Raw genomic sequence first — 111005 nt, forward strand, 5'->3', positions numbered from 1 at the left:
CTTTTCGGCCCCGGTCCAGAACCGCCCGTCCGCACCCTGTGGCGCAGGGCCAACCGGCGCGGCGGCATCGCGCCCCAGCACTGCGGCCAGCGCGCGTTCGTATCCCGGCGCGGCGCGGCTGCCAGAGATGGCGCTCCTGCCACGCCCCTTGGCGGCGGCGGCCTTTTCTCGCGCCGCCTTGTCGCGCGCCAGCGCCTCGGCCTCGCGCTCGATCCCGGCAAGGTCCGCGCGGGCGGCGGCGAGTGCATTGGCGGCGGCATCGCGCGCGGTGACCAGCTCCTCGCGCTGCGTGTTCAGCGCCGTTCGGCGCGCCTGCGCTTCGGCCAGTTCGGCGGCGGCGGCATCCCGCCTTGCGCCGGCCTCGACAATCTGCAGGGCCGGGTCGGGCTCGCGCGCCAGCGCCTCGGCCTGCCCGGCCAATCGCGCCGCATCGCTCTCCACGCGCACCAGCCGAGCCCTGGCCGCGCTCACCGCCGCTTCGGCCACGCGCCATTCGGCGTCGATCCCGGCCTGGTCCGCCACCTTCTGCGCCAGCGCCAGTTCGGCCACGCGGCCGGCCCGCTCGGCATCCTCCAGCGCAGCCGCAGCCTGCGGGCGCCGCGCTTCGTCGCCGGCAAGCGCGGCTTCGGCGGTGGCGGCGTCGGCCTCAAGCCGGGCGAGCGCAGTCGCGGCGTCTGCGGTCAGGCGGTCGGCCTGCGTGCGGTCATCCTCGATGCGGCGCAACTGGCGGTCGATGTCGGCCAGCCGCTGTTCCGCCGCTTCCAGTTGCGCTGTCAGCGCGGCCATGCGCTGGCCATGCGCGCCGGAATCCTGCCGCCGGTCGAACAGGTCCTCGCGCGCCAGCGCCAGCGCCGCGCCTGCCAGGTGCTGCGCGCCCTGCGCCTTTTGCGCCGCGCCCTGCGCCGCCAGCACCGCCGCCTCGGCTGCAGCGGCCTCCTTGCGCGCGGCATCGGCAGCGGCGGCGGCATCGCGCCAGCGTGCAAAGACCAGCCGCGCCTCGGCCACGCGGATCTTCTCGCTCACCGCCTTGTATCGCTCGGCGGCGCGGGCCTGCCGCCGCAGCGTGGCGATCTGGCTTTCCAGCCCCGCCATCATGTCTTCCAGCCGGGCAAGGTTGGCTTCGGTGGCGCGCAGCTTCTGTTCGGCGTCGCGCCGCCGCACGTGCAGGCCCGCGATGCCCGCCGCTTCTTCCAGCATCATGCGCCGTTCGGCGGGCTTGGCCGCGATCACGGCCGCGATGCGGCCCTGGCTCACCAGTGCGGGGCTGTGCGCGCCAGTGGCGGCATCGGCAAAGACCAGCGCCACGTCCTTGGCGCGCACGTCCTTGCCATTCACGCGATAGGCGCTGCCTGCACCGCGTTCGATCCGGCGGACGACTTCAAGCTCGCCACCGTGCGGCCCGCCGGGGTCGGTCTCGGCGGTCAGCATCACTTCGGCAAAATCGCGCGCGGGGCGGTTGGCCGTGCCGGCAAAGATCACGTCTTCCATGCCGCCGCCGCGCATGGACTTGGGGCTGCTTTCGCCCATCACCCACCGGATCGCCTCCAGCAGGTTTGATTTGCCGCAGCCATTGGGGCCAACCACGCCGGTCAGGCCGGGTTCGATGCGCAGTTCGGCAGGCTCGACAAAGCTCTTGAAGCCCGCAAGCTTCAGGCGCTTGAACTGCATCGGCGCCGGCCCCCCCACAGGCCGTTCCTACGCTGCAAGCATCAACGCGCGCCCGCGTTCTGCAGGATCGGCTCCAGCCCTTCCCAAGAAGCGACGTTGTCGATCTTGGTGCCGTTCATGATGAAGGTCGGCGTGCCTTCGATGTTGTACTGGTCCACGCTCTTCTGCACCTGGTCGGCCAGTTGCTGCGCGGTGCCGGTGTTGGCCAGGCACTGCGCTGCCTTGTCCTTGGCGATGCCGCGCGCGGCGAAGAAGTCGATCAGCCCGCCACGTTCGCCCAGCACCGGAAACAGCTTGTCCGCCGGGACCGATGCCATCGCCGGGTCCTGCGCCAGCGGCTGCAGCTTGTCGAACAGCTCCTTCTGGTTGGCGAATACCTGCTCGGTCAGCGCGAAGAAGCTTTCCGGCTCGCCACAATGGGTCAGCATGACCAGCGCGGTGTCGAACTTGTCACGCACGAAGTTGCGGAATTCGATCGAGACGCGGCCCGATGCGACATATTCGTCGCGCAGCTTGGGAAAGCCCTTTTCGCTGAACTCGGCGCAGTGCGGGCAGGTAAGCGAGCCATATTCGATCAGCTTGATCGGCGCATCGGGGTTGCCCATGCGGTATCCGCCTTCGGGCGTCGTGCTGATCACGTCGGCCCATTCCTTGCCGGCGGGCGGGGCCACCTTGGCCAGCGCCGTGGCGGTGGTCTGCGTGGCCAATGGGTCGCCGTCCTTCTTGTCGCAGGCGGCAAGGCCCAGCGACAGCGCGGCGATCGAAACGGTGAACAGCGTATTGCGGACAAGCGTCATGGGATTCGGGCTTTCCGTTGGTTGTGGCAATTGGCTAGCCGATCCTGCGCCCGGATTGAAGCGCATGAAGCGGCACTTATCCTCAGCGCAGGCGCGCTTCCACCTGCGGCTTCAGCGCGTCCCAGTCATATGTTCCCGCCAGCGGCACGCCGTTCAGCACGAACGAAGGCGTGCCCTGCACGTTGTCGTTCTCCACCGCGTCCTGCGTCTGCTTGGCCAGCTGGTCGCCCAGTGCGCGGTTGGACAGGCAGCGGTCCACTTCGGCGCGGCCATATCCGCGCTTTTCCATGATGTCGTACAGCTTCAGGTCGCTCGCCACCGCGCGCATCCGGGCGCCGAAGTCCGGGTTGTTCCAGCGCGCCTTCTGCGCCTCGGTCAGGCTCTGCACCGGCGCCATCCACTGCTGCTGAGAAGACAGGAACGCCGCGTGGTTGCCATAGAACTTCGTCGGCGGCCCGCATTCGGCCAGCAGCGAGACGGTGACGTCGAGCATGTTGCGTAGGAAGGGGCGCACTTCCAGCGATCCCTTGCCCGGCCCGATCATGCCGATACGCAGCTGTGCGTCGCTTTCCTGTTCGAAGTGCGCGCAGTGCGGGCAGGTATAGCTGATATAGGCGACCAGCTTCACCGGCGCATCGGGATTGCCGAGCAGGTAGCCGCCCTTGGGCGTCTTCGTCACCGTGGCGTTCCAGTTCCTCGCCGCTGGCGCCAGCGTCGCCTTGGGCTTGGTCGCGGCTGAAAGCATGCCGACCCCCGCCAGCGCCGCCATCAGCAGTGCGATCGTCTTGAAAAGCTTGGTCATGTTCTGCCCTGTTTGCTCTCGCTTGCTTCCCCCAGGCTGCGCGCCAGCGATTCCAGCACCGCGCGCAGTTCCGGATCGCCGATGTCGCGCAGGGAATCGCCCAGCTCCATCGGAATGGGTTTGAGCGAAGGCGGCGCGGCGGTCCGGGCGTCTTCCTTGGGTTTCGGCGCCTGAACCGCGCCTTGACGCATCTTCACCCGCGCCACCGCGCGATATCCGAAAAAGCGGTTCACCCGCTCGATGATCTCGGGGATCACGTGCTGGATGATCGGGGCGTGCGCCGGGCTCACCACCAGCTGAAGGATGCCCTCGCTTTTCTCGCCGGGGGCAAAGCGGATCGATTCGGGGGCGCAGTGCCGCGCATGCGCCGCGCCCACGATCTCGGGCCAGCGCGTCACCACGCTCGATTGCACGAAGCCGAAGCGGCGGAACGCGGTGCGGCCGATCGCGGGCATCAGGTCGGCAATCTGCCGCGCCTCGCCCCCGCGCTGCCGCTCAAAGGGTTTTGCGCCCTTCTCGCCTGCGCGGTTGCCTGCCGGCCTGTCCTTGCGGTCGCGTTCCATATCGCGTACGCCCATGCCATAGCGGCGCGATGCAGGCCAGCACCCAAGCGCACCCGTCCCCGATCCTTGATGCGCCAGAAGTGGTCGCACCGCTCCTGCTCGGCTGGTACGACGCCCATGCCCGCCGCCTGCCGTGGCGCGCGTTGCCGGGCGATCCCGCGCCCGATCCCTATCGCGTGTGGCTGTCCGAAGTGATGCTGCAGCAGACCACCGTCGCTGCCGTCACCGCCTATTATGCAAAGTTCCTGTCGCTCTGGCCGCGGGTTGAAGACCTGGCCGCTGCGCCCGATGCCGATGTCATGGCGGCGTGGGCGGGGCTCGGCTACTATGCCCGCGCGCGCAACCTGCTGGCCTGCGCGCGTGAAGTCGCGCGGCGGGGCGCCTTTCCCGATACGGAAGAGGGCCTGCGCGCGCTGCCCGGCCTGGGCGCCTATACCGCCGCCGCCGTGGCCGCCATCGCATTCGGCCGCCGCGCCGTGGTGGTTGACGCGAATGTAGAGCGCGTCGTCGCCAGGCTCTTCGCCATCGAAACGCCGCTGCCCGCCGCGCGCCCGGCCATCCGCAGGGCGACCGATGCGATCACGCCCGCGGCCCGCGCGGGCGATTTTGCGCAAGCCATGATGGACCTCGGCGCCACCGTCTGCACCGTGCGTGCCCCGCGTTGCCAGCTCTGCCCGCTGCGCTCCGCCTGCCGCGCGCAGGCGCAGGGCGAGCCCGAGCGCCTGCCCGCCAAGGCGCCGAAAAAGGCCAAGCCGGTGCGCAGGGGCCGCGCCTTCTGGATCGAGCGCGATGGCGCGGTCCTGCTCGTCACCCGCGCGGGCAAGGGCATGCTTGGCGGCATGCGCGCGCTGCCCGACGATGGCTGGTCTGCCCGTGCCGATGGCCATGCCACGCCGCCGCTCGCCGGGGAATGGCGCTCCGGCGGCGTGGTCCGCCACGGCTTCACCCATTTCGATCTCGAACTGCAATTGATGCTTTGCGATTCGCCCGATCCGGCTACTCTGCCCGCCGGGGAATGGTGGCCGGTCGATGCGATCGAGCAGGCCGGCCTTCCCACCGTCTTCGCCAAGGCCGCGCGCCTTGGCGTGGCGGGCAAGCAAGAACGGGACCGGGAGAGATGATCGAAACCGCCCTTACACGCCGCGCCTTGCTGCGCACGTCGGCCCTGCTTGGCGCAGGCGCGCTTCTGCCCGGCGCCTCGCGCGCCGGTCCGCAATGGGCCAATGTGAAGCGCCTGGTCACCGGCTATGTCGATGGGGGCAAGCTGCCTGGCATGGTCGCCATTCTGGGGCAGGGGCAGGCCGCGCCCCATGTGATCGCCCGCGGCACCACCGAGCGCGGCGCGTCACCCCCTGTCACCGCAGACAGCCTGTTCCGCATCTATTCGATGACCAAGCCGATCACGGGCATGGCCGCGATGATCCTGGCGGATGAAGGCAAGCTCGGCCTCGATCAGCCGCTTGGCGATATCCTGCCGCGCTTTGCCCGGATGCAGGTGCTGGACAATCCCGATGCCCCGCTCGATCAGGTTCGCCCCGTGCGCAACCCCATCACCATCCGCCACCTCCTCACCCACACCGCCGGCCTTGGCTACACCATCGTGCAGAAGGGCCCGATCAAGCAGGCCTATGAAGACGCCGGGCTGGTCCCCGCGCGTGTCAGCCGGGTGCCCATGCCTGATCTCGATACGCTGCATCCCGCGCCCAGCCTTGCCGCCTTCGCCGATCGCTTGGCCAAGCTGCCGCTTGTCTATGAACCGGGAGAGCGCTGGTCCTATTCGGTTTCGCTTGATCTGCTTGGCCGGGTGATAGAGGTGGTGTCGGGCCTTCCGCTCGATGCGTTCATGGCGGAACGGATCTTTGGTCCCTGCGGCATGCAAAGCACCGCATTCCAGGTTCCACGGCGCGATGCGGCGCGGCTCACCACCAATTATGGCTACTTCGATGGCATGCCGGTGCCGCTGGATCCAGCGCGCGCGTCGATCTATTTCGATCCTCCCGCCTTCCCCTTCGGCGGGGCCGGGCTGGTCAGCTCGCCACGCGATTATGACCGCTTCCTCGCCATGCTGCTGGGCGGCGGGCGCCTGGGCCGCACGCGGGTGATGAGCGATGCGGCGGTGCGGCTGGGCATGGCCAACCTGCTGCCGCCTGCCGCCATCGCCCCGCAGATCAACGGCCGCGTGGTCGGCTTCGGCGCGGGCGGCATGGTCGGGCTGGGTGAAGATGCCGGCACGTTCGGCTGGTCGGGCGCGGCGGGTACCGTGGGCTTCATCAATGCGCCCCGGTCGGTGCGCGCCGGCCTCTTCGTGCAGTTCATGCCGTTCAATGCCTTTGCCGTGCAGTCAGAATTTCCTGCGGCCGTGAAGGCCGATATCCTTGCGTGAAAGCCTCCCGATGACCGCATCCACCATCGCCTTTTCCGGTTCCGCGCTCGATCGCGCCGATCACATCCGAGCCAATTCGGAAAAGCTGGCCGAACTCACCAACTGGCGCGCCCGCCTGCTCAAGCTTGATGGACTGGCTCCGGTCATCGCGCCCGAAGGCGGGCTGGAATGGGGCACCCTGGCCGATGCCGATCCCGCCGCCGAACTCGTCTTCCTCGGCCTTTCTGCCGAAGGTCGCGCCTGCTTCGCCGCCGTCTCGCCCGCATTGATCGGCAGCGTCGCCCCGCCCAGCCCGGCGTTGTGGCAGGTGATGTCGCTGCTCGCGCCCGATGAACTCGCCACTTATGGCGGGGCCAAGGCGCTGGTCGATTGGCACGCCCGCCACCGCTTCTGCGCCCGCTGCGGCAGCGCCACCGTGCTGGCCAAGGGCGGGTGGCAGCGCAACTGCACCAACGGCGCGTGCAAGGGCGAACATTTCCCCCGCGTCGATCCGGTCACGATCATGACCGTGGAATGCGATGGAACGCTCCTGCTCGGCCGCCAGCCCCGCTTCCCGCCCAGGCGCTTCTCCGCGCTCGCCGGGTTTGTCGAGCCGGGCGAAACGATCGAGGAAGCCGTCGCGCGCGAAGTGCACGAAGAAGCGGGCGTGCGCGTCCGCGATGTCACCTATGTCTGCAGCCAGCCCTGGCCGTTCCCGTCCTCGCTGATGATCGCCTGCCACGCCCATGCCGACGATCCCGCGCTCACCATCGACGAAACCGAGCTCGACGACGCGCGTTGGTTCTCGCGCGCGGAAGTGGCCCACGCGATGAGCGGGGCCGAAGACGGCGCCTTCATCGCCCCGCCGCCCTTTGCGGTGGCGCATCACCTGCTCAAATGGTGGCTGGAACAATGAACGCCCATTCCCAACTCGAACCCGCCTCCGTCACCATAGACATCTGGTCCGACGTGATGTGCCCGTGGTGCGTGATCGGCACGCGCCAGCTGGAAACCGCGCTCGATGCGCTGGAGGGGGAGATAGAGGCCACCGTCCGCTTCCACCCCTTCGAGCTGAACCCTGACATGCCGCCCGAAGGCGAGGAGCAGGCCGCCCACATCCAGCGCAAGTACGGCCGCAGCGCGGCGGAGTCCGCAGGTGTGCGTGACCGGCTGAAACAGGCGGCCGAAAGCGCCGGCTATTCCTTCGACTATACCGGCCCCGGCGAAGCCCCGCCCGCCATGATGTGGAACACCCGCGCCGCGCACCGCCTGCTGGTTTGGGCGCTGCGCGACCTCGGCCCCCAGGCGCAGGTCAGCCTCAAGCACGCCCTGTTCGACGCCCACTTCCGCCTGCGCCGCAACCTGTCGGACCCTGATGTGCTGGCCGACATCGCCGAGGAAACCGGGCTTGACCGCACCGCCGCCGAAGCCGCCATCACCGATCCCCAGATCGACGCCATCGTCGAAGCCGGCGAACGCCAGGCCTGGGACTGGAACATCACCGGCGTCCCCGCCATGGTCATCAACGGCAAGTTCCTGATCCCCGGCGCCCAGGACCCGGCGACCTATGCGGGAGCCCTGCGCAAGGTGGTGGAGCGGGAAAGGGCTGCGGCTGAGGCGGCCGAGGACTAAGGCAAACCTCCCGTCCCTCCCCATTTTTGCGCAGCAACAAATGGGGAGGTGTCAGCGCGAAGCGCTGACGGAGGGGTGTTGCTTGCGGAGTTAGTTAAACTGTCCCCCGAATTCCCTAATTCCCTGAAATGTTCGGAAAAATCCGCTTTTTCGCCATTTCCTCAGCAATGCAACCTCCGGGATGCAAACCCAGAACCGACAATGGAATCAGCCCGAGTGCCAGTAATATCAGCAATGCCACCAACATCGTAAGGATTCCAGGCGGGCTAATTTTCATTGTTTTGAATTTCGGGAAAACCATCACTGCAAGGCTGTGATGCCAAGCTTATTCATCCAAAATAAATTTAGCACATTGCTATCATTTTCATAATGAATTCTTTTATATTTTTGAAAATTGTATTCATATCTTGTAATTGAATATTCTTGATTAATTGATAGATTTAAAATTTTATTTTTTGACTGAAATTCTTTAGCAATAATGAGCGGCATTTTTTGATAAAATTTCACCGATAGCTCGGTCGGGCCCTCCCACCTTATAAGTGGTCCCGCGTCGTTTGCCCCTATCCCTCCGACAGGAATCCAAGTCAGATCTTGCAAATCATATTCTCTATTTGAATGTTTCCTTATGAAAATGAATTCATCACTTTCTATTGAGCCCGTATCGCAGTTCAATAAGAAAGCCGCAGCATCATATCGAAAATCTGGCGACGTCGCATGGTCACCTACTGCATAGCGACAACTCGGCCTTGATTGCATGCAGCTGCAGAGTAAGATTAGACCAAGGAGTTTTGGAAGGAGTTTCGGAGACAGTTTACTTAATTGCCTCATCAAGTCGCACCCCCACTCACCGCAGCAGTTCGCTCACCAGCGAGGGCCTTTGCGCGATCATCGCCAGCAGCACTTGCGCCGGGCCCCTGGGGCGGCGTCGGCCCTGTTCCCAGTTAAGCAACGTACCCTTGGCCACGCCGATGCTGCGCGCGAAGGCGCTTTGCGAAAGGCCGGTGCTGGCGCGGATCGCCGCGACATCGACCTTGGGCACATCCACCGTGTGAACCACCGCGCCAATCTCGCGGCCTTCGGCGAAGGCCAGCGCCTCGCTCAGTCCCTGCTTGATGCTGTCATAGGCGCTCATGGACCGCCACTATAGCAAGCAAAGAGCAGCTTGCCGAGGGCAACCACCGCCGTGTCTTGCCATCGCTCCGCCACTGGCGAGTGTGCCCTCAGTTCAAACCAACCCCAGCCGCGCCAACTCCCCCGCAATCTCCGGCGGCAGGATGTCCGCGCTTTCGCCTTCGCCCAGGTCGGGCGGGCAATCGGCGTGTTCCAGGTAGCGCCAGCCCTGGTGGGCGCGGCGGGGTTTGGGGTGGACGTCGATCAGGTGGGTCCTGATCACGATCTCGGTGCGACCGTCGGGCGCTTCCTCGAAGCCGATGATCTCGCTGCGCGCCACCAGTTGGTGCTTGAGGATCCAGTAGACCGAGCCGCCGATCATCTCCGCGGCGCGTTTGGGGCGGTTGCGCGTGGTCAGCTTCGCCACCTCGCCACGGGTGCGGAACCAGCCGTGGACTTCGGCCAGCGACTGCGCGCCATAGGCGACCTTGGTCATGCTCAGCGGCATCGCGGTGCGCCCTTCAACCCGTCAGGCCGGTCAGCACGGCAAGGCCGAGGAACGAGAAGAAGCCCATCACGTCGGTCGCCATCGTCACGAACACCGCCGAGGACACGGCGGGGTCCACGCGCAGCCGGTCGAGCGTGACCGGCACCATGATCCCGGCGAGCCCGGCGACGAGGTTGTTGATCACCATCGCCGCGCCGATCACCGCGCCAAGGTGCGGGTTGGCGAACATCAGGCCGGTGCCCAGCCCGATCAGCGCACCGAGCGACAGGCCGTTGGCCTGCGCGATGCGGAATTCGCGCAGGATCATGCGGATGGTGTTGGAACTGGTCAGCTGGTTGGTGGCGATGGCGCGCACCACCACGGCCAGCGTCTGCGTGCCGGCGTTGCCGCCCATGCCCGAAACGATCGGCATCAGCACGGCCAACAGCGCGAAGCGGGCGATCGCGCCCTGGAACAGCCCCACCACCGATGATGCGATGATCGCGGTGCCCAGGTTCACCACCAGCCAGGCCAGGCGGGTGCGCACGGTCAGCGCGATCGGCTCGTTGATGTCGCCATCGCCCGCGCCCGACAGGCGCAGCACGTCCTCGCTCGCCTCTTCCTGGATGATGTGGACCACGTCGTCCACGGTGATCTGGCCCACCAGGCGGCCGCTCTCGTCCACCACCGCGGCAGAGATCAGCGCGTACTTCTGGAAGCGCAGCGCCACCTCTTCCTGGTCCATCGCCACGGGAATCAGCGTCTGGTCGCGCTTCATCACGTCGGACAGGGCCACGTGGCGCGGGGTGCGCAGGATCCAGCTGAGCACGCAGGTCCCCACGGGGCGGTGCTTGGGATCGACGATGAACACTTCCCAGAACTCGGTGGCGAGGTCCTCGTCCTCGCGCAGGTAGTCGATCAGGTCGCCCACCGTCAGGTGTTCGGGCACCGCGATGAAGTCGCGGCTCATCAGGCGGCCGGCGGACTCCTCGGGAAAGGACAGCGCGCTCTCGATCGCGGCGCGGTCTTCCGGCTCCATCTCGGCAAGGACGGCCTGCTGGTCCTCCTCGTCGAGATCCTCGATCATGGCGACGGCGTCGTCCGTCTCCATCTGCTCGGCAAGGTCGGCCACCTCGTCGGGATCGAGATCCTCGACCAGCTCCTCGCGGACCCAGTCGTTCATCTCGGCCAGCACGTCGGAGCCGAGCAGGTCGTTGATCGCGCGGGCGAGATCGGCGCGGTGCTCCTGCCCGATCAGCTCGAACAGGTCGGCCACGTCGGCGGGGTGCAGCGGTTCGACGAGGTTGTAGACCGCGTCCTGGTCACCCGCTTCCAGCGATTCGGTCACCCTGCGGATGAACGAGGGGCGCAGGGTGTTGTCCTCGTCGTCGAGGCTTTCGGAATTGCGCGCAGGCTCTGCCACCGGCGGCAGCGCGTCATCCACGATGCCGTCGGCGCGGATGTCCTCGAACCGGTCGTCCTCGCGCTCCATGGGCGCGGGATAGGCGAGCGACCGCCAAAAGCAACCGCCAAGGCGCGCGCCTGTCGACTTTGTTGGGGAACGGCCCTAATGGGCGGTCAAACAGCAAGGAATCTGGACAATGGCTGACGAAAAACTGGTCCTCTCGCTCGACAGCGGCGACGTGGTAATCAAGCTGCGCCCCGATCTGGCCCCCGGCCATGTGGAGCGGATCAAGGAGCTGGCGGGCGAAGGCTTCTATGACGGCGTGAAGTTCCACCGCGTGATCCCCGGCTTCATGGCGCAGGGCGGCTGCCCCGATGGCACCGGCATGGGCGGTTCCAGCAAGCCTGACCTGAAGGCCGAATTCAACGATGCGCCGCACGTGCGCGGCGTGTGCTCGATGGCGCGCACCAGCTATCCGCATTCGGCCAACAGCCAGTTCTTCATCTGCTTCGACGATGCCCGCTTCCTTGACAAGCAGTACACCGTGTGGGGCGAAGTGGAGAGCGGGATGGAGCACATCGACGCGCTGCCCAAGGGCGAGCCGCCAGCCAGCCCGGGCGTGATCCGCAAGGCCAGCGTCGTCTCTGCCTGAGACACAACGCACTGATACGAATACTTAAAGGGGCTGCTTCGGCGGCCCCTTTTTGCTTTAGGACATAGCTGTTGTCCGCAGGCCCATGCAGGTTGGCAGAAGCCGGGGCCGCGGGGGCAGCATGACCGAAACGACGACGATGCAGTACTGGCCGCCGCAGGCCGACCTTGCGGGGCTGGTCACGGGATACCATCACTACCGCGTGTCGCCGCCGCCGGGACAGGTGCACCGCGATGCCTTCCAGCCGGCATGGTTCAACCTGCGCATCCTGTTGACGCCCGAGACGGTGTGGCGGGTGCGGATCGGCGCTGCGCCATCGGTGCCCGTTCCGGCAGAGGCGCTGTTCGGGCCGGGCAGCAAGCTGACGTGGTCGGCCAGCGATGCCGGTGCGGTGGTGGGCGTGGGCCTGACCCCGCTGGCGTGGCTGCGCCTGAACGCCGGTGCCGCCGCCGACCTTGCCGACCGTGTCCTGCCGGCGGGCGATGTCCTGTCGGGGGTGGCGGAGCTGGCGGCCACCCTGCGCGACGCCGGGCCGGATGAGACGCCCGCGCTGTTCGGCCACTGGCTGTCCGGGCGGCTGGCGGCGCCGCAGCGGGGCGAGGAGCGGGCGGGACGGATCATGCGCGCCCTGCTTGACCCGGCAGTGCGCACCGTGTCCGCGCTGGCTGCCGAAGCCGGGGTGACGCCGCGCACGCTGGAGCGGCTGTGCCTTGTCGCCTTCGGCTTTCCGCCCAAGCTGCTGCTGCGCCGGGCGCGCTTCCTGCGGTCGATGCACGCCCTGTTAGACCGGGGCAGCGCAGGCGTGGCGATCGATCCCAGCTACAGCGACTATTCCCACTTCGTGCGCGAGGCACACGAGTTCCTGGGCATGACGCCCACCCGGTTCCAGCGCATGGCACCCCCCATGCTGCGCCGCTCGCTGGAAGAGCGCGCCCGCCAGCTGGGCGCCCCGGCGCAGGCACTCGCCAAGCCGTGATGCCGGTTGCGAGGTTGACACGGTTGACACTGTCCAATGGGGTAAACCGAAAATCCCGCCGCTGGTGCCTGAACGGGTGCCGGCGATGCCCCCAAGAAGCCTGTGAATGACGGAAAACCGAGCGATTCGCCGTTCAAGCAAGGCAATGGTCGCAAAAACGCGCCGTGTAGGAAAGTTGTTTTTAGATAACAGGCGCGTCTGTTATTAATCTTTTCCCGCACGCCCCCGAATGCGATTGGATTGGGCCTGCGGCGGGCAAGCTGATAGGGTGCCATCATGATCCTTTCGCCCATGACAGACCGGCCCGCCACGGCTTGCCTTGGAATGGTGGCCGCCGCGCTGCTGGCCTGCGCCGCCACCCCCGCCCGTGCCGAGTGGATGAGCGCGGGGCAGCTGGCGGACCTGTGTGCGTCCACCGTGCCCACCGATCGCGGCCTCTGCCTGTCCTATGTGATGGGCGTGCTCGATGGGGGGCGCTGGCGCGATCCGGCACTGAAGACGCCGGATGACCAGACGGGCGGGCAGGTGCGTGATGTGGTGGTGCGCCATCTGGTGGCCCATCCCGAAGGCCGCGACCAGCCCGCGCGGCTGGCGGTGCAGGCGGCAGTGGCCGAGGCCTGGCCCGCGCTTCAGGCCAGGCCCGCGGCAAAAGCGCCCGCAAAGCCGAAGAAGCCGGTGCGCAAGCGGCGTACGCGCGGATAGACCGCACCGGCGCGTTTCCAACCGTTTACCACGCAAGCGCCTGCAACACCGGCACAAGGCCCGCTGAACGGCTGCGAACCGGCGCCATCGCCTGCGCAACCGCGCGGACCGTGGCTTAGCGCGCTGTTCAACGCCGCCTGCCATGGCGGGCTGGGGGCACGGGCGCCAGACGGCCGTGTCCTCACCACGCAGGGGCCTTTGGCAGGCAGTCGGGAGCGGGCAGTTGGCGGTCTATTCGGGATTCTCTCCAGTGGCGCGATATGCGCTGAGCGGGAACAAGTTCATCGATTCGCTGCTGCCGGCACAGGCCTGGTTCCGCGTGGCGTGGTCTGCCTCGGATGCCGGCACCACGCAGGTGACCTACAGCTTCCCCTGGGCCGATGGCGTGGCGAGCCCGTTCGTGCCCGGATACGGCAAGGGCGAAAACGTGGCGGCGGTGACCGGCGCGGTGAATGCGGGCCAGGCGGCGCAGATCGCCGCAGCCTTTGCCCAATGGTCTGCCGTGGCGAACGTGGCGTTCACGCAAGTGGCGGAAACGGCAGGCGGCACCGTGGGCGATATCCGCGTGGCGTTCTCCTCGGCCGTTCCTTCCGGTTACTGGGGCTATGCACTGGGCGTGTCCGACGGGATGAACAACGCCCACGGCGACATCTGGATCGACGACAGCATGATCGGCCAGTCGTTTGCGCCGGGCACCTACAACTTCATGGCGATGATGCACGAGATCGGCCACGCGGTGGGGCTGAAGCATCCGTTCGAGGCACCGAAGATTCCGGCAGGCTTCGACAACCGCCGCTATACGATCATGTCCTACACCGATCCGGCCAATGCATCGTGGATCAACCCGGCCACGGGCAAGTGGGAATACCTGATCAAGTCACCCATGGTCTATGACATCCTGGCGATCCAGAAGATCTATGGCGCCAACATGGCGTGGCACACCGGGAACGACGTCTATTCCTTTGCGCCCGGCGCGCCTTCGTTCGAGGCGATCTGGGACGCCGGCGGCAATGACACGATCAGCGTGGCCGATTTTACCAAGGGCTGCACGATCGACCTGCGCGCCGGGGCCTACAGCTCGCTCACCTATGACGCGCTGACGCTGACCAGCAACATCGGCATCGCCTTCAACTGCGTGATCGAGAACGCCACCGGCGGGTCTGGCGGGGATACACTGCTGGGCAGCGATTTTGCCAATACGCTGGCGGGCGGGGCTGGGGATGACACGCTGCGCGGCAATGGCGGGGACGATGCGCTGCAGGGCGGCGCGGGCGCGGACACGCTGGATGGCGGCGCGGGCAACGATGCGCTGGACGGCGGCGACGGCGTGGACACCGCCAGCTATGCCGCGAGCACCGCGGGCGTGAAGGTGAGCCTGGCGATCAGCGGATACCAGGCGACCGGCGCAGGCAACGACAGCCTGACGGGAATCGAGAACCTGACGGGCGGGGCGGGGGCCGACCTTCTGGTGGGCGATGGTTGCGACAACCGGCTGGATGGCGGGGCGGGCGCGGACAAGCTGCTGGGCGATGCCGGGGCCGATGTGCTGGTGGGCGGCGGCGGGCGTGATGTGCTGCTCGGCGGGGCAGGGGGCGACACGTTCCTGTTCGCCACGATCAAGGACTTCAGCGGATCGGCGGTGGGATCGGCCGACCAGATCCTTGATTTCAGCCAGGCCGATGGCGACCGCATCGACCTTTCCGCCGTGGACGCGGTGAAGGCGACGGCGCTGGTGAACGACGCGTTCACGTGGATCGGCTCCGCCGCTTTCGGCAAGCACGCGGGCGAATTGCGCTATGTGGTTTCGGGCGGGATCGGGCTGGTGACCGGCGATGTGGACGGCAATGGCAGCGCGGACTTCGCCATCCGCATTGATGGCGGGCCGGCGCTGACGGCGGTCGATTTCCTGCTTTGACCCCCCAAGGCAGTGGTTGAAGGGGGACGATGCTGCATCAGGCCGGCAATCAGGTTCGTCTTACGCCACCTGCTTTGCGGTGTCGATTTCTCCAACACCGGTGAGCGTGAACGCACCGGTTCCGGGCAGTTCCACGCGCAGTTCCAGTGTGCCACCTGCCGCTTCGACAAAACGGCGCAGGGTCGAGAGGTAAAGGTCGGCCTGGCGTTCCATCTTGACCACCGCAGGCTGCTTGATGCCGAGGCTTTGGGCGATCTGTTCCTGACTGCGCTGGGCTAGCTTGCGCAGCGCCTTGAGTCCTTCGACCTCGGCCTGAAGCTGCGCCGTGCGTTCCGCAATCCGGGCCTGTGCATCGGCGGGCATCGCCGTAACGACTTCATCAAGCGTGCGGCCCAGAACGCTGGGCTTTTCCGACTGTGCCATCGTTCCTATCCTTTCAACGTATCAAGATGTTCGGCGAAGCGTGCATCGGCTTTGGCGATCAATCCCTTGTAGAACCGCCTTTGCGCGACGCCCGCCTTGTCTCCCGCCACGAGGAGAATGGCTTTGCGTTCGGGATCGAAGGCAAAGGCAACGCGCCATACGCCGTCGTCCGCACTGAACCGCAGTTCCTTCATGTTCGTATGGGCCGAACCTGCAAGGGTATCGGCATGGGGGCGCCCGAGAAGCGGCCCCTGCAACTGCAGCAATCCTGCGCTGGCGGCCAAAGCTTCCTGCACATCCTGAGGAAGCAGGAGGAACTCGGCTTCGAACGCCCGATGAAAGACGACAGTCCAAGACATTGATGAAATATAACCCTACGGTTATTATTTGTCCAGTGCTCGCGCCTTAAACCTCCGGCCGCAGCAGCAGGCGCGTCTCAGTCACCTCGATAACCGGCACTTCCCACGGGTGCGCCTGCACCAGGGCGAGGTAGGCGGCTTCGACCATCGCGTCGGTGGCGGTGTCGCGGATCCAGGTGGTGAGGGTGACGGTGGCGGAATGCTGGATTTCGCCTGCCTTGCCCAGGGTTGGCTTCGCGGCGAAAGTGGGGGCGAAGGTTTCCCAGCCCAGCATGATCTCGGCTACGCCATTATAGACGCGGAAATCGCCGAGCGCGGGTTCATCACGGATGATCTGCAGCATCGCCGCCAGCACCGGATCGCGGTCCATCGCGGTGCGGTCTCCGCCCAGCAGCGCGGCGAGCGTGGCTTCACTGACCGGCACGTGGACGGTGAGGCGGCGGGCGCGGCGGCTGGTGACGCGGGCGAGGGGGGCGGGCATGGCTTGGTCCTTGGTGTTCCGTTTCACCGGTGGCAGGGAACCCCCACCCCCGGCCCCTCCCCACCGGGGAGGGGGGGGAAGTGGCGCAATACGAACGGAAATCGGGGGGTGAAGTAAAGCCCCTCTTACAGGTTGGCCTTGATCATCCAGTCATGGAACAGGCGCACCGGGCGGCTTTGCAGGGCGCGCGGGCGGCAGACGAACCAGTAGGAATAGGGGCTGTCGACATTGATGTCATAGACCCGGGCAAGGCGCGGATCGTGGCTGCGCACGAAGTGATCATCGTGCATGATGGCGATGCCGAGGCCCTGCGCCGCGGCTTCAAGGATCAACTGGCCGGAATCGAAGTGATCGATGGCGGCGGGCTCCAGCGCTTCGAGATGGAGCGTGCGCTTCCATGCCTCGAAGCTGGCCGGAAGATCATTGTGGACGAGGAACGTCTGCTTGTTGAGCTTGGCAAGATCGGGCCGATCGCCCAGCTCGGCGGCCATGGCCTTGCTGGCGATGGCATAGACGCGGTTGTGATCGAGCCGCACCGAATGCAGCGTGGTGTCAGGCCCTTCGGACAGGATGATGGCGGCGTCGATGGTATCGCCCAGCCGGGTATCGGCCTGGTGCGAGCTGTCGATATCGATGTGCAGCTGCGGGTGCAGCTTGCGCAGTTCGCCCAGCCGCGGGAACAGGCGCTGGCTGCCGAACAGCGGCAGCACGCCGAGGCGCAGGCGCATGACCTTGCCGGTATCGACCAGCCGGTCGATGCGGTCGGTCATCTCGTCCATCAGCGGGGCGACGGCGTCGTAAAGCCCCTGGCCTTCCTCGGTCAGCTTCAGCGCCTGGTGCTTGCGTTCGAACAGCGGCTTGCCGACGAATTCCTCAAGCGCGCCAAGGCGGCGGGAGAGAGCCGAGGGGCTGAGCGCGAGTTCGGCCGCCGCCGTCTTGGCAGACCCTGCGCGGACGACGCGGATGAAGGCTTCCAGCGAGCGCAGCGGGGGCAGGCGGCGGATCATCGGTCAGTCTAGCTCTTCGTCTTGCGCGGGGCGCGGGGCATGGAGGCGCAGGCGGGTGAGGCGGCGTTCGTCGCCCCCCGTCACTTCCACCCGCCAACCGCTTTCGTGTTCAAGCACGCGGCCCACGGGCGGCACCTCGCCCGCCAGCACCACGGCGAGGCCACCCAGCGTATCCACGTCCTCTTCCACAATGGCAAGGCGCGGGTCCACCTTTTCCGCCACTTCGTCCAGCTCGACGCGCGCATCGGCATCCCAGGTATCGGGATCGAGCCGGCACAGCAGCTCCTGCGGCGCATCGTCGTGCTCGTCCTCGATCTCGCCGACGATCTCCTCGACCAGGTCCTCGATGGTGATGATCCCATCGGTGCCCGAATATTCGTCGATCACGATGGCGAGGTGGGTGCGGCTGGCGCGCATGTCGGCCAGCACGTCGATCGCGCTGCGCGCCTGGGGCACGAACAGGGGCTGGCGCATCAATGGCAGCCAGTCCTTCGGCCCCGGCCTGCCCGCAAGCGCCATGGCGGAAAGGTGCGGGAACACGTCCTTGATGTGGACCATGCCGATCACCTCGTCGAGCGTATCGCGATAGACGGGCAGGCGCGAATGGCCGTGCTCGGCAAAGGCGGCGACGACCTGCTCGAAGGTGGAATCGGCGGAAATGGCCACGATCTCGCCACGCGGAATGGCGACGTCGTCGGCGTCGTGCTCGCTGAAATGGAGCAGGTTCTTGAGCATCTGGCGTTCGAGCGGGACAAGGTCGCCGTCCGCGCCTTCGTCATGGCCCGGCTCGCCTTCGTGCTCCTCGATCGCTTCCTCGATCTGCGCGCGCAGCGACTGGTCGTGGTCACCCCCCCGGAAAAAGTTCTTCAGCACGCGCCACAGCGCGCCGCTACTGTCTCCTTCGCCCGAACGGCTTTCACCGCCGGACCCGTTGCCTTCGGCCACTGGCCATCACTCCCGTGTGCTACGATGGGTCCGCATATGGGTCGGCAAGGCCCATCAGTGCAAGCGCCTTCCGCTCCAGCGCCTCCATTTCCTCGGCATCGGAGTCAGATGTCTCGTGGTCATAGCCCGCCAGGTGGAGCAGGCCGTGGACGACGAGGTGGCTGGCGTGCGCCTCGGTGGCGATGCCCTTGTCCGCCGCCTCGCGCATGCAGACGCCGTGGGCGAGGATCAGGTCGCCCAGCATGCCCGGCGCATCGGGGTTGGCGGCGGCGGCCAGCACTTCCTCGCGGCTGAGCATGGGGAAGGACAGCACGTTGGTGGGCTTGTCCTTGGCGCGCCACTGCTTGTTGAGCGCGTGGACCTCGTCATCGTCGGCCATGACGAGGCTGACCAGCAGGTGATCGTGCGCCAGTTCGGGCGCGACCTGCGCCGCCGCCTCTGCCGCGCGGCTGGCCAGCGCCTCCCAATCGGTGGAGGAGGGCCAGACGGCGTCGATATCGAGTTCGAGAGTCGGGGCGGTCACGCCTCCTTGCCCTCGTATGCCTCGACGATCCGCCCCACGATCGGGTGGCGCACCACGTCGGCGGTGTTGAAGCGGACGGTGCCGATGCCTTCCACGCCTTCAAGCCGCCCCACCGCATCGGCCAGGCCGCTGGCGGCGGTGCCGCCCGGCAGGTCGACCTGCTTAGGATCGCCGCAGATCACCATGCGGCTGTTCTGGCCGAAGCGGGTGAGGAACATCTTCATCTGCGCCGGCGTGGTGTTCTGCGCCTCGTCGAGGATCACGAAGGCATCGGCCAGCGTGCGGCCGCGCATGAAGGCGATGGGCGCGATCTCGATCTCGCCGCTGGCGATGCGCCGCTCCACCTGTTCGGGCGGCATGCAGTCATACAGCGCGTCGTAGAGCGGGCGCAGGTAGGGATCGACCTTTTCCTTCATGTCACCCGGCAGGAAGCCCAGCCGCTCGCCCGCTTCCACCGCCGGACGTGACAGGATCAGGCGCTGCACGCTGCCGTTGATCAGCTGCGCCACCGCCTGCGCCACGGCGAGGTAGGTCTTGCCTGTGCCTGCCGGGCCGAGCGCGAAGATCACATCTTCCTTCACCAGCGCGCGCATGTATTCGATCTGCGTGGCGCTGCGCGGGACGATGGTTTTCTTGCGGGTGCGGATCATGATCGGCGGCGTGCCCTGCGGCGCGCCGGTGATGATGCCTTCAAGCGTGGGTTCGTTGGACATGGCGATCAGCGAATCCAGCGTTCCGGCGTCGATCTCGTGCCCCTGCTGCAGCCGCTGCAGCATGCCTTTCAGCACATCGCGCGCGCGGGCCACCGAATCCTCAGGCCCTTCGATCAGCACGCGGTTACCGCGTGCCGAGATATAGACACCCATGCGGTTTTCGATCTGGACCAGGTTCTGGTCGAACTGGCCGAACAGCGCACCCAGCATGGTCTGTTCCTCGAACTCGACCTCCACCCGTGCACGGCGCGGGGCCTGCCCGCTGCGATGGTCCCCGGCGTGGGCGATGCCATAGTGGCTGCCGCCATCGTGGGCCGTTTCGCGATGCGCCTCGTGAGCGCGGGGGAACTTGCGGGCCATGCGTCTCCTTAGTCTCTGCCGCCTGAGATTATGCCTGATGGCCGCGCGCGCAAGGTGCGGCGGCGCAAAAAGCGGGGCGGAACGAGGATTTGCACAGCCATGTTGCATCCGTGCTGCGACCATTTGTCACAAGCCGGCGACAAAGCTGATCGGTTTCTGCACGCGGGATACCAAAACGGTTCAGCGACGTTGCGCAAGAAGGGGACCGAGGCCGAACCCCGATGCACCACCAGGGCGGCCCCGAAGGAGAAGAAACGATGCGTAAGTTCCTACTTGCCGCGATTGCCGCCACCCTCTTCGCCCCGGCCATGGCCAATGCCGCGCCGCTTGCCCACGATCGTGCCCAGGTTCGCCACGAACGCGCCGAAGTGCGCCACGACCGCATGGAAATCCGCCACGACCGCCGCACCGGCAACTACGCCGAAGCCCGCCGCGACCGGATGGAACTGCGCCACGACCGCCGCGAACTGCGCGATGCGCGCCACCACTATCGCCATCACGCCCGGCAGCATGCCAAGCACCACCGCCATTGGGTGCGCCACCACGGCTGAGCGGCGAAGCTGGTGAAGGAAAAAGGGGGCGCTTCCAGCCTAGAAGCGCCCCCTTTCCATGCGCGGTTGGTCCGATCAGAGATCCAGCGTGCCGTAGAGCCACCCCGCCACATCGCCAATCTGCGCATCGAGCGAGGACTGTTCGATCAACTGGATATCGGATGCGGAGATCGATGTGCCCGGGGTGAAGGTTGCGACGAGCACCTTTGCCCCGGCACCATTGCCGTCGATATCAGCCCAGAGCTGGCCGCTTCCCTTGTCGTAAATGGCGATGTCATTTCCATCCCTGGCCGAAGTGCCCTGGACAAAGCCCGCCGGCAGAAGTTGGCCGGAAAGAAACGGGTTCAGCACCACGATGCGATCGGTGCCGGAAACGAAGTCGGTAATCTGGGTCGGCGTGGATACAGACCCGTCAGTAATGACGATAAAGGTGTCGGCCCCGGTGCCGCCGGTCAGCCGGTCGTACTGTCCGCCACCAACGAGCACGTCCGCCCCCGCACCACCGAGCAGCGTATCCTGTCCGCCGCCGCCAAAGATCACATCGTCGCCATCGCCGCCATCCAGTGTGTCGTTGCCCGAATTTCCACCCAGCGCATTGGCCTCGGCATTGCCCTTGATCGAAGCGGCAAAGCCGTTGCGCACCACGCCCCCTTCGATGCCTGCGCCGAGGGTGATGCTGGTGGTTGTGGCGACCAGATCGAGACCGTCGCCAGTTGCTTCGCTCACTGTGTCGCCAGTGTTGTCGACGTAGTAGCCATCGTCGCCAAGGCCACCATCCATGCTGTCTGCGCCGATGCCGCCGTCGAGTACGTCGTTCCCTGCGCCACCGATGAGGGTGTCGGCACCCCCGTTGCCATCAAGCCTGTCCGCCCCGCCCGCGCCGTTGAGCAGGTTGGCGGCATCATTCCCGATGATGTGGTTACCCAGTTCATTCCCGGTGCCACTGAGCGCGTTTAGGCCGGTCAGTTCCAATGTCTCGATCTCCTGCCCCGCCCCAAGAGCATAGCTTGCCATGGCAATAACCGTGTCGCGACCAGCGCCGATTGTTTCCAAGACCTGATCGCCGGCGGTATCGACGTAGTAGGTGTCGTCGCCGTTCATCCCCTGCATGAGGTCTGCACCGCCGCGGCCGTCCAGAATGTTGTTGCCGCCTCCGCCTACGATTGTGTTGGCGAGCTCGTTTCCCGTGCCATGGTAGCTGCCGCTGACGGTCAGGTTCTCGACCCATTCGGCAAGCACGTAATCAACATCGGCGAAAACCTGATCGATGCCGCCGCCATTGCTTTCGACCACCGCATCGCCGGTGCTTTCGACGTAGTAGGTGTCGTCGCCCAAGCCGCCATTCATCTGGTCGGCGCCTGCGCCGCCATCGAGGATGTCGTTGCCGTTGCCGCCGTACAGGCTGTCGCGATCGGCGCCGCCAAACAGGGTATCGGCCCCATCGTTGCCTGTCAGCCGGTCCTTGCCCGCTAAACCGTAAAGCGTGTTGTTGCCGGAATTGCCCACAATGATGTTGGCAAGCTCGTTGCCGCCGCCGCTGAAATCCCCTGTTCCGGTCAGGGTGAGGCGTTCAACGTTCGCGGTCAGTCCATAGGACCCGCCGACCACGACCAGGTCGTTCCCTTCGCCGGCGTTCTCCTTCACGACGACGTCTGTCGACTTGAGTTGGAAGGTGTCGTTGCCAAGCCCGCCCTGGAGCACGTCTCCCCGGTCACCATACAGAATGTTGTTCAGTTCGTTGCCGACGATCGTGTTCGCCAGGCTGTTGCCCCATCCGCGCCGGGCGGTGCCGGTAAGGACCAACCCTTCGACATTGGCGATCTTCGCCAGCGAATAGTCCAGGCTGGCGTAGATCGTGTCGAAGCCGGTCGTTAAGCGTTCGTCCACTTTGTCCGCCAGCGTGTCGACATAGTATCTGTCGTCGCCGTTGCCGCCGGCAAGCGTGTCGTCACCCGCGCCACCATCCAGCGTTTCGTTGCCGTTGGTGCCGGTGATGACGTTGTTCAGCGCGTTGCCTGTGCCGGTCAGACCGTCATACAGCGTGAGGTTCTCGAGGTTGTCGCCAAGCGTGTAGTTGTCGATCTTGGTGCTTATCGTGTCCGTTCCGCCACTGGCTTTCTCGATCACGACATCGCCGATGTCGTCGACCAGGTAGGTGTCGTTGCCAGCGCCACCTTCCATCACGTCATTGCCGGCTCCGCCGTATAGCCTGTCATCCCCGCCGCCTCCGCGCAGCGTGTCATTTCCATCGCCACCAAAAAGACCATCGGCAAGGTCGCCGCCCGTCATCAGGTTGTTCAGGGCGTTTCCTTGTGCTGCGGTCGCCGCCTGCCCGGCTTGGGTTGCAAAGTTCTCGATGAATTCCGCCAATGTGCCGCTGCCATAACTGACAATCGTATCGATCCCGCTGTCGGCGGTCTCATCGGTGAGTATATGGCCGCCGAATGCCCAGCGATTGATCACGTAGGTGTCGTTGCCTTCGCCCCCGTAAAGCCAGTCGGAATACCCTCTTGAAATCAGCGTGTCGTTGCCGCCGCCGCCCGCGAGAATGTCGTTGTTGCTGCCATCTCCGCCGCCATCGATAACGTTGTCGGCGCCATTGCCGACGATGGTGTTGGCCTTCCAGTTCCCGGTGCCATTGATGGCTGCATCGCCAGTCAGGGTGAGCTTCTCGATCGAGCCACCGAGGGTGTAGGAAATGCTGGCGAATACCGTATCCCAGTCACCGTAACCTGGGCTTTCGGGGCCGGTCGGCCCGGCATCGATGACCACGTCACCGATATTGTCGACGATGAAGTGGTCGTTGCCCAAGCCGCCATACATCACGTCGGCGCCGAGCCCGCCGTCGATGATATTGTCCGCCTCGTTGCCCACGATCACGTTGTCGAGCGCGTTGCCGGTAGCGCTTGCCTGGGCCGTCCCGAACAGGACGAGGTCTTCCAGATTGGCGCCCAGTGTCCACGAAACCGAACTGCGTACGGTGTCATGCCCGCCGTTGGCACTCGCCTCATCCACGATGTCATCGGAATTTTGGACGACATAGGTATCATCGCCTGCCCCACCGGCCAGATGGTTGATGCCGGCGTTGCCGGTCAATACGTTGGCGCGGTCATTGCCGGTCGCATCGAGGTTCGCCGTGCCGAGCAAAGTCGCGTTCTCGATCTCCCCCGACACGGTCAGGCTGAAGGCCGCGGCAACCGTGTCGCTGCCGCCGTCGGCCAGTTCGACAATCGTGTCCGCCAGGCTGTCGATCACGTAGGTGTCGTCGCCCTTGCCACCGGTCATCGTGTCGGCGCCGAGGCCGCCGTCGAACCAGTTGGCTTCCGCATTTCCCTTCAGCGTGTCGTTTCCGACACTGCCGATCACCCCTTCGATGCCGGTCAGCGTGTCGCTGCCATCTCCCCCGGTGGCCGTGCCGGTTGCCAGATCGACGGTCACGGCTGTCCTGGCATGCTCGTAGGTGGCGATGTCGAAGCCCTTGCCGCCGTCGATCTGGTCGTTGCCGGTGCCGCCTTCCAGCACGTCTTTGTCGATGGCGTTGTTGTCGTAAGTTTGAACGACTCCGCCTTCCCATGTGTCGATTGGGGAAACGGGCCCTTCGCCCCCGAACAGCCTGTCGTTGCCCGCTCCGCCGATCAGGATATCATCCCCGAGATGGCCAGTCAGGACATTGTCGGCGGAATCGCCGACCAGCCGGTCATTTCTGATGGAACCGAGCAGGTTCTCGATACCGCTGAGAGTCAGGGTGGCGAGGCGGCCGGTGTAATCCTTGGCAACCTTCTGCGCGATGCCGACTCTCGCCAGGGAAACGGAGTAGCCCGTGAAATTGTTGGGATCGGGGTCACCCATCCAGAACAGGGCCAACGTATCCCTGCCCGTGCCGCCGTCGATGGTTGCCGTACCGCTGGTTACGCTGATCACATCGTCGCCGGCGCCGGCGGTGATCGAAAAGCCCGCGGCGAGCACCGCCATCGTGTCGTTTCCGGAGGACCCGTTGACGGTCACGGTGCCGGCGTAGTCATGGAAGGCGACAAGTTCGATGCCCGAGACGGTGCCCAGCACGGTGGCCGAGCCGTCGTAGAACCGGCCCGCAGCCAGATCTATGTTGCGGATCGCTCCGGGAGAATCATAGCGGATGTAGAAGGTGTCGAACCCGGCGCCGCCGTCGTATATCTCGCCGACCGCATCGCCGTCGCCCATGCTGCGCAGAATGTCGTTTCCGTCTCCGCCAAAGAGCCGGTCGCGTCCGGGGCCGCCATCGAGCAGATCGTCGCCCAGCCCGCCGTAAAGGAAATCGTTGCCCCCGAGGCCAAGCAACTGATCGGAATAATCGGTACCGTTGAGCGTTTCGCCCGCGTTGGTGCCCAGAATGTTGTTGTAGTAGATCATCGCAAGGTCCCCATGTGCGCTTGGCAACTTGGCACACGGGGTTGCAATTGCGCGACTTTTATTGGGCCATATTGGCCCGGATCAGGACAGGGGCCGGCCCGCGATCGAATTCGGTCCCGCTTCCAGCAGGTCGACTTCCACCAGATCGCCGATCCGGACGTCGGCGATGAAGTGGACGGATTGCAGCCAGGGGCTCTTGCCCAGCCATTGGCCGGGGTGCTTGCCGCGGCGTTCGACCAGGACGGGGCAGCGTTTGCCTTCGCTGGCCTTGTTGAAGGCCAGCTGGTCGCGGTTCAGCGCGGCCTGCAGGCGTTGCAGGCGCTCGTCCATCACGGTGGCCGGCACGTGGCCGTCCATGGTGGCGGCGGGGGTGCCGGGGCGGGCGGAATACTTGAAGCTGAACGCCTGGGCATAGCCGACCGCATCGACCAGGCGCAGCGTGTCCTCGAATTCGGCGTCGGTCTCGCCGGGGAAGCCGACGATGAAATCGCCCGAGAGCGCGATGTCGGGCCGCGCGGCGCGCACGCGGTCGAGCAGCTTGAGGTAGCTTTCGGCCGTATGGCTGCGGTTCATCGCGCGCAGCACGCGGTCGTTGCCCGATTGCACCGGCAGGTGGAGGAACGGCATCAGCTTGGCGTTCGTGCCGTGCGCCTCGATCAGCGCATCGTCCATGTCCGCCGGGTGGCTGGTGGTGTAGCGGATGCGGGCGAGATCGGGGATGCGGGCCAGTTCCTCGGCCAGCCCGGCGAGGCCGATGGCGCGGCCCCTGGCATCCTCGCTGGCCCAGGCGTTCACGTTCTGGCCCAGCAGGGTGATCTCGCGCGCGCCGCCTTCGACCAGCAGCTTCGCCTCTTCCACCAGATCGGCAAAGGGCCGGCTGATCTCTGCGCCGCGGGTATAGGGCACCACGCAATAGGTGCAGAACTTGTCGCAGCCTTCCTGCACGGTCAGGAACGCGCTGGGGCCGGAGCGGCGGCGGCGGGGCAGGGCGGCGAACTTGGCCTCGGCCGGCATGTCGGTTTCGGTGGCGCGGCGGCCCTGCGCGGCTTCGGCCACCATGTCGGGCAGGCGGTGGTACGATTGCGGCCCGACCACGACCTTCACCGAAGGGGCACGGGCCATGATCTCCTCGCCCTCGGCCTGCGCCACGCAGCCGGCGACGGCGATCAGCGGGGTGGTGCCATCATCGCGCCGCAGCCGGCCGATGTCGGAATAGACCTTTTCGGTCGCCTTTTCACGGATGTGGCAGGTGTTCAGCACCACCAGGTCCGCGTCAGCCCCCTCCTCTGCCGCAGCCATGCCCTGCGCCTGCAACAGCTCGCCCATGCGCTCGCCGTCATAGACGTTCATCTGGCAGCCGAAGCTCTTGACGCGAAAGGTCCTGGGGGATGTGGTGGCCGACATAAGCGGCGGCCCATACGCGATTTATCGCGGGGGGTGAAGGGCGGGCTTGATATGTACGGATTATTGTACATATTAGCCACAGGAGACAGCCCATGGACGTTCTGACCTATACCGACACGCGCGCGCATCTGAAGGAAGTGATGGACCGCGTGGTCACCGACCGCGCCCCGGTGGTGATTTCGCGGCAGAAGGGAGAGGCAGTCGTCATGGTCTCGCTCGCTGACTGGAACGCCATCGAAGAGACCATGCACCTGCTGTCGAGCGAGGCGAATGCGGCGCGGCTGCGCGGGGCGATCGGACAGCTCGATGCCGGCAAGGGCGGGGCGCGCGAACTGATCGAACCGTGAGGCTGGTTTTCGCTGACGCCGCCTGGGAGGACTATCTCCACTGGCAGGCCAACGCGCCCAATATCTTGCAGCGCGTGAACGATCTGATCAAGGAATGCCGCCGTACGCCCTTCAAAGGCACAGGCAAGCCTGAGCCATTGAAAGGCGCTCTGAAAGGCTGGTGGTCGCGCCGGATCACGCTGGAGGACAGGCTGGTTTATCGCGTGACGGGCAGCGGATCAGACCAGCAGCTGGAAATTGCGCAATGCCGGTATCATTATTGATCTTGCGCGTACGGCTATACGTCGAAGTCGACAATGCTGCCAAATTCAAACGGAACCTCATGAATCCGCGCTGGCGAAGTTAGGCCGCCGCAAACGTAACCTTGCCGTTCACGTTTAAGAGTTGGTCCTTGCTGCCAGAATCCCACTGAAATGAGGTCGTCACCACATGCTCTGTTAGGGCCGTATTGAACTTCGACCAGCATTTCCGAAGGTCCTGTGCGTCCAACGTGCTTCTTGCAACCGTCAGGCGGCGAGAATTGGACGCAGCCAATGCGACAAGTAATCCCGCTGCGACAAGTATCGCCAGCAGCAACCTGCGGGAACGCACTTACCCCGCCGCCCGATCATGCGCTGCCTGCTCCTGTGCGGTGGCAGGCCCGGTTTCCGGCTCCTTCGGCGCGCTGAACCCCACCTGTGGCACGCTGTGGGCGAAGGGGCGTACCGGGTGGCCGAGCGCGGACTCCAATGCGGGGAGGATGCGGGCGCGCGCCTCTGCGGCGATGGCCTTGCGCCCGGTGTGGTCGCGCGGGTCGAAGGGTTCGAGGAAGTGGACATTGAGGCGGAACGAGCCCTTGCGCGCCAGCACCCGCAGCGCGTTGTCCACGCCGGATTCGGTGCCGATCCAGCCGATCCATTCGCCCACCGGCCCGTAATCGAGCACCACCGGCTGCACCAGCACGCCCGGTGGCGGTGGTTCCAGCACGCGCAGCATCGATGTCTTGAACGGCAGCAGCGACTTGTTGTCGGTAGTGGTGCCTTCGGGGAAGACGGTGATGGACCAGTTGTCGGCCAGTGCTTCCTTCAGCCGGTTGATCTGGTCGGCCACGCCCATGCGGTCTTCGCGGCTGACGAAGACTGTGCGGTTCAGGCGGGAAAGCCAGCCGACCACGGGCGCGCGGTCAAGCTCCGCCTTGGCGACGAACGCCGTGCCGCTGGCCCCGGCGAGCGCCAGGATATCCACCCATGAAACGTGGTTGGCGATGAAGAACACGTCACGCCGCAGATGCGTGCCATGCACGCGAACGCGCGCGCCGCACAGGCGGGCGGCAATCCACAGGAACAGGCGGGGGATGGGCGAGCCGTAATGCACGGTGCGCCAGATGTAATGCAGCGGAACGCAGATGATCAGCGCCAGCACCAGGCCCAGCAGGCGCCAGGCGATGCGGCAGTACCCCAGTCCGGAGATCGGTTCCCCTCTCTGCGGACCTGGAACCGGCGCCATCCGCGCCGGATCAGTTGTCGCGGTCAAGCTTGACCCCGTAGAGCTCCATGCGGTGGTCGACGAGGCGATAGCCGAGCTTTTCGGCAATCTGGCGTTGCAGCACTTCCAGTTCGGGATCGACGAATTCGATGACCTTGCCGGTCTCAACGTCGATCAGGTGATCGTGATGCGCTTCGGGCGTCGCTTCATAGCGGGCGCGCCCGTCGCCAAAGTCGTGCCGGTCGAGAATGCCGGCTTCCTCGAACAGGCGCACGGTGCGGTAGACGGTGGCGATGGAAATGCGCGGATCGCGCTCTGCCGCGCGCTCGTGCAGCTTTTCCACGTCGGGGTGGTCGTTGCTTTCCGACAGGACGCGGGCGATCACCCGGCGCTGTTCGGTGATGCGCAGGCCGCGTTCGGCGCAGAGAGCCTCGATATCGATGGGTTGGTGCACGTTGGACCTGCGAGACGGAATGGGACCGGCGAAACGGAATTGGCCCGCCGATCATAGAGCGGCGGGCCAATTCTTCAACCGTTGCGACCCCGAGAGGGCCGGTTGTTTTATTCTGTCAGGCAGCAGTCTTGCCACGGCCGCGCTTGGGCGCGGGCTTGCGGCCGAGGCCGATCTTCTTGGCCAGTTCGCGGCGCTTTTCGGCATAGGCCGGGGCAACCATCGGGTAATCGGCGGGCAGGTTCCAGCGCGCGCGATACTGTTCCGGCGTCATGTTGTAGCGCGTGGCAAGATGGCGCTTGAGCATCTTCAGCTTCTTGCCGTCTTCCAGGCAGACGATGTGATCGTTCTTCACCGAAGAACGGACCGAAACGGCCGGTTCGGGAGCCGGTTCAGCCACGGCTTCGGGCTGGTTCAGGCCGGCGAGCGCCGAATACACATTGGTGATCAGCGTGGCCAAATCGCCAACCGCAACGCTGTTGTTGCTGACATGCGCGGCAACGATATCGGACGTGAGCGTGATAAGGGTTTCACGCATATCGTTTTCGATTTCACTCATCTCTATCGACCCTCGTTCTATGGTGAATTATCCGCGACCCCGGTGGTTCTGAAAATTTGTGGGATTACGGGCGGGGTTATACAAGATAAATTCTGCAACACAACCATAGTGGCACCCGCTATTGGGCGAAATGACCGAAAATTCATGAAGTGCTGAAAAGCCGCACTTAATCAATCCAGTCGCAGTTCCTGGCTGATCGCGTCGAGCCGCTTTCCCGAAGGAGTGCGGTAGTAGAGCGGCCGAATTCCCGTGGGTACGAAGCCATGCGCGGCGTATAGGTGCCCGGCCGGATTTTCCGCCCGCATTTCCAGGAATATACGATTGATCCCCCGGCCTTTCGCCTGATCAATGAAGCAGGAAAGAAGTGCATGCCCAAGTCCGCGGCGGCGCCAGGCCGGGCTTATGGCGAAGAGAAGAAGTTCTTCTTCATCAAGCACGCTGCGCGACAGGAAAAAGCCGGCAGTCTCTTCGTGCGCTTCGGGGGCCATGCTGCCGCCTGGTGCAACAAGTCCGTAGCGGGTTCCCGATAGCAGCAGCAGGTCGGATACCTGGCGTCGGTTCCAGGCCTCGCCGTATTCGGGCGGGAACGCCTGCACCATGACATCCATGATCCGGTCGATATCGTCGTGCGGTGCGATCATCGAACGTCTTGCCCGTCAGGCCACGGGAACGGAGGGGAGCCGCGCATCGGGTGCGCGGCCATAGGCGGGCACGGGATCGGGCGCGATCGCACCGTCGCGAAGCAGGGCGAACGTCCGGGCATCGGGCCAGAGGGGCACGGCGACAGCGCCGGTGCGGGCTGCAGCCAGCGCATCGGCCTGGCTTCCGGCGATCACCGGGGCCGTCGATGCCGCCATCGCCGCATCGGGGGGGAGCGAGGCGAGGGGGGCAAGCGGAGCCCCTGTCGCGTCGAACGGCTGCAGGAACCATTCGCCATGCCCGCCGGTCATCACCACGTCCACCGGCTGGCCGGGGTGCTGTTCCAGAGCCATGGCGGCGACCAGCGCGAGGCTGGAGAAGCCGGAGACCGGCACGCCCCACGCCAGCGACAGCGCGCGCGCCGCGGCAAGGCCGACGCGTATGCCGGTGAAGCTGCCGGGGCCGCTATCGACCACGATGCGATCGGCGCGGCCCTTGTCTGGCAGCGCCTCGATCATCGGCACCAGCCGTTCGGCATGGCCGCGGCCGAGCATCAGGCATTCGCCGGCAAGCAGTGCACCATCTTCGAACAGGGCGACCGAGCAGGCCTCGGTGGCGCTGTCGATCACCAGGGTGCGCCCAGAAACCGGCAACACGCCGCTCCGGCTCAGGCCGCGCGGACTTCGCTGACTTCGGGCACGTAGTGCTTCAGCAGCGATTCGATCCCGTTCTTCAGCGTTGCGGTGGAAGACGGGCAACCGGAACAGGCGCCCTGCATGCGCAGATAGACCACGCCTTCGCGGAACCCGCGATAGATGATGTCGCCGCCGTCGTTGGCCACCGCCGGGCGCACGCGCGTTTCGATCAGTTCCTTGATCTGCGCCACGACATCGGCATCGGCCGGATCATCGCCCAGATCGGCATCATCGTCAGCCGGGACAGCAAAGTCGGCCGAGCCTTGCGCAAACAGCGGTGCCTGGCTGACGAAATGATCGAGCAGCACCGCAAGCACCTGTGGCTTGGCATCGGACCATTGCGCACCCGGCGCGATGGTAACGGACACGAAATCGCGGCCGAACAGCACCCCGGTGACATCGCCCAGATCGAACAGCGCCTGCGCCAGCGGCGAGGCTTCCGCCTCTTCATGGCTGGTGAATTCGCGCGTGCCGCTGGCCATCACCTGCTCGCCCGGAAGGAACTTCAGCGTGGCGGGGTTCGGGGTGGTTTCGGTTTCTATGAACATGCTTCCGCATGTAGGCCCGGCAGGGCCATGGTCAAGGGGCGGCGCGCAAGGAAAATGGCGGATTTGTTGCAGGTTTCCGCTCTGGCGGAGCGCAAGGCGGGCGACTATGCGCAAGGCATGACCCAAACCTTGCGAATCGCCGCCGCGCTGGCCACCGCGCTCGTCTCAAATTCCGCCCTGGCGCAGGCCCCGGCCCCGGCTCCGGCTCCGGCCGCCGGCGCGGTGATCGCGCTGCCGCTGCAGCCGATGGTGGGCGCGGACAAGCGCACCTGCAACGCCCAGACCGCATCGGGCCTCGGCTACACCGTGCTGAAGGACGCCACCGGCCCCAAGGCGGCCAAGGGCGATTTCGTGCTGGTGAACTACATCGGCTACCTTGCCGCCAACGGCCAGGTGTTCGACCAGAACATGACCACGCCGTTCCAGTCGGATTCGGTGATCCCCGGCTTTTCCGAAGGGCTGGGCATGATGCCGCGCGGATCGATCTACCGGCTCTGCATCCCCGCCGCACTCGGCTATGGCGCGAAGGGGGCGGGTGACGGCATCCCCGCGAACGCCGATCTGGTCTTCCAGGTCGAACTGCTTGATTCCAAGACCGAGGCGGAAGTGGCGGCCATGCGCTCGCAGGCGCAGCAGGGCGGCGCGCCGCAACAGTAACGGCGCGCGCCGGAATTGCGGAAGTGAAGGGCCTATTCACTGGTCCTTCATTTCATGCCCTTCTATAGGGTGATCATGCGATCCCCCAATCGGCCCGTGCGGCGTTTCGGACTTGTCCTTTCCATCCTGCTGGCGGGGACCATTCCGCTGCAACAGGCTGCCGTCGCGGCCCCGCCCGCCAAGGCTGCGGCAGGCGGCACGCCCTGGCTCTATGTCGGGTCAGACGTGCCGCGCGATCCCGCTTGGGTGTTCGGCACCCTGCCCAACGGCGTGCGCTATGCCGTGCGCCACAACGGCGTGCCGCCTGAACAGGTCTCCATCCGCGTGCTGGTCGATGCCGGCTCGATGTACGAGACCGACGCCCAGCGCGGCTATGCCCACCTGATCGAGCACCTCTCGTTCCGCGACAGCAAGTACCTGAAATCCGGTGAGGCGATCCCCACCTGGCAGCGCCTGGGCGCCACTTTCGGCAGCGACACCAATGCCGAGACGAGCGCGACGCAGACCGTCTACAAGCTCGACCTGCCGGACGCCACCGCGCCCAAGCTCGACGAGACGTTCAAGCTGCTCTCCGGCATGATCACCGCCCCCATCTTCACGCCGCAGGGGGTGAAGACCGAGGTGCCGATCGTGCTCGCCGAAATGCGCGAACGCATCGGCCCGCGCGCCCGCGTCATGGACGAGACTCGCTCGCTGTTCTTCGCCGGGCAGCCGCTCGCCAGCCGTTCGCCGATCGGCACGGTCGATACGCTCAACGCCGCCACATCGGAAAGCGTCAAGGCTTTCCATGACAAGTGGTATCGCCCCGACAATACCGTGATCGTGGTGGCGGGCGATGCCGACCCGCAGGTACTGATCGGCAAGATCCGCCAGTGGTTCGGCGACTGGAAGGTCGCAGGCAAGAAGCCGGCGCAGCCCGATTTCGGCGCGCCCGTCGCCCCGCCGGGCACCGACCCCAGGAACCCGGTGGGCGAGGCCAAAGTGCTGGTGGAGCCCGACCTGCCGCGCGTGGTCAACTACGCCATCCTGCGCCCGTGGAAGAAGGTGAACGACACCATCGCCTATAACCAGGGGCTGATGATCGACCGGCTGGGGCTGGCGCTGATCAACCGCCGTCTGGAAACCCGCGCGCGCGGCAACGCCAGCTTCCTCGCCGCCTCGGTGGAGCAGCAGCGCATCAGCCGCAGCGCCGACGCCACGCTGGTGACGATCACCCCGCTGGCCGACGACTGGCGCAGCGCGGTGAAGGACGTGCGCGCGGTTATCGCCGATGCGCTCGCCACCCCGCCCAGCGAGGAGGAAATCGCGCGCGAGGTTGCCGAGTTCGACGTGGCGTTCAAGGTTCCGGTGGAAACGCAGGAAACGCTGGCCGGATCGAAGGTGGCCGACGACCTGACCGACGCCGTGGACATCCGCGAGACGGTGGCCAATCCCGATACGGTCTATGGCATCTTCAGGAAATCGATCCCGCTGTTCACCCCGCAGGCGGTGTTCCAGCACACGCAGGCCCTGTTCAAGGGCACGGTGATCCGCCCGGTCCTGATCACGCCCAAGGCGGGCGATGGCACTGAGGAGGACTTGCGCGCCGCGCTGACCGCGCCGGTGGATGCCGCATCGGGCAGCCGCGTGGCGGCCAACACGCTGAAGTTCGCGGATCTGCCCCCGGTGGGCCAGCCGGGCACGCTCAAGACCGCCGAGGCCGCCGGCCTGCTCGGCATCGAACGTATCGAACTGTCGAACGGCGTGAAGGCGCTGCTGTGGGCCAACAATGCCGAACCGGGCCGGATCATCGTGCGCGTGCGCTTTGGCGGTGGTTATGCGGTGATCGATCCCAGGGATGCGGTCTATGGCCCGCTGGCGGAAACCGCGCTGATGGACGCCGGCATCGGCAGCCTTTCGCGCGACGATCTCGATCGGCTGGCCACGGGCCGCAAGCTGAGCCTCGATTTCGACATCGACGATACCGTGTTCCGCATGGCCGCCGATACGCGCCCGGCGGACCTTGAAGACCAGCTCTATCTCTTCGCCGCCAAGCTGGCGCAGCCGCGCTGGGACGCCAACCCCGTGCTGCGCGCCCGCGCAGCGGCGCAGCTCGGCTATGAAAGCAGCAACACCAGCCCGATGTCGGTGCTGCAGCGTGACCTGCCGTGGCTGCTGAAAGACGGCGATCCGCGCTATGCCACGCCCAACCCGGCCGAACTGCAGAAGGCCACGCCCGAAGGCTTCCGTCGGGTGTGGGAACCGCTGCTGCGCCAGGGCCCGGTGGAAGTGGACCTGTTCGGCGATTTCGATCGCGAAAAGGCCATCGCCGCGCTGGAAAAGACCTTTGGCGCGTTGCCGGCGCGCGATGCCCTGCCGGAAACCGGCTTTGCCCCGCACATCCCGGCGCACAATGCCGAGCCGCTGGTGCTGACCCACCATGGCGACGCCACCACGGCGGCGGCGCTGGTCGCCTGGCCCACCGGCGGCGGGCGAAAAGGCCCGGCGCTGCGCGAATCGCGCCAGCTGGACCTGCTCGCCCAGATCTTCAACATCCGCCTGTTTGACGAGATGCGCGAGAAGATCGGCGCGAGCTATGCCCCGCAGGTCGGCTCCACCTGGCCGCTCGACCTGCCGAGTGGCGGCTATATCGCCGCCACCGTGCAGCTGCGCCCGCAGGACCTGCCCGCCTTCTTCGCCGCGGCAGACAAGATCGCGGCAGACCTTGCCGCCAACCCGCCCACGGCCGACGAGATCGCGCGCGTGACCGAGCCGATGAAGCAGCTGATCACCCGCGCCAGCACGGGCAACGGCTTCTACATGTACCAGCTGGAAGGCGGGGCGCAGGAGCCGGGCAAGTTCCAGGAGATCCGCTCGATCCTGTCGGATTCATCCACCACCACGCCCGAAGCGATGCAGGCCCTGGCCCAGCGATACCTGCGCGCCGACCGCAACTGGAAGGTGGAGGTTGTGCCGCAGCCCAAGTGAGCGTTCGATTACTCGGGCAAGTGCCAGTCAGTCACGAGGTCATAGAACGATTTGTCGCTTTTCACCGAGAGGTGGAAATGGTGGTCGTGCGGACTCGGGCCATTATAGGATCGCCACTCCCAAGGCGACACTGAGGAACTAACGATTTGGCGGTTCCATATGATGTATTTGATGCGGGAATCGCGACTTTCAACTAGCATTTTAGTAATGGCCTGAGCGTCGCATCCATGAATAGGGTCATGCGTGATATCGATTGCTGTAACCACGCCAATTGCACCGTCTTTAACCCAAGGGTTGTGATCCGAACTCCGCGACGCATGGGCCGCATCGCCAATCGTCCCGTCGCTTTCCCTCAAACGGGCTGGATATCGCGCATTGATCTGTTCGCGGAGGTGAGCGAGGCTCCGTGCTACTCGCCAAGACATTACTATTCTCCCACGTCGTAGCAGGCGTTTGAGCTTACCTGTTCGTTGCCAATTGCAAGATTGCCGTAAACGCCTTCAGTCTCATTTGCAGGCGAGGCCGCATTCTGAGCCCGGACACCGGCTACTTCTTCCTTCTTGAGATTCTTGGCCTGTAGCACCCAACTGAGGATTGCATTCCAGAAGCCCGATCCTCCGCTAGCCAAAAGACCGAGCGCTATGATTGCCAATGGTGTTGACCCTACAGGCGCAAGTAGATCGTCGAATGCGGAGCTAGTCAGAAATGCGGTGAGCACACCCGCCAAAATCGAAAGGACATGAAGTGAGGCTCTTCGCTTCGCTTCAGCTGACGCATCTGATAATTCGGTCCTGAGAAAGGGAATAAACCCCTTGATGACTTCGACTAATCTTTCGGACGCGATACTCAGCGTCAAGACAGTCGTGAGGAAAGGCTGCAAGTTGTTTAGAAGCACTGCCCCCTGACCAGGATCAGTCATTGTTCCCCCCATAGCTGAGCACATCATATAGTTACGTAACGATCTCGGTGAGGCAAGAAGAGAGAATTCTAAAATTTCAGTGTATTGCTAATTCGGTTCAATTTTCTCAGCGTGCCGACAGATGGAGGCTGCGGTGAAGAAGCGGTCCGACCGTTGAATCGCGATCGATCACACTGATCGCAAGGCTTCCTTTGCTTTTCGGCGTGCGCGGGCGTATGGGCGCGCGTTCTTGAAAGGATGAGGAACAGTGGCACAGAACTGGAATGCGCAGAGCTGGCGCGGGCATGAAGGGCGGCACCTGCCGGTCTACCCCGACGCGGAGAAGCTGAACGAGGTCGAGCAGACCCTGACGAGCTTTCCGCCGCTGGTCTTTGCGGGCGAAGCGCGCGCGCTCAAGGCTGACCTCGCGCAGGTCGCCGCGGGCAAGGGTTTCCTGCTGCAGGGCGGAGACTGTGCCGAATCGTTTGCCGAGTTCCATCCGAACAACATCCGCGACACCTTCCGCGTGCTGCTGCAGATGGCGGTGGTGCTCACCTTCGCCAGCAAGCAGCCGGTGGTGAAGGTCGGCCGCATGGCCGGCCAGTTCGCCAAGCCGCGTTCCTCGCCGGTGGAAAAGATCGGCGATGTCGAACTGCCCAGCTACCTGGGCGACAACATCAACGGCATCGATTTCACCGCGGAATCGCGCATCCCCGATCCGGTGCGGATGCTGCGCGCCTATAGCCAGGCGGCGGCCACGCTGAACCTGCTGCGCGCCTTCTCCACCGGCGGCTATGCCAACCTGCGCCAGGTCCACCAATGGACGCTGGACCACATCGGCAAGAGCCCGTGGGCGGCCAAGTTCGGCGAGATGGCCGACAAGATCGGCGAAGCGCTGGACTTCATGGAAGCCTGCGGCGTTGATCCGCAGACGGTGCCGCAGCTGAAGGGCACCAGCTTCTACACCAGCCACGAAGCGCTGCTGCTGCCCTATGAAGAGGCGATGACGCGGCAGGATTCGCTGACCGGCGAATGGTATGACACCAGCGCCCACATGCTGTGGATCGGCGATCGCACCCGCTTCGAAGGCTCTGCCCATGTCGAATACCTGCGCGGGGTGAACAACCCCATCGGCATGAAGTGCGGACCCAGCCTGACGCCGGATGCGCTGCTTAAGCTGCTCGATACGCTGAACCCCGCGCGCGAAGCCGGGCGGATCACGCTGATCAGCCGCTTCGGGCATGACAAGGTGGAGGCGGGCCTCGCCCCGCTGGTGCGCGCGGTGAAGAAGGAAGGCCATCCCGTGGTCTGGTCCTGCGATCCGATGCACGGCAACGTGATCAAGGCGGACAACGGCTACAAGACCCGCCCGTTCGACCGGATCATGGCCGAGGCGAAGGGCTTCTTCGCGGTCCATCGGGCCGAAGGCACGCACGCGGGCGGCATCCATATCGAGATGACCGGGCGCGACGTGACCGAATGCACCGGCGGCGCCGTGGCGATCACGCAGGAAGGCCTCGCCGACCGCTACCACACCCACTGCGACCCGCGCCTCAACGCGGCGCAGTCGATCGAGCTGGCCTTCCAGCTCGCCGAACTGCTCAACCTCGAACGCGCGGAGCGCAAGGCGGAAGCGGCCTGATCCGCCAGCGACGAAGTAAAACGCGCGGCGCTCGAGACCTCGTCTCGGGCGCCGCCTTCGTTTCACGCCAAGGTTCAGCGCCTGACCCAATCACGCAATAATCCTCAGCCATCCATTTCGGCACAATTTCTCCGCTCATCTGGCATTGATTTTGCGGGGGGGGGGATTTTAATGCTGCCGGGCACGCGGAGGGGATGCGCATGGTTACGAAGACGGGGACAAGCGGCAACGACAGGCTGATCGGTGGGGTCGGGCCGGACGATCTGCAAGGATTGGCCGGTGACGATATTCTGGACGGCCGTGCCGGCCCCGATTCCATGTCGGGCGGATCGGGGAACGACATCTACTATGTCGATGACATCGGCGATCTGGTTATCGAAAGGGCGGATGAGGGGATCGACACAATCCGATCAACCATCAACTTTACCTGTTCGGCGAACGTCGAGAAGCTCTACCTGATCGGTCCGAACGCGCTGGAAGGGTACGGCAACGCACTGGCCAATACGATCTTCGGCAACCAGTATGCCAATGTCATCGATGGTGGCGCCGGCGCGGACATCATGAAGGGCGGCTCTGGCAACGATACGTATTACGTCGACAACGCCAAGGACCGCGCGGTTGAACTGGCCGGGGAAGGAACTGACAGGGTCATCGCGTCCGTCAGCTTCATCTTGGGCACAAACGTCGAAAACCTGGAATTGGCGGCCGGCCTTGCCATCAATGGGACCGGAAACGACCTGAACAACATCCTGACCGGCAATGGCATGGACAACGTTCTCGATGGCAAGGGCGGCTCTGACACGCTGGTCGGTGGGCTCGGAAACGATACATACATCGTCGACCAAGCCGGTGATCTTGTGACAGAGCTTTTGGGCGAAGGCACGGACACGATCCGCGCCAGCTGTTCCTTCACGCTGGCTGCGAACACCGAGAACCTTTATCTCTTGGGATCGTCGGCTCTCGCAGGCACAGGAAACGAGCTGGCCAACAAGATTTTCGGCAACGAGTATGCCAATGTCATCGATGGCCGTGGCGGTGCGGACATGATGAAGGGAGGGGCGGGCGACGATACCTATTACGTCGACAACGCCAATGACCGTGCAGTGGAGTTGGCCGCTGGGGGAACGGACAAAGTCATTGCGTCGGTCAGCTTCAGCCTGGGCGCCAACATTGAGAATCTCGAACTGGCGGGCACCGCCGCGATTAGCGCTACCGGCAACGATCTCGGCAATGCATTGACCGGCAACAGCGCTGCCAACTTTTTGGATGGCAAGGCCGGGGCCGACACCATGGCGGGCTTGGGCGGAAACGACACCTATGTTGTCGACAATGTCGGCGATGTGGTGGTCGAGGGCGCCTTCGGTGGGTACGATCTGGTGAAGTCGTCTGTCACCTATACTTTGGGTGCGAATGTCGAGGGCCTGACGCTGACCGGAACCGCCGCGATCGACGGCACGGGCAACGCACTGAGCAATGATCTGGTCGGCAACAGCGCAGCCAACACGTTGAGCGGCGGTGACGGCAACGATTACATCAATGGCGGTGCTGGCGCGGATACGATGATCGGCGGCGCCGGGTCCGATCACTACATTGTCGATAACGTCAACGATGTGATCGTGGAAACCGGCTCCGACGCGGAAAGCGTCAAGGCAACCGTAAGCTACACGCTGCCTGCAAGGGTCGAGGCCCTGTTCGCGGCTGATTTCCTTTCCACGAATGCCATCGACCTCACCGGGAACACTGGCGATAACTACCTTGTTGGCAGCCAGGGCGCCAATGTCATTGCTGGCGGCAGTGGCAATGACTGGCTGCTCGGCTACGGTGGAGCGGATACGCTTAAGGGTGATGCGGGCGATGACTGGCTCATCGGCGGCGGCACCGGCGATGTGATGACCGGGGGCACAGGGCAAGACAAGTTCGTCTTCGCATCCCAAGCCGAATTGGGCGTGCCCGTCAGCCAATCGGTGACCGATTTCGTTTCGGGCACGGACAAGATCGTGCTGGTGAGCGATGCGCTATTCGGGTTCTGGATGTTCGGCGCGCCTTCGCCCGAGATGTTTTACGAGGGCACGGCGGCGCACGATGCGGATGACCGCTTCATCTACGACAAGGCCACCGGCAATCTCTATTTCGATCCCGATGGGTCCGGCAAGCTGGCCAAGCAGTTGCTCGGTTCACTCGGCGCGGGCACCACGTTCGTTGCGACCGATATCGAATTGACCACGTCCAACGATATGGCGATGCGTCTCGCGCCGCTGGATCAGACCTACCATTTCTAAAGGCATGCGGCTTTAGGCGACAGGCGCAGTTCAGATCGGTGGAGGCCATATCTTCACCGGCTGGGACGAGTGTGCGATGCCAGCCTTGACCACACCCGCAGGGCTGGGGCACCAGCAGGCATGACCGATGCAACCCTGAACCGTCGTGCCCTGCTCGCGGGCCTCGCCAGCCTGCCGCTGGCGGGCGTGGCGGCCCGCGCCGCGCCCGCACCGGCGGGCATGAAGGTGAAGCCTGACCGGGACCTGAAGGTGCAGGTGCCCGGCGGCAGGATCTATGTGCGGATCAATGGCGATCTCAAGGGGCCGCGCCTGCCATTGCTTTATATCCACGGCGGGCCCGGCGGCAATCACACCAGCCTGCTGCCGTTGACGGCCATGGCCGACGAGCGCGCGGTGATCCTTTACGACCAGCTCGACAGCGGGCGCTCCGATGCGCCGCACGATCCTGCCAACTGGCGGGTGGAGCGCTTCGTCCAGGAGATCGAGGCGATCCGCAAGGCGCTGGACATTCCGCGCTGGCATGTTGGCGGGGGCAGCTGGGGCGGCACGCTGGCCATCGAATATGGCGCGCAGCGTCCGCCTGCACTGGCCAGCCTGATCGTGCAGTCGCCACTGGTGTCCACGCGCAGCTGGATTGCCGACGCCAGCCGCCTGCGCGGACAGATGCCGGCGCAGTGGCAGGGCACGATGCTGGCCTGCGAAGGCGATACCCCGCCCGATGCGCAGCAATGCGCGGCGGCGGACACCGCCTTCCTCAAGCGCTTTGTGGTGCGCACCGATCCCGATCCGCGCGTTGCCGCCTATCGCAAGAACGCGCCGCGCGATGCCGGGCCGGAGCTGTACGAGCGGATGTGGGGCCCTACCGAATTCCGCGCCTATGGCCTGCTCAAGGACTATGACGGAGAGGCCTTGCTGACGAAGCTGGATGGGCGCCGCACCCTGTTCACCGCCGGTGAATTCGACGAGGCGCGCCCCGCCACCGTGGCTGCCTTCGCCAAGCGCGCGCACGCCCAGTTTCGCGAGATCAAGGGCGCGGCGCATGCGGTGCTCACCGATCAGCCCGACGCAACGATCGCCCTGCTACGCCAGTGGTGCGCCCGCTTCGATCGGGCCTAGGGCCAGGACGGCAACCTCCGGATCGTCGCGCCAGCGCAGCCCTTCGATGGGATGCGTCGCGTCCCAGTGCCGGGCAAAGCCGCGCCGCGCCAGCAGGCCACCAAACCCGCTGGCGCGCAGGCTCTTGCGGCCAATGGCCTGCAACCGTTCGGTCCGCACCCCGGTGATCGTGAACCGTGCCCGGCTGGCCCATTGCGGCATGTGCAGGGCGGCCACCCATTGCTCTTCGGCATCGCGCGGCGGCTGGCCCTGCCAGCGCGTGCCATCGGGCATGCGGCGTTCGCCATCGGGAAAGCACAGGAACTGCGCCGTCGCCAGCGCCGTGGTCACTTCGCCCGCTGCTCCTTGCCGGCCGGGTATGCAGGCCTCACGCATCCCGATCCGCGCGCCGGGTGCCAGCCGGGCGAGGGGCGATGCCGGCGGCACGCGCAGTTCGGCCAGCCGCCCGCGCAGCGCGGCGGCGGCGATCAGCGGCTCTGCGGTGAACCATCCCTCCATCGCGGGGTATCATTGCGCATGGCGTGGCTTGACCGCAAGGGCGGGCTTGGGGCACCAGCGGGCATGGCCGATCCAACCACCGACACGCTTCACCGCCGCGGGCTGATGTTCATCCTTTCCTCGCCTTCGGGTGCAGGCAAGACCACGATCGCGCGCAAGCTGCTGGCCGAAGATGCGGAGATCGCCATGTCGATCTCGGTCACCACACGTCCGATGCGGCCGGGCGAGGTGGAAGGGAAGGATTACTTCTTCGTCGACCAGCCGACCTTCGACCGGATGGTGGAGGAGAACGCGTTCTACGAATGGGCGCATGTCTTCGGCAATTGCTATGGCACGCCCAAGGCGCATATCCGCGAACGGTTGAAGCAGGGCAGCGATGTGCTGTTCGACATCGACTGGCAGGGCACGCAGCAGCTGCACCAGAAGGCGCAGGCCGATGTGGTGCGCGTGTTCATCCTGCCCCCATCGGTCGAGGAACTGGGCCGCCGCCTGGCCGGCCGCGGGACGGACAGCGCCGAGGTGATCGCCGCGCGCATGGCGCGGGCGCAGGCGGAGATAAGCCACTGGGACGGATACGACTACGTGGTGATCAACGACGAGGTGGAAAGCTGCTTTGCCAAGGTGAAGCAGATCCTGGCGGCAGAGCGCATGCGCCGCACCCGCCAGACCGGCCTGATCGATTTCGTGCGTAATCTGACGCGGGGTTGAAACCGACTGAGACGGGGCTGAGATCGACTGAGAGCGGTTGAGACGCCGTTTCAGTGCCCTGAGGGATCGACGACCTCTTCGGGAATCCATCCGTTGACGATGCCCCCGTCGATCGGCAGCGGGGTGCCCACCACATAATCGCCCGCCCGGCTGGCAAGGAAGATTGCCCCACCCGCCATGTCCTCGGCAGTGCCGATGCGGCGGGAGGGAATGCCGCGCGCGGATTCCTCCGGACGCTTGGCCGCCGCCTTGTTCATCTCGGATGGGAAGGCGCCGGGGCAGATGCAGCTGACGACGATGTTGTCCCTGATCAGCCGGGCTGCCATGCGGCGCGTCAGCTGGATCACGGCAGCCTTCGACGCCTGGTAGCTGTAGGTTTCCCACGGATTGGGGCGCAGGCCGTCGACCGAGGCGATGTTGATCACCTTGGCAGGCTGGTTGTTGCTTGCCGCGGCCATCAACAGGCCGTGCAGCTTTTGCGTCAGGAAGAACGGAGTCTTGACGTTCAGGTTCATCACCTTGTCCCAGCCGGCTTCCGGAAACGCGTCGAACTCCGCGCCCCAGGCCACGCCGGCGTTGTTGACCAGGATGTCGATCTGCGATTCCCGCTGGGCAAGGTCGGCGGCCAGCGCCTCGCACCCGGCGACGGTGGAGATGTCGCCTGGCAGCGCGATGCAGCGCTCGCCCAGCCGCGCGGCGGTTTCTTCGACCACCGCAGCCTTGCGCGCGGTGATGTAAACCCGCGCGCAACCGGCGGCGATGAATCCTTCGGCGATCATCGCGCCAATCCCGCGCGATCCGCCGGTGACCACCGCGACGCGGCCTTCGAGGCTGAACAGCTTGCTGAAATCCATGGGGTATTCCTTGTTATCGCGATGGCAGCGGAGCGTCCTTCGACAGGCTCAGGACGAGCGGGCCTGGTTCAAAGACCGCTCATGCCGAGCTTGTCGAAGCATCGTCCACGCACTCGGCTCAATAGCCCGAAAGCTGGGCCACGCGCTCGGTGTGGTAGGCGGCGTCGCCCATGAATTCGGCCAGGGCGCGGTCGCGCTTCATGTAGAGGCCGATGTCGTATTCGTCGGTCATGCCCACGCCACCGTGCATCTGCACGCCTTCACGCACGGCAAGGTTGCAGGCGCGCCCGGCCTTGGCCTTGGCCACCGAGACCATCAGCTCGGCCCGCTCCGATCCACCGTCGAGCAGTTGCTGTGCCTTGATCGTCGCAGCCTCGGCGATTTCCAGTTCGGAATAGAGATGCGCGGCGCGGTGCTGCAGCGCCTGGAATTCGCCGATCAGGCGCCCGAACTGCTTGCGCGTCTTGAGGTAGGCGGTGGTGATGTCGAACGCGCCCTGGCCCACGCCGGTCAGTTCCGCCGCCGCGCCGATGCGGCCGGCAGCCAGCATGCGGCCCAACACCGCGCGCCCGCCATCCACTTCGCCGATCACGCAATCCCCCGCCAGTTCCACGCCGTCGAAGGTCACGTGGCTGGCCATCGAACTATCAACCAGCCGCACGGCGTTGTGACCCAGCCCGGCGCTGTCCCTGGGCACGGCGAAGAGCGTCACGCCATCGGCGTCGCCTTCCGCCCCCGACGTGCGCGCCGCCACGATCAGCGCATCGGCGGAAGCGCCGTGGACCACGAAGTCCTTGCGCCCTTTGAGGCGGAAGCCGTTGCCGGATTTCTCGGCAGCCAGCGCAATGCGCTCTGGCCGGTGCTTCGGCCCTTCGTCCACCGCCACGGCCAGCACCGTTTCACCCGCGATCACGCCGGGCAGCAAGCGCCCGCGCAGGTCGTCCGACGCGGCGGCGAGCGCGGTGACGCCCATCACGGAGGTGGCGAGGAAGGGCGAGGGGGTGAGGTTGCGGCCGATCTCGCGCAGCACGATCCCCGCTTCGACATGGCCCATGCCCATGCCGCCATCGGCTTCGCCCGCGAGGATGCCTGTCAGGCCCAGTTCGGCGAACTGCTTCCACAGGGCATGGCCGAAGCCATCCTGGCAGTTCATGTCACGGAAGTGGCGCAGCTGCTTCTTGATCCCGCCCTCATCGGCCATGAAGCCGGTGACGGTTTCGGCCAGCATGGCCTGGTCTTCGCTATGGTACAGCGGCATGGTTCAGGCTCCCGGCAGGTCGAGGATGCGCTTGGCGACGACGTTGAGCATCACTTCGCTGGTGCCGCCCTCGATCGAATTGGCCTTGGTCCGCAGCCAGCTGCGCGATGGCTTGCCGCCGCCGGTCTCATTGCTTTCCCATTCCAGCGCGGTGCTGCCACCGGCGGACATCAGCAGTTCGTGCCGCCGCTTGTTCAGCTCTGTGCCGGCGTACTTCATCATGTTGGGCTGGGCCGGGTGCGCGCGGCCGACCTTCGCCTCGTCGAGGAACTTTTCACCCATCGCGGCATAGGCGAGCGCATCCACATCGAACATCGCCAGTTCGGCGCGCAGGATGGGATCGTGCAGGGCCCCGTTGCGCGCGCAGACCGCGCCGATCGCGTTCAGGCGATCACCGCCGCCCGCGCCAGAGATCATCTCGCGCTCATGCCCCAGCAGGTACTTGGCCACGTCCCAGCCGCGGTTCAGCTCGCCCACGATCTGGCTCTTGGGCACGACGACGTTGTCGAAGAACGTCTCGCAGAACGGCGAGGCGCCGCTGATCAGCTTGATCGGCCGGGTGGTGACGCCAGGCGTGGCCATGTCGAACAGCAGGAAGCTGATGCCCTGGTACTTGTTGGCCTTGTCAGTGCGCACAAGGCAGAAGATCCAGTCAGCCTTGTCGGCATAGCTGGTCCAGATCTTCTGGCCGTTGACCACCCAGTGATCGCCCCTGTCTTCGCCAAAGGTCTGCAAGGACACGAGGTCCGAGCCCGAGCCCGGTTCCGAATAGCCCTGGCACCAGCGGATTTCGCCGCGGGCGATCTGGTTCAGGTAATGCACCTTCTGTTCTTCGGTGCCGAACTTCAGCAGCGCGGGGCCGAGCATCCAGATGCCGAAGCTGGACAGCGGGGGGCGGGCACCGATCCGGGCCATTTCCTCGCGCCACACCTTGGCCTCGGCGGGAGACATCCCCGCGCCGCCATAGGCCTTGGGCCAATCAGGCACGGTATAGCCCCTGGCCACGCAGGCATCGAGCCAGGCCTTCTGCGCTTCATTCTTCGGTTTGAAGTTGCGCCCGCCCCAGCACACGTCGTCCTCGTCGGAAACGGGCTCGCGCATTTCGGCAGGGCAGTTGGCTTCAAGCCACGCACGGATTTCCGTGCGGAAGGCGTCAAGGTCTGACATCGATGTGGCTCCTCTCTTAACCGGGAGGTTAAGGCGAGTCGGGGCGCAGTGGCAAGCCCGGATTTCCGTGGCTTGGCGGGGCCTTGGATGCCGTAGCGTCAAGCGTGGAAATCGTGGCGCGAAGGCTTTCCGGCTTGATCTGGGGCAAGGCTTGGCGCACCCTTTAAGCGCTAGATTAAAGAACGACAGGTGGCGCATCGGGCGCCCGGCAGGAGGATGCATGGATTTCGACCTCACCGAACGGCAGGCCCATTGGCGCGACCGCGTTCGCACGTTCATCGAAAACAACCTTTGCCCGCGTATCGACGAGATCAAGGCGGAAGAGGCCAGCGGCGATCGCTGGAAGGTGCTGCAGACGATCGAGCAGGAAAAGGCGAGAGCCAAGGCTGCCGGCATCTGGAACCTGTTCATGCCGCCGCGCAACGCCGGGCACCACCATGTGGACGACAGCTTCGAATTCGAAGGGCCGGGCCTTTCCAACCTGGAATACGCGCTCTGCGCCGAAGAGATGGGCCGGGTTGCCTGGGCGAGCGAGGTGTTCAACTGCTCTGCGCCCGATACCGGCAACATGGAAGTGCTGCACCGCTATGGCACCCGGGCGCAGAAGGAGGAATGGCTGCGCCCGCTGATGAATGGCGAGATCCGTTCCGCCTTCCTGATGACCGAGCCGCAGGTCGCCTCGTCCGATGCGACGAACGTGGAAACCTCGATCCGCCGCGATGGCGATCACTATGTGATCAACGGGCGCAAGTGGTGGTCTTCAGGCATGGGCGATCCGCGCGCCAAGATCATGATCGTCATGGGCAAGACCGATTTCGAGGCGAAGAAGCACCAGCAGCAGTCGATGGTGCTGGTGCCTGCGGATGCGCCCGGGGTGGAGATCGTGCGCCACCTGCCGGTGTTCGGCTATGACGATGCACCCCATGGCCACATGGAAATGCGCCTGACCGACGTGCGCGTGCCGGTGGAGAACATCCTGCTGGGCGAAGGCCGCGGGTTCGAGATCGCGCAGGGGCGGCTGGGGCCGGGGCGCATCCACCATTGCATGCGCACCATCGGCGTGGCGGAAGAGGCGCTGGCCAAGATGGCCCGGCGGCTGCAGTCGCGCGTGGCCTTCGGCAAGAAGATCTCGGACCATTCGGTGTGGGAAGAACGCCTTGCCCGCGCCCGGATCGACATCGAGATGACGCGGCTGCTTTGCCTGAAGGCTGCGGACATGATGGACAAGGTGGGCAACAAGGCCGCTGCCGCGGAAATCGCGATGATCAAGGTGCAGGCCCCCAACATGGCGCTGAAGATCATCGACGACGCCATCCAGGCCCATGGCGGGGGCGGCGTGTCGGAAGACTTCGGCCTTGCCAAGGCCTATGCCCACCAGCGCACGCTGCGCCTGGCGGACGGGCCGGACGAGGTCCACGCCCGTGCCATCGCCCGGATCGAGCTGGCGCGGCACAGTGGCGCCGTGGCGGACGCCGGGTTCAGCTCGGGCGACCTGGGCGTCGCGCGCTGAGACGATAAAGGGAGAGCATTTCGTGAAGGCAGCAATCCTGGAGCAACCCGGCCAGCCAATGATCATCGATCGGCTGGCAGTGTCGAACCCCGGACCGCACGAGGTGCTGATCCGCACCGCCGCCTGCGGGCTGTGCCATTCGGACCTGCACTTCATCGACGGCAGCTATCCCCATCCGCTGCCCTGCGTGCCGGGGCACGAGGCGGCGGGCATCGTTGAGGCCGTGGGCAGCGAAGTGCGCACGGTGAAGGTGGGCGATGCGGTGGTCAGCTGCCTTTCCGCCTTCTGCGGCCATTGCGAATTCTGCGTCACCGGGCGCCTGGCGCTGTGCCTGGGGGCAGATACGCGCCGCGGCCCCGGCGCTCCGCCGCGCCTGACGCGAAAGAGCGATGGCAGCACGGTGAACCAGATGCTGAACCTTTCAGCTTTTGCCGAAATGATGCTGATCCACGAACACGCCTGCACCCGCATCGACCCGGAGATGCCGCTGGACCGCGCGGCGGTGATCGGTTGCGCGGTGACGACCGGGGCCGGGGCAGTGTTCAACGCCGCCAAGCTGACGCCGGGCGAAACGGTGGCCGTGGTCGGCTGCGGCGGGGTGGGCCTTGCCACAATCAACGCCGCGCGGATTGCCGGGGCCGGGCGGATCATCGCCGCCGATCCCCTGCCCGAAAAGCGCGAGCTGGCGATGAAGCTGGGCGCGACCGACGTGATCGACGCCAGCGCGCCCGATGCGGCCAGGCAGATCGTGGAACTGACCAAGGGCGGCGTGGATCACGCGATCGAGGCGGTGGGACGGCCTGCTTCGGGCGATCTTGCCGTGGCGGCGCTGCGCCGGGGCGGCACCGCCACCATCCTGGGCATGATGCCGCTGAACCACAAGGTCGGCCTTTCGGCCATGGACCTGCTGTCGGACAAGAAGGTGCAGGGCGCGCTGATGGGCCGCAACCGCTTTCCGGTGGAGATTCCGCGCCTTGTCGATTTCTACATGCGCGGCCTGCTCGATCTCGACACGATCATTGCCGAGCGCATCCCGCTGGAAAGGATCAACGAAGGGTTCGACAGGATGAAGCAGGGCCATTCCGCCCGCTCGGTGATCGTGTTCGACCAATGACGCAGATCGATGCGCAGGCAGCCTTTACCGGTACGGTGGAGCCCGACGCGGCCGACCGGCTGGACGAGGCGCGGCTGACCGCGTGGATGGCGGCCAACGTGGCAGGCTTTGCGGGGCCGATCCGGGTGACGAAGTTCAGGGGTGGGCAATCGAATCCGACCTACCGGATCGACGCCGCATCTGGCGCGTACGTCTTGCGGCGCAAACCGTTCGGCCCGCTGCTGCCCTCGGCCCACGCGGTGGACCGGGAATACCGCGTGCAGGCCGGCCTTTTTGGCGCGGGCTTTCCGGTGGCGCGCCAGTTCGGCCTGTGCACCGACGATGCCGTGATCGGATCGTGGTTCTATGTGATGGACTGCGTTTCCGGGCGCACCATCTGGGACGGGGCAATGCCGGGGGCAAGCCCGCAGGAGCGCCGCGCCACCTATTTCGCCATGGTCGATACGCTGGCCGCGCTGCATGCGGTGGACGTGGAGGCGGCCGGACTTGGCGATTATGGCAAGCCGGGCAACTACTTCGGCCGGCAGGTGGACCGCTGGACCAGGCAGTACCGCCTGTCGGAGACCGAGCGGCTCGAGCCGATGGAGCGGCTGATCGCGTGGCTGCCCGCCACCTTGCCGGAACAGACCCGCACCAGCGTGGTCCATGGCGATTACCGCATCGACAACCTGATCTTCGCGGCTGGCGGGCCGGAAGTGCTGGCCGTGCTGGACTGGGAGCTTTCGACGCTGGGCGATCCGCTGGCGGACTTCACCTATTTCTGCATGGCCTGGGCGCAGGACAATGATGGCCGTTCGGGGGTGCAGAATCTTGATCGGCAGGCGCTCGGCATTCCCGAGCTGAGCGAAGTGGTGGAGCGATACTGCGCCGCCACCGGGCGTGACGGGGTGCCGGGGCTCGACTGGTACATGGCCTACAATTTCTTCCGGCTGGCAGCCATCGTCCAGGGCATCAAGAAGCGCGTGATCGATGGCACCGCGTCATCGGCACATGCCAGGGCGACGTCGGAACGGGTGCTGCCGCTGGCGGAAATGGCGTGGGTGTTTGCAGAGCGGGCGGGGGCCTGACCTTCAAGTCCTTCCGCAAGGGGGAGTGAAGAGAACCCCTACTTCACCACCTCGCCGCCCTTCATCACGTGGGCCACGTTCTCCAGCACGGTGATGTCGGCCAGCGGGTCGCCGGTCACGGCGATCATGTCGGCAAAGTGGCCGGGGGACAGGGAGCCGACGTTCGCCTTCATGCCCAGCAGCTCGGCAGAGACGGTGGTGGCGGACTGGATCGCCTGCATCGGCGTCATCCCGTATCGCACCATGTATTTGAATTGCCGCGCGTTCAGCCCATGGGGATAGACGCCGGCATCGGTGCCGTAGGACAGCTTCACCCCCGCCTTCACCGCCTTGCGGAAACCTCCGCGCTGCAGTGCCGTCGTCTCGGTGTTCTTGCGCAGGTAATCGGGGGGCCAGCCTTCCTTGCGACCGACCTCGTCAATCCAGTCGCCGTTGAAGATGTCCATGTCCAGCCACGCGCCCCTGGCCTTGGCGAGGGCAATGCCTTCGTCGTCGATCAGGCTGGCGTGCTCGATAGATCGCACCCCGGCACGCAGGGCTGACTTGATCCCGCCCGCGCCGTGGGCATGGGCCGTTACCCACGATCCGCGCTGCTGCGCCACTTCCACCGCGGCGCGCATCTCGTCCTCGGTCAGTTCCTGCTGCCCCACTTCGGTGCCCAGCGCCAGCACCGCGCCGGTGGCGATCAGCTTGATCGAATCCGCGCCGTGCTGGAACAGATAGTTGACCTTCTGCCGGACATCTGCGGGGCCGGAGGCGACGCCGGCGCGCATGTCGTCGGGGATGCGCACCTCGGGCGAGAAGCCGGTCACTTCGCCGCCGCCGCCCGGAGTGGTGACATAGGCGCCCACCGCCCGCATGCGCGGGCCGGGCACGTCGCCCCGGTCGATGGCGTTGCGCAGCTCCACATCGGCAAAGGCGCGGAACGAGCCGACATCGTGCACCGTGGTGAACCCGGCCATCAGCGTCTGCCGCGCGTGCCTGGCGCCCAGGAGCACGATCTCCATCGGCGAATGCAGCAGGGGTTCGGCCGGATTGTTGGATTGCTCGGTGTCGGCCAGGTGGACGTGGCAATCGATCAGGCCGGGCAGCACGGTATAGGCTGACCAGTCAACCACCTTGGCGCCCTGCTGCGTGCCGTCGTCGGCCGCGATCGCGGTGACACGCCCGTCGGTTACGGTCATCAGCCGCGCAGGCTGCACCGTGCCCGTTTCAGGATCGACCAGCCGCCCGGCGCGGACATAGAGCGTCTCGGCGGACGCCGTGGTGCTGCAGGCAGTAAGGGCGAGGGCAAGCAGGACGGGGGCTGGCAGGACGGGGGCTGGCAGGGCGAGGGCGGGGAGCAGGCGGCGCGTTTTCATGCCGCCACTGTGCCGCAATCGCGGCCCGGGTGCTACTCGGCCTTTTTGGCGGCCTTGCGGATCTCGGCATGGCCTTTGGCCGCAGCGGCCTTGCCCTTGTGCCGATCATACAGCGTCTTGGCCAGCAGCCCGCCGCCGACCACGATCGCCCCCGGCACCGATCGCGTGGCCACGCGGGCAAGCGCGGTGCGGACCAGCGACTTGCCGATGCCGCGGCTTTTCACCACCTTGCCTGCGGTCTTGGTGCCCACCTTCGCGCCGAGCAGGCCGGTTTCGACCCCGCGCTTCAGGATCGCACCGCCCGCGCGCATGGCGATGTCGGCCAGCAGCAGGTTGGTCATGGGATTGGGGCTGGGCGAAGCCCTGTCGGCAACTGTGTCGAGGGTGTCGGCTGCCGCTTCGGTCGCCTTCTTCTTCCGTCGCAGCAATCCCATGTCGGTGCCCTCGTCAGTTACTTCCGCTTGCCGAAGTCCACCGTCACCACGTTGGACCCGTCGTCGGCGCGCTCAACGGCAGGCTTGCCTTCGGGTTCCCCGCCTTCGGGCGAATCGTTCTGCGCGGGATCGTGCGCTTCGCTGCCGAGGTCACCCGAAGCCTGGAACTGCAGGCCGAAATCCACCGCCGGATCAACGAAGGCGGTGATCGCGCTGAACGGCACCACCAGCGTGGACGGGATCTGGTTGAAGCTGAGCCCCACGGAAAAGCCCGCTTCGGTCACCTTCAGGTCCCAGAACTTGTTCTGCAGCACGATGGTCATCTCGTCCGGGAAGCGCTGCTTCAGCCGGTCGGGAATCGCCACGCCGGGCGCGTTGGTCTTGAACGTGATGTAGAAATGGTGGTTGCCCGGCAGCATGCCGCCACCGGCCTCCACCTGCCCCAACACGCGGCCAACAACGGCGCGCAGCGCCTCCTGCACGATTTCGTCATAGGGGATCAGGCTGTCGGGGGCATCGCTCATGGCGTTGATCGTTGGCCTTGCCGCGCCCTCAGGTCAAGAGGGCGGCGGGGCGCGTGCATTGATTCTGGCCCGCTTTGGCCTATAGGGCACGGCCATGCGCACCGGCACCATCACCCGCAAGACTGCCGAGACCGACATCGCCGTGTCGGTCAACCTCGACGGCACCGGCACCTACAGCGTCGATACCGGCATCGGCTTCCTCGATCACATGATCGAACAGTTCAGCCGCCATTCGCTGATCGACGTGGAATGCCGGGTGAAGGGCGATCTGCACGTGGACCAGCACCACACCACCGAAGACAGCGCCATCGCGCTGGGCCAGGCGATTTCGCAGGCGCTGGGCGACAAGAAGGGCATCACCCGCTACGGCACCGCATACAGCCCGATGGACGAAGCGCTGGCCCGCGTCGCGCTCGATATCTCGGGCCGCCCGGTGCTGGTGTGGAAGGCCGGCTTCACCCAGCCGCGCCTGGGCGAGATGGATACCGAGCTGTTCGAGCACTGGTTCCAGTCGATCAGCCAGGCCGCCGGCATCACCCTGCACATCGAATGCCTCTATGGCTCGAACAACCATCACATCATCGAAGGCATCTACAAGGGCTTTGCCCGCGCCATGCGCGATGCCGTGAGCATCGATCCGCGCAAGGCCGATGCCGTGCCTTCCACCAAGGGCATCCTTGGTGGCTGAGGTCCTCGCCCTGGTCGATTACGGCGCGGGCAACCTGCGCTCGGTCGCCAATGCGCTGAAGGCCGCGGGTGCGGAAGGCGTCACCGTTACCGCCGATCCCGACGTGGTGCGCGCGGCGGACCGCATCGTCCTGCCCGGCGTTGGCGCGTTCAAGGCCTGTGCCGAGGCGCTGCGCGGGGTGCACGGGCTGGTCGAGGCGATGGAAGAGCGCGTGCTGGTGGGGGCTGCGCCGTTCCTGGGCATTTGCGTGGGCATGCAGCTGCTGGCCGACCGGGGCATCGAATTCGGCGTGACGCAGGGTCTTGGCTGGATCGGCGGCGAAGTGCGCCCGATCGAGCGCACTGATCCCGCGATCAAGGTGCCGCACATGGGCTGGAACGATGTCGAGCCCGGCCGCCATGCCAGCCTGATCGAACCGGGCGAGGCCTATTTCCTGCATTCCTACCATTTCGTGACCGAAGAGGGCGGTTCGGTTGCGGCGATGACCGATCACGGCGGCGGGCTGGTGGCGGCGGTGGCGCGCGACAATATCCTTGGCGTGCAGTTCCACCCGGAAAAGAGCCAGGACTACGGTCTTGCGCTGCTGGCGCGGTTCCTCGGCTGGAAGCCCTGATCCGTCGCACCGGCGGGAACGTATCACCGGATCAGTCCTTCCTCGCCATGTGAAGGAGGGTCTTGCCGTTGTTACCATTCCCCTATGACCAGCTGGTCATCACCCCGCATGTGATCGACCTTACCCGTTCCCCGCTGGCCGGGCATTTCGATGCCGAAACCTATGTGCTCGGCGCGTTCAATCCCGGCATGACGGTGCTGCCCAACGGCAACATCCTGCTGATGGTCCGCGTGGCCGAGGCGCTACGCCATCCGGTGCGCGACGGCCGCGTCCACGCCATCCGCTGGGACGAAGGGCGCTATGTCCTCGACGCCTGGCCCCTTGAACTGGCCGACACCGCCGATCCGCGCAAGTTCCTGCTGCACGGCGGCGGGTGGAAGGTCATGGCGCTCACCTCGCTGTCATGGCTGTTGCCGGTGGAGATGACGCCGGACGGGCTGGAGATGGTGGCGGCGCACTATGACAAGGCCATTGCGCCGCAGGGTTCCTATCAGTGCTATGGCATAGAGGATGCGCGCATTTCCCGCGTGGGCGGCCGCTATTGGATGACCACCTGCTCGGTCAGCCCGGAGCGCCATTCCACCACGCTCTACACGTCAGACAACGCGCTGGACTGGGATTTCCAGGGCATCGTGCTCGATCACCAGAACAAGGACATGCTGCTGTTCGAAGGGCTGATCGACGGCGCGTTCTGGGCGCAGACGCGGCCGCTGGGCGATCTCTATTTCGCCTATCCTCCGGGCAGCGAATGGCGCCCCGGCCCTTCGATCAACCTCGCCACCTCGCCAGACGGGCTGCACTGGAAACCGCATATCGCCCCGCACATCCGCCCCCACGCCGGCACCGTGGCCACCGCGCGCATGGGCGGCGGCGCCCCGCCGATCCTCACCGAAGTGGATGGCCGGCGCGGCTGGCTCAGCCTGTGGCACGGGGTGGAGCCCAAGGAGATCGTGGGCATCTACCGCACCTATTGGACCCTGCTCGACGAAGCCGATCCGACCAGGGCGCTGGCCACCTGCCACACGCCCTTGCTGGAACCGGACGCGGAACTGACCCGCCCGCTGGAAGACCTGCTCTATTTGCGTGACGTGGTCTTCACCACCGGCGTGATCGACGCGGGCGACCGCCTGATCGTGGCTTCCGGCGAGGCTGACTTGGCGTGCCGCATCACCCACGTGCCGAAGGATGCGCTGCGGGCGTCGTGAGTTTGTTTCGCGCAAAGACGCGAAGACGCAAAGGGGTTCGCCTTGCGCCGCAGGCTCTCTTATGACCGCGAAGAGGTCTACAGAGCGGCTTCGCCGCAAGGGCAAGGCTCTTTGCGTCTCTGCGTCCTCTGCGCTCTCTGCGCGAACCAATTTCCCTTCCACCTTCCCGCAGCGCAAAACCGGTGCTAGGCGCGCGGCCATGATCGTATTTCCCGCCATCGACCTCAAGGGCGGCCAGGTCGTCCGCCTTGCCGAAGGAGACATGGATCGCGCCACCGTCTATGGTGACGATCCCGCGCACCAGGCCGCGCTGTTCGCGCAGGCAGGCAGCCAGTTCCTCCACGTGGTGGACCTTGACGGTTCCTTTGCCGGCCGCGCCGAGAACCGCGAGGCGGTGGAGGGCATCCTCAAGAGCTTCACCGGCCATGTGCAATTGGGCGGCGGCATCCGCACGCGCGAGGCGGTGGAGGGCTGGTTTGACCTCGGCGTCAGCCGCGTGGTGATGGGCACCGCCGCGCTGAAGGACCCGCAGTTCGTCAAGGACATGGCCAAGGAGTTTCCCGGCGGGATCGTCGTGGCGGTGGACGCGCGTGACGGCATGGTCGCCACCGAAGGCTGGGCCGATGTGTCCGACGTCGCCGTGGTCGATCTGGCCCGCCGCTTCGAGGACGCGGGCGTCGCCAGCCTGCTCTTCACCGACATCGGCCGCGACGGCCTGCTGAAAGGCGTGAACATCGACGCTACCGTCGACCTCGCCCGCCGCGTGGACATTCCGGTGATCGCCAGCGGCGGCGTTAAAGGCATCGACGACATCCGCATGTTGAAGATCCACGAGGCCGACGGCATCGAAGGCGTGATCACCGGGCGGGCGCTGTTCGAAGGCAAGCTGGACCTCGCCGCCGCGATCGCGATGGCCGAGGCGGCGTGAGGCGAATGGCGCGCATGGTCCTTCGACAAGCTCAGGACGAACGGGCCTTGAACAGGATACAGGTTCCGCTCTTGCTGAGCCTGTCGAAGCACGCTGGCACTGTGGGAGCCGCCTGAATCATGACCGTCCGCGTCCGCGTAATTCCCTGCCTCGATGTGCGCGATGGGCGCGTGGTGAAGGGCGTGAACTTCGTCGACCTGCGCGATGCGGGCGATCCGGTGGAGCAGGCGCGCGCCTATGACGCCGCCGGGGCGGACGAGCTGTGCTTTCTCGATATCTCCGCCAGCCATGAAGGGCGCGGCACGCTGCTCGATGTCGTGGCGCGCACCGCCGAGGTCTGCTTCATGCCGCTCACCGTCGGCGGCGGGGTGCGCAGCGCCGAGGATGCGCGCGCGCTGCTGCTGGCGGGTGCGGACAAGGTGGCGGTCAATTCCGCCGCCGTCGCCCGGCCCGAACTGGTGCGCGACATCGCCGAACGCTTCGGCGCGCAATGCGTGGTCGGCTCGGTCGATGCGCGCCGCGTCGCTCCGGGGAAGTGGGAAATCTTCACCCACGGCGGGCGCAAGCCCACCGGCATCGATGCGCATGCCCACGCCGTCCGCCTCGCCGAACTCGGCGCGGGCGAACTGCTCGTCACCTCGATGGATGGAGACGGCACGCAGGCGGGCTATGATCTCGATCTCACCCGCGCCATTGCCGATGCGGTGCCGGTGCCGGTGATCGCCAGCGGCGGCGTCGGCAATCTCGATCACCTGGTCGAAGGCGTGACCAAGGGGCATGCCAGCGCCGTGCTGGCCGCCTCGATCTTCCACTTCGGCACGCATTCCATCGCCGATGCCCACGCCGCCCTGCGCGCCGCAGGGCTGCCCGCCCGCGCCTGACAGGCAACAAGCCGTTCTCCTTCAGGGGAGGGGGCGGGGTGGGGGCTTTCAAAATCCACGCAACGCCAAGACGCCGCGCCTGTCGGATTTTCTTACAAGCTGCCTTTTGGCCGGATAACCGTTAACCAATTGAACGGGCAGAAGTGCTGGATTTCCAAGGGTGTGGCACAAGTCTTGCTTAACTATATGCACGCAGAACCACATAGGTCATTTCGTGCAGCGCACCCTTCTCCCTTCAATCCTGATCCTCGCCGCCGCGCCCACCGCTGCGTTTGCGCAGGCGATCGGAACGCAAGTGGATGAACCTGCCAACCTTGCGCTCTTCGGCCTCGGCATCGTCGGACTGCTGGTCGGTCGCCACGCGGCCAAGCGCAAGGACTGAGCGCGCGGGCGTGTTCCCTCCTTCTCCGCTCCCCACCGGGGCGGGGCTGCCGAACTCCACCTTGACCCGCGCGCCACGGGGCGGCATGCCGCGCGCCATGGACGACGCCCAGATCCTCGCCCGCCTTGAAGCCGTGATTGCGGAACGCCGCGCCGGTGATCCCTCCGCCAGCTATGTTGCCAAGCTGAACGCCAGGGGCATCGGCAAGATCGCGCAGAAGGTGGGGGAAGAGGCCACCGAAGTGGTGATCGCCGCGCTTTCGGGAGACAAGGCGGAGCTGGTCGGCGAAGCGGCCGACCTGGTGTTCCACCTGCTCGTGCTGCTCTCGGCCAAGGGCGTGGCGCTGGCCGATGTGACGGCGGAACTGCAGCGGCGCGAAGGCGTGTCCGGAATTGCCGAAAAGGCCAGCAGGAGTTCGTGACCATGGCAGTCGACGCCACCCAGCCCTATGACGACCAGAACGTGTTCGCGAAGATCCTGCGCGGCGAAATTCCCTGTCGCAAGGTGCACGAGGACGAATGGAGCCTCGCCTTTCATGACATCAATCCGCAGGCGCCGACGCACATCCTCGTGATCCCCAAGGGTGCCTATGTCTGCTGGGACGATTTCTCGGCCAAGGCCAGCGAGGCGGAGATCGCCGGATTCGTCCGCGCCGTGGGGCAGGTTGCGCGCGAGGCCGGGCTGGTCGCGCCGGGCTATCGCCTGCTCGCCAATGCGGGAACGGACAGCCACCAGGAAGTACCGCACCTGCACGTTCACCTTTTCGCGGGGCGGCCACTGGGCCCGATGCTCGCCCGCTGAGGCGAAAAAGTTAACAAAAAATGGCCCAGCGCCTTGCCCTGCGACTCGGGGCAAGGCTAGGTATGGGCCCTCATGTTCGCGATCGATCCTCCTTCGGGCCGCATCCAGGCCGCGCGGCACCTTTACCCGGTGCGCGCCTATTTCGAGGACACCGATCTTTCGGGCGTGGTCTATCACGCCAATTACCTGCGCTGGTTCGAACGCGCCCGGTCAGACCTGCTGCGCCTGCTCGGCATAGACCAGCGCGCCGCCAACGAGGCGGGCGAGGGCGCCTATGCCGTGGTCGACATGGGGCTGCGCTACCTCAAGCCCGCGCGGCTGGACGATGCCGTGGCCATAGTGACCAGCGTTGACGAGATCACCCCCGCCACCTGCCGCCTGTTCCAGCAGGCGTGGCGGGGGGAAGACCTGCTTTGCGAGGCGCGGGTCCGCGTGGCCTTCGTTTCGCCCAATGGCCGGCCGCGACGCCAGCCGCCCGCCTGGGTGGCCGCGTTCCGCGCGCTGGCGGACCAGACCACCGAACCGGAAGGCCAAGTACCCGCATGATGATCCAGATGCTTGCCGAAGGCGCCGCCGCCGCGCCCACCCGGCTCAACCCGGTCGCACTGTTCCTCCATGCCGATATCGTGGTGCAGACCGTGATGGGCGGCCTCGTGCTCGCCTCGGTCTGGGTGTGGACGATCATCGTCGGCTTCTCGCTGCGCATCGCCGGGGTCACCCGCTCGTGCAACCGCTATGAGGAAGGCTTCTGGGAAGCGCGCGATGTCGATGCGTATCAGAAGGAAAACGGGCGCAAGGACATTCCCTCTGCCCGCGTGGTCAATGCCGCGCTGGCCGAATGGCGCCGCTCCACCGCGGGCAAGACCATCGACCGCGAAGGCACGCGCCAGCGCCTCACCATCGCCATGGAAAACGCGGTGACGGCGGAAAGCGATGCCCTGGCCAACCGGCTGAACTTCCTTGCCACGGTTGGCTCTGTGGCGCCGTTCGTCGGGCTGTTCGGCACGGTTTGGGGGATCATGGACAGCTTCTTCAACATCGGCGCGCAGGCCAATTCCTCGCTCGCCGTGGTTGCGCCCGGCATTTCCGAGGCGCTGTTCGCCACCGCCATCGGCCTGTTTGCGGCAATCCCTGCGGTCATCGGCTACAACCGCTTCTCGCACCGCGTGAACCGCTTCGAATCCCGCCTGTTCCGCTTTGCCGACCGCTTTCACGCGACGCTGAGCCGCGAGCTGGAGGCCTGACGCGGTGGCGATGAACCTGTCCACGGGCGGTGGCAGCCGTCGCGGGCGGCGCGGGCGTGGGCGCGGCGGCCCGATGTCGGAGATCAACGTCACCCCGCTGGTGGACGTGATGCTGGTGCTGCTGATCATCTTCATGGTCACCGCGCCGATGCTTACCGCCGGCGTTCCGATAGACCTGCCCGATTCCCGCGCCGAGGCGCTGAAGGAGGAGCCGCGCGAGATCACCGTGAGCATGGACGGCGAAGGCCGCCTGTTCCTTGATGACCAGGAGCTTGCCCCCGGTGAACTGGGCGAACGGCTGGCCAATGTGGACAAGGGGGCGAACGCCCAACTGGTGGTGCTGCGCGCCGACCGTACGCTGGATTACGGCCGGGTGGTGGCGGTGATGGGTGAACTGAACGCCGCCGGCTTCAAGTCGATCTCGCTGGTCACCAACGGTTCAGCCCCGGCGCAATAGCTCGATGGCGATGCGCGATCCCACCAAACCCGGCCTCACGCGCGAAGAGGGCTTGGCCCTTGGCGTGGCGGTGGCGGCGCATCTTGCGCTGATCGCCGCGCTCACGCTTTCGCCGCCGGGCAAGGACATCAAGCCGCCGCCGCAGCGCATGACGGTGACCTTCGCGGACGAAGTGGCCGACAAATCGATGTCGCCCGAGCCGAACGCGCAGAGCGCGCCCGACGTAGCGCCCGAACTCGGCGAACCGCAGCCGCAGCCCGAAGTGGTGCCGCAGCCACAACCGCTGCCCGAACCGCCCAGGCCGCAGCCTGCGCCTCAGCCCAAGCCGCAACCCGCGCCCCCGCCGCCCAAGCCCGCGCCCCGCCCGGTCCCGCAGCCAAAGCCCCAGCCCAGGCCGCAGCCCGCGCCTCCCAAGCCTGCGCCGCCGAAGCCCGCCCCGCCAAAGCCCGTGGCAAAACCCGCCCCGGCCAAGCCCGCCGCCGCGCGCCCGGCGGATGACCGCCCGCGTCGCCGCCCAGACGCGCCTGCCGGCGGCAGCCGGATCGGCGACGATTTCCTGAAGGGCATCCCCGGCAGCACCAGTCCCGGCACGTCGCGCAACCCGCCGGCCGAGGCGGTGGGGCCGGTCCCGGTCGCCTCGCTGGTCTCGGCCATCTCGCGCGAGATCAAGCCGAACTGGACCGCGCCGCAGGGGGTGGACAGCGACAAGCTGGTCACCGTGCTGGCGTGGGACATGAACCCCGATGGCTCGCTCGTCGGCCGCCCGCGCGTGGTGTCGCAGAGCGGCATCACCGATGCCAACCGCGCGCAGGCGCAGCGCCATGCCGAACTGGCGATCCGCGCGGTGCAACTGGCTGCCCCGTTCAATCTCCCGGCGCAATATTACAATGCGTGGAAACGCATCAAAGAATTCCGCTTTGACAGGAAGTTGTCGCAATGATGATCCGAAAGCTCGTGCTTCTTCTGGGTGTCGCCCTGCTTCCTTCCGCCGCGTTGGCGCAGATGCAGGCCCTGCCCGCCTCGAAAACCCCGCAGGCCGTCCCCACGGCGCAGGCCGATGAGGGCGGTCTCACCGGCTCGGTCACCGATGAAAGCGAATGGCAGGATCTTGGCATCGCCATCCCCGCTTTTCCCACGGACCAGCCGGTTCCCACCGCAGCCGAAGGCGGCAATACCGAGGCGCTGGGCCGCAATGTTGCCCGCGTGGTCTACAACGACCTGAAGAACAACGGCCTGTTCAAGCCGGTCGGCCCCGATGCGCTGCCGGGTATCGCCTATGCCGAAGTCGTCGCCCCCGCGTTTCAGGGCTGGCGCGCGCGCTCGGCGGAAATGCTGGTGCAGGGCTTCGTGAAGGGCGCGCCCGATGGCCGCCTCACCGTGGGCTGCTATCTTTACGACGTGCAGCTCGGCAGCGAGCTTGTCCGCCAGGGCTATGTGGTGAAGCCCGAGGAATGGCGCCGCGCCGCGCACAAATGCGCCGACATGGTCTATTCCCGCCTTTCGGGCGAAAGCCCGTTCTTTGACAGCAAGATCGCCTATATCGCCGAAACCGGCCCCAAGGACCACCGGCGCAAGCAGCTGGCGATCATGGATTCGGATGGCGCCAACCACCGCTTCATCACCAATGGCCAGGCCACCGCGCTCACCCCGCGCTATTCGCCCGATTACAGCAAGATCGTCTACCTCAGCTATCTCGATGGCCGCCCGCGGATCTATGTCTACGATATCGGCACCGGGCGGCAGAACCTGGTGACCGAGGGCAAGGGCCCCACCTTTGCCCCGCGCTGGTCGCCCGATGGCCGCTACATCCTTTATTCCATGGCCATTGCCGGGAATACCGACATCTATCGCGTGCCCGCCACAGGTGGCGAATCGATGCGTCTGACCAACACCCCGGGGATCAACGTCGGCGGCTCCTATTCGCCCGATGGCAGCAAGATCGTGTTTGAAAGCGATCGTTCGGGCAGCCAGCAGGTCTATGTGATGAACGCCGATGGATCGAACCAGAAGCGCATCAGCTTCTTCGGCGGACGCGCCGCCACGCCCGAATGGAGCCCGCGCGGAGACCAGATCGCCTTCACCCACCTGGGCGGCAACTTCCGCATCGCGGTGATGGACCCATCGGGCGGGAACATGCGTTTCCTGACAGACAGTTGGCAGGATGAAGCGCCCACCTGGTCACCCAATGGCCGCATCGTGCAGTTCTTCCGTACCGAACGGAACAGCGGCAAGACCGGCATCTGGCAGGTGGACCTGACCGGGCGCAACGAACGCAAGCTGAACACACCGGTTGACGGGTCTGACCCCGCATGGGGCCCCGTCCTGCCGTAGCTTTCAAGGGCGGACGATTCCGTTTGCCAATTCATCTTGTGCAATGCACAATTCGTCGCACCTGCTTAAGGAGACTCTCGTATGCCGCGCCATGTCCTGACAGCGACCGTACTCGTTTCCGCGCTTGCCCTGTCCGCCTGCGCTTCGAAGCCCAAGGAGCTGCCGCCGCAGCCCACCGCCACCACCACGACCACCACCGCGCCCACCGGCCCGCAGATGACCGGCCCGGCTCCGGGCAGCCAGGCCGATTTCCTCGCTTCGGTTTTGTCCGACACGGTCCACTTCGATACCGATCGCTACAACATCGATACCGAGGACCAGGGCGTGCTGAAGAGCCAGGCGCAGTGGCTCGCCCGCTATCCCGGCAAGATGGTCACCATCGAAGGCCACTGCGACGAACGCGGCACCCGTGATTACAACATCGCGCTGGGCGAACGCCGCGCCAATGCGGCGAAGAACTACCTCGTCAGCCTCGGCATCGACGCCGCGCGCATCACCACCGTCAGCTATGGCAAGGAACGCCCGATCGCGCTGGGTTCCGACGAAGCCAGCTATGCCAAGAACCGCCGCGCGGTGACCATCACGGTCCAGTAATCGCGCCCGCACGCCGGCGTCGAACCAACAAAGGGGCCGGGCGCATACGCGCTTCGGCCCCTTTTGCTTGACCTTTGCGGTGCGCTTTGTCTTTGACGAAGGCATGGCACGGCAAGGTCGATCCACCGATTGGGGCTTTCCCCGCTGGCGCGGCTATGGCGCCGGGCGCGAAGCCGCGCCCGTGCGGCTGTGCGACCGCGCCGGGTGCGATGAACGCGGCGATTGCCCCGCGCCCAAATCCCCCAACAGCCCCGATCGCTGGTATTTCTGCGAACGCCACGCCGCCGAATACAACGCCGGGTGGAACTACTTCGAAGGGCTGGACAAGGAAGAGGCCGAACGCCGCGAACAGGCAGAACGCGGCGAAGCCTCGGGCTTCCGCCAGTCGTCCTGGGCAGAATGGGGCGGATCGGGCGATGGCACCCGCAGCCGTGACGAACTGCGCGCCCTTGAAGCCTTGGGCCTCGATCCGGATGCGGATTACGAAGCGGTGAAGAAGGCCTGGCGCACCAAGGCCAAGCTGGTCCACCCCGATGTCCGCCCCGGAGACGAGGAAGCCGCCAAGGAATTCCGCAAGCTGCAAGTCTCCTACGAAGTCCTCCGCGCCGCGGAGGAGCGGCGCGAATGGCGCGGGTGATATAGCTCTCTACCCTTCAGGGGGGAGCGGGGACTTCGCACCCCTACCGCGGATGCAGCCGGTTCAGTGCAATCCCCGCCAGGTTCTGCGCCCGCCGCACATGCCTTACCGGTGGCACGTGCTCGCCCGCCAGCGCGCGGAACGCCGCCAGATGATGCGCCACCTCGGCTGCGGGCCGCGCCAGTCCGCTCGCCACCCGCACCACTGCCAGCGCATCGCCGATCAGTACGAAGTCGGCCAGCCCTTCCGCCTGCGCCCACCGCAGCGCCTCGATCAGCGCCAGCCATTCGGCATCCTGATGCGTGCCCCTGCCATGGTCGCGGCGGATATGCGCCTGCCCGCGCAGCATCACCGCCGTCTCGATCGGGCCGGGGTTGGGACGGCAGCCGCCGTCGAAGAACACTTTGGTGCGCGCGCGGTTTGCCATTAGGGCGGATGCATGGCCCGCCTGATCCTGTTCAACAAGCCTTATGGCGTCCTCAGCCAGTTCACCGATACGGCTGGCGCAGAAGCGCGGGCCACGCTGTCGGATCATATCGCCATCCCCGGCGTCTATCCCGCCGGGCGGCTGGATCGCGACAGCGAAGGCCTGCTCCTGCTTACCGATGATGGCCGCCTGCAGGCGCGCATCGCCGATCCGCGCTTCAAGCTGGCGAAGACGTATTGCGTGCAGGTTGAAGGCGAGCCCGACGAAGCCGCACTCGCCGCGCTGCGCGAGGGCGTGCGCCTGAACGACGGGATGACCCTGCCGGCCGATGCGCGCCGCATTGCCGAACCCGCCGGGCTGTGGCCGCGCGATCCGCCGGTGCGCTTTCGCAAGACCGTGCCCGATTGCTGGATCGAACTCGCCATCCGCGAAGGCCGCAATCGCCAGGTCCGCCGCATGACTGCCGCCGTCGGCCACCCCACCCTGCGCCTCGTCCGCTGGCGCATCGGTGACTGGACGCTGGACGGCCTTGCGCCGGGCGAATGGCGCGAACTGAGGGTCTAGGCCGTCAACTGGGCAAGCGCCTGATCCAGCAGCGCGGGAATCGCCGCATCGTCGAAACCGGCCGCGATCCAGCCATCTTCCACCCTGCGCAGCGTGCGCGCCACGTCAGGCCCGGCGGAAACGCCGCGCGCCACCACGTCGCCGCCTTTCAGCGGAAAGCGCGGCGGTTCCCATCCCTGCAGCGCCGCCGTGGCCCGATTGGTCAGCAGCAGGCGGTCCAGCGCCTCCTCGCGCCCGATGCGATAGACCATGGCGCGCGGGTCGGTGCTGGCATCTGCGCTGCGCCCCGCCGCGCTCGCCATGCGCTTGCGCTGCGCGGTGGACAGGCGCAGCCGGGCCGCCACCTGCTCTGCCGTCGCAGGGTCAGCCGGCAGGATCGCCGCCATGCGCCGCACCGCATCGCCCGCCACGCCCTCGCGCACCTCGGCCGCCACCAGCGCCGCCAGGGGCGCAGGGTCCGCTTCTGGCAACACCTGCGCCAGAACGCCCAGTTCGGCCATCCGCGCAATTGTCGGCGCGGGGTCGGGCAGGCCCAGCAGGTTCAGCAGTTCGCCCGCGATCCGCTCGCGCGAAAGGCCTTTCAGCCCCGCCGCCAGCGCGGATACCGCCGCCTCGGCTTCGGCATCCGCCGGGATCGATCCGAACCGCGCCTGGAACCGGAAATAGCGCAGGATGCGCAGGTAATCCTCGCGGATGCGCTGTTCGGCATCGCCGATGAAGCGCACGCGCCGCGCCTTCAGATCGTCCAGCCCGCCGAACCAGTCATGCACCTGCAGCGTGCGCGGATCGGCATAGAGCGCGTTTATGGTGAAGTCGCGCCGCGCGGCGTCGTCCTGCCAATCCTGCGCGAACTCGACCACCGCGTGGCGGCCGTCGGTCTCCACATCCTTGCGCAGCGTGGTGATTTCCACGGGCCCGTCGGCCAGCACTGCCGTGACGGTGCCGTGGGCAAGGCCGGTCGGCACGGCCTTTATTCCCGCCGCCTGCAGCCGCGCCATCGTCTCTTCCGGCAGAAGCCGGGTGGCCATGTCGATGTCCTTCACCGGCAATCCCAGCAGGGTATCGCGCACCGCCCCGCCCACGAAGCGGCAATTGCCCTCTTCGGCAGGATCAAGTGCTTGAACCAGCGCGGAAATGCTGGCGCGGCGGGTCCATGGGGCTGGGGGCAGCAGGTTACGCATTCCAAGGCATTCTATGGGCAAGGTTGCTGATGATCCCGGCCGTCACCCCCCACACCCGATGCCCTTCCCACAGGATCTCGATGTAGTGGCCGTGGTGCCCGTTGACGCTCGCCGGCACGCGGGTGTGGTTGGCGGGATCGAGGAGGAAGGCCAGCGGCGGTTCGAACCATGCCGCCACCTCCAGCGGGTTGGGCATCAGCGGCAGGTCGGCAGGCACGGTGGCGAGCACGGGGGTGATGTCATAGCCCGATCCGGTGCGATATCGGTCGCTCTCCCCCACCACGTGGACCAGCTCTGGGGGGATGCCCAGTTCCTCGTTCGCCTCGCGCAGCGCCGCCTCCACCGGCGTCTCGCCCGCGTCGATCTTGCCGCCGGGGAAGGCCGCCTGCCCGGGGTGCGACCGCATGTTGGACGGACGGTGGATCAGCAGGACGCCGGGGCCATCGGGATGGTCGGGCCGGTCGGTCACCGCGATCAGCACCGCCGCCGGGCGCAGCGGCTTGCCGGGGGTGAAGCGCCAGTCCTCGTAGAGCGGCTCGCGCGGCTCCGCGTGGCCCTGGTGAAACAGCGTGGTCAGCCGCTCGATCAGGCTCATGCCGCAGGCGCCAGCGCAAAGCGCCGCCCCATGCTCTCCACCGCCAGCGCCTCCACCGGTGAGACGGTGAGCGCATGGTCGATCAGCTGGCCATAGGTGCTGCGGTTGAGCCGCGCCTCCACGCCATGGCGCACGGCGAGGTAGAACGCCGGCAGGTCCGCGCTGCCCGCCACGCGCAGGGGGTTGTCGGGGCCGAGCAGCACGATCTCGTCGGTGTTGAGCCGGAAGGCGATCACCGGCCGCCCCTGTTCATCCTGCCTGACTTCCATGTCGGTGGCGATGAAGGCGGCATCGTCCACCGCAATGGCCAGCCGCTCGAACGGAGTGACCAGCCAGTGCTGCCCCGCTCCATCGCGCGTCAGCAGGCCTGAAAAGGCGCGGACCATGGCCGGTCGGGTGATCCGCCCGCCCTGGTGGAACCACGTGCCATCGGCGGCGATGCGCATCTCGGAATCGCCGGTCCGTTCGGGCGTCCACTGGTCCAGCGGCGGCAGGCGGCGCGCCGCCGCTTCGGCAGCCAGTTCGGCCAGCGACAGCGCGGCAAGTTCAGGAGGCGGGACGTATGGCACGGCGACTGCCCTGCCAGATCGGTTCAGCGCCGCCAAGGCCCCAGCATGCCCTCTTGGGGCAGGACGGCCGGATTGGCGGTGCGGCAGAGCAGCCGACGCTGCTCGAACGGGCCGGGCAGCTTCCACCCGGCGGTGTGCGCGTTGGAAAAGCCGAAGAAGCGTTCGTAGTATTCCGGATCGCCGATCATCACCTGCGGCAGCGGCGCGCGCGGATCGATGGCGGTGAGCGCCGCGGTCATCAGCGCCTTGCCATAGCCCTTGCCCTGGTCATCCGGCATCACCGCCACCGGGCCGACCATGATCATCGGATGCGCACGGCCCTGCGCGTCGGTGAGCGCCACCGGCCAGCACTGGATGGAGCCGGCCAACATCTCGTTCTCGTCCACCGCGGCAAACGACAGCGCGGGCAGCCAGTCCATCCCTTCGCGCACCTTGTACGCCGTGCGCTGCCGCCGTTCGGGCTCGAACGCGGTATCGAGCAGGTCTTCGACAAGCGCCGGATCGACATCGGCAAGCGGAATGATGGTGGCCACGGCGGCGCTTTCAACAAGGAAACTGGAACGGGGCCGATAGCGATGGGGGGAAGGGGGCGCAAGGGCGGGTGCCCGTCGCCAACCTAGCCAGACTTGCGGGGTCTGCCCCCCTTTGCGCCATTGGCCCGTGCTGCGGCGGCCTTTGCGGCCGAGCGTGCCTGTCCTGCGCGCCGCGCCATGTAGGCGCTTGTGCCGAAAAGGCCGGCAAGCAGGCCGGGGATCGAAAGATCGACGTCGAGCGCCTCCCAATGCAGGCCATAACCATTGCCAAGCACCTCGAAGGCGGCAAGCTCGTCATCGCTCGCATTCTCGAGTCCTTGCGCCAGGTGTGGCGGGAACGTGAACGTGCAGCCGTTGGTAAGCGCCACCACCATCCGGCCCCGGCGACGATCATAGCGCGCGCTGGCCGCTCTCGGTTCGATCTGCGCCGCGATCCGGCCGCGCTCCTCGGCGGCAGCCAGTTGCGCTTCGCTCGGCTCGATTGTGACAGCCTCAGCCATGAATTTCTCTCCAACGCGCCAGAAGCGCCTGCTGCTCATCCACAATTACCTGCATGGCGCGCCGCACATCGCCTCGCTTCATGCCCTCTATGGTCACGACCTCCGTCTTGCCGTCGGCTCCGCGCAGATTGATCTTCGCATGCCCGTCGCCAAACACGTGGACATGGGCTGGCGCATGGTCATCGACGAAGATGATGAAGCGCATGCCATGAGCGCGGTGCCGGTGACCATGGAATCAAATAACCTATCGAGATGGGTTTTTCAACGGCAAGTGCACGATCTTCCTGCATATCGCCTTTCACCCCGCCCCGCCCCGTGCATGTTCTGCAACTGCGGCGCGAAAAAGTCACTTTACCGGTTTCTAATACAGGCGTAGCGCGCCACCCAAGTCGCTGAAAAACGGCGATGCGCAGGGGAGTACCAAACGTGGCGAACGGCATTGATCCGCATTCGGCCGCGCTTTTGCTGGCGCGACTCCAGTTTGCCTTCACGGTGAGCTTTCATTTCATCTTTCCGGCCTTTTCCATCGGCCTCGCCAGCTATCTGGCGGTGCTTGAGGCGCTGTGGCTGAAGACGGGCAAGGCGCTCTACCTCGACCTGTTCCGGTACTGGCTGAAGATCTTCTCGGTCGCCTTCGCGATGGGCGTCGTTTCGGGTCTGGTCATGTCGTACCAGTTCGGCACCAACTGGTCGGTGTTCTCCGACAAGGCGGGCGGCGTGATCGGGCCGCTGATGGCCTATGAAGTGCTGACCGCCTTCTTCCTCGAAGCCGGGTTCCTCGGCGTGATGCTGTTCGGCATGGGGCGCGTTGGCAAGGGGCTGCACTTCGCCGCGACGCTGATGGTGGCGGTGGGCACGTTCATTTCCGCGTTCTGGATCCTGTCGGTCAATTCGTGGATGCAGACGCCGACCGGGTACGAGATCGCGCCCGATGGCCGCCTGCTGCCGGGGCCGAGCTGGCTGGCGATCATCTTCAATCCCAGCTTTCCCTATCGGCTGGTCCACACGGTGATCGCGGCGTACCTGACGACGGCGCTGGCGGTGGGCGCGGTGGCGGCGTGGCACCTGCTGCGCGGATCGACCAATGCCCATGCCCGCAAGATGTTCTCGATGGCGATGTGGATGGCGGCGGTGGTCGCGCCGATCCAGATCGTGGCGGGCGATGCGCACGGGCTGAACACGCTGGAGCACCAGCCGGCCAAGGTCATGGCGATGGAGGGGCATTACCAGTCGCACGCCGATGGCGCGCCGCTCTACCTGTTCGGCGTGCCGGACGACAAGGCGCAGAAGCTGGACTACGCCATCGCCATTCCCAAGGCCTCAAGCCTGATCCTGAAGCACGATCCCGATGCGCCGCTGGCCGGGCTGGACAGGGTGGCGCCGGACAAGCGCCCGCCGGTGGCGGTGCTGTTCTGGTCGTTCCGCATCATGGTCGGGCTCGGCTTCCTGATGGCGGGGCTGGGGCTGTGGAGCCTGTGGGCGCGGTGGCGCGGCAGGCTCTACGATGCGCCGTGGCTGCACCGGCTGGCCGTGGCGATGGGGCCATCGGGCTTCATCGCGGTGATCGCCGGCTGGGTGACGACCGAGGTGGGGCGCCAGCCTTATACGGTCTATGGCCTGCTCACCACGGCGGAAAGCCGCAGCCCGATCGCCGCGCCGGCGGTGGCGACATCGCTGGTGGCGTTCGTGCTGGTCTATTCCGCGGTGTTCGGCGTGGGCATCTGGTATCTGCTGAAGCTGATGGCATCGCCACCGCATCCCCATGAGTCCGGGCCGGAAAGGGCGCCGATCCGCACTGCCGGGATCACCCCGGCGCCGCAGCATGTGGAAGGAGCCGCGGCATGAGCGTGAACCTCGATCTCGCCACCGTGTGGGCCTTCATCATCGCCTTTGCGGTGCTGATGTACGTGGTGATGGACGGCTTCGACCTTGGCATCGGCATCCTGTTTCCGGCGTTCCGGCCGGGGGAGGAGCGCGACCAGGCGATGAACGCCATTGCCCCGGTGTGGGACGGCAACGAGACCTGGCTGGTGCTGGGCGGGGGCGGGCTGTTCGCCGCCTTCCCGCTGGCCTATGCGGTGGTGCTGCCCGCCACCTATCCGCTGGTGATCGCGATGCTGCTGGGGCTGGTGTTCCGCGGCGTGGCGTTCGAATTCCGCTGGCGCGATCCGCGCCACCGCGCCTTGTGGGACATGGCGTTCTTTGCGGGATCGCTGGTGGCGGCGCTGGCGCAGGGGATCATCCTGGGCGCGCTGCTGCAGGGCATCCGCGTGGAAGGGCGCGCCTATGCCGGGGGCTGGCTCGATTGGCTGTCACCCTATTCGCTGCTGACCGGGGTGGGCGTGGTCTGCGGCTATGCCCTGCTCGGCGCGTGCTGGCTGGCCATCAAGGTGGAAGGCAGCGCATTGGACCGCACGATCCGCCATGCCCGCATCGCCGCGCTGGCAACGCTCGGCGCGATGGCGGCGGTCAGCCTCGCCACGCCCTTCCTTGCCGGGCAATACTTTGCGCGGTGGTTCCAGATGCCGATGCTGGTGGCGCTGGCCCCGGTGCCGGTGGCGACGGTGGCGATCGCGGTGCTGCTGTGGCGCGCGCTGGGCCGGCGCGAGGAATGGCCGCCGTTCCTCTATGCGCTGGCGCTGTTCGGGCTGGGCGCGGTGGGGCTGGGCGTTTCGATGTGGCCCTATGTGGTGCCGCAATCGATCACCATCTGGCAGGCCGCCGCGCCGGAACGGTCACAGGTGTTCATGCTGGTGGGCGTGGCCCTGGTTATGCCGCTGATCCTCGCCTACACCGGCTGGGCCTACTGGGTGTTTCGCGGCAAGGTGGGTGACCATGGCTATCATTGATCCCCGGCTCGATCCGGATGGCGCGCAGGGCGCGCCGCTCTGGCGGCGGCTGGCGTGGATGGCGGGGATCTGGGCGGCGAGCGTGGTGACGCTGGGCGTTGTGGCTGGTGTGCTTCGGATGTGGTTGTGGTAGAGTCCACGTTCCTCCCCATTTTTGCGCAGCACAAATGGGGAGGTGGCAGCCGTCAGGCTGACAGAGGGGCCTATACCCCTCCACCACCCACTTGGTGGGCGGTCCCCCTCCCCATCTGTCCTTCGGAAAAATGGGGAGGATAGGTGGCTTAGCTCTCCGCGAACGTGAACGGCTCGGCAGTGCGCCGGTAATCGTCCGGCAGGATCTCCCGCCCCAGCGGCGGCTCGGCCCGGGCGGTGCAGGCCGCGCGGTTGCACAGGCGGCAGGTGACGCCGATGGGGGTGGGCTCGGGCTGCGGGCCCTGCGCGTAGACGAGGCGGGGGGCGTGTTCGGCGGCGCAGGCGAGGGCTATGGCGCGGACGGCGGCAGGGCGACCCCAGCTGCCGCCGCCCGAAGTGACGCTGCGCGCGATGGAGAAGAAGCGCTGGCCGTCGGGCAGTTCCAGCCACTGCGTGAGCACTTCGCCGGGGCGGCGGAACACGTCGTGCAGGGTCCATAGCGGACAGCCTCCGCCATGCGCGGCGAAGGGGAAGCCCGCGCCGTCGAGCCGCTTGGAGACGTTGCCCGCGGCATCGACACGGATGAAGAAGAACGGCACGCGTTCCTGACCGGGGCGGTTGAGCGTGGTGAGCCGGTGGGCGACCTGTTCGAAGCTGGCGCCGAAGCGGCCGGCGAGCGCGTCCATGTCATAGGCATGGGCCTCCACCGCGCGGGCGAAGCGGTCGTAGGGCATGATCAGCGCGGCGGCGGCATAGGCGGCGAGCGCGCGGCGGACCAATTGCGCGGCGGTTTCGCTGGCGAAGCTTTCCCCGCGCACCAGCGCGGCGATATCGGGCCGCAGCGCGGTGTAGGCAATGTGCAGCGCGATCTGCCAGGTGCGGGCCTGCAGGGGCAGCGTCTCTTCCAGCAGCAATTGCTCGGCGTGGCGGTCATAGCGGCGCAGCGCGCCCATCATCACGTCGGCGGGCAGCAGGCGCAGGCGCACGCCCTGCCTGCGCAGCCATTCCGCGCTGCCGCCGGCCTTGTCGATCTCCTCCGACAGCGCCTCGGCCTTGCTGTCCAGCGTCGGGAAGTAGTTGCGCCGGGCGGCGACGAAGCGCCGGGCCTCGCCCACCGGGTCGCTCGCAGCGTCTGTCCCGGCGCCCGCGCGCAGCCCGGCCAGCGCCTGCTGTTCGCGCATATAGGCGGTATGGAGCCGCAGCATCGCCTCGGTAATCCCCGGATAGCTGGTGGCGACATCGGCCACTTCCAGCGCGGGCAGGTCGATCTCGGCAAAGATCGGATCGCGCAGCACTTCGCTCAGGCGCCGGGCATAGTCGTCGCGCTCCTCCGCCGCGAGGTCGGCCATGTCGAGCCGGTAGGTGCGGGCGAGGCGCAGCAGCAGGTCCGCCGTCAACGGGCGCTGGTTGCGTTCAAGCAGTGCGATGTAGCTGGGCGATATGGCGAGCTCCTCGGCCATGGCCTGCTGCGTCAGCCCCAGTTCGCGGCGCAGGCGCTTCAGCCGCGGGCCGAGATAGAGCGGGCGGGAGACGGGTTCGCGGGCCATGACAAGGATCCTGTGCAGTCAACACAACTTTACAAGCAAATCCTGTAAAGTTTGACAACAAGACTTCGCGAGGGGTGTCCGACTCTCGATGCGCTGCGTTACCGGGATGCCACGCACACCGAACACCTGCGTGAGGGAAACCGAGTAATGACCTACCAGAGCAAGATTGCCGAGGCCCGCCAGGCCATTTCCCCGAACAGCCAGACCTGGGACGGCATCGAGGCCGAGAGCGTGGCGCGCATGCGCCTGCAGAACCGTTTCCGCACCGGGCTGGACATTGCGAAGTACACCGCCGCGATCATGCGAGCCGACATGGCCGCCTATGATGCGGACCCGGCGAACTACACGCAGTCGCTCGGCTGCTGGCACGGCTTCATCGGCCAGCAGAAGATGATCTCCATCAAGAAGCACTTCGGCAGCACCAAGGGGCGTTACCTCTACCTGTCCGGCTGGATGGTCGCCGCGCTGCGCAGCGAATTCGGCCCGCTGCCCGATCAGTCGATGCACGAAAAGACCAGCGTTCCCGCGCTGATCGAAGAGCTCTACACCTTCCTGCGCCAGGCTGACGCCCGCGAGCTGGGCGGCCTATTCCGCGATCTGGATGCCGCCAAGAAGGCGGGTGACGCAGTCAACACCCACCGTCTGCTCCACAAGATCGACGAATTCCAGACCCACGTCGTGCCGATCATCGCGGATATCGACGCCGGCTTCGGCAATGCCGAGGCGACCTACCTGCTGGCCAAGAAGTTCATCGAGGCGGGCGCCTGCTGCATCCAGATCGAAAACCAGGTATCGGACGAAAAGCAGTGCGGCCACCAGGATGGCAAGGTCACTGTGCCGCACGACGACTTCCTCGCGAAGATCCGCGCGGTTCGCTATGCCTTCATGGAGCTGGGCGTGGATGACGGCGTGATCGTCGCCCGCACGGACTCGCTGGGCGCGGGCCTGACCAAGCAGATCGCCTATGTCCGCGAAGCGGGCGACATCGGCGACCAGTACAACAGCTTCCTCGATTGCGAGGAAGTGGACGCCGCCAGCCTCGGCCACGGCGACGTGCTGATCAGCCGTGACGGCAAGCTGATGCGCCCCAAGCGCCTGCCGAGCAATCTCTTCCAGTTCCGCCCGGGAACCGGCGAGGACCGCTGCGTGCTCGATTGCATCACTTCGCTGCAGAACGGCGCGGACCTGCTGTGGATCGAAACCGAAAAGCCGCACATCGGCCAGATCGGTGGCATGGTCAGCCGCATCCGCGAAGTGATCCCCAACGCCAAGCTGGTCTACAACAACAGCCCCAGCTTCAACTGGACGCTGAACTTCCGCCAGCAGGTCTATGACGCGATGGTCGAAGCCGGCAAGGACGTGTCCGCCTATGACCGCGCCAAGCTGATGAGCGTGGACTACGACGGCACCGAGCTGGGCATCGAAGCCGACGAGCGCATCCGCACCTTCCAGCGCGATGCGGCGGCGCAGGCCGGCATCTTCCACCACCTGATCACGCTGCCGACCTATCACACCGCCGCGCTCAGCACCGACAACCTCGCCAAGCGCTACTTCGGCGAAGAAGGCATGCTCGGCTACGTCAAGCAGGTGCAGCGCGAGGAAATCCGCCAGGGCATCGCCTGCGTGAAGCACCAGAACATGGCCGGTTCCGACATTGGCGACGACCACAAGGAATACTTCGCCGGTGAAGCCGCGCTCAAGGCCGGTGGCGCGCACAACACGATGAACCAGTTCGCCGCCTGATTTCCCCGGGGGCCGGCAGATCGCCGCCGGTCCCCACTTTGACCCAAGCAGTTTCGCGGCATCCCGCCACGAAGATCCAAGGAGACTGACAATGGAACCTGCCCGTGCCCGTGCGGTCCTCTCGACCGAGGACTTCAAGCTGATCCGCGAAGCCGTGCTCCACTATCTGAAGGCCATCGAGGACCAGCCGGAGTCGGTGAAGTTCTCGCACCTTTATCACCGTCTCGGCAGCGCCATGGGGCGCTGACCCAACCGGACTTTCCTGGGGAGGAAAGCGGGCCCGTCGGGTGCATTGCTGCACCCGACGGGCCTTTTCGTGCGTTCATGACGGTGAAGCGATGCTTGCAAGGGGATCAATTTTTCTCCTCTTCCGTTTTATCAAGTGAATTGGTAGACATACGGGGCATGGCGGGAATCACCCGTTGCGCCGCGGCATTTGAGGGCTTGCAGCTTGCTCCGCGTCACCAACCGCTAAAGCGCACGGATGAGGCGTCTGCGCCAGTTCGTGTCCCGTGAAGGAGACATGCGATGAAGACCGATACCCTGACCCGCTATGCCGGCCTGCTGACCCTTCCGGTCGCCGTGGCCGCAGTGGTCGCCACCGCAGAGGCCCCGCGCAACCTGCGCCCTGCCGCCCGCCCGGATCATCGCATCGCACCGCAGGCGCTGAACCACGCCCACGCCGATGCGCCTCTTGACTGGCTGTGGAGCGAAATCGATCCCTTTGCCGACGAGGACGTGGGCGATGCCGCCGCGCTGGAAGCGCGCCACGCCGCCGAAGACAACCGCGACCTCGCCTGATCCACGCCCTTTTGACCGTCCGGCCTTGATCATCCAGGGCTGGCCAGGCCACGATTGCGACCGATGAAGACTGCCCTGATCATCCGCCACGTTCCCCACGAGGGTGTCGCCGGATACCGCCAGCCGATCGAGGACGCGGGCTATCACGTTGACCGAATCGACGTGACCGACCCCGAATTCGCCTCGCTCGATCTGTGCCGGCATGACCTGCTGATCATGATGGGCGGGCCGATGGGAATCTACGAGCACGAGGACCACCCGTGGATCCGCTGCCAGATGCGGCGGCTGGCACGGCGGCTTGAGGCGGACCGCCCGACACTGGGCGTGTGCTTCGGGGCGCAGATGGTGGCGGCGGCGCTGGGCGCGGAGGTCTATCCCGGCCCGGCCAAGGAAGTGGGCTTCCACCCGGTGACGGTGCACGACACCGAAGGACCGCTGCGCCACGTGGAAGGCGTGCCGGTGCTGCACTGGCACGGCGACACCTTCACCCGGCCCGAAGGTGTGGAACTGCTCGCTTCCAGCGACCTTTACGAACACCAGGCCTTCCGCCGCGGGCGCAACCTGCTCGCGCTGCAGTTCCACGCCGAAATGGGCGAAGACCCGCGCTTCGACGCGTGGATCGAACAATCGCCCGGCGATGTCGCGGCAGTGGGCCACACCCCAGACACCCTGCGCGCCGCGCACGAGGCCCACGGCCCCCGCGCGGTCGCGGCGGGGCGGGCGATGATCAGCGAATGGCTCGACGGGCTGGGCTGACGTCGGATTGTTGATCGGGTTTCGCGCAGAGAGCGCGGAGAGCGTGGAGAAGAAGGAAGATTGGTTCGCGCGAAGACGCGAAGACGCAAAGATTTCCGTGCTGCGCCGCAGGCCGTGATTATAGCCGACATACAAATATAAGAGCGGCTTCGCCGCAAGCGCCATGCCCTTCGCGTCTTCGCGCGAAACTCCTAATCTCTTCTCTCTGCGTCCTCTGCGCTCTCTGCGCGAACCAAATCTAGCGCAGCCTCACTTTCCAATCCGCCATCGCCGCCAAGGCCCGCTCCAGCAGCGCAGGCGGTTTGCAGTGGCACAGGCGGACCACGTGGCGCGGGCCCGGTCCTTCCCAGAGCGCGGAGACGGGGATCGAGGCGACACCCGCTTCGGCCACCATGCGGTCGCTGAAGGTGCGATCGTCCAGTGCGATGCCCGATGCGTTGAGGTCCACGCAAGTGAACCAAGTCGCCACGCCGGGCAGCACGGCAAAGCCTGCTTGGACCAGTCCTTCGTTCAGCACGCCGCGCGATTGTGCCCAGCGGGCATGGAGTTCGCCGGTGACGGCATCGTCGGCCAGCGCCTCCGCCACTGCCCATTGCAGCATCGGCGGCGTGGTGAAGGTCAGGAACTGGTGCGCGCGCGTGGTCACTTGTGCGAGTTGGGGCGCGGCGACCATCCAGCCGATCTTCCACCCCGTGGCGCCGAAGATCTTGCCCGCCGACCCGATCTTCACCGTGCGCGCATCCATGCCCGGCTGGGCGAGCAACGAGGCGTGGCGCCGCCCATCGAAGCGCACCGTTTCCCACACCTCGTCGCAGATGGCGAAAAGGCCGTGCGTGGTGCAGACATCGGCCAGCATCGCCAATTCCTGCGCAGAGGCGACGGTGCCGGCGGGATTGAGCGGATCGTTGACGATCATCGCGCGGGTGCGGGGGCTGATCGCGGCCTCGACGGCGGCGCGGTCATAGCGCCAATGCGGCGGGTGCAGGTCAACAAACACCGGCACCGCGCCCGCGCGCCGCACCAGCGGGGCATAGGCGTCATAGGCCGGCTGGAACAGCAGCACCTCATCACCCGGACTGGTCAGCGCGAGGATCGCCGCCGCGATCGCCTCGGTCGCGCCCGAGGTGATGATCACGTGGTCCCGCGTCAGCGCCAGCCCCTGCGTACGGCCATAGAACGCGGCCACGGCATCGCGCAGTTCAGGCACGCCGGGGGAGGGGGGATACTGCTGCGAGCGCTCCGTCATCGCCCGCGCCACGGCGGTGGTGAGCGCCGGGTGCGGGGGATCGTCGGGAAAACCCTGCCCCAGGTTGATCGCCCCGGTGGCGCGGCACAGTGCCGACATGTGTTCGAAGATCGTTGCCGGCATCGCGGCATAGAGCGGGTTGGGAGAAGGCACGGTCATTGCCTGCACCCGTGCGGCACCCTAGTGGGGTGGATTTGAAATTCGCCTTCTTTTGCAGCTAGCGCGGGAGCGAATTTCAAATCCATAAACCCCACTGGAATCCAATAGTTGCTAGTGACCCTTTTGAATCTGAAGTCCGCTCCGACCTATCATCAAAATGAGGCGGACTTCAGATTCGGGTCACTAGCGCAGCGAGTCAATGTCCACTTCGACCTTGGCGCTGCGGATCAGGCTCTGCCCGAACTTGAACAGGCCGAAGCCGATGGCGAAGGGAATGCCGCCGACCACGGCGACCATTCCGGCCATCCAGAATATCCCCGCCGGGTCTTCCACGCTGAACAGGGTCGACACAAGGAGCACCAGCGAACACAGTCCGCTCAGCCCTGCGATCAGCAGGCCCGCCGCCAGCAGGATGCCCCCCATCAGCTTCTTCATGCCCCCGCCTCCTCGGCCGCAAGTGCGCGATGCCTCGCCACCACGCCCGCGCCCTCGGCTCCCGCGCGGTAGAAGGTGTTGTAGGTGTCGAAGGGATAGATCATCCCTTCGGGCGTCACGAAATGCACGCAGCTGCGCTTCACCGTGCCCAGATCGAAGTTGTAGCGATCAAGGAACTGCAGGATCACCACGCGGAAGCTGTTGGCATAGCTCAATTCCTGCGGGACCATCGCCTGCGGCAGGCAGCACAGCAGCGCGGCCAGCTTGTCCTCGGTATTGGCCTGTGCGGTGGCGAGCGAAAGCAGGTCGAGGATCTTTTCGCGCAGCACCGGGTGCGCTTCATAGCTTATCGTGTTGGGCCCCTGCAGCACCAGTTCGCGCGGCAGCAGGCGGGTGATCGGCGTCACCTCGCGCCCCTGCCGCAGGCCATAGCCGATGCAGATCTGCTCCGGGTTGCAGGGCAGGGGAATCATGTCCTGCGCGCCGAACACCCCCGATCGTGCCACCTGCCGGCGGATTTCGGTCAGCACCACGCGGTTCAGCGCAGGGTCGAAGCCTTCGTTGCGGCCCGCGTCCTGCACCGGCTGGAACGTCACCCCGCGCACGCAGGTCCATTCCAGCGCGTGGCGGACGATCTCCGCCACTTCGCCATCGTTCACCCCGCGCTTCACCACCACCACCAGCGTGGTGGAAAGCCCCGCCGCCTCCAGCGCCTCCAGCGCCTGCTGCCGGATGCGGGAAAGCCGCGCCCCGCGCAGGTTCACCAGCGCATCGTCGTGCAGCGAATCGAACTGCAGGTAGACTTCCAGCCCCGGCCCATAGGCCTTCAGCCGCGCCACGAAATCCGCGTCCTGCGCGATCCTCACCCCGTTGGTGTTGATCATCACGTGCCGGATCGGCCGCGCCTTCACCGCATCGAGGATCGCGAAGAAGTCCGGGTGCAGCGTCGGCTCTCCGCCCGAAAGCTGGACCAGGTCGGGCTCGCCCTCGCTTTCCACCAGGGCATCGAGCATCCGCTCGATCTCGGCCAGCGGGCGGTGCGCGCCGTGGATGTCTGCCGCATCGGCAAAGCATACCGGGCAGGCCAGGTTGCAGGCGCTGGTTACTTCCACGATGGCCAGGCACGAATGCTGTTCGTGATCGGGGCACAGCCCGCAATCAAAGGGGCAGCCCGCCTCGGTCCGCGTCTGCGCGGTCTGCGGGCGGTCCCCCGGCTTCAGCCACAGCTTCTGCTGCCGCCAGTAATCGAGATCGTCGGCGATCAGCGTCTTCATCACGCCGTGGCGGCGGCAGCGCTTCAGCGTGTAGACCTTGTCGCCCTCGATGATCGTCTTGGCGGGCACGGGTTCAAGGCAGGTCTCGCACAGGCCGGTGCCCTGCCCATGGAACACATAGGGCGCAGCCTTGCGCTCGAACGGATCAGGCCGCGCTTTCACGCGCGTGGTCACGTCGCCACCAGATAATGCCATAGGCGATCAGTCCCCCGCACAGCAGGTGGAAGAGGTTGAACGGCCCCACCAATGGCGGATAGGGCTTCAGGAACTCCCACACGAAACGCTGCGCAGCATAGACGATCACCATCGCATGGAAAGCGTGCGCCTGCGCCCAATGCGCATGGCGGTTGCGCGCGCGGAGATAGGCCATTGCGAAGAGGGCCATGGCGAGGCCTTCGTAAAGCTGCACCGGATGGCGTGGCACCCCGTCGCCCAGGTCCACGCTCCAGGGCAGCGCGGTGGGCGTGCCAAAGGTCATGTCCGGCAGGCCCGAGAACAGGCATCCCAGCCGCCCCACCGCGATGCCGGTGCAGATCGGCAGCACGAAGGCCCCGCCGGTCGATCCGGTCACGCCATGCCGCCACTTCCACAGCTCCACCCCGGTGATCGCCCCGGCCAGCGCCCCGGCGATCGAGTGCGAGGGCACGAAGCCGCGCGGGGCCAAGGCCAGCGTGCCGACGATCCACGCGCCCGCCAGTGCGCCCAGCGCCAGTGCCATGAAATACCCCGGCTCGGTGCGGCGTGCGAGCGACTGCGCCTGCGCGGGCCAGCGGCGGTGCTGCCACCACGCGGCGGCGCTGGCGCAGGTCCAGGCCAGCAGGTCTCCCGCATAGTGCGCCAGCGGGTGGGTGGGCAGCTCGATCATCCGCGCCGGTCTGCGCGGTTCAGCAGTCCCACACAAGCGGCAGGTTGGTGCACGCGCCCACGTTGCCGCCGCGCATCGTCACCTTGCCTGCGGGATCGATGCGTGCAGGCGGCATCGCGTTGGTCCATTCGCGCAGGAAGGCGATCACTTCCATCCGCGCCAGCCCTGCGCCCACGCAGCGGTGCGCGCCCGCGCCCAGCGTGGTGTTGCGCACCGGGTTGAGTCCGCGCGCGAAGTCGACCTTTTCCGGATCATCGAAGCACAGCGGATCGAGGTTGTGGAGCACGCTGGGCAGGTAGACGATGTCGCCCTCGCGGATGGTCACGCCGTCCACCTCGATGTCGCACACCGCGTTGCGGCTGACGCCCACGGTGGGATAGCGGCGCATCAGCTCGTCCGCCGCCTGCGGGGCCAGCTCGGGCCGTTCGCGCAGCAGCTGGTGGTCCTGCGGATGGCGGGCGAGGTGCAGGGCGCACATGCCGACCATCGCCACCACCGTGTCCAGCCCGCCGAACAGCAGGTTGCGGCACATGCGCTTCGCTTCATCCACGGTCCACGGGCGGTCACCCACCTTTTCGGACAGGATGCGGCTGAACAGGTCGTCGCCCGGATTGGCCATGCGCTCGGCGATATAGGGGGCAAGGTAATCGTCGGCGGCGTCGCGCAGCTGCTCCACCGTCATCGACCCGTCGGGCCGGGTCAGCTGCGCGCCCAGCGGGCGCAGCCGCGCGCGGTCTTCCACCGGCACGCCGATCAGCGTCAGGAAGATGTGCAGCGGCAGCACTTCCGCGAATTCGCCCATGAACTCGCACCGCCCCTTTGGCGCGATGCCGGCGATCAGTTCGCGCGCGACCTCGACCACCTTGGGCTCCAGCGCCATGACATAGCGCGAGGCGAGGCCGCGCATGATCGCGGCGCGGGTATCGTGGTGGTCCTTGCCGTCCTGCTGCAGCGGGATGAAATCCATCGCTTCGCCAAGCCCCGGCGTTACCGCCAGCACCTTGTTGGAAAGGCGGACATTGTCGGCCCACAGCTCGCGCACCAGGGCGCCCGAGGTGGGGATCCAGTGGCCGTGGTTGGCAGTGGTCCACACCAGCGCGGGGCCGCCCTGCAGGCGCTTCCACGCGGCGAAATAGTCTTCGTCCATGCCCGGCGCGAAGAACAGGTCGAAGTCCACCACGCGGTCTGCGGGGACGTGCGCGGGCACGGGCGGGGTTGCGGTTTCGACCATCAAATATCCTCTCCGGAAGGGCGGTTCAGTCCGCCTCAACCCCGTCTCAGTCGCGCTCAGTCGGTTTCAACCCCGCCTCAACCGCGCTCAACCCAGCTTGCGAAGGGGGTCCTTGCCGTCCCAGTCCTTGCCGGCGTCCTTGATCATCTGGAAGATGCCGTCGGCGCCGGTCATGTTCTGCAGCAGCTCGATCACGTGCCCCGGTCCGGAACCGGGGTCGACATAGATCACCTCGCCATCGGCGCCGACCTTGCCCTCGACAAGGATCTCGGCCCCCGCTTCGGCACAGGCTGCGCGGGCTTCGGCGATGGAATCGACGAAGATGCAGATGTGGTGCAGCTGGTCGGTCACCGCATATTCGCCGGTGTAGATCGACGGTTCCTGGTTTTCCGGGCGCACCAGTTCGATCTGCACGTCACCCCAATAGGCGATGGCGATGGAGAAGACCGCGCCGGTGGGCACGCCCTTGTACTTCGCCTCGCCCAGCGCGACGTTCTCCATCAGGTAGAACGGCCCGACGCCCATGGTTTCGGTCCAGTACTTCACCGCCGCATCGAAATCCTGCGGCAGGTAGGCCAGCTGGCCCACCGGCCCCAGGTCGGTGATCTTGCGCACGGTCATGCGAACAGCCCTTCCGGCGCTTCGAGCAGGCCCTTCAGCGTCTGCAGGAACTGCGCGCCCGCCGCGCCGTCGATGGCGCGATGGTCGATCGACATGGTGAACTGGATGCGGCTTTCGAAGGCGATGTCGCCATTGCCCGCTTCCACCGCCACGCGGTTCACCCCGCCGACCGCAAGGATCGCGCCCTGCGGCGGGTTGATGATCGCGTCGAACTGCTCGATCCCGAACATGCCGAGGTTGGAGACCGAGAAGGTGCCCCCGTCCATGTCTTCGTAGGACAGCTTGCCCGCCTGCGCCTTGTCGATCAGCGCGCGGGTGGTGGCCGCGATCTGGGCGATGTGCATGCGGTCCGCCTGCCGCACGATCGGGGTGACGAGGCCCTTGGGGCTGGCCACCGCGATCGCCACGTCGGCGTGGGGGAAGCTGTGCACGGCATCGCCATGCACCTGCACGTTCACGTCTGGGTGCCGCACCAGCGCGACCGCAACCGCCTTGACGATGTAGTCGTTGATGGAAGCCTTGGTGCCCAGCACGAGGTTTGCCGTCTTGCGCAGCGCCATCAGCTCGTCCACCGACGCGGAGATGCGCAGGTAGAAGTGCGGGATGGTCTGCTTGGCCTCGGTCAGCCGCCGCGCCACGACCTTGCGGATCTTGTCGAAGGGCTGGACCGACGCCTGGTTGTCCACCAGTTCGAACGGCGCGCCAAACGAGACCGCGCCCGCCGCAGCGGCGGGGGGGGCAGGCTTCACCAGCGCCAGCACGTCTGCCTTGCTGATGCGTCCGCGCGGTCCGGTGCCGGTGAGGCCCGAAAGGTCGACGCCGTGCTGCGCCGCCAGTCGGCGGGCGAGCGGGGAGGCGAAGATCGCGCGGATTTCCTCGGGCAGGGGGGCCGTGCCCTTGTAGGACTCGGCGCGCTCCGGCCGCATGGCCTGGACCACGTCCTGATAGGTGATGCGCCCATTGCGGCCGGACCCGGCGATGGGTTCGATGTCCACGCCCTCGGCCTCGGCCAGCTTCAGCGCTTCGGGGCTGATCGCGCGGTTGGTCACGATCTTCCTGGGCGCAGCCGGGGCCGCCGCAGGCGCGGTGGCAGCAGCAGCAGCTGGAGCGGCAGCGGGGGCGGGGGCGGAATCCGATCCGCCCTTGGCGGCCACGGCCACTTCTGCCGGCTTGAAGCCTGCAACGAACGCCTCAACCTCGGCGTCGGTCGCCGCCGGATCGGTGAACACCGCCAGCAATGCGCCCACCGGCTGAGGGTCCGGGCTTGCCGGCACCAGCAGCCGCTTCAGCACGGCGTCGTATTCGGCTTCAACCTCGTTGGTGATCTTGTCGGTTTCGATCAGGCAAAGGACCTGGCCCTTCTTGAAGGCCTCGCCTTCCTTGACCATCCATTCGGCGATGGTGCCCTCGGTCATTTCGATGCCCCACTTGGGCATGCAGAACGGGCGGATGTCGGCCATGGGGGCGCTCCTCAGCGGTAAGACAGGACCTTGCGCACCGCCGCTTCGATCTTGTCGATCGAGGGGAGGTAGGCAGTTTCCAGCTCGCGCGCGAACGGGACAGGGGTATGCGGCGGATTGACCGACAGCGGCGGGGCCTTGAGGCTGGCGAAGGCCTTTTCAGCCACCATCGCGCAGATGTCGCTGCCAAGGCTGCAGCGCGGCGGCGCTTCGTCCACCACCACCAGGCGGCCGGTCACTTCCACCGAATCGAGAATTGCTTCCTCGTCGATCGGGCTGGTGGTGCGCAGGTCGATCACATCGCAACCGATGCCCTGTTCGGCCAGCGTGTCGGCCACCTTTTCGCAGAAGCCAAGCAGCAGCCCGGTGGATACGATGGTGACGTCCTGCCCGGCGCGCGCCAGGCGGGCGTGGCCGAAGGGGATCATGAAGTCCGGATCGTCCGGCACTTCGCCCTTCATGCCATAAAGCGCCTTGTGTTCCAGGAAGATCACCGGGTCATCGTCGCGGATGGCGGTGCGCAGCAGGCCCTTCACGTCGGCGGGCGTGGTCGGCATCACCACCTTCAGCCCCGGCATGCCGGTAAGGATCTGGTGCACGGCTTGGCTGTGCTGCGCCGCTGCGTTGTAGCCCGCGCCATAAGCCATGCGGATCACGGCGGGGCATTTGGTCTTGCCGCCGAACATATAGCGGAACTTGCCGATCTGGTTCCAGATCTGGTCCAGCGAAACGCCGATGAAGTCTGCAAACATCAGCTCCGCAATCGGGCGCTTGCCTGACAGCGCAAGGCCCGCCGCCGCGCCCACGATCGCGCTTTCAGAGATCGGCGTGTCGATCACGCGGTCCGCGCCAAACTGGCCGAACAGGCCGGTGGAGGTGGACCAGATGCCACCGATCGCTTCGGGGCCACCGGCCGTGCCCATGCCGCCGACAACGTCTTCACCCAGCACCACCACGTTGGGGTCGCGTGCCATTTCCTCCGCGATCGTCGAGACGACGGCTTCGCGATACATCATACGTGCCATTGTTCCGCTCCCCGCCTCAGTACGAAATGTAGACGTCGGTCAGGACGTCGTCGGCAGTGGGCCGCGGTGCGGCCTTCGCCTGCTGCACGGCGTCTTCGATCTGCGCCAGAACCTCGGCGTCCACCGCGTCCAGATCCTCGCCCGAAAGCAGCTTGGCCGACGTCACGCTTTCGCGGAACTTCTTCAGGCAGTCGCGGGTCTCGCGGATGCGGTCCAACTCGCCGGGGCCGCGATAGCGCTGCGGGTCACCTTCAAAGTGGCCGAAGAAGCGTTCGGTGTCGAACTCCACCGCCGCCGGGCCGTTGCCCGGAACGCGCACGTATTCCAGCACTTCGCGCATCGTTTCATAGACCGAGAAGAAATCCGTGCCGTCGCCACGCCACACCTTCATGCCAAAGGCTTCGGCGCGGCTGGCGATGTCGCCATTGGTGCCGACCGCGTATTCGAAGCCGGTGTGTTCGGAATAGTGGTTGTTCTCGAACACGAAGATGCAGGCGGCCTTGGTCACCACCGCCATGTTCATGGCTTCGAACGTGGTGCCCTGGTTGCATGCGCCGTCGCCCGAAAAGGTGATGGCGACCTTGCCCTTGCCGTCGATCTTGGCCGAAATGCCCGCGCCCACCGCGATCGGCGCACCGGCGCCGACGATGCCGTTGGCGCCCAGCATGCCCTGGTCCACGTCGGCGATGTGCATGGAACCGCCCTTGCCCTTGCACAGGCCTTCGCGGCTGCCCCAGATTTCCTTCATCATCCCGGTCACGTCGCAGCCCTTGGCCAGGCAGTGGCCGTGGCCGCGGTGGGTGGAGACGATCTTGTCGTCGGCGTCGAGGTGTTCGCACACGCCCACCGCCACGGCTTCCTGGCCGCAGTAAAGGTGCGTGAAGCCGGCAATCTCGCCGGTCTGGATATCCACGTGAAGGCGTTCCTCGAATTCGCGGATCACCTTCATCTGGCGATAGGCGCGCAATAGCGCCTCACGGCTCAGCTGCATCCTGTTTCCCTTGCCTTTTCTTACAAGCCCAGCACGGTCTTGGCGATGATGGACGACTGGACCTCGTTCGTACCACCGAAGATCGTCCAGGCGCGACTGTTCAAATAACGCGCCGCGGCGACCTGCGCGTCCTTGCCGTGGACGGGCGCGGGCGCGTTGTCGCCATACAGCGGGCGGATGCTTTCCAGCTGCAGCCCGGCCGGGCCCAGCGCATCGAGCGCCAGCAGGTCCACTTCCTGCCGCAGGTTTGACGCCAGCAGCTTGCACAGCGAGGTCTGCGGCCCCGGCGGGCGGCCCTTGGCGATTTCCGAGAGGATCTTCAGCTCGATCATCTCCAGCGAAAGGACGCCGAGCCGGGCCTTGGCCACCCGGCGCTTCCAGTCGCGATCATCGGCCAGCATGCCGCCGTGCCCGTCGCTCTGGCCAGCGGCGATCTTTTCCACCTGTTCCAGGTCATAGCCGAGCTTGGGCGCATGGCACGATCCGCCACGTTCGTTCTCGAGCAGGAACTTGGCGAGCTTCCACCCGTCTCCTTCCTCGCCCACGCGATCCTGCACCGGCACCTTCACGTCTTCCAGGAACACCTGGTTGACCTCGTGATCGCCGGCCATGGTCAGGATCGGCCGCACCGAAACGCCCGGCTGGTTCATGTCGATCAGCAGGAAGCTGATGCCCGCCTGCTTCTTCACGTCCGGGTTGGTGCGCACCAGCGTGAACATCCTGTTCGCCCAATGCGCGTGGGTGGTCCAGATCTTCGATCCGTTGACCACGTAATGGCTGCCATCCGCGCTCAGCGTGGCGCGGGTCTGCAGGCTGGCAAGGTCCGATCCGCTGCCGGGCTCGGAAAAGCCCTGGCACCAGTAATCCTCGCCCGAAAGGATGCGGGGAAGGTATGTCGCCTTCTGATCCGGCGTGCCAAAGGTGTAGATCACCGGGGCCACCAGCTTCAGCCCCAGCACGGTCAGGTTCGGCGCACCGGCCAGCGCGCATTCCTTTTCAAAGATATAGCGCTGCACCGGGCTCCAGCCGGTGCCGCCGGCTTCAACCGGCCACTGATAGCCGAGCCAGCCCTTGGCGTTGAGGATGGCGTTCCATTTCTGCCCGATATCCGGTTCCACGAACACGGTGGGGCTGGCCGCGGCGCCGTCGATCACGTCCTGCGGCAGGTTCTCCGCCAGGAACGCGCGAACCTCGTCGCGAAAGGCCAGGTCTTCGGGGGAAAGCTCGATGTCCATGTCAGTCTTCAACGCTCAAGGATGGTCACGGCGGATACGCCGGGGGCGCCGTACACGTGGCTGTAGGCGGTCTTCGGCGCGCCCGGCACCTGGCGCCCGCCGCCATCGCCGCGCAGCTGCACCACGTTTTCATACACCTGGCGCAGGCCGCTGGCGCCGATCGGTTCGCCACAGGCCAGGCAGCCGCCATCGGTGTTGACCGGCAGGCGCCCGCCGATCTCGGTCAGCCCTTCGGCCAGCCAGCGTTCCTGCTCGCCATCCTTGCAGAAGCCGTTCTCGGCCATGTGCATGATCTCGGCGCCGCATTCGGTGTCCTGCAGCTGGGCCACGGCGATGTCCTCTGGCCCGATGCCGGCCATGCGGAATGCATCCGCGCTGGCGATCTGTGTGGCCGTGGCGGTGCCGCCGCCGATATCGACGCTGGGGGCGAACACCTCGAAGCTCTTCGGCGGGCGGGTGCGCATGGTCGCCGCCTTCAGCCGCACGATCGGCTTGCCCAGCTCGCGCGCCTTCTTCTCGGTGGCAAGGATCAGCGCCACGCCGCCCTCTGCCGGGCTGCAGAACATGTATTTGCTATAGGGGTCGGATACCATCGCCCCTTCAAGGATGTCGTCCAGCGACACCGGCTCGCGCCGCCAGGCATGGGGGGCGTGAACCGCGTTGCGGAACGCCTTTTCCGCCACCCGGCCCAGCGTGGTGCGGCTGATCCCGTGCAGGTGCATGTACCGCATGATCTTGTTGGCGAAGAACTGCGTCGTCACCATGTAGCCGGCATCGCCATACCATTCCGGCAGGTTGTATTCCGATGGCAGGGCGTTGAACGCGCCGCGCGGATGCTTGTCGAACCCCACGGCCAGGCCGATCTCGAACTCGCCGCTCTTGATCGCCATCTGCGCGGAAAACAGCGCCGATCCGCCTGCGGCGCAGCCGTTGCGCACGTTGATGAACTGCACCCCGGTCAGGCCCAGGCGCTCCACCATCGTGTCGGGATTGCCCGCCGCGTCAGACCCGCCATAGGCGAACTGGATGTCGGCCCACTCCACCCCGGCGTCGGCCAGCGCCTGCCGCACGGCGAACACGCCCTGGTCAAGGCCCGATACGCCGTCGGTGCGGCCGAACGGGTGGATGCCCACCCCGACGATGCAGACGTCGCCACTCATGCTGCTGCTCCGGTGGGCTGAAATGCATGAATGAGGACGGGATCGGCCGCCTCGGGATCGAGCGGCACCTGCACCAGCTCAAGCTCCATGCCGATGCGGATCTGGTCGAAGTCCACGTTGGCCAGGCGCGTTTCCACGATCACTTCGCCCGGCAGTTCGACATAGCCGACCGGGAAGGGACGGAACGCCTCCGGCCCCTGATAGGGCGGGGTCTTGGGGCGAAAGCGCTGGATGGTATAGGACCACAGCGTGCCGGTGCGTGACAGGGGCACGGGTTCGAAGCGGTCGCCCGGTGGGCACGGAAACACCACGCGCCCGCTTTCGCGATCGCGCCCGCCAATCAGGCGCGGCGGCGTCTCCCCGGTAAACAGCCCTTCGGCAATCGCGCGCATCTTGCTCCCGTCACGGTTTCAATCGATTCCAATTTCTCCTTTAAGCGCCACCTTCGCGCCGATGCCGACTCTGCAAAACGCTAGGGTTGCTCCTTTTGCCAGTGTGCCACTGTGCCACGGCGGGAAATCGATGGGCCCGATCCCGGTGCCGGTGCGTTGGCAGCGTTCGGGCCGGGTCGTGAAAAGGGGAAAGCCGGATGGCGGTTGTGCAGTTCAAGCGCAGGCAGCAGGCCACTGCTGCGCCAATGCGCGCGCGGCAGGACATCCGCCGTCCGTTCCTCGGCTGGACGATGCTGGAATCCGCCCGTTTCATGATGGAGGCGGGCACGCTGGCGCTGTCATGGCCGTTGCTGTTCAGCGCACCGCGCGGCGATGGGCACCCGGTCATGGTGCTGCCCGGCTTCGCCACCAACGATACGATGACCGCGCTGTTGCGCCAGTTCCTCTCCACCATCGGCTATGATGTCCACCCCTGGGACCTCGGCTGGAACCTCGACCAGCACAGCGCGGGCGAGAACGGCGAGCATGTGGCGCGGCGGATCGAGGAGATCGCCACCGCCACCGGCCAGCGCGTCAGCCTTGTCGGCTGGAGCCTCGGCGGCGTGATCGCGCGTGAGGCGGCGCGGCGCGAAGGGCCGGACGGCGCGCTGCGGCAGGTGATCACGCTTGGCAGCCCGTTCACCGGCAATCCCAAGGCGACCAGCCTCAATGCGATGTACGAACTGCTCACCGGCAACAAGGTGTCCTCGATGCAGGGCCATGCCCGCTATGCCCGCGGCCACCATCCGCTGCCCGTGCCCTCCACCGCGATCTTCAGCCGCAGCGACGGCATCACCGCCTGGGAAAACTGCGTGAGCGAAACCGATGCGCAGACCGAAAATGTCGAGGTCCACTGCAGCCACTTCGGCTTTGTCGCCAACCCGGCGGTGTTCTATGCCGTGGCCGACCGGCTCGCGCTGGCCGAAGGCGAATGGCGCCCGTTCGACCGTTCGGGGCCGTTTGCCGCGTTCTATCCCTGAGGCCCCTTCCAATCCGCAGCGCAGTGCCTATATGGGTCCCTGCCGGTTTCGACCGGCTATGGTGATAAACTGCGGCGTGCAATAGGCACAGCGGACCCGGGGGCGGTACCCGGCGGCTCCACCATCACCACCGGACCAATGGGCCGGGCCTTGTTGTCGCAAGGGTGTTGATGGGGCCGAACTAGGATCGACGTGTGTTGAAAAGCGCTGTTTTTGCCCGGGCTGAGTAACCCGTTCAAGGCTCAAAACTCACAAGTGCCAACGACAACGAAGCACTTGCTCTCGCCGCGTAATTCTAGGGGCTAACGCCCTGAAGTTATAAGGTTAGAGCACGGTTCGGACCGAACCGGGTAACAGAATCGGAAACCGGGGGCTGGGGGCGAGCCTAGCAACAGAATCGCCCTACTCATCCCATGCCCCATCTCCACCCGCCAGACCTTTCCCGTTCGTCTGAGCGAAGTGGAGACCTTGGCGCTGTTGTGGTTCGACAAGCTCACCACGAGCGGTTTTTGTGGATCCCTATAATCATAATCGGGCCATAGCCCCGACCCGCTCATCCTGAGCCCGCCGAAGGACGAAGGATGCCAGCGCAGTGCCCGAATTCAGGCCTGCTCCACCCGCGCCGCCGCCTTGGCCTCGCGCTCGTACTTCATCGCATCCAGGATCTTGGCCCCGGCCATGAACACCGCCGCGGTGCTCGCCAGGAACAGCAGCTGGCCCGGCCAGCCGGGAAAGCGCTGCAGATACACGTGCCCACGTTCTGTGGCGCCCAGCGCCAGCGCGTAGATGATCGCAAAGGCCTCGAGCCGGGTCTTGATGACAAAGAGGCGAGCGATCTTGCGCAGCATTGCCTATCCCTAATTCTTACCGTGGTCCTCCGCAACCTTCGTGCCATTTGCGGAAACGCGCAGGCCGGGCAGGTTAACGGACCAGACGGTGTAAACGGGGGCGACAGGTCCTTTCCTTGGCAATGCAGCAGGATCAGGCGAGTTCCGGCAGACCCAATGCTTCGAGCAGGGCAGCCCGTGCGTTGCGAACCGTTACGGTGAGCGCGGGCTGGCCAAGATCACCCGGATCGATCTGTTCGGGCCAGTTTGCCGCCACCACCCGCTCCACCAGCGCAATCTTCGCCTCGTCCAGCAGAAAGCGCGGATCGACCGTGGCCGGGTCCGCCACCACGCGCAGCCGAAGGCAGGCAGGCCCACCGCCATTGGCCATGGACTGGCGCACGTCCACCGGCAGCACGCGCCGGATCGGCCCGTTGCCCGCCAGCATCGCGTCAAGCCAGCCGCGCACCGATGGCGTCTCCCACGCCTCCAGCGGGATCACCAGGCCCATTTCGCCCGATGGCAGCGTCAGCAGCTGCGCGTTGAACAGGTAACTGCGGATCGCGTCGGCCAGGCTCACCGCGCTCGCCGGCACGACCACGATCTCCGCCTCGGGCAGTTTCTCGCGGATCGCGGCATAGGTGCCTTCGGGGTCGGCAAAGGCCAGTTCGTGGGTGAACAGCACGCGCTCGTTGGCCACCGCCACCACATCGTTGTGGAATGCACCTGCCTCGATCGCCTCGGCCGATTGCTCCACGAACAGGCAGCGCGCGGGATTCAGGCCATGCAGCCGCGCCACTGCCCGGCTCGCCTGTTCATGCTGCCGCGCAGGGAAGCGCCCGCCCGGTTTGCCATAGACGAAGATCTCGATGCCCGGCGCGCCGTGCTGTGCGCACATCCGCATGTGGTTGGCCGCGCCTTCGTCGCCAAAGCAGGCGGGCACCGCATCGTGCACCGCAAAGTGTGCGCTGCTGGCAAAGGCCAGCCGCAGCTGGCGCACCGTGTCCGGCCATTCCTGCGACCGGTGCGGCATGGTCACGAGGTTGGCGGCGGTCAGGTGGCAACGCGCGTCGGCGGTGTCGGGTGCGGGGCTGACCGTGGCCGCATTGGCCGTCCACATCGAACTGGCGCTCCACGCCGCCGCACGCAGGCGCTTCTCCGCCTCGTCCTGCGGCGCGCCGCTCAAGCCCAGCGCCTGCAACAGGCCGTCATTCGGGCGCGGCAGCGGGCACAGCAGCCCCTGCGCCAGCCCCAATGCCAGGTTGTGGCGCATCTTGCCCAGCCCCTGCAGCGCGGCCGCGCGCGGGTAGGACGGATCGCCCGCATGGCTCGCCGAAGCCAGATTGCCCAGGCTCAGCCCGGCATAGTTGTGGCTGGGGCCGACCAGCCCGTCGAAGTTGATTTCCACCAGCGCCATCAAAAAGACCCCAAATCCTCAAGCCAAGCCCGATCACCCACCCCCGTTCGTGTCGAGCGAAGTCGAGACACCACGCGCAGTGTCTCGACTTCGCTCGACACGAACGCGCAGGGGAAAGCGTTACCTGCGCACGTGCCACACTGTATCGCCCACGCCCACGTCCAGCGCGGCGGCGGCGATGGGATCTAGCACCACGCCATCCCCGTCCAGCGCCAGTTCGGCAAAGGTGCAGCGATAATCCGCCAGCTTTCCGGCGGCGACGAGCGACTTCACCACCGGCCCGCTGCCTTCCGGCGCGCGGACATGCGTCACCTTGGCCTCCTGCGCCTCGCAGATCGACCGCACCCGGTCGGTGCGCGCGGTCATGGTCGGGCCGCCGTCGAAGATGTCGACATAGCCTTCATAGGCGAACCCTTCCTCTTCCAGCATGCGCATCGCGGCGCGGCCGGTGGGGTGGGGCAGGCCGATGGCGGTGCGCGCGGATTCCGGCAGCATTGCCACATAGACCGGATGCTTGGGCATCAGGTCGGCAATGAACTGGTTGCCGTTGATCGCGTTGAAATAGTCCGCTTCCTGAAAGCTCATGCCAAAGAAGCGGCCCGCCACCCCGTCCCAGAATGGCGATCCGCCGCGCTCGTCGATGATGCCGCGCAACTCTGCCAGGATCTTGTCGCCAAAGCGCCTGCGGTGCATCGCGATGAACAGGTACCGGCTGCGCGCCAGCAGCAGGCCCAGCCCCCCGGCACGCTCGCTGGGGTGCAGGAACAGGCCGCCCACTTCGCTCGATCCTTCCAGATCGGTAACAAGGTTGAGCATTTCCGCGCGGAACGTGCGGTTCAATTCCTTGCTGTGCTGGGTCAGCGTGGCCATGCGATAGGAATAGAACGGCCACTGTTGCCCCACCCGGGTAAAGACCTGCGCGGTGCCGCGCACTTCGCCCGTGGCAACGTCTTCCAGCACCAGCACGAACAGTTCGTCGCGCGGGTGGTCGGGGTCGCCTTCGCGCGTGTCGGCATAGGCGGCGGCGGAGCGTTCCAGCTTCGCCGTCAACGACTTGCGGTCCGGCGGCAGGTTGGTGAAACCTCCTCCGGTCAGCTTGGCCATCTCGTAAAGATGCTGCAGGTCCGCCGGTGTTGCGGCCCTGATCCGATGCGTCATCATTCCCCTCCCGCCAGGCGGTGCAGCACCAGCGTGGAGAGCATCGCGCGCTCCGCCAGCGAGGGCACCACCAGGAATTCCCTGTCCGAATGGATCGCGCCGCCGCGCACGCCCATGGTATCGACCACCGGCACGCCGAGCGCGGCGATGTTGTTGCCGTCGCAGACTCCGCCGCTCGATTGCCAACGGATGTCCTGCCCCAGCGCCGCCCCGCAATCGCGGACCACGCCGAACAGCGATTCCGCCTGCGGAGTCAAAGGCTTGGGTGGGCGCGTCACGCCGCCGTGCAGGTGGATCGAAACCTCGTGCGCCGCCTCCACCGCCGCCACCTGCAGCGGCAGTTGGGCCAGGAAGCGGTCCGCATCGGCGGTTTCGCGCGGGCGGATGTTGAAGCGCAGCACTGCGTTGTCGGGCACCACGTTGTTCCCCGATCCGCCGTCGATCTTCGCCGGGTTGATCGAAATTCCATCAGTTTCCAAGGCCTTGAGCCGTAGCGCGAGATCCGCCGCAGCGAGCACCGCGTTGCGCCCGTCCTTGGGATTGCGCCCGGCGTGGGCACTGCGGCCGCGCACGATCGCGGCATAGTTGCCGCTGCCGCCACGCGCGCCTGCCAGAGTGCCATCGGGCAGGGCTGATGGCTCGTAAGTCAATGCAAAGGCCTTGTTTTTTGCGAGCGTGGCGATCAGGGGGGCGCTGGAAAGGCTGCCGGTTTCCTCGTCGGAATTGATCATCACGTCATAGCCGACGCCGGCCGCAGCGGGGCTGGCCTCGAAGGCGGCGAGCGCGGCGAGGATCACCGCGATGCCGCCCTTCATGTCGGCCACGCCGGGGCCGTTAAGAGTCTGATCATCAAGCCATTTCGTGGTCTGGAACGGATCGCCAGCGGGAAACACCGTGTCCATGTGCCCCGTCAGCAGGAAGCGCTTCTGGGCCTCGGGTCGCACCGACAGGACGAGGTGATCGCCGTGGGACAGGCTTAGCGTCGTTCCGTCGGCCGAGACCGCCTCGACCGGTGCGGCGGGCTCAAGGCGGACCTCTCCGGGCAGGGCGGCGAAGGATTCGGCCAGCAGCCCTGCCTGTTCGGCAAGGCCGGAAAGATTGCGGGTGCCGGTGTTAAGTGCTGACCATCGCAGCACTTTTTCAAGCATGGCTGGCCCGTCAAGCGAAGCGAGAAGGGCCTGTTCTGTCCGCGAAAGCTGTTGCACCTGTAACCGTCTAGCGGTTCCCGGCGGCGGGGTGAACCCCGTAGATTGAAAACGACTGAGAAGGGGTTGAGATCGACTGAGAGCGACCGAGACGGGGTCTAGGCCGACAGAACCCGTGCAATCGCCACGAAGTCTGCAACCTTCAGGGTTTCCGCCCGGCGCTGCGGATCGATGCGCAGCTGATCGAGCGCGGCAAGCGCGCCGGGCAGCCCTTTCAACGACTGGCGCAGCATCTTGCGGCGCTGCCCGAAGGCCGCCTCGGTCACCCGCTCCAGCATCCGCGCCGAAACGCCCTCGGGCATGTCAGCGGGCGTGACGTGGACGATCGCGCTCATCACCTTGGGCGGGGGCGTGAAGGCGCTGCGGTGGACTTTCATCGCAATGCGCGGATTTGCGCGCCATTGCGCCAGTATGGCGAGGCGGCCGAAGGCGTCACTGCCGGTTGGCGCGATGATGCGTTCGGCCACTTCCTGCTGGAACATCAGCGTCAGCGATTTCCACTGCGGTGGCCAGCTTTGGCCCGAAAGCCAGCCGGTGAACAGCGCGGTGCCGACGTTGTAGGGCAGGTTCGCCGCGACATGCCATGGTCCGTCGAACAGCGTGGCGGGGGCGATCTTGGTTGCATCGCCCTCGATCACCGTCAGCTGGCCGGGAAACGCCTCGGCCAGTTCGGCCAGCGCGGGCAGGCAGCGGCGGTCCATCTCGATGGCGGTCACCTTCGCCCCGGCGCGCAGCAGCGCGCGGGTGAGGCCGCCGGGGCCGGGGCCAACCTCCAGCACGTTCTCGCCCTTCAGCCTGCCGGGTACGGCGGCAATGCGATCGAGCAGCTGTTCGTCAAACAGGAAGTTCTGGCCGAGCGCCTTGGTGGCGATCAGCCCGTACCGGTTGACCACATCGCGCAGGGGGGGGAGGTCGGGCAGGCTCATGCCAAGGCCCTCCGCGCCGCGCATTCGCCGGCCATGCGCAGGGCGGCGAGAGTGGCGCCGGGGCGGGCCTGCCCGGTGCCGGCGATGGCGAAGGCAGTGCCGTGATCGGGCGAGGTGCGCACGATCGGCAGGCCGAGCGTGACGTTGACGCCTTCATCGAAATCGAGCGCCTTGATCGGGATCAGCGCCTGATCGTGGTACATGCAGATGGCGACATCATAGGTTTCGCGCGCGGCAGCGTGGAACATGGTGTCGGCCGGCAGGGGGCCGCGCGCGTCGATGCCGGCGGCCTGCAGCGCGGCGACGGCGGGGGCGACCACGGCGCCATCCTCATGCCCCATGCGCCCGTCCTCACCCGCGTGGGGGTTCAGCCCGGCTACGGCGAGGCGCGGCGCGGCGATGCCATAGTCGCACACCAGCGCGGCGGCGGCGATGCGGCTGCGGGTCTCGATCAGGTCTGCCGTCAGCAGGCCGGGCACGGCGTGCAGCGCGACGTGGACGGTGACGGGGACGACGCGCAGGGATGGTCCGGCCAGCATCATCACCGCACGATCGTGGGGCACGCCACAGGCATCGGCGACGAATTCGGTCTGGCCGGGCTGTGTGAAGCCGACACGGGCAAGGCGGCTTTTGGCCACCGGCCCGGTGACGAGCGCGGCGGCCCGCCCTTCACGCACCAGCGCGGTGGCGGTTTCCAGCGCCTTCAGCGCCAGCGCCGCGCCTTCATCGGTGGGCTGGCCAGGGGTGTATTCGATATCGCCGAGGTCGAGCACGGGCAGTGCGGTGTCGAACACTGCAGCCGCCTGTCCCGGATCGGTGATCGCCCTGACCTTCACATGCAGGCCGCGGCGGCGCGCGGCCTTTTCCAGCACACGCTTGCTGCCCATGACGAAGAAGTGCGGCAGGTTGGCCGTGCCGCTGAGCGCCCAGGCCGCGCAGGCGAGTTCGGGGCCGACGCCGGCAGGATCGCCGATGGTGAGCGCAAGGGGAGTCATGGGGCTGCCTTAGGGGATCGGGCGGCGCGGGTCACCCCTGTCGCGCGATTGCCCCTCCGAGCCGCCTGTGGCGGCCCACCTCCCCGTTTGTGCTTCGCAAAAACGGGGAGGAACCTGGGATCAATTGTAGTCGATCACCGCATCGCGGCGGAGGTCGCGCAGGTAGGTCTGGGCGCGCTTGTTGACGCGGTCGTCTTCGATCTGGCCCTGGATCTGTTCGAAGCTGGGATCGGTGCTGACCTTGGGATCATCACGCCCGCACAGCAGCAGCACGCGCACGCCGTCATCGACCGAGCCGAAGGGCGGGGTGGCTTCACCCACGGCGAGGCGCAGGATGGTGTCCTGCAGCGCGGGCGGCAGGTCACGCGCCTTGATCTGGTCATTGGCGACGACGCTGGCGCCAAGGCGGGCGGCAGCGCTTTCGGCCATGCCGCAGCCCTTGATGTCCTTGACCATGGCGGCAAAGGCGGCGGCCTTTTCGGTCGCTTCCTTTTCAGTGGTGCCCTTGGCGAAGTTGATCGAGATCTGCTTGAGGCTGAGCACCGCATCGCGCGGATCGGCAGTTAGGACCTGGCGCTTGTCGATGACGTAGATGATCGAATAGCCGCCACGCAGCTCGATCGGACCGGCCAGCTGACCGGCCGAGAGGTTTGCAGCGGTGTTGGCCAGTTCAGCCGGAAGCTGCGCCAGCTTGATCCAGCCGAGATCGCCGCCGACCGCAGCGGTGGATGCTTCGGAATACTGGCGCGCATAGGCGACGAAACTGCCGCCCTGCTTGAGCTGTTCGACGATCTTGTCGGCGTTGGCCTTCACCTGCGCGCTGTTCTCGTCATTGGCGGAAAGGAAGATTTCGCCGATGCGGTACTCTTCGGTGCCCTTGGCCGCCTTGAGCCGGTCAAGCTGTTCGCGCACCTCGCCTTCGGACACGTTGATGAAGGGCTGCACGTTGCGGCGCAGAAGGCGCTGCCACGCCATTTCACCCTTGATCTGGCGCTTCAGGCTGGCGGCGGACGAGCCGATGCCGGCGAGGTATTTTTCCAGCGCGGCAGGGCTCTGGCCGAAGTTCTGCTGCGCCACGCGGTTGAAGGTGTCGTCCACCTCTTCCTGTGCCACGTCGATGTCCACCGACCTGGCTTCCTGGATCTGCAGCGTCTCGTCGATCAGGTTGCGCAGCACCTGCATGCGCAGGCGGTCCTGTTCCTCGGCTGCGACCTTGCCGCCGTTGGCGTTGATGATCAGGGCCAGGCGCTGGTCAACATCGGTGCCGGTGATGATCTCGCCATTCACGACCGCGGTTGCGCGGCGCACGTTGGGGTCCATCTTGCCGAAGATGGTGGGGTTGGCCGGCAGGTTCAGGTCCCCTTCCTCGTTCGGCACGGTCTGCGCGTGCAGCGCCGACGTGGCGAGCGGGGCCAGCGCGGTGGCGGCAAGGCCCAGCGAAAGGGCGGCGCTACGGAACTTGGAAGCGGAAAGGAACCCGGGCTTCATGGCAATCAAAGCATCCTGTCGTGGCGGGCGGCGTTCGCCCGCGGCGCGCCGGAATTGCGTTTTTCCGGCTTAACCAAAGCTGAGTGGCGCGGCCTTAGCCGGTTTGCAACGGGCAGGGAAGCGAAACGGGGGAAAAGCGTGGCAGGCGCTGTCGCGAGTGTCGGCCTGCATCCACCCCCATCCAACTCCGGCTAAGGCCGCAAGCGGCCAAGCCTCCGTATCCTTCCCCCATCAAGGGGGAAGAAGCAGGGCCCCCTGAACCTTCCCCCTTGACGGCGCAGCCGTCTGGCGAAGCTTGGATGGGGGTGAAGACCCGCCCTACTTCACGCCGATGTTGCGCAGCGAGAACGTCAGCTGGAAGGTGTTGCCGCGGCGCACGTCGCCGGTGGTGACGTAGTCGCGGCGCCAGGTGAGGCCGAGATCAAGGCAATCGTCGGTGTAGGCGAAGCCGATGCGGTGGCGCAGCATCTGGAAGCCGTCGGAGGTGTTGGTCGGGTCCTCGTCCTTGTTGGTGAGGTTGACCACGCCCGAGCCGAACACGGACCAGTACCTGGCGAAGGCGAAGCGGCCGGAGAAGCGCAGTTCCTCGCGGTCACGCAGGTCCTCGAAGGTGCTGGTGATGTCACGGTTCAGGCGCAGGTAGCCGATTTCGGCATACGTGCTGTGGTTGCCCAGCGTGGCGTCAAATTCGTTGCGGCGCAGCTTGAACGAGTCCTTGTCCAGCCGGTAGCGGTGGGTGAACCGGACGAGATCGCGGAAACGCAGCTCGGTGCGGCCGACGATGTCGGACACGCGGCGGGTGAGGCCGGTGCCATCGGGCAGCAGGGTCTTTTCGGTGGAGAGGCGATAGGACTGGCCAATGGTGCTGGACACGCGCCAGCCGGGCCGGTCCAGCCGCCAGTCGAAGCCATAGGTGAAGCGCACGCCGTCCTCCACCCGGTCGTATCCGGGGAAGCGGCTGAGCGCGAAGATGTTGGAATCTTCCAGTTCGACCGAGCGCGAATCCTCATTGGGGATGGTCAGGTTCTTGATGTGCGGCGTGGCGACGACCTGCACGTGCGGGGTGAGCACCTGGGTGCCGCCGAACAGGCTGCCGATCAGCGGCCATTTCACATCCACCGCCGCCGTGGCGAGGCCGCGGCCCTGCCAGCCGGGCAGGCCGCGATAGATCGGCGTGGTGGTCAGCTCGTTCTGCGTGGAGTGGTAGGCATCGCCGCGGACAAGGCCGGTCAGCGTGACTTCCTGCCCGAGGCCGGTGATGGTGCGCAGGTCCCACTGCGCGCGGGCGAAGGCGCGCTGCATGTCCTGCCCGCTGGTGCGGGTGAGGGCGAGGGTGTTCACCTCAAGCTCAAGCTTTCCACCGATGCCGGGGGCATCGAAACGGTGGCGGTAATCGAGGCTGGGCAGGGCCACGGGGACGAGGCCCTGCCGGTCACCCGTGCGCAGGGTCTGCACGGCATAGCCGGCGAAGCTGAAGTAGCTGTCGTCCGCGATGCGTTCCAGATTGAACGAGGAGCGCAGGCGGTCATCGCGGCTGATGTCATACCGGCGCAGGAAGGTGCGGTCTGACGAGAGGCGGCCGAAGGCGGTGAGCGACCAGTTCGGGCTGAACTGAAAGCGGCCGTTCGCCTCGACATAGCCGCGCAGCTGGCGGCTGCCCGATGCGGCAAGGCCGGTGGCGGTGGCGTCGATCTGGCGGCTCTGCGTGACATAGCCGGTGACCTGGAACGCGCCCTTGTCTGCCAGGTGGCGATAGCGGCCCGAGAGCATCGGCAGCGCCTTGGTAAACAGGGTGCCGGTGAGCGCGAGATCCTTGTTGTCGGCAATGCGCCAGTACCAGGTGTCGCTGAGCTCGGCGCCGTTGGAGGCGGAGAGGCGGAAATCGGGAATCAGCAGGCCGGTTTCGGCGCGGAAATCGGCGGTGTGGCCCAGCCCCGGCAGCGGCAGGATGGGCACGCCGAACAGGCGCAGCGTGGCGCCGTAGTACTTCACCCGCTTGTCACTGGCGCGATAGGTGACGCGCACGGCGGTGATTTCCCAGCTTGGCTTGCGCGGGCAATCATTGTCGTCGATCACGGCGCAGCCGGTGTAGGCGGCATCGTGCAGGACCATGTCGCCCTTCTGGTCGCGCGAGCCGGAGCGCGCGGCGAGACGGCCCCCTTCGCGCAGGACCAGCAGCATGTCCTCGATCGCGCCGGCCTTCAGCTCGTCGGTCAGCTCCACCTTGTCGGTATAGAGGATGTTGCCGTCTTCATCGACGAAGCGGATGTTGCCGGTGGCCTGGATCTGCCCGGTCTTGCGGTCCCAGGTGACGGTATCGGCGCGCACGGTCTGGTCCTGCCGCCGCAGCACCACGTTGCCGGCGGCGGTGATGCTGTCCGAATCGTTGGCGTAGGTGACCTTGTCCGCCTCGAACCGGATCTGTTCGTTCGCCTGCGATTCTGCAGGAGCCGGGGGAGAGGCGGCCGGGGGAGGCTGATCCTGCGCCAGCGCAGGCGCGGCGCACGAAAGGGCAAACAGGGCTGTGCCAGCGCAAAAGGCGCGCGGGCGCAAGCGTTCGGAAAAGGCTTGCGGCAGCGGCCGCGCGGCTGGTTGCATGCGCTTGCCTATCGCACCGGTGCGGCCTAACTGCAAACCCACAATTTCGGCGTACGACAGACCGCGCCATTGCGTTGCCCGATTCCGACAGGAGCCTTGAATGAACGTCGTTTTCCAGTCCGCCGCGGATCAGCGTCCGCGCCTTGTTGCGCGCCTTGTGGCCGAAGGCGGGATGCCTGCCGACGTGGATGCCGCCGTGCGGGAAGGGGCCGAGGCCTCACGCTTCACGGGCAAGGCGGGCCAGGTCTTTGAGGCGTTCACACATGGCGAGGGCAGCATTGGCGGCGGGCTGAAGCGGCTGGCCTTTGCCGGCATCGGCGAGGCGACGGGTGCGGGCAAGCTGGCGGCGCTGGAGCGCGCAGGGGGCGCGCTGACGGCCAAGTACCTGACTAGCGGGGAAACCGCGCTGGGCATCGACTTTACCGACAGCGGCCTTTCCCCGTGCGAGGTGGCGCGGGTGCTGCTGGGTGCGCGGCTGCGGGGCTGGCGCCATGACGTGTACAAGACGAAGCTGTCTGACGAGCAGAAGGTTTCGCTGACCGAAGTGGTGGCGATCAACGCTCCCGACGGCATCGATGCCGCCTGGCTCGTTGCAGCCGCGCTGGCCGAAGGCGTGGAATTCACCCGCGAGCTGGTGACCGAGCCGGCCAACGTGATCTATCCCGAAAGCTTCGTGAAGCGCTGCGAAGAGCGGCTGGCCGGCACTGGCGTGGAGATCGTGGTGCTGGGCAAGGCCGAGATGACCGCGCTGGGCATGGGCGCGCTGCTGGGCGTGGCGCAGGGTTCGGTGCGTGAGCCGAAGCTCCTCGCCATGCGCTGGAAGGGCAAGGCGGGCACGAAGCCCACCGCCTTCGTGGGCAAGGGCGTGACCTTCGACACCGGCGGCATATCCATCAAGCCGGCCGCCGGCATGGAGGACATGAAGTGGGACATGGGCGGCGCCGCTGCAGTGGCGGGCACCATGCTGACGCTGGCGAAGCGCCGCGCCGAGGCCGACGTGATCGGCGTGTGCGGGCTGGTGGAGAACATGCCCGATGGCGGTGCGCAGCGCCCCGGTGACGTGGTCACATCGATGTCCGGGCAGACCATCGAGGTTATCAACACCGACGCCGAGGGGCGGCTGGTGCTGTGCGACGCGCTGACCTGGGTGCAGAAGGAATATGCGCCCGCGACGGTGATCGACCTTGCCACGCTGACCGGTGCGATCATCATTTCGCTGGGTCACGAGCATGCTGGGATGTTCTGCAACGACGACATGCTGGCGGGCCAGCTGGACGCGGCGGGCAAGACCAGTGGCGATGCGCTGTGGCGCTTCCCCATCGGCCCGGCTTACGACAAGCTGATCGACAGCGCGATCGCCGACATGAAGAACGTGGGGCCGCGCTATGGCGGGTCGATCACCGCGGCGCAGTTCCTGCAGCGCTATATCGACAAGGGCGTGGCCTGGGCGCACCTGGACATTGCGGGCACGGTGTGGGTCGACAAGCCCGGCGCCACGCACGACAAGGGCGCGACCGGGTTCGGCGTGCGCCTGCTCGACCGCTATGTGCGCGACGTGCTGGAGGCCTGAGGTAAAGGGGGGAGCGGCGTCCTCATGCCCAAGATGCGGCGCAAGTCGGACCTGCCGAGCAAGACCTGCGCCGCCTGCGGCCTGCCGTTCACCTGGCGCAAGAAGTGGGAGCGGGACTGGGACAACGTGAAGTTCTGTTCCGACCGATGCCGCAGCGAGAAGGGTAAGGCCATCTGATGCGCGTCGATTTCTACCAGCTGACGCGCGATCCGGCCGAACTGGTGCTGCCCGCGCTGGCCCGTTTGACGCTGGGCGCGGGTGAACGGCTGCTGGTGGTGTCCGAAGACGGCGCGCAGCTTGACCGCATAGAAAAGGCGCTGTGGGACCGGCCGGACAGCTTCCTCGCCAACGGCCGCGCTGGCGGGGCGCACGATGCGCGCCAGCCGATCCTGCTCAGTGGACAGGCCGATCCGGCCAACGGCGCGAAGTTCCTGGCGCTGGCCGACGGCGTGTGGCGCGACATGGCGGGCGCCACGCGCGTGTTCCTGCTGTTCCCCCCAGACCGCATCGACGACGCCCGCGCCTGCTGGCGCATGCTGGGCCAGCGCGAGGGCGTGGAGCGGAAATACTGGCGGCAGGATGGCGGGAAGTGGCGCGAGGGGCCGTGATCCGCGTGGCTACGGGCGTTCTGCTTAGCATTGCAGCAGGAATGATTGGTGGATGCCAGAGCGCGCATCAATCAAACCCGGTTTGCGAAGCGGAAAAGGCTCGTGCTCAAAGCTCAAGGGAAGCAAGTTCTCACTTGCCGCTTGGGCTTAAGATGCCACCAAACGCGACTTTGCGCATTCCGACAATGGTGGATGGTTCTGCCATGGGAGGTGGAGTGTCGTTGTCAGCAGAGCTGGAAGTTAATGACCGTCTCGAAAAGGTAGCAGATTTTTATCGGGCTGAGTTCCAACGTATCGGTGCAACAATCGATGTTCCCGAAAACTATAAAGACTTGGTTCTGCTGCACGGGCAGACTCGCGATGGCGGATATTTGATGGTCGGCGTCGATACAAGGGGTCGGCCTACCGGAGTTAAAGTCGATATCCATTACCAAGCCGATTGCTTGTGAAACGGTCCAACCTTGCGGGGCAGCACAAACCCGGCTAGGGGCGCGCGCAATCAGAACCAACCTGCTCGCAAGGAACATCCCATGGCGGTTACCCGCACCTTTTCGATCATCAAGCCCGACGCCACGCGTCGCAACCTGACCGGCGCGGTCACCAAGATGCTTGAAGAAGCGGGCCTGCGCGTCGTCGCTTCCAAGCGCATCCACATGAGCCGTGAACAGGCCGAAGGCTTCTACGCCGTTCACAAGGAACGCCCCTTCTTCAACGACCTGGTCGAGTTCATGATCAGCGGCCCGGTGGTGGTGCAGGTTCTGGAAGGCGAGAACGCCATGCAGCGCAACCGCGACATCATGGGCGCGACCAACCCCGCCAATGCCGAGCCCGGCACCATCCGCAAGGAACTGGCCGAATCGATCGAGGCCAACACCGTGCACGGCTCGGACAGCGACGAGAACGCGGCGATCGAGATCGCCTACTTCTTCAAGCCGGAAGAGATCGTCGGCTGATTTCAGCTGTGCGATGGTTATGCAAAGGGCCGGGGCAGCGATGCTCCGGCCCTTTTCCGTTGTGCGCGCTTGGGATAGCAGCATCGGCAAAGGAGAGCTTGCAATGATGGGAATGGGTGACGGGTCATGCCCGTTCGAATTCAATTTCGATCCCGCCACGTTCAAGGTGGGCGACATGGTCAGCTATCGCGTGACGGGAAGCCTGGACGGCATGCCCTTCGTGGGCACGCTGCTGGAAGTGCATGACGATTACGTGGTGATATCACCCGGCGAAAGCGAGCCGAATGCCCGCTATCGCGGCACGCGCACCGACCGGCCGGTGGTGGATGAAAGCGAAATCTGAGGTGTTTTGCCAGTGTGGGCCAATCTGACCAAATTGGTTTGAAAATCCAACAAAGTGGTTGGTGGGCCATGACGCCTTCCTATGCTGTCAGGGTTGGACAGCCGCTAGGGGGCAGGCATGGTTTGTATCGACACATTCTGGCGCGCGCTGGGGACCGCGCTGCTGCTGGCGGTGGCGGGCCTGCCCGGGCAGGCGGTCGCTGCTGCGCCGCCACTGGAAGCCTATGGCAAGCTGCCCGCGCTGGAACGCGTGGCGATGTCTCCCTCGGGCGAGCGGATCGCGATGATCGGCGACGTGGAGGGCGTGCGCCGGCTGGTGGTGCTGGACCAGCAGAAGAAGCCGCTGATCGTGGTGCCGGTGGAGGATGCGAAGGTCCGTGGCCTGTATTGGGCGGGCGAGGACCGCGTGCTGGCCTACAAGTCTGACACCAAGGAAATCTTTGGCTTCAACGTCGACAGGGCCGAGTTCGGCACGATGGTGGTGATCCCGCTGGACGGATCGCCGATGTGGCAGGTGTTCGGCAAGTATCCCGAGATCAGGGGCGGGGTTCAGTCCTTCCGCGGTATCCAGCAGCGCGGCGGCAAGTATTACGGCTATTTCGTCGGCAATTCGTACACGCTCGATCCCAAGGATACCCGGCAGGTCTGCCGCTCTTCGGTGCTTTATGAGGTGGACCTGCAAACGCAGAAGGCGAGCGAGATCGCGCCGTGTTTCCTGGGCGGTTATCGCACATGGGTGGTCGGACCCGATGGCACCGTGCAGGCGACGATGGATTTCACTTCGCTCGACGGCAAATGGATCGTGCGCAATGCCAAGGGCGATCATATTGCCGAAGGCACCAGCCTGCTGGGCGATGTGGGCCTGGTCGGGCTTGGCGCCACGCCGGGCACCGTGATCTACAGCGAGACGCCGAAGAACGGGGACACCCGCTGGTTCGAGGTGCCGCTGGCAGGCGGTGAGGCGAAGGAAATTTTGGCGGATTCGTCGCTGGATGAGTCCTTCTTCGACAGCAACACGCGCCGGTTCACAGGCTATCGACAGCAGGGTGACATTCCGGCCTACACCTTCTTCGATCCCTTCCGGCAGAAGGTGATCAACGCCGCGGTCAAGGCGTTCCCCGGCGTTTCGGTGCAGCTGCAGGACTGGAACGACGCGTTCGACAAGCTGGTGGTGATGACCGAGGGGCCGGGTGACCCGCAGACCTGGTGGACGGTGGACATCCGCACCGGCAACGCCGCTGAAATCGGCAATTCCTATCTGATCGGTTCCGCCGACGTGGGGCCGATGAAAATGGTGCATTACAAGGCGGGCGACGGGCTGGACATTCCCGCGGTGCTGACCCTGCCGCCCGGCCGCGAGGCGAAAGGGCTGCCGGTGGTGGTGCTGCCCCATGGCGGGCCGCATGCGCGCGACTATCCGGCATTCGACTGGTGGGCGCAGGCGTTCGCCTCGCGCGGCTATGCCGTGCTGCAGCCCAACTTCCGTGGATCGAGCGGCTATGGCGATGATTTCCGCCGAGCCGGGCATGGCGAGTGGGGGCGGAAGATGCAGACCGACCTGTCCGACGGGCTCGCCTACCTGGCGCAGCAAGGCATTGTTGATGCCAGACGCGCCTGCATCGTCGGCGCCAGCTATGGCGGCTATGCCGCGCTGGCGGGGGTAACGCTGCAGCAGGGTCTCTATCGCTGCGCCGTGGCTGTTTCGGGCGTGAGCGACGTGGCGAAGATGTCGGTGGAAGACAGCGATGCGGGCAGCGACCCGTTGATCCGGCGCGCGCTGAAAGAGGAGCTTGGCGCTTTCAAGGACCTGCGCGCGGTTTCACCCATCAACTTTGCCGACAAGGCCGATGCGCCGATCCTGCTGATCCACGGCAAGGACGATACCGTGGTGAAGTATGAACAGAGCAAGGACATGGCTGCCGCGCTGCAGCAGGCGGGCAAGGCAGTGGAACTGGTGACTTTGGCCAGGGAGGACCACTGGCTTTCCCGCAGCGAAACGCGGCTGGCGATGATTCAGGCGGTGGTGGCTTTCGTGGAGAAGTGGAACCCCGCCGATCACGCGCCCTAGAAACAGGGTCTAAAGCGGGCGGCGCGCGTACCAGCGATCGAGCATCCATGCCATGGCGCCGATGGAGGCGAGGCCGAGCAGGATCGGCAGGCGGAAGCTGGCGCCCGCACCGAGCAAGGCGGCGGCGGTGAGGCAGGCGGCCGAGCAGCCGAGGTCCCAGCCGCCTTCGGTGGCCATTGAAAAGCGCAGCACGCAGGGGCTTTGCCGCGCCATGGCATAGAGCGGGGCGAGCATGGCGGTTGCCGTCATCGGCAGGACCAGCGCGCCAAGGGCGGTGGCGGCGATGGCGAGCAGCGGGTGGGCGAAGGCCACGCCTTTCAGCGCCAGCGCCAACGCCGCTGCGCCATAGGCGACGATCAGCGAATGGCGCGGGCGGCCGCCGTCGATCAGCCGACCGACGACCAGGCTGCCCGCTGCGGCAGCCACGCCCGCTGCGGCAATCGCGCCGCCGAACGCATCGAAATGTTCACCCAGAGAGGCGAAGAGCGCGAGGTTCCAGATCACCACGCTGCAGCCGGAATGGAACCCTTCGTTGAAATAGAGCCGGCGGGCGTGGGCGGCCACGGTGCGATCAAGCGCGGCTTCGGGCTCCACCTGCGGGTTCGGTCCGCCCAGCAGGGGGAGGGCGGTGGCGAGTTGCAGCGCGGCGATGGCAAGGAATGCAGGGAGCGGGCCGGCGTGGGCAAGCAGCAGCCCGCCCGTGGCCGGGGCGACGATGCCGACGATTGCGCTGGTCGCCTGCTGGATGCTGACCTGCCGCCCGCCCTGGCCGCTTTCAGTCAGCGCGGGCATGAAGGCGTGCCACGATGTCCAGTATAATACGCTGCCAAGCCCGCTGACCGCCAGGAACAGCGCCAGCAGCGGGCCGACCTGGGTGACGAAGGGCAACAGTGCGAAGCTGGCGGCGCGGATGACCACGCCGGTGATCAGCGTGTTGCGCAGGCCGGAGCGCAGCGACAGCGGCAGCACCAGCGCGCGCAGGGCGAAGCGCGACAGCAGGATCAGCGCAAAGCTGGCCAGCGCGACCGGATAGGAAAACCCGCGCGAGACGAGGAAGCCGACGATGAAAATGCCGCCACTTGTTTCGACAAACGATTGCAGGCCGGAGTGCAGGTAAATGCGCTGCAAGGGCGAAACGGCGCTTTTCGGCACGGTGGGTTCCTAGAATTCCATCATCGCCGCGAGCTTGCGCGGCGCAACGGCCAGCCACGACCGGCGCAGCCATTCGCCGATGTCGTCCCAGTCCACGTCGCCCAGGTCAAGACGAATAGCTATCCACCCGTCACCGAAATAGGCGGGACGGAAGAAGCGCACGGGATCGCTTTCGATCAGCTGTTCCTGTTCGTCGGCCCCGCTGATCTTGGCGAGCAGGGCGACGCGGCCATCGCCGTGGTGATCGCTACTGACCCAGGCGAACTTCTTGCCCTTTGCGATACCGAAGCAGGCCATGCCATGGCTGGTGGTCTCTTCCGCCTGCGGCAGGGCCATGGCGCGCTGGCGCACCTGTTCCGTCAGCCAGACCGGCGAAGTTTCGCGGATGACAAGTTCCGACAGGCAGCGCGAATAGAGCTGGTGTTCGGCAAAGAGCACGCGGGCGGCCAGCGTGTCGCCCGTGTCACCGGGAAGGATCGCCACCGCCACCTGGCCGAGCACGGGGCCATCGTCGAGCTCTGGCGTGACGAGGTGGACGGTGCAGCCGCCGTGGCTGTCTCCCGCCTCGATCGCGCGTTGGTGGGTATGCAGGCCTTTGTATCTGGGCAGCAGGGAGGGGTGGATATTGAGCATCCGCCCTTCCCAGCGTGCGACGAATTCGGCCGAAAGGATGCGCATGTAGCCGGCCAGCGCGATGAAGCGTGCGCCGGCGCGCAGCACTTCGGCCTCCATCATCGCGTCATGTTCGGCGCGGGGAATGCCCTTGTGCGGCAGGCAGAAGGTGGCCACGCCTTCTGCCGCGGCGAGCTTCAGCCCGCCGGCATCGGGGTTGTTGGAAAGCACCAGCGCGATCTCGTAGGGGCAATCGGGCAGGCGGCTGGCATAGAGCAGCGCCGCCATGTTGGTGCCGCTGCCCGAAACGAAGACGGCGACTTTGGCCTTCTCAGCCAAGGTGCGTCGCTTCCCATGCCGCGCGGGCGGACCAGGTTTCGGCGCTGCCGGTGACGGTGCAGCCCTTTTCGCCCGCGACGATGGTGCCAATGCGATGGACCGTTTCGCCCGCATGGCCGAGGTCGGCGGCAAGCTGTTCCGCTTCTTCGGGGGCGACGGCGAGGACCATGCCGATGCCGCAGTTGAAGGTGCGGGCCATCTCGGCCGGCTCGATGTTCCCCTGCGCCTGCAGGAAGGCCATCAGGCGGCTCTGCTCCCACGAATCGGCGTTGATGCGGGCATGGAGGCCCTTGGGCAGCACGCGCGGCACGTTTTCCAGCAGGCCGCCGCCGGTGATGTGCGCCAGCGCATGGATGCGCCCGCCACGGATGAAGGGCAGCAGCGTCTTCACATAGATGCGGGTGGGTTCGATCAGGTAGTCGATCAGCAGGCGTTCGTTGTCGAACAGCGCGGGGCGATCGAGCCGCCAGCCCTTGTCTGCGGCGAGGCGGCGGACCAGCGAATAGCCGTTGGAATGCACGCCGGACGAGGCAAGGCCGAGCAGCACGTCGCCTTCGGCCACGCGGTCGCCGGTCAGCTGCTCGCCGCGCTCCACCGCGCCGACGCAGAAGCCGGCAAGATCATAGTCGCCATCGGCGTACATGCCGGGCATTTCCGCGGTTTCCCCGCCGATCAGCGCGCAGCCGGCCATGCGGCAGCCTTCGGCAATGCCCGCCACGACGCGTTCTGCCACGCCGTTGTCCAGCCGCCCGGTGGCGAAGTAATCCAGGAAGAACAGCGGTTCGGCACCCTGGACGATCAGGTCGTTCACGCACATGGCGACGAGGTCTATGCCGATGCGGTCGTGCCGGTCATGATCGATGGCGAGCTTCACCTTCGTGCCCACGCCATCATTGCCCGCCACCAGCAGCGGGTCCTTGTAGCCCGCCGCCTTCAGGTCGAAGAACCCGCCGAAGCCGCCCAGTTCCGCATCGGCGCCGGGGCGCGCGGTGGAGCGGGCGAGGGGGCCGATGGCCTTCACCAGTGCGTTGCCGGCGGCGATGTTCACGCCGGCCTGTTCGTAGCTATAGCTCTGCGGAGTCTTGTCGTCGGATGCCATGGAACGCGCGCCTAGCGCTTTCCTGCTTGGATTTCCACTTGCCTTTGGGCAAAAGCGCAGCCGCAAAGGCCGATTGCCCACAGACCGGCCCTGATCTGGAGTTCCCTTGGCCGTTCTGCGCCTGCCATTCGCGAAGTTTCAGGCCCGGCTGGGTCAACGCCGCACCGCGCTGTTTGCCGCGGGGGCGCTGGCGCTCGGCGTGGGGGGAGCTGTGCTCTATGCCCAGATCGAGGGCGACCGCGGCATTGCCCCCATCGCCAGCACTGGCGATTTCGAGGTCACCGGCATCGAGGTGAACGCCACCGGCAAGAATGCCGACGAGGCGCGCGCCAACGGCTGGCGCGAGGCGCAGCGCAAGGCGTGGGAAAAGCTGTGGTCCACCAATGGCCTGGGTGGCGGCAAGGCCCCGGCGCTGGACGATGGCACGATCGAGCAGATGGTTTCCGCCGTGGTGGTGGAAAACGAACAGATCGGCCCGCACCGCTATATCGCGCGGCTGGGGGTCATCTTTGACCGGGCGCGGACCGGCGGATACCTTGGCATGCAGGGGCAGATCGCCCATTCCGCGCCGATGCTGGTGATCCCCGTGCTGATCCAGGGCGGGGTGACCAGCGTGTTTGAAACGCGCACCCCCTGGCAGAAGGCCTGGGCAGAGTTTCGCACCGGGCAGAGCGTGGTCGATTATGTGCGGCCCAACGGCGGCGGATCGGATTCGCTGCTGCTGACCGCCGGGCAGGTTTCACGCCGCAGCCGCAACTGGTGGCGGCTGGTGCTGGATGAATTCGGCGCGGCAGACGTGGTGATTCCCGTGGCCAAGCTGGAACGGCAATGGCCGGGCGGGCCGATTCACGGCAGCTTCGTGGCCCGTTATGGTCCCGACAACCGCTTCCTTGGCAGCTTCGAGATGACGGCGGAGAGCGAGGACAAGCTGCCCGCCATGCTGGCGCAGGCGGTTCAGCGGATCGACGGCATCTATGCCCAGGCGCTTGCCGCCGGGCAGCTGGCGCCCGATCCCACGCTGAACACGCAGCCGCAGATCGATCCGAAGCTGATCGACGCAATCGTGGCCAGGCTGGGGCCGGCCCCGGCGGCGCAGCAGGCGCAGGCCAGCGGACCCGCCGCGTCGGCAACTGCGAGCGCGGCGGCGGCCAGCACCTTTACCGTGCAGTTCGTAACGCCCGATGCAGCGGCGGTGGACGCGGCGCTTTCGGGCGTGCGGTCGGTGGGTGGCGTGCAGTCTGCCAGCACCACCTCGATCGCTATCGGCGGCACCTCGATCATGCGGGTGACCTACGCCGGGGAACTCGACGCGCTGGCCGCTGCGCTGCGCGCGCAGGGGTGGAAGGTGACGCAGGGTTCTGGCGTGCTGCTCATCCGACGCTGACCGATCGCTTGCCGTGTCCCAGATTGCGCTACCCCTTGTCACCGCCACGAGCGCCGAGACGATCGTCTCCGGCCCTTCGCTTGCGCCGGTCATCGGCGCGTTGCAGGCGGCGCAGGACTGGCCTTTCCGCACAGCGATCCTGTTTGGCCCGCCGCGTTCGGGCAAGAGCCTGCTGGCGCGCTGGTTCGCGCAATCGGGCGCGGGCGATGCGCTGGACGATGCCGATTCGCTGGCCGACGAGGCGGTGTTCCATCGCTGGAACGCCGCGCAGGCGAGCGGACGGCCGCTGCTGCTGGTGAGCGGGCGCGCACCGGGCGCATGGCCGATTGCGCTGCCGGACCTGAAATCGCGGCTGGGCGCGGCGCTGCCGATCGAGATTGCCGCGCCTGATGACGAACTTCTGCGTTCGCTGATCGAAGCGCACGCCGCACGGCGCGGGCTGGCGCTGGGCGAAGGGGCGCTGGGCTGGGTGCTGCCGCGCATCGAACGCAGCCACGCCGCGGCCGAAGCGCTGGTCGAAACAATCGACCGCCTGTCCCTTGAGCGGAAGGCAAGTGTCACCATATCGCTGGTGAAGGACGCGCTGGCCGAGCGCGTTCATGGCCATGCCGACAGCAACTGGCAGCCCCGACTCCTTTAAGGGTGAGGGGCAGCCGCTTGCGCTGAAAGGGAAAAAGGGGGTAGATCGGCCCATGTTCGACAGCTTGGTCGCCTATCTGGACTCGATCCGCGCCCGCGATCCGGCGCCGCGTTCGCGTTGGGAAATCCTGCTCTACCCGGGCCTGTGGGCCGTCGGGCTGCACCGCGTGGCGCACTGGCTGTTTGAAGCGAAGCTCTATTTCCTCGCCCGCCTGATCAACCATTTCAGCCGCTTCGTGACCGCGATCGACATTCATCCGGGCGCGAAGATCGGCCGGCACCTGTTCATCGATCACGGCTTCACCGTGATTGGCGAGACGGCCGAGATCGGTGACAATGTCACCATATACCAGTGCGTTACGCTGGGTGGCACCAACCCCGCCAATGGCGTGCCGGGCAAGCGCCACCCAACGCTGTGTGATAACGTGATCCTGGGATCGGGCGCGCAGGTGCTGGGGCCGATCACGGTGGGCGCGCGGGCCCGTGTTGGCGCCAATGCCGTGGTGACTGAAGACGTGCCGGAAGGCGCGACGATGGTCGGGCTCAAGGCGCGGTCCACGCTGGTGCCGGTGGAAACCTGGCTCAAGGACTTCATCCCCTATGGCACGCCCTGCAAGGAACCGTGCGAACCGGCGGGCGGCAGCCGTATCGACGAGCTGGAAAACGAGGTGGCCGTGCTGAAGGCGCAGGTCTCCGCCCTGCTGGCCGAGCGCACCGGGGATGATGCGCCCAACGCGCCTGTCACCGGGTCCGGCCGGCGGAGGAACCGCAACTGAGCGTGGCCGGGACTTCCGGCGCGCCCGGCGCGAATGGCGGCGGGGACACGGTCGTCCCCTTTCCCAAGCCGCAGGCACAGGTTGCGTTCGACCGCAAGGAGCTGATGCGCATCCTTGATCTCTATGGCCGAATGGTCGCCGCGGGAATCTGGCGCGACTATGCCATGGGCTTCGATCGTGACGCCGCCAGCTTCAGCGCCTTTCGTCGCACGGCTGAGCGACCCAGCGCACGGATCGAGAAGCGCCCCGCTTTGCGTGGCAAGCAGGGCATCTGGGCGCTTTATGGCGAAGCCGGGCAGGTGCTGAAGCGCGGGCATGACCTGAACGGCGTGCTCAGCCCGCTGGAGCGCAAGCTGTTGAAGGTGGTTGAGGATTAGGCTGCAACTGATTTTGCCGGCTGCGCTGGCACTTGCGGGGTGCGGGCAGGGCGAGGCGCAGAAATCCGCGCCGCCGCAGGGCCGCAAGGTGATGCGCACGATCTATCGCGACGACAAGGCCATGCTGCTCGTGGTCATGCCCGACGGGCCCGGCGCACCACCCTCCGCCGACTGCACCCAGCCCCTGCTGATCGATCCGGCCAGCGGTGCGGTGCGGGCGATCTCCGCGCAGGAAGCCGCCGAACGCCAGCGCCGCATGGAGCTGGTCGGCGCCAGCGAGGGCAACTGCCTGCCGCGCTGACAGGCTCAGTCGAACACGCCCGCGCTGTAGATGTGGCTGGCCTGCATCGCGGTGATGCGCCGGACGAGCAGGACCAGCTGGATCATGGCACCGTGCCACATGGCCTGGCCCAGAACCAGCATCAGCATGGCGATCTCGGGCGAGGTCACCACCCGCGCGCGATTGAAGGCGGAGACCATGAATGTCGCCAGCAGCACCGCATGGAGGAACAGGCCGCCGATCCAGCAGGCCCACCATCCGCTGGCGAGCGTGACTGGTGCCTTGGCATTGTACTGGTCCTCACCCGCACTGCGGTTCCACAGCTCTCGCATGGTGCGGAAGGGGGCAACGAAGTTTGCTCCGGGCACGAACCAGCAACTGACAGCCCAGATAGGTGACCGCTCCAGCCCGGGCAGGCGATGCACGTGAAGGTCGGCCACGGCGCGCCACAGCCAGAACAGGAATGCGGTGAACACGATCGGGCCTGCTATCAACTGCGGCACGAGCGATCCGCCAAACGCTGTGGCGATGACATCGATCGGAATTGCGCCGTCGCGCCGTTCGATCTGCACCACATAGATCGCAGCCGCCGCCATGGCCGCATAATGCACACCCACCGCCACCTGCACGGCAATCGCCCTGCGCTTCAGCGATGCGCTCATATGATCGCGCTCCGCCCGATATGCCCTCGTCGTACCATGCCCGTCCCCATATCCGGGCATCAGCCTATCGCCGCAGGCACCGGGCGCAACCTTCGCGTCTGCGAAGACTGCGCCATTGCGGCGGCTGTTTCAGAGTACGAAGTCGGTCGCAACCGGGGGGGCAGGCACGCCGATGGTGATGGCAAAGTCGGAAATGCCATCGCCGTTCACGTCCCCTTCCACCAGCGTGGTGGACACGCGCAACTGCCCGGCCACGTTGGAATAGGCTGCGCTGCCGATGAAGGTGAAGGCCTGGTCGCCCGCCGTGACCGTGTTCGCATCGATGAGCGAAAGGTCGATCCTGTCGCCGCTGGTGAAGTCCAGGATCACATCGCGCAGCGAGGCGGCAGTCGGGCTGTCGAGCACGCTGCGGTAGACGAACACATCGGCCCCGGCACCGCCACGCAGCACATCGCGGCCAAGCCCGCCTTCGATGC

Annotated in this window: 120 protein-coding genes and 1 other RNA gene (2 of these 121 only partly in view); 56 read left to right on the top strand and 65 right to left on the bottom strand. The window is 66.3% G+C overall.

Translation table 11 applies throughout. From position 1 onward, the window contains the following. The 4 genes from smc to POM99_RS05095 form a co-directional block, all read right to left on the bottom strand. Nucleotides 1-1668: the beginning of a chromosome segregation protein SMC gene (gene smc, locus POM99_RS05080; RefSeq protein WP_277275777.1), read on the bottom strand. 1770 nt of this gene lie to the left of the window's left edge; the window shows 1668 of its 3438 coding nt (coding positions 1-1668); its start codon is at nt 1666-1668; its stop codon lies off the left edge, out of view. A gap of 41 nt (nt 1669-1709) precedes the next feature. Continuing rightward, nucleotides 1710-2465, bottom strand: a complete 756-nt coding sequence (locus POM99_RS05085) for a thioredoxin domain-containing protein (RefSeq protein ID WP_277275778.1) — start codon at nt 2463-2465, stop codon at nt 1710-1712. 82 nt (nt 2466-2547) lie between these two features. Further along, nucleotides 2548-3267, bottom strand: a complete 720-nt coding sequence (locus POM99_RS05090; RefSeq protein WP_277275779.1) for a DsbA family protein — start codon at nt 3265-3267, stop codon at nt 2548-2550. Beyond that, a complete protein-coding gene (locus POM99_RS05095) occupies nt 3264-3830 on the bottom strand; it encodes a DUF721 domain-containing protein (protein ID WP_277275991.1) in 567 nt (188 codons plus the stop codon). Before POM99_RS05095 ends, POM99_RS05090 begins: the two co-directional genes overlap by 4 nt. Before the next feature lie 29 nt (nt 3831-3859). On the opposite strand from POM99_RS05095, the gene POM99_RS05100 reads away from it, so the two are divergent. Genes POM99_RS05100 through POM99_RS05115 form a run of 4 tightly spaced genes read left to right on the top strand, consistent with a single transcriptional unit; the run spans nt 3860 to nt 7824 of the window. Beyond that, a complete protein-coding gene (locus POM99_RS05100) occupies nt 3860-4951 on the top strand; it encodes an A/G-specific adenine glycosylase (RefSeq protein WP_277275780.1) in 1092 nt (363 codons plus the stop codon). Beyond that, the gene (locus POM99_RS05105; protein WP_277275781.1) at nt 4948-6213 is read left to right on the top strand and encodes a serine hydrolase domain-containing protein; all 1266 of its coding nucleotides are present in this window, start codon (nt 4948-4950) and stop codon (nt 6211-6213) included. Before POM99_RS05100 ends, POM99_RS05105 begins: the two co-directional genes overlap by 4 nt. A gap of 10 nt (nt 6214-6223) precedes the next feature. Further along, the gene (nudC, locus tag POM99_RS05110) at nt 6224-7108 is read left to right on the top strand and encodes an NAD(+) diphosphatase (RefSeq protein ID WP_277275782.1); all 885 of its coding nucleotides are present in this window, start codon (nt 6224-6226) and stop codon (nt 7106-7108) included. After that, entirely contained in the window at nt 7105-7824 is a 720-nt protein-coding gene (locus POM99_RS05115; RefSeq protein WP_277275783.1) for a DsbA family oxidoreductase, read from the top strand. Before nudC ends, POM99_RS05115 begins: the two co-directional genes overlap by 4 nt. A gap of 300 nt (nt 7825-8124) precedes the next feature. On the opposite strand, the gene POM99_RS05120 is transcribed toward POM99_RS05115, so the two are convergent. From POM99_RS05120 to mgtE, 4 genes are all read right to left on the bottom strand, one after another. Beyond that, a complete protein-coding gene (locus POM99_RS05120; protein ID WP_277275784.1) occupies nt 8125-8580 on the bottom strand; it encodes a hypothetical protein in 456 nt (151 codons plus the stop codon). An 88-nt stretch (nt 8581-8668) separates the two neighbouring features. Beyond that, the gene (locus POM99_RS05125; protein WP_277275785.1) at nt 8669-8956 is read right to left on the bottom strand and encodes a helix-turn-helix domain-containing protein; all 288 of its coding nucleotides are present in this window, start codon (nt 8954-8956) and stop codon (nt 8669-8671) included. A 93-nt stretch (nt 8957-9049) separates the two neighbouring features. Then, nucleotides 9050-9442, bottom strand: coding sequence for a DUF1489 domain-containing protein (locus POM99_RS05130; protein ID WP_277275786.1), 393 nt, complete (start codon nt 9440-9442; stop codon nt 9050-9052). A gap of 13 nt (nt 9443-9455) precedes the next feature. After that, the gene (mgtE, locus tag POM99_RS05135) at nt 9456-10913 is read right to left on the bottom strand and encodes a magnesium transporter (RefSeq protein WP_277275787.1); all 1458 of its coding nucleotides are present in this window, start codon (nt 10911-10913) and stop codon (nt 9456-9458) included. A gap of 109 nt (nt 10914-11022) precedes the next feature. Between mgtE and POM99_RS05140 the strand changes: the two genes are divergently transcribed. The 4 genes from POM99_RS05140 to POM99_RS05155 all read left to right on the top strand — a co-directional run bounded on the left by POM99_RS05140 (nt 11023) and on the right by POM99_RS05155 (nt 15071). Continuing rightward, on the top strand, nt 11023-11478 hold the full coding sequence (locus POM99_RS05140; protein ID WP_277275788.1) for a peptidylprolyl isomerase: 456 nt from the start codon (nt 11023-11025) through the stop codon (nt 11476-11478). A 121-nt stretch (nt 11479-11599) separates the two neighbouring features. Continuing rightward, nucleotides 11600-12454: an AraC family transcriptional regulator gene (locus POM99_RS05145; RefSeq protein ID WP_277275789.1), complete on the top strand. Its 855-nt coding sequence runs from the start codon at nt 11600-11602 to the stop codon at nt 12452-12454. 276 nt (nt 12455-12730) lie between these two features. After that, nucleotides 12731-13156: a Rap1a/Tai family immunity protein gene (locus POM99_RS05150; RefSeq protein ID WP_277275790.1), complete on the top strand. Its 426-nt coding sequence runs from the start codon at nt 12731-12733 to the stop codon at nt 13154-13156. 223 nt (nt 13157-13379) lie between these two features. Beyond that, the gene (locus POM99_RS05155) at nt 13380-15071 is read left to right on the top strand and encodes a M10 family metallopeptidase (RefSeq protein WP_277275791.1); all 1692 of its coding nucleotides are present in this window, start codon (nt 13380-13382) and stop codon (nt 15069-15071) included. 60 nt (nt 15072-15131) lie between these two features. Here POM99_RS05155 and POM99_RS05160 read toward each other — a convergent pair whose 3' ends face one another. From POM99_RS05160 to POM99_RS05190, 7 genes are all read right to left on the bottom strand, one after another. After that, entirely contained in the window at nt 15132-15494 is a 363-nt protein-coding gene (locus POM99_RS05160) for an XRE family transcriptional regulator (protein ID WP_277275792.1), read from the bottom strand. Between the two features lie 5 nt (nt 15495-15499). Then, nucleotides 15500-15853: a type II toxin-antitoxin system RelE/ParE family toxin gene (locus POM99_RS05165; protein WP_277275793.1), complete on the bottom strand. Its 354-nt coding sequence runs from the start codon at nt 15851-15853 to the stop codon at nt 15500-15502. Nucleotides 15854-15899: 46 nt separating this feature from the next. After that, entirely contained in the window at nt 15900-16334 is a 435-nt protein-coding gene (locus tag POM99_RS05170; protein WP_277275794.1) for a YqfO family protein, read from the bottom strand. Between the two features lie 125 nt (nt 16335-16459). Then, nucleotides 16460-17341, bottom strand: coding sequence for a LysR substrate-binding domain-containing protein (locus tag POM99_RS05175; protein ID WP_277275795.1), 882 nt, complete (start codon nt 17339-17341; stop codon nt 16460-16462). A 3-nt stretch (nt 17342-17344) separates the two neighbouring features. Then, complete coding sequence (locus tag POM99_RS05180; protein WP_277275796.1) at nt 17345-18286, bottom strand: hemolysin family protein; 942 nt, start codon at nt 18284-18286, stop codon at nt 17345-17347. A gap of 19 nt (nt 18287-18305) precedes the next feature. Further along, nucleotides 18306-18809 (bottom strand): rRNA maturation RNase YbeY, encoded by a 504-nt coding sequence (gene ybeY, locus POM99_RS05185; RefSeq protein WP_277275797.1) that lies wholly within the window; start codon nt 18807-18809, stop codon nt 18306-18308. After that, nucleotides 18806-19882, bottom strand: a complete 1077-nt coding sequence (locus POM99_RS05190; RefSeq protein WP_277275798.1) for a PhoH family protein — start codon at nt 19880-19882, stop codon at nt 18806-18808. The genes ybeY and POM99_RS05190 overlap by 4 nt, the downstream gene beginning before the upstream one ends. A 257-nt stretch (nt 19883-20139) precedes the next feature. Between POM99_RS05190 and POM99_RS05195 the strand changes: the two genes are divergently transcribed. Then, nucleotides 20140-20433 (top strand): hypothetical protein, encoded by a 294-nt coding sequence (locus POM99_RS05195; protein WP_277275799.1) that lies wholly within the window; start codon nt 20140-20142, stop codon nt 20431-20433. Between the two features lie 75 nt (nt 20434-20508). Here POM99_RS05195 and POM99_RS05200 read toward each other — a convergent pair whose 3' ends face one another. Then, nucleotides 20509-24822 (bottom strand): beta strand repeat-containing protein, encoded by a 4314-nt coding sequence (locus POM99_RS05200; RefSeq protein ID WP_277275800.1) that lies wholly within the window; start codon nt 24820-24822, stop codon nt 20509-20511. 81 nt (nt 24823-24903) lie between these two features. Then, the gene (miaB, locus tag POM99_RS05205) at nt 24904-26226 is read right to left on the bottom strand and encodes a tRNA (N6-isopentenyl adenosine(37)-C2)-methylthiotransferase MiaB (RefSeq protein WP_277275801.1); all 1323 of its coding nucleotides are present in this window, start codon (nt 26224-26226) and stop codon (nt 24904-24906) included. 92 nt (nt 26227-26318) lie between these two features. Here miaB and POM99_RS05210 point away from each other — a divergent pair, with 92 nt between their 5' ends. Both POM99_RS05210 and POM99_RS05215 read left to right on the top strand, forming a co-directional pair. Continuing rightward, nucleotides 26319-26573: a type II toxin-antitoxin system Phd/YefM family antitoxin gene (locus POM99_RS05210; protein WP_277275802.1), complete on the top strand. Its 255-nt coding sequence runs from the start codon at nt 26319-26321 to the stop codon at nt 26571-26573. Then, nucleotides 26570-26836: a Txe/YoeB family addiction module toxin gene (locus POM99_RS05215; protein ID WP_277275803.1), complete on the top strand. Its 267-nt coding sequence runs from the start codon at nt 26570-26572 to the stop codon at nt 26834-26836. The genes POM99_RS05210 and POM99_RS05215 overlap by 4 nt, the downstream gene beginning before the upstream one ends. Before the next feature lie 328 nt (nt 26837-27164). On the opposite strand, the gene POM99_RS05220 is transcribed toward POM99_RS05215, so the two are convergent. The 6 genes from POM99_RS05220 to POM99_RS05245 form a co-directional block, all read right to left on the bottom strand. Further along, entirely contained in the window at nt 27165-28058 is an 894-nt protein-coding gene (locus POM99_RS05220; protein ID WP_277275992.1) for a 1-acyl-sn-glycerol-3-phosphate acyltransferase, read from the bottom strand. A 10-nt stretch (nt 28059-28068) separates the two neighbouring features. Continuing rightward, the gene (locus tag POM99_RS05225; RefSeq protein WP_277275804.1) at nt 28069-28491 is read right to left on the bottom strand and encodes a Fur family transcriptional regulator; all 423 of its coding nucleotides are present in this window, start codon (nt 28489-28491) and stop codon (nt 28069-28071) included. Nucleotides 28492-28606: 115 nt separating this feature from the next. Continuing rightward, nucleotides 28607-29047 carry a Ros/MucR family transcriptional regulator gene (locus POM99_RS05230; RefSeq protein WP_277275805.1) on the bottom strand — a complete coding sequence of 147 codons (441 nt, stop codon included), beginning with the start codon at nt 29045-29047 and terminating at the stop codon, nt 28607-28609. Nucleotides 29048-29217: 170 nt separating this feature from the next. Further along, nucleotides 29218-29688, bottom strand: coding sequence for a GNAT family N-acetyltransferase (locus tag POM99_RS05235; RefSeq protein WP_277275806.1), 471 nt, complete (start codon nt 29686-29688; stop codon nt 29218-29220). 15 nt (nt 29689-29703) lie between these two features. Then, entirely contained in the window at nt 29704-30315 is a 612-nt protein-coding gene (gene tsaB / locus POM99_RS05240) for a tRNA (adenosine(37)-N6)-threonylcarbamoyltransferase complex dimerization subunit type 1 TsaB (protein WP_277275807.1), read from the bottom strand. Nucleotides 30316-30353: 38 nt separating this feature from the next. Further along, nucleotides 30354-30929, bottom strand: a complete 576-nt coding sequence (locus POM99_RS05245) for a NifU family protein (protein ID WP_277275808.1) — start codon at nt 30927-30929, stop codon at nt 30354-30356. Between the two features lie 54 nt (nt 30930-30983). On the opposite strand from POM99_RS05245, the gene POM99_RS05250 reads away from it, so the two are divergent. Together POM99_RS05250 and POM99_RS05255 are read left to right on the top strand one after the other, a co-directional pair. Further along, the gene (locus tag POM99_RS05250; protein WP_277275809.1) at nt 30984-31586 is read left to right on the top strand and encodes an FKBP-type peptidyl-prolyl cis-trans isomerase; all 603 of its coding nucleotides are present in this window, start codon (nt 30984-30986) and stop codon (nt 31584-31586) included. Between the two features lie 54 nt (nt 31587-31640). Then, nucleotides 31641-34553: a M16 family metallopeptidase gene (locus tag POM99_RS05255; RefSeq protein WP_277275810.1), complete on the top strand. Its 2913-nt coding sequence runs from the start codon at nt 31641-31643 to the stop codon at nt 34551-34553. A 427-nt stretch (nt 34554-34980) separates the two neighbouring features. On the opposite strand, the gene POM99_RS05260 is transcribed toward POM99_RS05255, so the two are convergent. Beyond that, nucleotides 34981-35472, bottom strand: coding sequence for a hypothetical protein (locus POM99_RS05260; protein ID WP_277275811.1), 492 nt, complete (start codon nt 35470-35472; stop codon nt 34981-34983). A 247-nt stretch (nt 35473-35719) separates the two neighbouring features. Here POM99_RS05260 and POM99_RS05265 point away from each other — a divergent pair, with 247 nt between their 5' ends. From POM99_RS05265 to POM99_RS05275, 3 genes are all read left to right on the top strand, one after another. After that, entirely contained in the window at nt 35720-37093 is a 1374-nt protein-coding gene (locus tag POM99_RS05265) for a class II 3-deoxy-7-phosphoheptulonate synthase (RefSeq protein ID WP_277275812.1), read from the top strand. A gap of 200 nt (nt 37094-37293) precedes the next feature. Beyond that, entirely contained in the window at nt 37294-39372 is a 2079-nt protein-coding gene (locus POM99_RS05270) for a calcium-binding protein (protein ID WP_277275813.1), read from the top strand. A gap of 120 nt (nt 39373-39492) precedes the next feature. After that, entirely contained in the window at nt 39493-40488 is a 996-nt protein-coding gene (locus POM99_RS05275) for a proline iminopeptidase-family hydrolase (protein ID WP_277275814.1), read from the top strand. Here POM99_RS05275 and POM99_RS05280 read toward each other — a convergent pair. Then, on the bottom strand, nt 40453-40986 hold the full coding sequence (locus POM99_RS05280) for a hypothetical protein (protein WP_277275815.1): 534 nt from the start codon (nt 40984-40986) through the stop codon (nt 40453-40455). The two genes, POM99_RS05275 and POM99_RS05280, sit on opposite strands and share 36 nt — an antisense overlap. A 63-nt stretch (nt 40987-41049) precedes the next feature. On the opposite strand from POM99_RS05280, the gene gmk reads away from it, so the two are divergent. Beyond that, nucleotides 41050-41694 (top strand): guanylate kinase, encoded by a 645-nt coding sequence (gmk, locus tag POM99_RS05285; protein ID WP_277275816.1) that lies wholly within the window; start codon nt 41050-41052, stop codon nt 41692-41694. A gap of 50 nt (nt 41695-41744) precedes the next feature. On the opposite strand, the gene POM99_RS05290 is transcribed toward gmk, so the two are convergent. The 3 genes from POM99_RS05290 to POM99_RS05300 all read right to left on the bottom strand — a co-directional run bounded on the left by POM99_RS05290 (nt 41745) and on the right by POM99_RS05300 (nt 44973). Beyond that, nucleotides 41745-42548 carry an SDR family NAD(P)-dependent oxidoreductase gene (locus POM99_RS05290; RefSeq protein WP_277275817.1) on the bottom strand — a complete coding sequence of 268 codons (804 nt, stop codon included), beginning with the start codon at nt 42546-42548 and terminating at the stop codon, nt 41745-41747. Nucleotides 42549-42666: 118 nt separating this feature from the next. Continuing rightward, nucleotides 42667-43806 (bottom strand): acyl-CoA dehydrogenase family protein, encoded by a 1140-nt coding sequence (locus tag POM99_RS05295; RefSeq protein ID WP_277275818.1) that lies wholly within the window; start codon nt 43804-43806, stop codon nt 42667-42669. 3 nt (nt 43807-43809) lie between these two features. Further along, nucleotides 43810-44973, bottom strand: a complete 1164-nt coding sequence (locus tag POM99_RS05300) for an acyl-CoA dehydrogenase family protein (protein WP_277275819.1) — start codon at nt 44971-44973, stop codon at nt 43810-43812. Nucleotides 44974-45193: 220 nt separating this feature from the next. On the opposite strand from POM99_RS05300, the gene POM99_RS05305 reads away from it, so the two are divergent. From POM99_RS05305 to POM99_RS05315, 3 genes are read left to right on the top strand one after another with little or no spacing between them, the layout of a single operon-like run. Continuing rightward, nucleotides 45194-46483, top strand: coding sequence for an acyl-CoA dehydrogenase family protein (locus tag POM99_RS05305; RefSeq protein WP_277275820.1), 1290 nt, complete (start codon nt 45194-45196; stop codon nt 46481-46483). A gap of 58 nt (nt 46484-46541) precedes the next feature. After that, complete coding sequence (locus POM99_RS05310; RefSeq protein ID WP_279644461.1) at nt 46542-47597, top strand: Zn-dependent alcohol dehydrogenase; 1056 nt, start codon at nt 46542-46544, stop codon at nt 47595-47597. Continuing rightward, the gene (locus POM99_RS05315; protein ID WP_277275822.1) at nt 47594-48664 is read left to right on the top strand and encodes a phosphotransferase family protein; all 1071 of its coding nucleotides are present in this window, start codon (nt 47594-47596) and stop codon (nt 48662-48664) included. The genes POM99_RS05310 and POM99_RS05315 overlap by 4 nt, the downstream gene beginning before the upstream one ends. 38 nt (nt 48665-48702) lie before the next feature. Here POM99_RS05315 and POM99_RS05320 read toward each other — a convergent pair whose 3' ends face one another. From POM99_RS05320 to POM99_RS05330, 3 genes are read right to left on the bottom strand one after another with little or no spacing between them, the layout of a single operon-like run. After that, nucleotides 48703-50025, bottom strand: coding sequence for a Xaa-Pro dipeptidase (locus POM99_RS05320; protein ID WP_277275823.1), 1323 nt, complete (start codon nt 50023-50025; stop codon nt 48703-48705). A 32-nt stretch (nt 50026-50057) separates the two neighbouring features. Continuing rightward, complete coding sequence (locus POM99_RS05325) at nt 50058-50459, bottom strand: hypothetical protein (RefSeq protein WP_277275824.1); 402 nt, start codon at nt 50457-50459, stop codon at nt 50058-50060. 17 nt (nt 50460-50476) lie between these two features. After that, nucleotides 50477-50983 (bottom strand): SspB family protein, encoded by a 507-nt coding sequence (locus POM99_RS05330; protein ID WP_277275825.1) that lies wholly within the window; start codon nt 50981-50983, stop codon nt 50477-50479. Nucleotides 50984-51077: 94 nt separating this feature from the next. Here POM99_RS05330 and hisB point away from each other — a divergent pair, with 94 nt between their 5' ends. The 5 genes from hisB to hisF all read left to right on the top strand — a co-directional run bounded on the left by hisB (nt 51078) and on the right by hisF (nt 55298). Then, nucleotides 51078-51671 (top strand): imidazoleglycerol-phosphate dehydratase HisB, encoded by a 594-nt coding sequence (gene hisB / locus POM99_RS05335; protein WP_277275826.1) that lies wholly within the window; start codon nt 51078-51080, stop codon nt 51669-51671. Continuing rightward, nucleotides 51664-52284, top strand: a complete 621-nt coding sequence (gene hisH / locus POM99_RS05340) for an imidazole glycerol phosphate synthase subunit HisH (RefSeq protein ID WP_277275827.1) — start codon at nt 51664-51666, stop codon at nt 52282-52284. The genes hisB and hisH overlap by 8 nt, the downstream gene beginning before the upstream one ends. 68 nt (nt 52285-52352) lie before the next feature. Beyond that, nucleotides 52353-53489, top strand: a complete 1137-nt coding sequence (locus tag POM99_RS05345) for a glycoside hydrolase family 130 protein (protein ID WP_277275993.1) — start codon at nt 52353-52355, stop codon at nt 53487-53489. Nucleotides 53490-53688: 199 nt separating this feature from the next. Then, complete coding sequence (gene hisA, locus POM99_RS05350; protein ID WP_277275828.1) at nt 53689-54417, top strand: 1-(5-phosphoribosyl)-5-[(5-phosphoribosylamino)methylideneamino]imidazole-4-carboxamide isomerase; 729 nt, start codon at nt 53689-53691, stop codon at nt 54415-54417. Nucleotides 54418-54536: 119 nt separating this feature from the next. Continuing rightward, nucleotides 54537-55298 (top strand): imidazole glycerol phosphate synthase subunit HisF, encoded by a 762-nt coding sequence (hisF, locus tag POM99_RS05355; RefSeq protein WP_277275829.1) that lies wholly within the window; start codon nt 54537-54539, stop codon nt 55296-55298. 235 nt (nt 55299-55533) lie between these two features. On the opposite strand, the gene POM99_RS05360 is transcribed toward hisF, so the two are convergent. Continuing rightward, nucleotides 55534-55779, bottom strand: coding sequence for a hypothetical protein (locus POM99_RS05360; RefSeq protein WP_277275830.1), 246 nt, complete (start codon nt 55777-55779; stop codon nt 55534-55536). Between POM99_RS05360 and POM99_RS05365 the strand changes: the two genes are divergently transcribed. From POM99_RS05365 to POM99_RS05405, 9 genes are all read left to right on the top strand, one after another. After that, complete coding sequence (locus POM99_RS05365) at nt 55778-56101, top strand: phosphoribosyl-ATP diphosphatase (RefSeq protein ID WP_277275831.1); 324 nt, start codon at nt 55778-55780, stop codon at nt 56099-56101. The two genes, POM99_RS05360 and POM99_RS05365, sit on opposite strands and share 2 nt — an antisense overlap. Before the next feature lie 2 nt (nt 56102-56103). Continuing rightward, the gene (locus POM99_RS05370) at nt 56104-56481 is read left to right on the top strand and encodes a histidine triad nucleotide-binding protein (protein ID WP_277275832.1); all 378 of its coding nucleotides are present in this window, start codon (nt 56104-56106) and stop codon (nt 56479-56481) included. A gap of 72 nt (nt 56482-56553) precedes the next feature. Next, the gene (locus POM99_RS05375) at nt 56554-57027 is read left to right on the top strand and encodes a YbgC/FadM family acyl-CoA thioesterase (RefSeq protein WP_277275833.1); all 474 of its coding nucleotides are present in this window, start codon (nt 56554-56556) and stop codon (nt 57025-57027) included. Further along, a complete protein-coding gene (gene tolQ, locus POM99_RS05380) occupies nt 57024-57725 on the top strand; it encodes a protein TolQ (protein WP_277275834.1) in 702 nt (233 codons plus the stop codon). The genes POM99_RS05375 and tolQ overlap by 4 nt, the downstream gene beginning before the upstream one ends. Nucleotides 57726-57729: 4 nt before the next feature. After that, on the top strand, nt 57730-58182 hold the full coding sequence (tolR, locus tag POM99_RS05385; protein WP_277275835.1) for a protein TolR: 453 nt from the start codon (nt 57730-57732) through the stop codon (nt 58180-58182). 10 nt (nt 58183-58192) lie between these two features. Then, nucleotides 58193-59122, top strand: coding sequence for a cell envelope integrity protein TolA (gene tolA, locus POM99_RS05390; RefSeq protein WP_277275994.1), 930 nt, complete (start codon nt 58193-58195; stop codon nt 59120-59122). Further along, complete coding sequence (tolB, locus tag POM99_RS05395) at nt 59119-60513, top strand: Tol-Pal system beta propeller repeat protein TolB (protein ID WP_277275836.1); 1395 nt, start codon at nt 59119-59121, stop codon at nt 60511-60513. Before tolA ends, tolB begins: the two co-directional genes overlap by 4 nt. Nucleotides 60514-60594: 81 nt before the next feature. Then, the gene (pal, locus tag POM99_RS05400) at nt 60595-61107 is read left to right on the top strand and encodes a peptidoglycan-associated lipoprotein Pal (protein WP_277275837.1); all 513 of its coding nucleotides are present in this window, start codon (nt 60595-60597) and stop codon (nt 61105-61107) included. Nucleotides 61108-61210: 103 nt separating this feature from the next. Then, nucleotides 61211-61744, top strand: a complete 534-nt coding sequence (locus POM99_RS05405) for a J domain-containing protein (protein ID WP_277275838.1) — start codon at nt 61211-61213, stop codon at nt 61742-61744. 43 nt (nt 61745-61787) lie between these two features. Here POM99_RS05405 and POM99_RS05410 read toward each other — a convergent pair whose 3' ends face one another. Further along, nucleotides 61788-62171 carry a ribonuclease HI gene (locus POM99_RS05410; RefSeq protein WP_277275839.1) on the bottom strand — a complete coding sequence of 128 codons (384 nt, stop codon included), beginning with the start codon at nt 62169-62171 and terminating at the stop codon, nt 61788-61790. Between the two features lie 12 nt (nt 62172-62183). On the opposite strand from POM99_RS05410, the gene POM99_RS05415 reads away from it, so the two are divergent. Continuing rightward, entirely contained in the window at nt 62184-62735 is a 552-nt protein-coding gene (locus tag POM99_RS05415; RefSeq protein WP_277275840.1) for an rRNA large subunit pseudouridine synthase E, read from the top strand. Here the strand turns inward: POM99_RS05415 and POM99_RS05420 are convergent. From POM99_RS05420 to POM99_RS05445, 6 genes are all read right to left on the bottom strand, one after another. Further along, entirely contained in the window at nt 62732-63916 is a 1185-nt protein-coding gene (locus POM99_RS05420; protein ID WP_277275841.1) for a CCA tRNA nucleotidyltransferase, read from the bottom strand. The two genes, POM99_RS05415 and POM99_RS05420, sit on opposite strands and share 4 nt — an antisense overlap. After that, nucleotides 63909-64511, bottom strand: a complete 603-nt coding sequence (locus POM99_RS05425; protein ID WP_277275842.1) for an NUDIX hydrolase — start codon at nt 64509-64511, stop codon at nt 63909-63911. Before POM99_RS05425 ends, POM99_RS05420 begins: the two co-directional genes overlap by 8 nt. Beyond that, complete coding sequence (locus tag POM99_RS05430) at nt 64508-65080, bottom strand: DUF1285 domain-containing protein (protein ID WP_277275843.1); 573 nt, start codon at nt 65078-65080, stop codon at nt 64508-64510. Before POM99_RS05430 ends, POM99_RS05425 begins: the two co-directional genes overlap by 4 nt. A 23-nt stretch (nt 65081-65103) precedes the next feature. Beyond that, nucleotides 65104-65613: a GNAT family N-acetyltransferase gene (locus POM99_RS05435; RefSeq protein WP_277275844.1), complete on the bottom strand. Its 510-nt coding sequence runs from the start codon at nt 65611-65613 to the stop codon at nt 65104-65106. 83 nt (nt 65614-65696) lie between these two features. Continuing rightward, nucleotides 65697-66113, bottom strand: coding sequence for a DUF2442 domain-containing protein (locus POM99_RS05440; RefSeq protein ID WP_277275845.1), 417 nt, complete (start codon nt 66111-66113; stop codon nt 65697-65699). Beyond that, on the bottom strand, nt 66106-66318 hold the full coding sequence (locus POM99_RS05445; RefSeq protein ID WP_277275846.1) for a DUF4160 domain-containing protein: 213 nt from the start codon (nt 66316-66318) through the stop codon (nt 66106-66108). The genes POM99_RS05440 and POM99_RS05445 overlap by 8 nt, the downstream gene beginning before the upstream one ends. Nucleotides 66319-66539: 221 nt before the next feature. Here POM99_RS05445 and POM99_RS05450 point away from each other — a divergent pair, with 221 nt between their 5' ends. Genes POM99_RS05450 through POM99_RS05460 form a run of 3 tightly spaced genes read left to right on the top strand, consistent with a single transcriptional unit; the run spans nt 66540 to nt 69095 of the window. After that, entirely contained in the window at nt 66540-67958 is a 1419-nt protein-coding gene (locus tag POM99_RS05450; RefSeq protein WP_277275847.1) for a cytochrome ubiquinol oxidase subunit I, read from the top strand. After that, on the top strand, nt 67955-68962 hold the full coding sequence (gene cydB / locus POM99_RS05455; RefSeq protein WP_277275848.1) for a cytochrome d ubiquinol oxidase subunit II: 1008 nt from the start codon (nt 67955-67957) through the stop codon (nt 68960-68962). The genes POM99_RS05450 and cydB overlap by 4 nt, the downstream gene beginning before the upstream one ends. Then, nucleotides 68949-69095, top strand: a complete 147-nt coding sequence (locus POM99_RS05460) for a DUF2474 domain-containing protein (RefSeq protein ID WP_277275849.1) — start codon at nt 68949-68951, stop codon at nt 69093-69095. Before cydB ends, POM99_RS05460 begins: the two co-directional genes overlap by 14 nt. Nucleotides 69096-69243: 148 nt before the next feature. Here POM99_RS05460 and POM99_RS05465 read toward each other — a convergent pair whose 3' ends face one another. Continuing rightward, on the bottom strand, nt 69244-70641 hold the full coding sequence (locus tag POM99_RS05465) for a helix-turn-helix domain-containing protein (protein WP_277275850.1): 1398 nt from the start codon (nt 70639-70641) through the stop codon (nt 69244-69246). A gap of 147 nt (nt 70642-70788) precedes the next feature. Between POM99_RS05465 and POM99_RS05470 the strand changes: the two genes are divergently transcribed. The 4 genes from POM99_RS05470 to POM99_RS05485 all read left to right on the top strand — a co-directional run bounded on the left by POM99_RS05470 (nt 70789) and on the right by POM99_RS05485 (nt 73941). Beyond that, nucleotides 70789-72384 carry an isocitrate lyase gene (locus tag POM99_RS05470; RefSeq protein WP_277275851.1) on the top strand — a complete coding sequence of 532 codons (1596 nt, stop codon included), beginning with the start codon at nt 70789-70791 and terminating at the stop codon, nt 72382-72384. 91 nt (nt 72385-72475) lie between these two features. Then, nucleotides 72476-72631, top strand: coding sequence for a hypothetical protein (locus POM99_RS05475; protein ID WP_277275852.1), 156 nt, complete (start codon nt 72476-72478; stop codon nt 72629-72631). Between the two features lie 281 nt (nt 72632-72912). Further along, a complete protein-coding gene (locus POM99_RS05480; RefSeq protein WP_277275853.1) occupies nt 72913-73185 on the top strand; it encodes a hypothetical protein in 273 nt (90 codons plus the stop codon). Between the two features lie 63 nt (nt 73186-73248). Continuing rightward, nucleotides 73249-73941 carry a glutamine amidotransferase gene (locus tag POM99_RS05485; RefSeq protein ID WP_277275854.1) on the top strand — a complete coding sequence of 231 codons (693 nt, stop codon included), beginning with the start codon at nt 73249-73251 and terminating at the stop codon, nt 73939-73941. A 238-nt stretch (nt 73942-74179) separates the two neighbouring features. Here POM99_RS05485 and POM99_RS05490 read toward each other — a convergent pair whose 3' ends face one another. From POM99_RS05490 to POM99_RS05545, 12 genes are all read right to left on the bottom strand, one after another. Next, nucleotides 74180-75346 carry an aminotransferase gene (locus POM99_RS05490; RefSeq protein WP_277275855.1) on the bottom strand — a complete coding sequence of 389 codons (1167 nt, stop codon included), beginning with the start codon at nt 75344-75346 and terminating at the stop codon, nt 74180-74182. 183 nt (nt 75347-75529) lie between these two features. Then, nucleotides 75530-75781 (bottom strand): hypothetical protein, encoded by a 252-nt coding sequence (locus tag POM99_RS05495; protein ID WP_277275856.1) that lies wholly within the window; start codon nt 75779-75781, stop codon nt 75530-75532. Continuing rightward, entirely contained in the window at nt 75778-77229 is a 1452-nt protein-coding gene (locus tag POM99_RS05500) for a radical SAM protein (RefSeq protein ID WP_277275857.1), read from the bottom strand. The genes POM99_RS05495 and POM99_RS05500 overlap by 4 nt, the downstream gene beginning before the upstream one ends. Then, complete coding sequence (locus POM99_RS05505) at nt 77201-77920, bottom strand: prolipoprotein diacylglyceryl transferase (protein WP_277275858.1); 720 nt, start codon at nt 77918-77920, stop codon at nt 77201-77203. Before POM99_RS05505 ends, POM99_RS05500 begins: the two co-directional genes overlap by 29 nt. Before the next feature lie 19 nt (nt 77921-77939). Then, nucleotides 77940-79151 (bottom strand): cytochrome P450, encoded by a 1212-nt coding sequence (locus POM99_RS05510; RefSeq protein ID WP_277275859.1) that lies wholly within the window; start codon nt 79149-79151, stop codon nt 77940-77942. A gap of 87 nt (nt 79152-79238) precedes the next feature. Further along, nucleotides 79239-79772, bottom strand: coding sequence for a VOC family protein (locus tag POM99_RS05515; RefSeq protein ID WP_277275860.1), 534 nt, complete (start codon nt 79770-79772; stop codon nt 79239-79241). Further along, nucleotides 79769-81232 (bottom strand): dihydrolipoamide acetyltransferase family protein, encoded by a 1464-nt coding sequence (locus tag POM99_RS05520; RefSeq protein WP_277275861.1) that lies wholly within the window; start codon nt 81230-81232, stop codon nt 79769-79771. Before POM99_RS05520 ends, POM99_RS05515 begins: the two co-directional genes overlap by 4 nt. A gap of 11 nt (nt 81233-81243) precedes the next feature. After that, nucleotides 81244-82257 carry an alpha-ketoacid dehydrogenase subunit beta gene (locus tag POM99_RS05525; protein WP_277275862.1) on the bottom strand — a complete coding sequence of 338 codons (1014 nt, stop codon included), beginning with the start codon at nt 82255-82257 and terminating at the stop codon, nt 81244-81246. Nucleotides 82258-82273: 16 nt separating this feature from the next. Then, nucleotides 82274-83248, bottom strand: coding sequence for a thiamine pyrophosphate-dependent dehydrogenase E1 component subunit alpha (locus tag POM99_RS05530; protein WP_277275863.1), 975 nt, complete (start codon nt 83246-83248; stop codon nt 82274-82276). A gap of 20 nt (nt 83249-83268) precedes the next feature. Further along, nucleotides 83269-84483: an acyl-CoA dehydrogenase family protein gene (locus POM99_RS05535; protein WP_277275864.1), complete on the bottom strand. Its 1215-nt coding sequence runs from the start codon at nt 84481-84483 to the stop codon at nt 83269-83271. An 8-nt stretch (nt 84484-84491) separates the two neighbouring features. Beyond that, complete coding sequence (locus POM99_RS05540; protein ID WP_277275865.1) at nt 84492-85643, bottom strand: thiolase family protein; 1152 nt, start codon at nt 85641-85643, stop codon at nt 84492-84494. Continuing rightward, the gene (locus tag POM99_RS05545; RefSeq protein ID WP_277275866.1) at nt 85640-86035 is read right to left on the bottom strand and encodes a Zn-ribbon domain-containing OB-fold protein; all 396 of its coding nucleotides are present in this window, start codon (nt 86033-86035) and stop codon (nt 85640-85642) included. The genes POM99_RS05540 and POM99_RS05545 overlap by 4 nt, the downstream gene beginning before the upstream one ends. A gap of 197 nt (nt 86036-86232) precedes the next feature. Here POM99_RS05545 and POM99_RS05550 point away from each other — a divergent pair, with 197 nt between their 5' ends. Beyond that, nucleotides 86233-87054, top strand: a complete 822-nt coding sequence (locus POM99_RS05550) for an esterase/lipase family protein (RefSeq protein ID WP_277275867.1) — start codon at nt 86233-86235, stop codon at nt 87052-87054. A 2-nt stretch (nt 87055-87056) separates the two neighbouring features. Further along, nucleotides 87057-87422: a transfer-messenger RNA gene (gene ssrA / locus POM99_RS05555) on the top strand. A gap of 234 nt (nt 87423-87656) precedes the next feature. Here ssrA and POM99_RS05560 read toward each other — a convergent pair. From POM99_RS05560 to POM99_RS05595, 8 genes are all read right to left on the bottom strand, one after another. Further along, the gene (locus POM99_RS05560) at nt 87657-87902 is read right to left on the bottom strand and encodes a hypothetical protein (RefSeq protein WP_277275868.1); all 246 of its coding nucleotides are present in this window, start codon (nt 87900-87902) and stop codon (nt 87657-87659) included. Between the two features lie 133 nt (nt 87903-88035). Next, on the bottom strand, nt 88036-89298 hold the full coding sequence (locus POM99_RS05565) for an N-succinylarginine dihydrolase (RefSeq protein WP_277275869.1): 1263 nt from the start codon (nt 89296-89298) through the stop codon (nt 88036-88038). Between the two features lie 120 nt (nt 89299-89418). After that, complete coding sequence (locus tag POM99_RS05570; protein ID WP_277275870.1) at nt 89419-90456, bottom strand: arginine N-succinyltransferase; 1038 nt, start codon at nt 90454-90456, stop codon at nt 89419-89421. After that, nucleotides 90456-91604, bottom strand: a complete 1149-nt coding sequence (locus tag POM99_RS05575; protein ID WP_277275871.1) for a hydrolase — start codon at nt 91602-91604, stop codon at nt 90456-90458. Before POM99_RS05575 ends, POM99_RS05570 begins: the two co-directional genes overlap by 1 nt. Nucleotides 91605-91759: 155 nt before the next feature. Further along, nucleotides 91760-92581 carry a 16S rRNA (adenine(1518)-N(6)/adenine(1519)-N(6))-dimethyltransferase RsmA gene (gene rsmA, locus POM99_RS05580; RefSeq protein ID WP_277275995.1) on the bottom strand — a complete coding sequence of 274 codons (822 nt, stop codon included), beginning with the start codon at nt 92579-92581 and terminating at the stop codon, nt 91760-91762. A gap of 2 nt (nt 92582-92583) precedes the next feature. Further along, the gene (gene pdxA / locus POM99_RS05585; RefSeq protein ID WP_277275872.1) at nt 92584-93582 is read right to left on the bottom strand and encodes a 4-hydroxythreonine-4-phosphate dehydrogenase PdxA; all 999 of its coding nucleotides are present in this window, start codon (nt 93580-93582) and stop codon (nt 92584-92586) included. A 120-nt stretch (nt 93583-93702) separates the two neighbouring features. Next, on the bottom strand, nt 93703-95070 hold the full coding sequence (locus POM99_RS05590; protein ID WP_277275873.1) for a peptidylprolyl isomerase: 1368 nt from the start codon (nt 95068-95070) through the stop codon (nt 93703-93705). A gap of 318 nt (nt 95071-95388) precedes the next feature. Beyond that, a complete protein-coding gene (locus POM99_RS05595) occupies nt 95389-97668 on the bottom strand; it encodes an LPS-assembly protein LptD (RefSeq protein WP_277275874.1) in 2280 nt (759 codons plus the stop codon). Between the two features lie 100 nt (nt 97669-97768). Between POM99_RS05595 and POM99_RS05600 the strand changes: the two genes are divergently transcribed. The 7 genes from POM99_RS05600 to POM99_RS05630 all read left to right on the top strand — a co-directional run bounded on the left by POM99_RS05600 (nt 97769) and on the right by POM99_RS05630 (nt 103209). After that, nucleotides 97769-99238 (top strand): leucyl aminopeptidase, encoded by a 1470-nt coding sequence (locus POM99_RS05600; protein WP_277275875.1) that lies wholly within the window; start codon nt 97769-97771, stop codon nt 99236-99238. Nucleotides 99239-99262: 24 nt separating this feature from the next. Further along, nucleotides 99263-99415 carry a DUF2256 domain-containing protein gene (locus POM99_RS05605; RefSeq protein WP_277275876.1) on the top strand — a complete coding sequence of 51 codons (153 nt, stop codon included), beginning with the start codon at nt 99263-99265 and terminating at the stop codon, nt 99413-99415. Next, on the top strand, nt 99415-99846 hold the full coding sequence (locus POM99_RS05610; RefSeq protein ID WP_277275877.1) for a DNA polymerase III subunit chi: 432 nt from the start codon (nt 99415-99417) through the stop codon (nt 99844-99846). The genes POM99_RS05605 and POM99_RS05610 overlap by 1 nt, the downstream gene beginning before the upstream one ends. Then, a complete protein-coding gene (locus POM99_RS05615) occupies nt 99843-100295 on the top strand; it encodes a hypothetical protein (RefSeq protein WP_277275878.1) in 453 nt (150 codons plus the stop codon). Before POM99_RS05610 ends, POM99_RS05615 begins: the two co-directional genes overlap by 4 nt. Nucleotides 100296-100376: 81 nt before the next feature. Continuing rightward, nucleotides 100377-100799, top strand: coding sequence for a nucleoside-diphosphate kinase (gene ndk, locus POM99_RS05620; RefSeq protein WP_118072266.1), 423 nt, complete (start codon nt 100377-100379; stop codon nt 100797-100799). 103 nt (nt 100800-100902) lie between these two features. Then, the gene (locus POM99_RS05625; protein ID WP_277275879.1) at nt 100903-101142 is read left to right on the top strand and encodes a hypothetical protein; all 240 of its coding nucleotides are present in this window, start codon (nt 100903-100905) and stop codon (nt 101140-101142) included. A gap of 117 nt (nt 101143-101259) precedes the next feature. After that, nucleotides 101260-103209: an alpha/beta hydrolase family protein gene (locus tag POM99_RS05630; RefSeq protein ID WP_277275880.1), complete on the top strand. Its 1950-nt coding sequence runs from the start codon at nt 101260-101262 to the stop codon at nt 103207-103209. A gap of 9 nt (nt 103210-103218) precedes the next feature. Here POM99_RS05630 and POM99_RS05635 read toward each other — a convergent pair whose 3' ends face one another. Genes POM99_RS05635 through purM form a run of 3 tightly spaced genes read right to left on the bottom strand, consistent with a single transcriptional unit; the run spans nt 103219 to nt 106411 of the window. After that, the gene (locus POM99_RS05635) at nt 103219-104361 is read right to left on the bottom strand and encodes an MFS transporter (RefSeq protein ID WP_277275881.1); all 1143 of its coding nucleotides are present in this window, start codon (nt 104359-104361) and stop codon (nt 103219-103221) included. A 9-nt stretch (nt 104362-104370) separates the two neighbouring features. After that, the gene (gene purN, locus POM99_RS05640) at nt 104371-105312 is read right to left on the bottom strand and encodes a phosphoribosylglycinamide formyltransferase (RefSeq protein ID WP_277275882.1); all 942 of its coding nucleotides are present in this window, start codon (nt 105310-105312) and stop codon (nt 104371-104373) included. Next, on the bottom strand, nt 105305-106411 hold the full coding sequence (gene purM / locus POM99_RS05645; protein ID WP_277275883.1) for a phosphoribosylformylglycinamidine cyclo-ligase: 1107 nt from the start codon (nt 106409-106411) through the stop codon (nt 105305-105307). The genes purN and purM overlap by 8 nt, the downstream gene beginning before the upstream one ends. Before the next feature lie 106 nt (nt 106412-106517). Between purM and POM99_RS05650 the strand changes: the two genes are divergently transcribed. Genes POM99_RS05650 through POM99_RS05670 form a run of 5 tightly spaced genes read left to right on the top strand, consistent with a single transcriptional unit; the run spans nt 106518 to nt 109888 of the window. Further along, nucleotides 106518-107795: a heavy-metal-associated domain-containing protein gene (locus POM99_RS05650; RefSeq protein WP_277275884.1), complete on the top strand. Its 1278-nt coding sequence runs from the start codon at nt 106518-106520 to the stop codon at nt 107793-107795. A 13-nt stretch (nt 107796-107808) separates the two neighbouring features. Then, nucleotides 107809-108435, top strand: coding sequence for an HdaA/DnaA family protein (locus POM99_RS05655; RefSeq protein WP_277275885.1), 627 nt, complete (start codon nt 107809-107811; stop codon nt 108433-108435). A 52-nt stretch (nt 108436-108487) separates the two neighbouring features. Further along, the gene (epsC, locus tag POM99_RS05660; protein ID WP_277275886.1) at nt 108488-109210 is read left to right on the top strand and encodes a serine O-acetyltransferase EpsC; all 723 of its coding nucleotides are present in this window, start codon (nt 108488-108490) and stop codon (nt 109208-109210) included. A 2-nt stretch (nt 109211-109212) separates the two neighbouring features. Then, complete coding sequence (locus tag POM99_RS05665; RefSeq protein WP_277275887.1) at nt 109213-109587, top strand: DUF2794 domain-containing protein; 375 nt, start codon at nt 109213-109215, stop codon at nt 109585-109587. A 13-nt stretch (nt 109588-109600) separates the two neighbouring features. Then, nucleotides 109601-109888, top strand: coding sequence for a hypothetical protein (locus POM99_RS05670; protein ID WP_277275888.1), 288 nt, complete (start codon nt 109601-109603; stop codon nt 109886-109888). A 5-nt stretch (nt 109889-109893) separates the two neighbouring features. On the opposite strand, the gene POM99_RS05675 is transcribed toward POM99_RS05670, so the two are convergent. Both POM99_RS05675 and POM99_RS05680 read right to left on the bottom strand, forming a co-directional pair. Continuing rightward, nucleotides 109894-110529, bottom strand: a complete 636-nt coding sequence (locus POM99_RS05675; RefSeq protein ID WP_277275889.1) for a DUF4328 domain-containing protein — start codon at nt 110527-110529, stop codon at nt 109894-109896. 129 nt (nt 110530-110658) lie between these two features. Next, nucleotides 110659-111005: the final stretch of a beta strand repeat-containing protein gene (locus POM99_RS05680; protein ID WP_277275890.1), read on the bottom strand. 3811 nt of this gene lie beyond the right edge of the window; the window shows 347 of its 4158 coding nt (coding positions 3812-4158); the start codon falls outside the window, past its right edge; its stop codon occupies nt 110659-110661.

It is taken from the genome of Novosphingobium cyanobacteriorum, assembly GCF_029436685.1.
GTDB classification, from domain to species: Bacteria; Pseudomonadota; Alphaproteobacteria; order Sphingomonadales; family Sphingomonadaceae; genus Novosphingobium; species Novosphingobium cyanobacteriorum.

Coding starts and splice junctions, on each gene's coding strand:
- POM99_RS05085 (WP_277275778.1), bottom strand. CDS start 2,465: ATGACGCTTGTCCGCAATACGCTGTTCACCGTTTCGATCGCCGCGCTG.
- POM99_RS05090 (WP_277275779.1), bottom strand. CDS start 3,267: ATGACCAAGCTTTTCAAGACGATCGCACTGCTGATGGCGGCGCTGGCG.
- POM99_RS05095 (WP_277275991.1), bottom strand. CDS start 3,830: ATGGAACGCGACCGCAAGGACAGGCCGGCAGGCAACCGCGCAGGCGAG.
- POM99_RS05100 (WP_277275780.1), top strand. CDS start 3,860: ATGCAGGCCAGCACCCAAGCGCACCCGTCCCCGATCCTTGATGCGCCA.
- POM99_RS05105 (WP_277275781.1), top strand. CDS start 4,948: ATGATCGAAACCGCCCTTACACGCCGCGCCTTGCTGCGCACGTCGGCC.
- nudC (WP_277275782.1), top strand. CDS start 6,224: ATGACCGCATCCACCATCGCCTTTTCCGGTTCCGCGCTCGATCGCGCC.
- POM99_RS05115 (WP_277275783.1), top strand. CDS start 7,105: ATGAACGCCCATTCCCAACTCGAACCCGCCTCCGTCACCATAGACATC.
- POM99_RS05120 (WP_277275784.1), bottom strand. CDS start 8,580: ATGCAATCAAGGCCGAGTTGTCGCTATGCAGTAGGTGACCATGCGACG.
- POM99_RS05125 (WP_277275785.1), bottom strand. CDS start 8,956: ATGAGCGCCTATGACAGCATCAAGCAGGGACTGAGCGAGGCGCTGGCC.
- POM99_RS05130 (WP_277275786.1), bottom strand. CDS start 9,442: ATGCCGCTGAGCATGACCAAGGTCGCCTATGGCGCGCAGTCGCTGGCC.
- mgtE (WP_277275787.1), bottom strand. CDS start 10,913: ATGGAGCGCGAGGACGACCGGTTCGAGGACATCCGCGCCGACGGCATC.
- POM99_RS05140 (WP_277275788.1), top strand. CDS start 11,023: ATGGCTGACGAAAAACTGGTCCTCTCGCTCGACAGCGGCGACGTGGTA.
- POM99_RS05145 (WP_277275789.1), top strand. CDS start 11,600: ATGACCGAAACGACGACGATGCAGTACTGGCCGCCGCAGGCCGACCTT.
- POM99_RS05150 (WP_277275790.1), top strand. CDS start 12,731: ATGATCCTTTCGCCCATGACAGACCGGCCCGCCACGGCTTGCCTTGGA.
- POM99_RS05160 (WP_277275792.1), bottom strand. CDS start 15,494: ATGGCACAGTCGGAAAAGCCCAGCGTTCTGGGCCGCACGCTTGATGAA.
- POM99_RS05165 (WP_277275793.1), bottom strand. CDS start 15,853: ATGTCTTGGACTGTCGTCTTTCATCGGGCGTTCGAAGCCGAGTTCCTC.
- POM99_RS05170 (WP_277275794.1), bottom strand. CDS start 16,334: ATGCCCGCCCCCCTCGCCCGCGTCACCAGCCGCCGCGCCCGCCGCCTC.
- POM99_RS05175 (WP_277275795.1), bottom strand. CDS start 17,341: ATGATCCGCCGCCTGCCCCCGCTGCGCTCGCTGGAAGCCTTCATCCGC.
- POM99_RS05190 (WP_277275798.1), bottom strand. CDS start 19,882: ATGGCCCGCAAGTTCCCCCGCGCTCACGAGGCGCATCGCGAAACGGCC.
- POM99_RS05195 (WP_277275799.1), top strand. CDS start 20,140: ATGCGTAAGTTCCTACTTGCCGCGATTGCCGCCACCCTCTTCGCCCCG.
- POM99_RS05200 (WP_277275800.1), bottom strand. CDS start 24,822: ATGATCTACTACAACAACATTCTGGGCACCAACGCGGGCGAAACGCTC.
- miaB (WP_277275801.1), bottom strand. CDS start 26,226: ATGTCGGCCACCACATCCCCCAGGACCTTTCGCGTCAAGAGCTTCGGC.
- POM99_RS05210 (WP_277275802.1), top strand. CDS start 26,319: ATGGACGTTCTGACCTATACCGACACGCGCGCGCATCTGAAGGAAGTG.
- POM99_RS05220 (WP_277275992.1), bottom strand. CDS start 28,058: ATGGCGCCGGTTCCAGGTCCGCAGAGAGGGGAACCGATCTCCGGACTG.
- POM99_RS05230 (WP_277275805.1), bottom strand. CDS start 29,047: ATGAGTGAAATCGAAAACGATATGCGTGAAACCCTTATCACGCTCACG.
- POM99_RS05235 (WP_277275806.1), bottom strand. CDS start 29,688: ATGATCGCACCGCACGACGATATCGACCGGATCATGGATGTCATGGTG.
- POM99_RS05245 (WP_277275808.1), bottom strand. CDS start 30,929: ATGTTCATAGAAACCGAAACCACCCCGAACCCCGCCACGCTGAAGTTC.
- POM99_RS05250 (WP_277275809.1), top strand. CDS start 30,984: ATGGCGGATTTGTTGCAGGTTTCCGCTCTGGCGGAGCGCAAGGCGGGC.
- POM99_RS05255 (WP_277275810.1), top strand. CDS start 31,641: ATGCCCTTCTATAGGGTGATCATGCGATCCCCCAATCGGCCCGTGCGG.
- POM99_RS05260 (WP_277275811.1), bottom strand. CDS start 35,472: ATGACTGATCCTGGTCAGGGGGCAGTGCTTCTAAACAACTTGCAGCCT.
- POM99_RS05270 (WP_277275813.1), top strand. CDS start 37,294: ATGGTTACGAAGACGGGGACAAGCGGCAACGACAGGCTGATCGGTGGG.
- POM99_RS05275 (WP_277275814.1), top strand. CDS start 39,493: ATGACCGATGCAACCCTGAACCGTCGTGCCCTGCTCGCGGGCCTCGCC.
- POM99_RS05280 (WP_277275815.1), bottom strand. CDS start 40,986: ATGGAGGGATGGTTCACCGCAGAGCCGCTGATCGCCGCCGCCGCGCTG.
- gmk (WP_277275816.1), top strand. CDS start 41,050: ATGGCCGATCCAACCACCGACACGCTTCACCGCCGCGGGCTGATGTTC.
- POM99_RS05290 (WP_277275817.1), bottom strand. CDS start 42,548: ATGGATTTCAGCAAGCTGTTCAGCCTCGAAGGCCGCGTCGCGGTGGTC.
- POM99_RS05295 (WP_277275818.1), bottom strand. CDS start 43,806: ATGCCGCTGTACCATAGCGAAGACCAGGCCATGCTGGCCGAAACCGTC.
- POM99_RS05300 (WP_277275819.1), bottom strand. CDS start 44,973: ATGTCAGACCTTGACGCCTTCCGCACGGAAATCCGTGCGTGGCTTGAA.
- POM99_RS05305 (WP_277275820.1), top strand. CDS start 45,194: ATGGATTTCGACCTCACCGAACGGCAGGCCCATTGGCGCGACCGCGTT.
- POM99_RS05310 (WP_279644461.1), top strand. CDS start 46,542: ATGATCATCGATCGGCTGGCAGTGTCGAACCCCGGACCGCACGAGGTG.
- POM99_RS05315 (WP_277275822.1), top strand. CDS start 47,594: ATGACGCAGATCGATGCGCAGGCAGCCTTTACCGGTACGGTGGAGCCC.
- POM99_RS05320 (WP_277275823.1), bottom strand. CDS start 50,025: ATGAAAACGCGCCGCCTGCTCCCCGCCCTCGCCCTGCCAGCCCCCGTC.
- POM99_RS05325 (WP_277275824.1), bottom strand. CDS start 50,459: ATGGGATTGCTGCGACGGAAGAAGAAGGCGACCGAAGCGGCAGCCGAC.
- POM99_RS05330 (WP_277275825.1), bottom strand. CDS start 50,983: ATGAGCGATGCCCCCGACAGCCTGATCCCCTATGACGAAATCGTGCAG.
- hisB (WP_277275826.1), top strand. CDS start 51,078: ATGCGCACCGGCACCATCACCCGCAAGACTGCCGAGACCGACATCGCC.
- hisA (WP_277275828.1), top strand. CDS start 53,689: ATGATCGTATTTCCCGCCATCGACCTCAAGGGCGGCCAGGTCGTCCGC.
- hisF (WP_277275829.1), top strand. CDS start 54,537: ATGACCGTCCGCGTCCGCGTAATTCCCTGCCTCGATGTGCGCGATGGG.
- POM99_RS05365 (WP_277275831.1), top strand. CDS start 55,778: ATGGACGACGCCCAGATCCTCGCCCGCCTTGAAGCCGTGATTGCGGAA.
- POM99_RS05360 (WP_277275830.1), bottom strand. CDS start 55,779: ATGGCGCGCGGCATGCCGCCCCGTGGCGCGCGGGTCAAGGTGGAGTTC.
- POM99_RS05370 (WP_277275832.1), top strand. CDS start 56,104: ATGGCAGTCGACGCCACCCAGCCCTATGACGACCAGAACGTGTTCGCG.
- POM99_RS05375 (WP_277275833.1), top strand. CDS start 56,554: ATGTTCGCGATCGATCCTCCTTCGGGCCGCATCCAGGCCGCGCGGCAC.
- tolQ (WP_277275834.1), top strand. CDS start 57,024: ATGATGATCCAGATGCTTGCCGAAGGCGCCGCCGCCGCGCCCACCCGG.
- tolA (WP_277275994.1), top strand. CDS start 58,193: ATGCGCGATCCCACCAAACCCGGCCTCACGCGCGAAGAGGGCTTGGCC.
- tolB (WP_277275836.1), top strand. CDS start 59,119: ATGATGATCCGAAAGCTCGTGCTTCTTCTGGGTGTCGCCCTGCTTCCT.
- pal (WP_277275837.1), top strand. CDS start 60,595: ATGCCGCGCCATGTCCTGACAGCGACCGTACTCGTTTCCGCGCTTGCC.
- POM99_RS05405 (WP_277275838.1), top strand. CDS start 61,211: ATGGCACGGCAAGGTCGATCCACCGATTGGGGCTTTCCCCGCTGGCGC.
- POM99_RS05410 (WP_277275839.1), bottom strand. CDS start 62,171: ATGGCAAACCGCGCGCGCACCAAAGTGTTCTTCGACGGCGGCTGCCGT.
- POM99_RS05415 (WP_277275840.1), top strand. CDS start 62,184: ATGGCCCGCCTGATCCTGTTCAACAAGCCTTATGGCGTCCTCAGCCAG.
- POM99_RS05420 (WP_277275841.1), bottom strand. CDS start 63,916: ATGCGTAACCTGCTGCCCCCAGCCCCATGGACCCGCCGCGCCAGCATT.
- POM99_RS05425 (WP_277275842.1), bottom strand. CDS start 64,511: ATGAGCCTGATCGAGCGGCTGACCACGCTGTTTCACCAGGGCCACGCG.
- POM99_RS05440 (WP_277275845.1), bottom strand. CDS start 66,113: ATGGCTGAGGCTGTCACAATCGAGCCGAGCGAAGCGCAACTGGCTGCC.
- POM99_RS05445 (WP_277275846.1), bottom strand. CDS start 66,318: ATGCGCTTCATCATCTTCGTCGATGACCATGCGCCAGCCCATGTCCAC.
- cydB (WP_277275848.1), top strand. CDS start 67,955: ATGAGCGTGAACCTCGATCTCGCCACCGTGTGGGCCTTCATCATCGCC.
- POM99_RS05460 (WP_277275849.1), top strand. CDS start 68,949: ATGGCTATCATTGATCCCCGGCTCGATCCGGATGGCGCGCAGGGCGCG.
- POM99_RS05465 (WP_277275850.1), bottom strand. CDS start 70,641: ATGGCCCGCGAACCCGTCTCCCGCCCGCTCTATCTCGGCCCGCGGCTG.
- POM99_RS05470 (WP_277275851.1), top strand. CDS start 70,789: ATGACCTACCAGAGCAAGATTGCCGAGGCCCGCCAGGCCATTTCCCCG.
- POM99_RS05475 (WP_277275852.1), top strand. CDS start 72,476: ATGGAACCTGCCCGTGCCCGTGCGGTCCTCTCGACCGAGGACTTCAAG.
- POM99_RS05480 (WP_277275853.1), top strand. CDS start 72,913: ATGAAGACCGATACCCTGACCCGCTATGCCGGCCTGCTGACCCTTCCG.
- POM99_RS05485 (WP_277275854.1), top strand. CDS start 73,249: ATGAAGACTGCCCTGATCATCCGCCACGTTCCCCACGAGGGTGTCGCC.
- POM99_RS05490 (WP_277275855.1), bottom strand. CDS start 75,346: ATGACCGTGCCTTCTCCCAACCCGCTCTATGCCGCGATGCCGGCAACG.
- POM99_RS05495 (WP_277275856.1), bottom strand. CDS start 75,781: ATGAAGAAGCTGATGGGGGGCATCCTGCTGGCGGCGGGCCTGCTGATC.
- POM99_RS05505 (WP_277275858.1), bottom strand. CDS start 77,920: ATGATCGAGCTGCCCACCCACCCGCTGGCGCACTATGCGGGAGACCTG.
- POM99_RS05510 (WP_277275859.1), bottom strand. CDS start 79,151: ATGGTCGAAACCGCAACCCCGCCCGTGCCCGCGCACGTCCCCGCAGAC.
- POM99_RS05515 (WP_277275860.1), bottom strand. CDS start 79,772: ATGACCGTGCGCAAGATCACCGACCTGGGGCCGGTGGGCCAGCTGGCC.
- POM99_RS05520 (WP_277275861.1), bottom strand. CDS start 81,232: ATGGCCGACATCCGCCCGTTCTGCATGCCCAAGTGGGGCATCGAAATG.
- POM99_RS05525 (WP_277275862.1), bottom strand. CDS start 82,257: ATGGCACGTATGATGTATCGCGAAGCCGTCGTCTCGACGATCGCGGAG.
- POM99_RS05530 (WP_277275863.1), bottom strand. CDS start 83,248: ATGCAGCTGAGCCGTGAGGCGCTATTGCGCGCCTATCGCCAGATGAAG.
- POM99_RS05535 (WP_277275864.1), bottom strand. CDS start 84,483: ATGGACATCGAGCTTTCCCCCGAAGACCTGGCCTTTCGCGACGAGGTT.
- POM99_RS05540 (WP_277275865.1), bottom strand. CDS start 85,643: ATGAGTGGCGACGTCTGCATCGTCGGGGTGGGCATCCACCCGTTCGGC.
- POM99_RS05545 (WP_277275866.1), bottom strand. CDS start 86,035: ATGCGCGCGATTGCCGAAGGGCTGTTTACCGGGGAGACGCCGCCGCGC.
- POM99_RS05550 (WP_277275867.1), top strand. CDS start 86,233: ATGGCGGTTGTGCAGTTCAAGCGCAGGCAGCAGGCCACTGCTGCGCCA.
- POM99_RS05560 (WP_277275868.1), bottom strand. CDS start 87,902: ATGCTGCGCAAGATCGCTCGCCTCTTTGTCATCAAGACCCGGCTCGAG.
- POM99_RS05565 (WP_277275869.1), bottom strand. CDS start 89,298: ATGGCGCTGGTGGAAATCAACTTCGACGGGCTGGTCGGCCCCAGCCAC.
- POM99_RS05570 (WP_277275870.1), bottom strand. CDS start 90,456: ATGACGCATCGGATCAGGGCCGCAACACCGGCGGACCTGCAGCATCTT.
- POM99_RS05575 (WP_277275871.1), bottom strand. CDS start 91,604: ATGCTTGAAAAAGTGCTGCGATGGTCAGCACTTAACACCGGCACCCGC.
- pdxA (WP_277275872.1), bottom strand. CDS start 93,582: ATGACTCCCCTTGCGCTCACCATCGGCGATCCTGCCGGCGTCGGCCCC.
- POM99_RS05590 (WP_277275873.1), bottom strand. CDS start 95,070: ATGAAGCCCGGGTTCCTTTCCGCTTCCAAGTTCCGTAGCGCCGCCCTT.
- POM99_RS05595 (WP_277275874.1), bottom strand. CDS start 97,668: ATGCAACCAGCCGCGCGGCCGCTGCCGCAAGCCTTTTCCGAACGCTTG.
- POM99_RS05600 (WP_277275875.1), top strand. CDS start 97,769: ATGAACGTCGTTTTCCAGTCCGCCGCGGATCAGCGTCCGCGCCTTGTT.
- POM99_RS05605 (WP_277275876.1), top strand. CDS start 99,263: ATGCCCAAGATGCGGCGCAAGTCGGACCTGCCGAGCAAGACCTGCGCC.
- POM99_RS05610 (WP_277275877.1), top strand. CDS start 99,415: ATGCGCGTCGATTTCTACCAGCTGACGCGCGATCCGGCCGAACTGGTG.
- ndk (WP_118072266.1), top strand. CDS start 100,377: ATGGCGGTTACCCGCACCTTTTCGATCATCAAGCCCGACGCCACGCGT.
- POM99_RS05625 (WP_277275879.1), top strand. CDS start 100,903: ATGATGGGAATGGGTGACGGGTCATGCCCGTTCGAATTCAATTTCGAT.
- POM99_RS05630 (WP_277275880.1), top strand. CDS start 101,260: ATGGTTTGTATCGACACATTCTGGCGCGCGCTGGGGACCGCGCTGCTG.
- purM (WP_277275883.1), bottom strand. CDS start 106,411: ATGGCATCCGACGACAAGACTCCGCAGAGCTATAGCTACGAACAGGCC.
- epsC (WP_277275886.1), top strand. CDS start 108,488: ATGTTCGACAGCTTGGTCGCCTATCTGGACTCGATCCGCGCCCGCGAT.
- POM99_RS05675 (WP_277275889.1), bottom strand. CDS start 110,529: ATGAGCGCATCGCTGAAGCGCAGGGCGATTGCCGTGCAGGTGGCGGTG.